The sequence below is a fragment of the Salinifilum aidingensis genome (genome assembly GCF_054782015.1).
This window is the reverse complement of sequence record NZ_BAAGTH010000001.1, coordinates 452,749-564,917: the sequence shown is the minus strand read 5'-3', so window position 1 is coordinate 564,917 and position 112,169 is coordinate 452,749. Positions and strand designations below refer to the sequence as shown.

101 protein-coding genes (2 of these 101 only partly in view) are annotated in these 112,169 nt (G+C 73.0%); 56 read left to right on the top strand and 45 right to left on the bottom strand.

Features of this window, described 5'->3' with window-relative positions:
- The 4 genes from ACYVJE_RS02635 to ACYVJE_RS02620 form a co-directional block, all read right to left on the bottom strand.
- Positions 1-695, bottom strand: the 5' portion of a protein-coding gene (locus ACYVJE_RS02635) for an o-succinylbenzoate synthase (protein WP_459158126.1). Its footprint begins 301 nt before the window's first position; only the first 695 of its 996 coding nucleotides appear in the window; its start codon is at positions 693-695; its stop codon lies off the left edge, out of view.
- A 94-nt stretch (positions 696-789) separates the two neighbouring features.
- Positions 790-1,071 carry a hypothetical protein gene (locus ACYVJE_RS02630; protein ID WP_459158127.1) on the bottom strand — a complete coding sequence of 94 codons (282 nt, stop codon included), beginning with the start codon at positions 1,069-1,071 and terminating at the stop codon, positions 790-792.
- A gap of 165 nt (positions 1,072-1,236) precedes the next feature.
- Positions 1,237-1,830: a suppressor of fused domain protein gene (locus ACYVJE_RS02625; RefSeq protein ID WP_459158128.1), complete on the bottom strand. Its 594-nt coding sequence runs from the start codon at positions 1,828-1,830 to the stop codon at positions 1,237-1,239.
- A gap of 116 nt (positions 1,831-1,946) precedes the next feature.
- A complete protein-coding gene (locus ACYVJE_RS02620) occupies positions 1,947-3,608 on the bottom strand; it encodes a DNA repair helicase XPB (protein ID WP_461143078.1) in 1,662 nt (553 codons plus the stop codon).
- A gap of 224 nt (positions 3,609-3,832) precedes the next feature.
- On the opposite strand from ACYVJE_RS02620, the gene ACYVJE_RS02615 reads away from it, so the two are divergent.
- Together ACYVJE_RS02615 and mdlC are read left to right on the top strand one after the other, a co-directional pair.
- Complete coding sequence (locus tag ACYVJE_RS02615; RefSeq protein WP_461143077.1) at positions 3,833-4,504, top strand: LppU/SCO3897 family protein; 672 nt, start codon at positions 3,833-3,835, stop codon at positions 4,502-4,504.
- A 159-nt stretch (positions 4,505-4,663) separates the two neighbouring features.
- On the top strand, positions 4,664-6,259 hold the full coding sequence (mdlC, locus tag ACYVJE_RS02610; protein WP_459158130.1) for a benzoylformate decarboxylase: 1,596 nt from the start codon (positions 4,664-4,666) through the stop codon (positions 6,257-6,259).
- Positions 6,260-6,589: 330 nt separating this feature from the next.
- Here mdlC and ACYVJE_RS02605 read toward each other — a convergent pair whose 3' ends face one another.
- The 4 genes from ACYVJE_RS02605 to ACYVJE_RS02590 all read right to left on the bottom strand — a co-directional run bounded on the left by ACYVJE_RS02605 (position 6,590) and on the right by ACYVJE_RS02590 (position 10,004).
- Positions 6,590-7,381: an ABC transporter ATP-binding protein gene (locus ACYVJE_RS02605; protein WP_459158131.1), complete on the bottom strand. Its 792-nt coding sequence runs from the start codon at positions 7,379-7,381 to the stop codon at positions 6,590-6,592.
- Positions 7,382-7,417: 36 nt separating this feature from the next.
- Positions 7,418-8,194, bottom strand: a complete 777-nt coding sequence (locus tag ACYVJE_RS02600) for an ABC transporter permease (protein WP_461143160.1) — start codon at positions 8,192-8,194, stop codon at positions 7,418-7,420.
- Between the two features lie 83 nt (positions 8,195-8,277).
- Positions 8,278-9,045, bottom strand: a complete 768-nt coding sequence (locus tag ACYVJE_RS02595) for an ABC transporter permease (RefSeq protein ID WP_459158132.1) — start codon at positions 9,043-9,045, stop codon at positions 8,278-8,280.
- 2 nt (positions 9,046-9,047) lie between these two features.
- The gene (locus ACYVJE_RS02590; protein ID WP_461143076.1) at positions 9,048-10,004 is read right to left on the bottom strand and encodes an ABC transporter substrate-binding protein; all 957 of its coding nucleotides are present in this window, start codon (positions 10,002-10,004) and stop codon (positions 9,048-9,050) included.
- Positions 10,005-10,749: 745 nt separating this feature from the next.
- Here ACYVJE_RS02590 and ACYVJE_RS02585 point away from each other — a divergent pair.
- The 5 genes from ACYVJE_RS02585 (at position 10,750) to ACYVJE_RS02565 (ending at position 16,479) form a co-directional block, all read left to right on the top strand.
- Positions 10,750-14,277 (top strand): sensor histidine kinase, encoded by a 3,528-nt coding sequence (locus ACYVJE_RS02585; RefSeq protein WP_461143075.1) that lies wholly within the window; start codon positions 10,750-10,752, stop codon positions 14,275-14,277.
- A gap of 20 nt (positions 14,278-14,297) precedes the next feature.
- Entirely contained in the window at positions 14,298-14,705 is a 408-nt protein-coding gene (locus ACYVJE_RS02580; RefSeq protein WP_459159892.1) for a roadblock/LC7 domain-containing protein, read from the top strand.
- A gap of 33 nt (positions 14,706-14,738) precedes the next feature.
- Positions 14,739-15,482: a DUF742 domain-containing protein gene (locus tag ACYVJE_RS02575; RefSeq protein WP_459158135.1), complete on the top strand. Its 744-nt coding sequence runs from the start codon at positions 14,739-14,741 to the stop codon at positions 15,480-15,482.
- The gene (locus ACYVJE_RS02570) at positions 15,463-16,092 is read left to right on the top strand and encodes a GTP-binding protein (protein WP_461143074.1); all 630 of its coding nucleotides are present in this window, start codon (positions 15,463-15,465) and stop codon (positions 16,090-16,092) included. The genes ACYVJE_RS02575 and ACYVJE_RS02570 overlap by 20 nt, the downstream gene beginning before the upstream one ends.
- Before the next feature lie 177 nt (positions 16,093-16,269).
- Positions 16,270-16,479 (top strand): dodecin, encoded by a 210-nt coding sequence (locus tag ACYVJE_RS02565; RefSeq protein WP_459158137.1) that lies wholly within the window; start codon positions 16,270-16,272, stop codon positions 16,477-16,479.
- A gap of 80 nt (positions 16,480-16,559) precedes the next feature.
- On the opposite strand, the gene ACYVJE_RS02560 is transcribed toward ACYVJE_RS02565, so the two are convergent.
- Positions 16,560-18,809 carry a helicase-associated domain-containing protein gene (locus ACYVJE_RS02560; RefSeq protein WP_461143073.1) on the bottom strand — a complete coding sequence of 750 codons (2,250 nt, stop codon included), beginning with the start codon at positions 18,807-18,809 and terminating at the stop codon, positions 16,560-16,562.
- 263 nt (positions 18,810-19,072) lie between these two features.
- On the opposite strand from ACYVJE_RS02560, the gene ACYVJE_RS02555 reads away from it, so the two are divergent.
- The 4 genes from ACYVJE_RS02555 (at position 19,073) to ACYVJE_RS02540 (ending at position 22,776) form a co-directional block, all read left to right on the top strand.
- Positions 19,073-19,249: a hypothetical protein gene (locus ACYVJE_RS02555; RefSeq protein WP_459158139.1), complete on the top strand. Its 177-nt coding sequence runs from the start codon at positions 19,073-19,075 to the stop codon at positions 19,247-19,249.
- Between the two features lie 174 nt (positions 19,250-19,423).
- On the top strand, positions 19,424-20,878 hold the full coding sequence (locus ACYVJE_RS02550; RefSeq protein ID WP_461143072.1) for a malic enzyme-like NAD(P)-binding protein: 1,455 nt from the start codon (positions 19,424-19,426) through the stop codon (positions 20,876-20,878).
- 236 nt (positions 20,879-21,114) lie between these two features.
- Positions 21,115-21,606, top strand: a complete 492-nt coding sequence (gene moaC / locus ACYVJE_RS02545) for a cyclic pyranopterin monophosphate synthase MoaC (protein WP_461143071.1) — start codon at positions 21,115-21,117, stop codon at positions 21,604-21,606.
- Positions 21,607-21,756: 150 nt separating this feature from the next.
- Positions 21,757-22,776, top strand: a complete 1,020-nt coding sequence (locus ACYVJE_RS02540; protein WP_461143070.1) for a molybdenum cofactor synthesis domain-containing protein — start codon at positions 21,757-21,759, stop codon at positions 22,774-22,776.
- 220 nt (positions 22,777-22,996) lie between these two features.
- Here ACYVJE_RS02540 and ACYVJE_RS02535 read toward each other — a convergent pair whose 3' ends face one another.
- The 3 genes from ACYVJE_RS02535 to moaA all read right to left on the bottom strand — a co-directional run bounded on the left by ACYVJE_RS02535 (position 22,997) and on the right by moaA (position 26,624).
- Positions 22,997-23,620: a transglycosylase family protein gene (locus tag ACYVJE_RS02535; RefSeq protein ID WP_461143069.1), complete on the bottom strand. Its 624-nt coding sequence runs from the start codon at positions 23,618-23,620 to the stop codon at positions 22,997-22,999.
- Positions 23,621-25,165: 1,545 nt separating this feature from the next.
- Positions 25,166-25,561 (bottom strand): MoaD/ThiS family protein, encoded by a 396-nt coding sequence (locus ACYVJE_RS02530; protein WP_461143068.1) that lies wholly within the window; start codon positions 25,559-25,561, stop codon positions 25,166-25,168.
- Between the two features lie 4 nt (positions 25,562-25,565).
- Positions 25,566-26,624: a GTP 3',8-cyclase MoaA gene (gene moaA / locus ACYVJE_RS02525; protein ID WP_461143067.1), complete on the bottom strand. Its 1,059-nt coding sequence runs from the start codon at positions 26,622-26,624 to the stop codon at positions 25,566-25,568.
- Positions 26,625-26,762: 138 nt separating this feature from the next.
- Here moaA and ACYVJE_RS02520 point away from each other — a divergent pair, with 138 nt between their 5' ends.
- From ACYVJE_RS02520 to ACYVJE_RS02490, 7 genes are all read left to right on the top strand, one after another.
- Positions 26,763-27,155 (top strand): TOBE domain-containing protein, encoded by a 393-nt coding sequence (locus tag ACYVJE_RS02520; RefSeq protein ID WP_459158146.1) that lies wholly within the window; start codon positions 26,763-26,765, stop codon positions 27,153-27,155.
- A complete protein-coding gene (gene modA / locus ACYVJE_RS02515) occupies positions 27,152-27,934 on the top strand; it encodes a molybdate ABC transporter substrate-binding protein (RefSeq protein WP_461143066.1) in 783 nt (260 codons plus the stop codon). Before ACYVJE_RS02520 ends, modA begins: the two co-directional genes overlap by 4 nt.
- A gap of 13 nt (positions 27,935-27,947) precedes the next feature.
- Positions 27,948-28,763: an ABC transporter permease gene (locus ACYVJE_RS02510; protein WP_461143159.1), complete on the top strand. Its 816-nt coding sequence runs from the start codon at positions 27,948-27,950 to the stop codon at positions 28,761-28,763.
- Positions 28,760-29,860, top strand: a complete 1,101-nt coding sequence (locus ACYVJE_RS02505) for a sulfate/molybdate ABC transporter ATP-binding protein (RefSeq protein ID WP_461143065.1) — start codon at positions 28,760-28,762, stop codon at positions 29,858-29,860. Before ACYVJE_RS02510 ends, ACYVJE_RS02505 begins: the two co-directional genes overlap by 4 nt.
- Before the next feature lie 22 nt (positions 29,861-29,882).
- The gene (locus ACYVJE_RS02500; RefSeq protein ID WP_461143158.1) at positions 29,883-30,647 is read left to right on the top strand and encodes an HAD-IIA family hydrolase; all 765 of its coding nucleotides are present in this window, start codon (positions 29,883-29,885) and stop codon (positions 30,645-30,647) included.
- A gap of 30 nt (positions 30,648-30,677) precedes the next feature.
- Complete coding sequence (locus ACYVJE_RS02495) at positions 30,678-31,070, top strand: YccF domain-containing protein (RefSeq protein WP_461143064.1); 393 nt, start codon at positions 30,678-30,680, stop codon at positions 31,068-31,070.
- A 185-nt stretch (positions 31,071-31,255) separates the two neighbouring features.
- Positions 31,256-32,905, top strand: coding sequence for an AMP-binding protein (locus ACYVJE_RS02490; RefSeq protein WP_461143063.1), 1,650 nt, complete (start codon positions 31,256-31,258; stop codon positions 32,903-32,905).
- A 141-nt stretch (positions 32,906-33,046) separates the two neighbouring features.
- On the opposite strand, the gene ACYVJE_RS02485 is transcribed toward ACYVJE_RS02490, so the two are convergent.
- Together ACYVJE_RS02485 and ACYVJE_RS02480 are read right to left on the bottom strand one after the other, a co-directional pair.
- A complete protein-coding gene (locus ACYVJE_RS02485) occupies positions 33,047-34,204 on the bottom strand; it encodes an IS30 family transposase (protein WP_461143157.1) in 1,158 nt (385 codons plus the stop codon).
- Between the two features lie 125 nt (positions 34,205-34,329).
- Positions 34,330-35,289 (bottom strand): R2-like ligand-binding oxidase, encoded by a 960-nt coding sequence (locus tag ACYVJE_RS02480; protein WP_461143062.1) that lies wholly within the window; start codon positions 35,287-35,289, stop codon positions 34,330-34,332.
- Between the two features lie 155 nt (positions 35,290-35,444).
- On the opposite strand from ACYVJE_RS02480, the gene ACYVJE_RS02475 reads away from it, so the two are divergent.
- Positions 35,445-36,116 (top strand): HAD family hydrolase, encoded by a 672-nt coding sequence (locus ACYVJE_RS02475; protein ID WP_461143061.1) that lies wholly within the window; start codon positions 35,445-35,447, stop codon positions 36,114-36,116.
- 257 nt (positions 36,117-36,373) lie between these two features.
- Positions 36,374-36,772: a cold-shock protein gene (locus ACYVJE_RS02470; RefSeq protein WP_459158153.1), complete on the top strand. Its 399-nt coding sequence runs from the start codon at positions 36,374-36,376 to the stop codon at positions 36,770-36,772.
- 191 nt (positions 36,773-36,963) lie between these two features.
- On the opposite strand, the gene ACYVJE_RS02465 is transcribed toward ACYVJE_RS02470, so the two are convergent.
- Positions 36,964-37,437, bottom strand: a complete 474-nt coding sequence (locus tag ACYVJE_RS02465; protein ID WP_461143060.1) for a DUF2771 family protein — start codon at positions 37,435-37,437, stop codon at positions 36,964-36,966.
- A 106-nt stretch (positions 37,438-37,543) separates the two neighbouring features.
- Positions 37,544-38,215 carry a glutaminyl-peptide cyclotransferase gene (locus tag ACYVJE_RS02460; protein WP_459158155.1) on the bottom strand — a complete coding sequence of 224 codons (672 nt, stop codon included), beginning with the start codon at positions 38,213-38,215 and terminating at the stop codon, positions 37,544-37,546.
- Between the two features lie 270 nt (positions 38,216-38,485).
- Here ACYVJE_RS02460 and ACYVJE_RS02455 point away from each other — a divergent pair, with 270 nt between their 5' ends.
- From ACYVJE_RS02455 to ACYVJE_RS02440, 4 genes are all read left to right on the top strand, one after another.
- Positions 38,486-39,325 (top strand): DUF3027 domain-containing protein, encoded by an 840-nt coding sequence (locus ACYVJE_RS02455; protein WP_461143059.1) that lies wholly within the window; start codon positions 38,486-38,488, stop codon positions 39,323-39,325.
- Complete coding sequence (locus ACYVJE_RS02450) at positions 39,322-42,321, top strand: sacsin N-terminal ATP-binding-like domain-containing protein (protein ID WP_461143058.1); 3,000 nt, start codon at positions 39,322-39,324, stop codon at positions 42,319-42,321. Before ACYVJE_RS02455 ends, ACYVJE_RS02450 begins: the two co-directional genes overlap by 4 nt.
- Positions 42,322-42,608: 287 nt before the next feature.
- Positions 42,609-42,920, top strand: coding sequence for a hypothetical protein (locus ACYVJE_RS02445; protein WP_461143057.1), 312 nt, complete (start codon positions 42,609-42,611; stop codon positions 42,918-42,920).
- Complete coding sequence (locus ACYVJE_RS02440; RefSeq protein WP_461143056.1) at positions 42,913-43,239, top strand: ribbon-helix-helix protein, CopG family; 327 nt, start codon at positions 42,913-42,915, stop codon at positions 43,237-43,239. The genes ACYVJE_RS02445 and ACYVJE_RS02440 overlap by 8 nt, the downstream gene beginning before the upstream one ends.
- 77 nt (positions 43,240-43,316) lie before the next feature.
- Here the strand turns inward: ACYVJE_RS02440 and ACYVJE_RS02435 are convergent, their stop codons facing one another.
- The 3 genes from ACYVJE_RS02435 to ACYVJE_RS02425 form a co-directional block, all read right to left on the bottom strand.
- Entirely contained in the window at positions 43,317-44,168 is an 852-nt protein-coding gene (locus ACYVJE_RS02435) for an aldo/keto reductase (RefSeq protein ID WP_461143156.1), read from the bottom strand.
- A 67-nt stretch (positions 44,169-44,235) separates the two neighbouring features.
- Positions 44,236-45,039, bottom strand: coding sequence for an ESX secretion-associated protein EspG (locus ACYVJE_RS02430; RefSeq protein WP_461143055.1), 804 nt, complete (start codon positions 45,037-45,039; stop codon positions 44,236-44,238).
- A 465-nt stretch (positions 45,040-45,504) separates the two neighbouring features.
- Positions 45,505-45,813, bottom strand: a complete 309-nt coding sequence (locus ACYVJE_RS02425) for a DUF2530 domain-containing protein (RefSeq protein ID WP_459158160.1) — start codon at positions 45,811-45,813, stop codon at positions 45,505-45,507.
- A 175-nt stretch (positions 45,814-45,988) separates the two neighbouring features.
- Between ACYVJE_RS02425 and ACYVJE_RS02420 the strand changes: the two genes are divergently transcribed.
- The 3 genes from ACYVJE_RS02420 (at position 45,989) to ACYVJE_RS02410 (ending at position 49,287) form a co-directional block, all read left to right on the top strand.
- The gene (locus ACYVJE_RS02420; protein WP_461143054.1) at positions 45,989-47,455 is read left to right on the top strand and encodes an NCS2 family permease; all 1,467 of its coding nucleotides are present in this window, start codon (positions 45,989-45,991) and stop codon (positions 47,453-47,455) included.
- A gap of 123 nt (positions 47,456-47,578) precedes the next feature.
- Positions 47,579-48,013, top strand: coding sequence for a MarR family winged helix-turn-helix transcriptional regulator (locus ACYVJE_RS02415; RefSeq protein WP_459158162.1), 435 nt, complete (start codon positions 47,579-47,581; stop codon positions 48,011-48,013).
- 56 nt (positions 48,014-48,069) lie between these two features.
- Positions 48,070-49,287: an MFS transporter gene (locus ACYVJE_RS02410; RefSeq protein ID WP_461143155.1), complete on the top strand. Its 1,218-nt coding sequence runs from the start codon at positions 48,070-48,072 to the stop codon at positions 49,285-49,287.
- Between the two features lie 466 nt (positions 49,288-49,753).
- On the opposite strand, the gene ACYVJE_RS02405 is transcribed toward ACYVJE_RS02410, so the two are convergent.
- Positions 49,754-50,380 (bottom strand): superoxide dismutase, encoded by a 627-nt coding sequence (locus ACYVJE_RS02405; RefSeq protein ID WP_461143053.1) that lies wholly within the window; start codon positions 50,378-50,380, stop codon positions 49,754-49,756.
- Between the two features lie 392 nt (positions 50,381-50,772).
- Between ACYVJE_RS02405 and ACYVJE_RS02400 the strand changes: the two genes are divergently transcribed.
- The 3 genes from ACYVJE_RS02400 to ACYVJE_RS02390 are packed head-to-tail and all read left to right on the top strand — an operon-like array spanning position 50,773 to position 53,629.
- Positions 50,773-51,720: an ABC transporter substrate-binding protein gene (locus ACYVJE_RS02400; RefSeq protein ID WP_461143052.1), complete on the top strand. Its 948-nt coding sequence runs from the start codon at positions 50,773-50,775 to the stop codon at positions 51,718-51,720.
- Positions 51,717-52,742 carry a FecCD family ABC transporter permease gene (locus ACYVJE_RS02395; protein WP_461143051.1) on the top strand — a complete coding sequence of 342 codons (1,026 nt, stop codon included), beginning with the start codon at positions 51,717-51,719 and terminating at the stop codon, positions 52,740-52,742. The genes ACYVJE_RS02400 and ACYVJE_RS02395 overlap by 4 nt, the downstream gene beginning before the upstream one ends.
- Positions 52,739-53,629, top strand: a complete 891-nt coding sequence (locus ACYVJE_RS02390) for an ABC transporter ATP-binding protein (protein ID WP_461143050.1) — start codon at positions 52,739-52,741, stop codon at positions 53,627-53,629. The genes ACYVJE_RS02395 and ACYVJE_RS02390 overlap by 4 nt, the downstream gene beginning before the upstream one ends.
- Here the strand turns inward: ACYVJE_RS02390 and ACYVJE_RS02385 are convergent.
- Positions 53,612-55,117 carry a glutamate-cysteine ligase family protein gene (locus ACYVJE_RS02385; protein ID WP_461143049.1) on the bottom strand — a complete coding sequence of 502 codons (1,506 nt, stop codon included), beginning with the start codon at positions 55,115-55,117 and terminating at the stop codon, positions 53,612-53,614. The genes ACYVJE_RS02390 and ACYVJE_RS02385 overlap by 18 nt on opposite strands.
- 392 nt (positions 55,118-55,509) lie before the next feature.
- A complete protein-coding gene (locus ACYVJE_RS02380) occupies positions 55,510-56,799 on the bottom strand; it encodes a multidrug effflux MFS transporter (protein ID WP_461143048.1) in 1,290 nt (429 codons plus the stop codon).
- 202 nt (positions 56,800-57,001) lie between these two features.
- Between ACYVJE_RS02380 and ACYVJE_RS02375 the strand changes: the two genes are divergently transcribed.
- Together ACYVJE_RS02375 and ACYVJE_RS02370 are read left to right on the top strand one after the other, a co-directional pair.
- Positions 57,002-57,811, top strand: coding sequence for a TrmH family RNA methyltransferase (locus ACYVJE_RS02375; RefSeq protein WP_461143047.1), 810 nt, complete (start codon positions 57,002-57,004; stop codon positions 57,809-57,811).
- A gap of 175 nt (positions 57,812-57,986) precedes the next feature.
- Positions 57,987-58,679 (top strand): DUF2537 domain-containing protein, encoded by a 693-nt coding sequence (locus ACYVJE_RS02370; protein ID WP_461143046.1) that lies wholly within the window; start codon positions 57,987-57,989, stop codon positions 58,677-58,679.
- 43 nt (positions 58,680-58,722) lie between these two features.
- Here the strand turns inward: ACYVJE_RS02370 and sepH are convergent, their stop codons facing one another.
- Both sepH and serC read right to left on the bottom strand, forming a co-directional pair.
- A complete protein-coding gene (gene sepH, locus ACYVJE_RS02365; protein WP_461143045.1) occupies positions 58,723-59,793 on the bottom strand; it encodes a septation protein SepH in 1,071 nt (356 codons plus the stop codon).
- 426 nt (positions 59,794-60,219) lie between these two features.
- A complete protein-coding gene (gene serC, locus ACYVJE_RS02360) occupies positions 60,220-61,359 on the bottom strand; it encodes a phosphoserine transaminase (protein WP_461143044.1) in 1,140 nt (379 codons plus the stop codon).
- A gap of 576 nt (positions 61,360-61,935) precedes the next feature.
- Between serC and pdxH the strand changes: the two genes are divergently transcribed.
- Both pdxH and ACYVJE_RS02350 read left to right on the top strand, forming a co-directional pair.
- Positions 61,936-62,589, top strand: coding sequence for a pyridoxamine 5'-phosphate oxidase (gene pdxH / locus ACYVJE_RS02355; RefSeq protein WP_461143043.1), 654 nt, complete (start codon positions 61,936-61,938; stop codon positions 62,587-62,589).
- A 72-nt stretch (positions 62,590-62,661) separates the two neighbouring features.
- Entirely contained in the window at positions 62,662-64,050 is a 1,389-nt protein-coding gene (locus ACYVJE_RS02350; RefSeq protein WP_461143042.1) for an APC family permease, read from the top strand.
- A 136-nt stretch (positions 64,051-64,186) separates the two neighbouring features.
- Here the strand turns inward: ACYVJE_RS02350 and ACYVJE_RS02345 are convergent, their stop codons facing one another.
- Positions 64,187-65,839 carry a BCCT family transporter gene (locus ACYVJE_RS02345; protein ID WP_461143041.1) on the bottom strand — a complete coding sequence of 551 codons (1,653 nt, stop codon included), beginning with the start codon at positions 65,837-65,839 and terminating at the stop codon, positions 64,187-64,189.
- Positions 65,840-66,426: 587 nt separating this feature from the next.
- Between ACYVJE_RS02345 and ACYVJE_RS02340 the strand changes: the two genes are divergently transcribed.
- The 4 genes from ACYVJE_RS02340 (at position 66,427) to ACYVJE_RS02325 (ending at position 71,486) form a co-directional block, all read left to right on the top strand.
- Entirely contained in the window at positions 66,427-67,461 is a 1,035-nt protein-coding gene (locus ACYVJE_RS02340; protein ID WP_461143040.1) for an aldose 1-epimerase family protein, read from the top strand.
- A 52-nt stretch (positions 67,462-67,513) separates the two neighbouring features.
- The gene (locus tag ACYVJE_RS02335) at positions 67,514-68,449 is read left to right on the top strand and encodes a carbohydrate kinase family protein (RefSeq protein WP_459158178.1); all 936 of its coding nucleotides are present in this window, start codon (positions 67,514-67,516) and stop codon (positions 68,447-68,449) included.
- 408 nt (positions 68,450-68,857) lie between these two features.
- The gene (locus tag ACYVJE_RS02330) at positions 68,858-70,162 is read left to right on the top strand and encodes a citrate synthase (RefSeq protein WP_459158179.1); all 1,305 of its coding nucleotides are present in this window, start codon (positions 68,858-68,860) and stop codon (positions 70,160-70,162) included.
- A gap of 427 nt (positions 70,163-70,589) precedes the next feature.
- Positions 70,590-71,486 (top strand): arylamine N-acetyltransferase family protein, encoded by an 897-nt coding sequence (locus ACYVJE_RS02325; RefSeq protein WP_459158180.1) that lies wholly within the window; start codon positions 70,590-70,592, stop codon positions 71,484-71,486.
- A gap of 1,227 nt (positions 71,487-72,713) precedes the next feature.
- Here the strand turns inward: ACYVJE_RS02325 and ACYVJE_RS02320 are convergent.
- Both ACYVJE_RS02320 and ACYVJE_RS02315 read right to left on the bottom strand, forming a co-directional pair.
- The gene (locus ACYVJE_RS02320; protein WP_461143039.1) at positions 72,714-73,229 is read right to left on the bottom strand and encodes a hypothetical protein; all 516 of its coding nucleotides are present in this window, start codon (positions 73,227-73,229) and stop codon (positions 72,714-72,716) included.
- Positions 73,226-73,675 (bottom strand): zinc finger protein, encoded by a 450-nt coding sequence (locus ACYVJE_RS02315; RefSeq protein WP_461143038.1) that lies wholly within the window; start codon positions 73,673-73,675, stop codon positions 73,226-73,228. Before ACYVJE_RS02315 ends, ACYVJE_RS02320 begins: the two co-directional genes overlap by 4 nt.
- 97 nt (positions 73,676-73,772) lie before the next feature.
- Between ACYVJE_RS02315 and ACYVJE_RS02310 the strand changes: the two genes are divergently transcribed.
- The 4 genes from ACYVJE_RS02310 to ACYVJE_RS02295 all read left to right on the top strand — a co-directional run bounded on the left by ACYVJE_RS02310 (position 73,773) and on the right by ACYVJE_RS02295 (position 76,080).
- Positions 73,773-74,618: a helix-turn-helix domain-containing protein gene (locus tag ACYVJE_RS02310; protein ID WP_461143037.1), complete on the top strand. Its 846-nt coding sequence runs from the start codon at positions 73,773-73,775 to the stop codon at positions 74,616-74,618.
- Entirely contained in the window at positions 74,615-74,806 is a 192-nt protein-coding gene (locus ACYVJE_RS02305) for a DUF397 domain-containing protein (RefSeq protein ID WP_461143036.1), read from the top strand. Before ACYVJE_RS02310 ends, ACYVJE_RS02305 begins: the two co-directional genes overlap by 4 nt.
- A gap of 222 nt (positions 74,807-75,028) precedes the next feature.
- Entirely contained in the window at positions 75,029-75,886 is an 858-nt protein-coding gene (locus ACYVJE_RS02300) for a helix-turn-helix domain-containing protein (protein ID WP_461143035.1), read from the top strand.
- Entirely contained in the window at positions 75,883-76,080 is a 198-nt protein-coding gene (locus ACYVJE_RS02295) for a DUF397 domain-containing protein (RefSeq protein WP_461143034.1), read from the top strand. The genes ACYVJE_RS02300 and ACYVJE_RS02295 overlap by 4 nt, the downstream gene beginning before the upstream one ends.
- Before the next feature lie 768 nt (positions 76,081-76,848).
- Here the strand turns inward: ACYVJE_RS02295 and ACYVJE_RS02290 are convergent.
- The 10 genes from ACYVJE_RS02290 to ACYVJE_RS02245 all read right to left on the bottom strand — a co-directional run bounded on the left by ACYVJE_RS02290 (position 76,849) and on the right by ACYVJE_RS02245 (position 86,828).
- Positions 76,849-78,324 carry a diguanylate cyclase domain-containing protein gene (locus tag ACYVJE_RS02290; RefSeq protein WP_461143033.1) on the bottom strand — a complete coding sequence of 492 codons (1,476 nt, stop codon included), beginning with the start codon at positions 78,322-78,324 and terminating at the stop codon, positions 76,849-76,851.
- Between the two features lie 41 nt (positions 78,325-78,365).
- The gene (locus ACYVJE_RS02285; RefSeq protein ID WP_461143154.1) at positions 78,366-79,937 is read right to left on the bottom strand and encodes an FAD-dependent oxidoreductase; all 1,572 of its coding nucleotides are present in this window, start codon (positions 79,935-79,937) and stop codon (positions 78,366-78,368) included.
- A 108-nt stretch (positions 79,938-80,045) separates the two neighbouring features.
- On the bottom strand, positions 80,046-80,816 hold the full coding sequence (locus tag ACYVJE_RS02280; RefSeq protein WP_461143032.1) for a GNAT family N-acetyltransferase: 771 nt from the start codon (positions 80,814-80,816) through the stop codon (positions 80,046-80,048).
- A gap of 45 nt (positions 80,817-80,861) precedes the next feature.
- On the bottom strand, positions 80,862-81,242 hold the full coding sequence (locus tag ACYVJE_RS02275) for a hypothetical protein (RefSeq protein WP_461143031.1): 381 nt from the start codon (positions 81,240-81,242) through the stop codon (positions 80,862-80,864).
- The gene (locus tag ACYVJE_RS02270) at positions 81,239-84,253 is read right to left on the bottom strand and encodes an FtsK/SpoIIIE domain-containing protein (RefSeq protein ID WP_461143030.1); all 3,015 of its coding nucleotides are present in this window, start codon (positions 84,251-84,253) and stop codon (positions 81,239-81,241) included. The genes ACYVJE_RS02275 and ACYVJE_RS02270 overlap by 4 nt, the downstream gene beginning before the upstream one ends.
- A 153-nt stretch (positions 84,254-84,406) precedes the next feature.
- Positions 84,407-84,658: a hypothetical protein gene (locus ACYVJE_RS02265; RefSeq protein WP_461143029.1), complete on the bottom strand. Its 252-nt coding sequence runs from the start codon at positions 84,656-84,658 to the stop codon at positions 84,407-84,409.
- Positions 84,655-84,915 carry a hypothetical protein gene (locus ACYVJE_RS02260; RefSeq protein WP_459158191.1) on the bottom strand — a complete coding sequence of 87 codons (261 nt, stop codon included), beginning with the start codon at positions 84,913-84,915 and terminating at the stop codon, positions 84,655-84,657. The genes ACYVJE_RS02265 and ACYVJE_RS02260 overlap by 4 nt, the downstream gene beginning before the upstream one ends.
- Before the next feature lie 262 nt (positions 84,916-85,177).
- Complete coding sequence (locus ACYVJE_RS02255) at positions 85,178-85,609, bottom strand: hypothetical protein (RefSeq protein WP_461143028.1); 432 nt, start codon at positions 85,607-85,609, stop codon at positions 85,178-85,180.
- Positions 85,610-85,656: 47 nt separating this feature from the next.
- Positions 85,657-85,992, bottom strand: a complete 336-nt coding sequence (locus ACYVJE_RS02250; RefSeq protein WP_461143027.1) for a PRC-barrel domain-containing protein — start codon at positions 85,990-85,992, stop codon at positions 85,657-85,659.
- 131 nt (positions 85,993-86,123) lie between these two features.
- Positions 86,124-86,828 (bottom strand): DUF4232 domain-containing protein, encoded by a 705-nt coding sequence (locus ACYVJE_RS02245; protein ID WP_461143026.1) that lies wholly within the window; start codon positions 86,826-86,828, stop codon positions 86,124-86,126.
- Positions 86,829-87,255: 427 nt separating this feature from the next.
- Here ACYVJE_RS02245 and ACYVJE_RS02240 point away from each other — a divergent pair, with 427 nt between their 5' ends.
- The 5 genes from ACYVJE_RS02240 to ACYVJE_RS02220 all read left to right on the top strand — a co-directional run bounded on the left by ACYVJE_RS02240 (position 87,256) and on the right by ACYVJE_RS02220 (position 92,841).
- Positions 87,256-88,044 (top strand): GH25 family lysozyme, encoded by a 789-nt coding sequence (locus tag ACYVJE_RS02240; RefSeq protein ID WP_461143025.1) that lies wholly within the window; start codon positions 87,256-87,258, stop codon positions 88,042-88,044.
- Positions 88,045-88,520: 476 nt separating this feature from the next.
- Positions 88,521-89,465, top strand: a complete 945-nt coding sequence (locus ACYVJE_RS02235) for a DMT family transporter (RefSeq protein ID WP_461143024.1) — start codon at positions 88,521-88,523, stop codon at positions 89,463-89,465.
- A complete protein-coding gene (locus ACYVJE_RS02230; protein ID WP_459158197.1) occupies positions 89,462-90,694 on the top strand; it encodes a glycosyltransferase in 1,233 nt (410 codons plus the stop codon). Before ACYVJE_RS02235 ends, ACYVJE_RS02230 begins: the two co-directional genes overlap by 4 nt.
- A gap of 3 nt (positions 90,695-90,697) precedes the next feature.
- Positions 90,698-91,591 carry an alpha/beta fold hydrolase gene (locus ACYVJE_RS02225; protein WP_461143023.1) on the top strand — a complete coding sequence of 298 codons (894 nt, stop codon included), beginning with the start codon at positions 90,698-90,700 and terminating at the stop codon, positions 91,589-91,591.
- 5 nt (positions 91,592-91,596) lie between these two features.
- Complete coding sequence (locus tag ACYVJE_RS02220; protein ID WP_461143153.1) at positions 91,597-92,841, top strand: glycosyltransferase family 4 protein; 1,245 nt, start codon at positions 91,597-91,599, stop codon at positions 92,839-92,841.
- 3 nt (positions 92,842-92,844) lie between these two features.
- On the opposite strand, the gene ACYVJE_RS02215 is transcribed toward ACYVJE_RS02220, so the two are convergent.
- Positions 92,845-93,294: a peptidase inhibitor family I36 protein gene (locus ACYVJE_RS02215; RefSeq protein WP_461143022.1), complete on the bottom strand. Its 450-nt coding sequence runs from the start codon at positions 93,292-93,294 to the stop codon at positions 92,845-92,847.
- Between the two features lie 360 nt (positions 93,295-93,654).
- Between ACYVJE_RS02215 and ACYVJE_RS02210 the strand changes: the two genes are divergently transcribed.
- Positions 93,655-95,310: an FAD-binding dehydrogenase gene (locus ACYVJE_RS02210; RefSeq protein ID WP_461143021.1), complete on the top strand. Its 1,656-nt coding sequence runs from the start codon at positions 93,655-93,657 to the stop codon at positions 95,308-95,310.
- A 61-nt stretch (positions 95,311-95,371) separates the two neighbouring features.
- Here the strand turns inward: ACYVJE_RS02210 and ACYVJE_RS02205 are convergent, their stop codons facing one another.
- Complete coding sequence (locus tag ACYVJE_RS02205; protein ID WP_461143020.1) at positions 95,372-96,961, bottom strand: solute symporter family protein; 1,590 nt, start codon at positions 96,959-96,961, stop codon at positions 95,372-95,374.
- Positions 96,962-96,966: 5 nt separating this feature from the next.
- Positions 96,967-97,374, bottom strand: coding sequence for a DUF485 domain-containing protein (locus ACYVJE_RS02200; protein WP_461143019.1), 408 nt, complete (start codon positions 97,372-97,374; stop codon positions 96,967-96,969).
- A gap of 868 nt (positions 97,375-98,242) precedes the next feature.
- Here ACYVJE_RS02200 and ACYVJE_RS02195 point away from each other — a divergent pair.
- Genes ACYVJE_RS02195 through ACYVJE_RS02180 form a run of 4 tightly spaced genes read left to right on the top strand, consistent with a single transcriptional unit; the run spans position 98,243 to position 102,949 of the window.
- Positions 98,243-101,329, top strand: coding sequence for a sensor histidine kinase (locus tag ACYVJE_RS02195; protein WP_461143018.1), 3,087 nt, complete (start codon positions 98,243-98,245; stop codon positions 101,327-101,329).
- Between the two features lie 36 nt (positions 101,330-101,365).
- On the top strand, positions 101,366-101,806 hold the full coding sequence (locus ACYVJE_RS02190) for a roadblock/LC7 domain-containing protein (protein ID WP_459158205.1): 441 nt from the start codon (positions 101,366-101,368) through the stop codon (positions 101,804-101,806).
- A gap of 8 nt (positions 101,807-101,814) precedes the next feature.
- Positions 101,815-102,348, top strand: a complete 534-nt coding sequence (locus tag ACYVJE_RS02185) for a DUF742 domain-containing protein (protein ID WP_461143017.1) — start codon at positions 101,815-101,817, stop codon at positions 102,346-102,348.
- Complete coding sequence (locus ACYVJE_RS02180; RefSeq protein ID WP_459158207.1) at positions 102,329-102,949, top strand: GTP-binding protein; 621 nt, start codon at positions 102,329-102,331, stop codon at positions 102,947-102,949. Before ACYVJE_RS02185 ends, ACYVJE_RS02180 begins: the two co-directional genes overlap by 20 nt.
- Before the next feature lie 96 nt (positions 102,950-103,045).
- Here the strand turns inward: ACYVJE_RS02180 and ACYVJE_RS02175 are convergent, their stop codons facing one another.
- From ACYVJE_RS02175 to ACYVJE_RS02160, 4 genes are all read right to left on the bottom strand, one after another.
- Positions 103,046-103,786, bottom strand: a complete 741-nt coding sequence (locus tag ACYVJE_RS02175) for a dienelactone hydrolase family protein (RefSeq protein WP_459158208.1) — start codon at positions 103,784-103,786, stop codon at positions 103,046-103,048.
- A gap of 229 nt (positions 103,787-104,015) precedes the next feature.
- Positions 104,016-105,248 (bottom strand): Na+/H+ antiporter NhaA, encoded by a 1,233-nt coding sequence (gene nhaA / locus ACYVJE_RS02170; protein ID WP_461143016.1) that lies wholly within the window; start codon positions 105,246-105,248, stop codon positions 104,016-104,018.
- A gap of 233 nt (positions 105,249-105,481) precedes the next feature.
- The gene (locus tag ACYVJE_RS02165) at positions 105,482-105,748 is read right to left on the bottom strand and encodes a hypothetical protein (protein ID WP_459158210.1); all 267 of its coding nucleotides are present in this window, start codon (positions 105,746-105,748) and stop codon (positions 105,482-105,484) included.
- A gap of 129 nt (positions 105,749-105,877) precedes the next feature.
- Positions 105,878-106,366, bottom strand: a complete 489-nt coding sequence (locus ACYVJE_RS02160) for a Pycsar system effector family protein (protein WP_461143015.1) — start codon at positions 106,364-106,366, stop codon at positions 105,878-105,880.
- A gap of 213 nt (positions 106,367-106,579) precedes the next feature.
- On the opposite strand from ACYVJE_RS02160, the gene ACYVJE_RS02155 reads away from it, so the two are divergent.
- From ACYVJE_RS02155 to ACYVJE_RS02140, 4 genes are all read left to right on the top strand, one after another.
- Positions 106,580-107,182: a Crp/Fnr family transcriptional regulator gene (locus tag ACYVJE_RS02155; RefSeq protein ID WP_461143014.1), complete on the top strand. Its 603-nt coding sequence runs from the start codon at positions 106,580-106,582 to the stop codon at positions 107,180-107,182.
- Between the two features lie 101 nt (positions 107,183-107,283).
- The gene (locus ACYVJE_RS02150; RefSeq protein ID WP_461143013.1) at positions 107,284-108,126 is read left to right on the top strand and encodes a hypothetical protein; all 843 of its coding nucleotides are present in this window, start codon (positions 107,284-107,286) and stop codon (positions 108,124-108,126) included.
- A 5-nt stretch (positions 108,127-108,131) separates the two neighbouring features.
- A complete protein-coding gene (locus ACYVJE_RS02145) occupies positions 108,132-110,297 on the top strand; it encodes a hypothetical protein (protein WP_461143012.1) in 2,166 nt (721 codons plus the stop codon).
- The gene (locus ACYVJE_RS02140) at positions 110,291-111,796 is read left to right on the top strand and encodes a hypothetical protein (protein ID WP_461143011.1); all 1,506 of its coding nucleotides are present in this window, start codon (positions 110,291-110,293) and stop codon (positions 111,794-111,796) included. The genes ACYVJE_RS02145 and ACYVJE_RS02140 overlap by 7 nt, the downstream gene beginning before the upstream one ends.
- Before the next feature lie 101 nt (positions 111,797-111,897).
- On the opposite strand, the gene ACYVJE_RS02135 is transcribed toward ACYVJE_RS02140, so the two are convergent.
- A protein-coding gene (locus ACYVJE_RS02135) for a macrolide family glycosyltransferase (RefSeq protein ID WP_461143010.1) crosses the window boundary here: on the bottom strand, positions 111,898-112,169 show its end. Its footprint extends 907 nt past the window's final position; the window shows 272 of its 1,179 coding nt (coding positions 908-1,179); its start codon lies off the right edge, out of view — the gene reads right to left on this strand; its stop codon occupies positions 111,898-111,900.

Genomic DNA, 112,169 nt, shown 5'->3' with positions numbered 1-112,169 from the left:
GCCTCGGCGACGCGCAGCGCGGTGCGCACCCCGCCGAGGGGAGCGGCTTTGATGACCGCGACGTCGGCGGCCTCGGCGACGGCCACGCGCAGCGGGTCCTCGGCGCGGCGGATCGATTCGTCCGCGGCGATGCGCACGTCCACCCGCCGGCGCACCGCGGCGAGTTCGTCGATGCCCCCGCAGGGCTGCTCGACGTACTCGAGCCCACCGGCGGCGCGGTCGAGCTCGGTGATGCGCCGCACCGCGGTGTCGGTGTCCCACGCGGCGTTGGCGTCCACGCGGATCGCTCCGGACGGGCCGAGCGCGCTGCGCACGGCTTCCACCCGCGCCAGGTCCTCGTGCGGCGCCGCGGAGGCGTCGGCGACCTTGACCTTCGCCGTGGTGCAGCCGGAAGCGGCGACGATGCGCGCGGCCGCGTCCGGGTCGACCACCGGCACGGTGCAGTTGACCGGGACGCGGTCGCGGACGGGGGCGGGCCAGTCGCCCGCGCAGGATTCGAGGGCGGTGCGCAACCAGGGCACCGACGGGGCGTCCGCGTAGTCCTCGAACGGGCAGAACTCCCCCCAGCCGTTCGGGCCGTGCAGCAGGACCCCGTAGCGGATCGTGACGCCCCGGAAGGGGTTGCGCATCGGCAGCCCGAACACCCGCACCGCGTCCAGTTCGGCCAAACCGGTCACGCCGTTCTGCGCCCTCATGCTCATCCCTTCGTCGGTGTGCTCCTCAGCAGCGGGGCCGCCTGCGCCCGCCCGTCGCCAGCGGGCCGCACACCGGTGCTCGCCCAGGAGCTGTTCAGCCGGGTTCACCCCGCAGCTTGCGGTAGGCGACCCAGGCGACGTTCGCCGCCGCGATCAGCGCGAACAGCACGAGAACCCAACCGAGCCAGGGCGCGTCGGGGACCAGCGTGAACGCCGCCACGGCGGCGGCGACCCACAGGACGAAGCCCAGCCCGGCCAGCCACAACCGCAGCGTCAGCGCGCTGCGTCCCGAGGGGGCTCCGGTGAGGCGGGCCAGCACGTCATGATAGCCGGGCAGACCTTCGGCGTACCGGTTCCGGCGTGACTTGCGTTCCATACCTCACGGTTACCCGTCCCGGGCCGATGGGCAACGCCGCAGCCGCACCGCGGCGCTGCGGCGCGGCCGCCGGTGCGCGCGGGGTCCGCGGTGGAACGCGGTTCGGTGGAGCACCGGAACGGCGGGGAGCCGGAGCAGCGGGAGAGCCGGAACGGGCGGTCCGGGTCAGGCGACGCTCGGACGCCCGAGGTCGAACACGTCGACCTCGAAGCGCGCCCACTCCTGCCGCAGCCGGGTCACCCCGTTGTCCAGGATGAAGTTCAGCTCGCCGAGGGTGACCGGCAGCAGCGTGAACACCTGCAGCTGCTCCGCGCCGTGCTCGTCGGTGAACCGCGTGAACTCCGGGGGGAACATGGGGTGGCCGCTGGCCAGCACGCCGTGGAACTCCGTGTTCGGCAGCAGCGGCTGCTCGTTCGGCACGATCTGGTCCGGCACCAGGTGGGTCCCGTTCTGCACCAGCAGCTCCGCGGTGATGTCGACCAGGTGCCGGGCGGCCTCGGCCTGCTCCTTGTACACGCTGCACGCGAGCTCCTGCGCGGGCTCGGCACCGATCGGCTGGAAGCGGAGCCCGCTGCTGATGACGGTGCTCAGGTGGTACCGGTCCAGGTGGAAGAACACGAGGCCGTACCCCCGGTCCCCGCCGTGGACGTTCGGTGGTTCAGCCCCGGTCGGCGTACCCGCGTGGTGCTCCAGGTTCTCCGCGAGCCCTTTGAACCGGTGCGCGCCGCCCAGCGCGGCGCGTTCCTGTTCCGTGGTCAATCCGATCTCCCGTTGGCGGACTCTTCGGCTCGCCGATCACCGTAGCCGCTCGCCCGGCCGCGTTGGACCGGTTCGGCGGCACCGGTGCTCCTCGTCGTGAAACATCTTCGCCGATGTCACGCGCGCGAATCCACGGAGGGGCCCTGCAGGTCGTCGGCGTCCATGATCCGGTAGGCGTAGCCCTGCTCGGCGAGGAACCGCTGCCGGTGCGCGGCGTAGTCGGTGTCCAGCGTGTCACGCGCGACCACGGAGTAGAAGTGCGCCTGCCGCTGCTCCGCCTTCGGGCGCATCAACCGCCCCAGCCGCTGCGCCTCCTCCTGGCGGGAGCCGAAAGTACCGGAGACCTGCACGGCCACGGAGGCCTCGGGGAGGTCGATGGAGAAGTTCGCGACCTTGGAGACCACGAGCCGGTTGACCTCGCCGCGGCGGAACGCGTCGAACAGCGCCTCGCGCTCCTTGTTCTTCGTGGAGCCCTCCACCACCGGCGCGTCCAGCGCCTTGCCGAGCTCGTGCAGCTGCTCCAGGTACGCCCCGATGATCAGCGTCGGCTCGTCGGGGTGCTGGTCCAAGATGGACTGCACGACGCCGGCCTTGGTGCGCGCGGTGGAGCACATGCGGTAGCGCTCGTCGGCATCGGCCGTGGCGTACTCGAGGCGCTCGTCGTCGGTCAGCGTCACCCGCACCTCGGTGCACTCGGCGGGGGCGATCCAGCCCTGCGCCTCGATCTCCTTCCACGGCGCGTCGAAGCGCTTCGGGCCGATCAGCGAGAACACGTCGCCCTCGCGGCCGTCCTCGCGGACGAGCGTGGCCGTCAGCCCGAGGCGCCGCCGCGACTGCAGGTCCGCGGTCATGCGGAACACCGGCGCGGGCAGCAGGTGCACCTCGTCGTAGATGACCAGCCCCCAGTCGCGGGTGTCGAACAGCTCCAGGTGCTTGTACTCGCCCTTGCTGCGGCGCGTGATCACCTGGTACGTGGCGATCGTGACGGGGCGGATCTCGCGCTTCTCCCCGGAGTACTCGCCGATCTCCTCCTCGGTCAGCGAGGTGCGCTCGACCAGCTCGCGCTTCCACTGGCGGCCGGCGACCGTGTTCGTCACGAGGATGAGCGTGGTGGCCCGCGCCCGCGCCATCGCCGCAGCGCCCACCAGCGTCTTGCCCGCGCCGCACGGCAGGACCACCACGCCGGAGCCGCCGGCCCAGAACGACTGCACCGCCTGCTGCTGGTAGTCGCGCAGCTGCCAACCGCTCTCGTGCAGGTCGATCGGGTGGTGCTCGCCGTCGACGTAGCCGGCCAGGTCCTCGGCCGGCCAGCCGGTCTTGAGCAGCGCCTGCTTGAGCCGGCCCCGCTCGCTCGGGTGCACGATCACCGTGTCCTGGTCGAGGCGCTGCCCCAACATCGGGGCGATCTTCTTGCTGCGCAGCACCTCCTCCAGCACCGCGCGGTCCAGGGCGGTGAGGATCAACCCGTGCACCGGGTCGTTGGACAGCTGCAGCCGCCCGTAGCGGCCCATCGTGTCGATGATGTCGACCAGCAGCGGCTGCGGGACCGGGTACCGCGAGTACGACACCAGCGCGTCCACGACCTGCTCCGAGTCGTGGCCGGCCGCCCGGGCGTTCCACAGGGCCAGCGGGGTGATCCGGTAGGTGTGCACGTGCTCCGGGGCGCGTTCCAGCTCGGCGAACGGCGCGATCGCGGTCCGCGCGTCGTCGGCCAGCTCGTGGCCGACCTCGAGCAGGACCGATTTGTCGGACTGGACGATCAGGGGTCCGTCGGTCAACGGTTCGCTCCAGACGTGATCAGCGAAAGCGGTTCGCGCCCCCGCGGCGCGCAGGTCCGGGGCCCAGTATTCCACCGCGCGCCACCCCGCGAGGGCGGGGAAGCGCCCGTCCCGGGGCCGCGGCGGAGCGCCGGCCCGACCAGCCCTCCGGTTCCGCCCGATCCACCTCCGCCCGCGCGGGAGGATGAGCTAGGTTTCGCACAGCGAGACGGAAGGAGGGGGCAGTGACCTATCCGCCGCACCCGGGGGCGCCGGGTTCCCCGCAGGGATGGAACCAACCCCCGGGATGGGGGCAGTACCCGCAGCCGGGGCAGGGGCCGCAGACGACCGGGCCGTACGGGGCGGGCGACGGGCAGGACTTCTGGCGCCAGGTCGCCGCGGGCGGTCCGCAGCGCAAACCGCCCCGCAAGCGGCGCCTCGGGTGGATCCTCGGCATCGCCGGCGGTGCCGCGGTCGTCGTGCTGGCAGCCGTGCTCGGCACGCTCTGGGCGCTGAGCTCGGGCGGCGTCGAGGCGGGGGACTGCGTCTCGCTGGAGGGCGAGTACGGAGGTGCGGTGAGCGAGGCCGACTGCGGCTCGCCCGAATCCGACTACGAGGTGCTCCGCGTGCTCGACGGGCGCGATCCGCGGGGCTGCTCGGGCAGCTTCTACAACGTCCACGAGGAGACCACCTACTGCATGTCCCTGGACGTCGTGGTGGGCGACTGCCTGAGCGCCTACCGCGAGGAGCAGGGCTTCCTGCCGGTCTCGCGGGAGTGCGGCGAGCCGGGCGCGCAGCAGGTCACCAAGGTCGCCAACCGGAGCGACGCGGACAACGTGTGCGGGGAGCAGGAGGGGCGGTACTGGTTCTCCAACCCGCCGCGGACCGTGTGCTTCGGCCCGGTGCAGGACCAGTGAGCCGCGGATCGGCCGGGTCGTGGCCGGGCCGGGAGGACCCCGGCCAGCGCCGCCGGGTGGCCGCGGGGCGTGACGAATGTGATCTGGCTGCGCCCCTCGGTAGTGTGGTGTTCTCACGAATGACCACGTGCGGTCGCGAACGAGGGAGGGGCGCAGTCGATGAGCGGTGAGCACCGCACCGTGCGCGACATCACCAGGGGGCTGATGCGGCAGCTCGGGCTGACGACGGTGTTCGGCAACCCGGGCACGACCGAGGTGCCGTTCCTGACGGAATGGCCCGACGACTTCCGCTACGTCCTCGGCCTGCAGGAATCCGCCGTCGTGGCCATGGCCGACGGCTACGCGCAGGCGCGGCGGGAGCCGGTGCTGGTGAACCTGCACTCGGCCGGTGGCGTCGGTCACTCCCTCGGCGCGGTGTTCACGGCCTCCTGCAACCGCACCCCGATGATCATCACGGCCGGGCAGCAGACGCGCACGCTCATGTTCGACGAGCCGTTCCTCGGCGCGCGCGACGCGGCCCAGTTCCCCAAGCCGTACGTCAAGTGGAGCTACGAGCCGGCGCGGGCGGCCGACGTCCCGGCGGCGCTGGTGCGCGCGCACCAGATGGCCACGACCCCGCCGTACGGCCCGGTGTTCCTGTCCGTCCCGGCCGACGACTGGGACGAACCCGGCGCGGAGGTCGAGGCGCGGCCGCGCACGCCCGGCTTCGCCCCCGACCCGGAGGTCGTGGCGGAGCTGGCCACGCGCCTGCGCGAGTGCAGCCGCCCCGCCTTCGTCGTCGGCCCCGAGGTGGACGCCGACGGCGTGGTGGACGACATGGTGCGGCTGGCGGAGAAGACGCGGGCAGCGGTGTGGGCCGCTCCGATGTCGCCGCGCTGCTCGTTCCCGGAGGACCACGACCTCTTCGCCGGGTTCCTGCAGCCCGAGCAGCGCCTGCTGACCGAGTCGCTGCGCGCGTACGACCTCGTCGTCGTGTGGGGCGCCCCCGCGTTCACCTTCCACGTCTACCGGGGCGAGGCGGAGCACGAGCTGCCCGAGACGTTCGTGGTGCACGACGATCCGGACGTCCTCGCCCGCGCCCGGCGGGGGCAGGGCGTGCTCGGTGCGATGCACCACGCGGTGCGGCAGGTGGAGCAGCGCGTGGAGCCGCTGAGCCGCGCGCAGCCGGACGGGTACGTGCGCCCGCGCCAGCCCGCCGCCACCTCCCCGCTGACCGCGGCCTACGTGTTCGACGCGATCCAGCGGAACCTGCCGGACGGCGCGGCGATCGTGGAGGAGACGCCGAGCCACCGCAACGACCTGCACGAGTACCTGCCGATCCGCTCCACCGACGGCGGTTTCTTCACCGGGTTCTCCGGGGCGCTGGGCTACGGCATCGGTGCCGCGGTGGGCGTCGGCATGGCCGATTCCCGGCGGCGCACCGTCGCGGTGCTCGGTGACGGGGCGACCATGTACGGCCTCCAGGCACTGTGGACGGCGGTGGCGGAGCAGGCCCCGGTGACGTTCGTGGTGCTGGACAACTCGCGCTACGCCGCGGTGGCTGTTCTCGGCGAGGCCGGTGGAGGGGAGAAGCTGCCGGGCGTGGACCTCGGCGGCATCGACTTCGGCGCGCTGGCGGGCAGCATGGGCTGCCCGTCGCGGGTGGTGCGCGAGCCGGAGGACCTGGACACCGCGCTGTCCGAGGAGATGAGCTCGCGGGTGGGGCCGTCGTTGCTGCACGTGCCCGTGGACCAGGGCCAGCGCCACCTCTACTGAGGGGGCTTGTCGGGAGCGTTCTGCGTAGCGGATCCCGTAGCGGAACCTCAGCGCTTCCCTGGACTGCGGGTGCCCCTCCTCATGTAGCCACCTACCCCCAGCTGCCCCCGACCGCCCTCCCAGCTGCCCCCGACCACCCGCCCCGAACAGCGGACGGGGGCAGCACCTTCAGGGACCGTCCTCGCATGAGCCGCACAGGAGAACCTGCGTCTGGGCCGGTTGCGCAGGGGGTGTTCGACGCTGCCGTTCCGAAGACGCGTGGGCGGAATGGCGTTCGTCCGGCACGCCGCTGCGGAACCCCTGCGCGAGAAGACCCCGGCGAACTCCTCCTCAGACGTGGGTGCTGAGGGCGTCCTTGGCTTGCAGCATCCGGGCGACCTCGCCGCGCAGGCGCACGAAGTCCGCGGACTCCCGGGTGGCGATCTGGTCGCGCTCGGCGCCGAGGTCCACCGGCAGGTCGGCCACGACGGTCGCCGGTGCCTGGGAGAGGACGAACACCCGGTCGGAGAGGTAGACGGCCTCGTCGATGTCGTGCGTCACGAGCAGCACGGTGCTGTCGAACTGCTTGCGCGTGCGCAGCAGCAGGTCCTCGAGCTCGAACCGCGTCTGCGCGTCGACCGAGGCGAAGGGCTCGTCCATGAGCAGCAGGGCGGGCCGGCAGGCCAGTGCCCGCGCGATGGACACGCGCTGCTGCATGCCGCCGGAGAGCTGCCACGGGTACTTCTTCCCGGAGCCGCCGAGCCCGACCCAGTCGAGCACCTCCCCGGCGCGCTCGCGGCGCTGCGCCTTGGACATGCCGCGCGCCCGCAGCGGGAATTCCACGTTGGACTGCACGGAGAGCCAGGGGAACAGCGACCGGCTGTAGTCCTGGAACACGACCGCCAGGTCGGTCGGCACGCCGTCGACGGCTTCGCCGCGCAGCCGCACGTCGCCGTGGCTGGGCCGCAGCAGTCCGGACACCGTGCGCAGCAGGGTCGATTTGCCGCAGCCGGACGGGCCGACGATGCAGGCGAGCTCCCCGGGATGCACGTCGAACGTGAGCTCGTCGATGGCCAGGTGCCCGTTCGCGCCGCCGTAGCGGTGGCCGAGCTGGGAGACCTCCAGCATGCGCTCGTCACTCATCGGCTCAAGCCAGCTTTCCTCGTCGGTGTCGGTCTACTACGCGGTTTTCCAGTTGAGGGCGCGCCGTTCCACGGCCAGCAGGGCGGTGTTGAGCACGTACCCGAGCACGCCGAGCAGGACGATGCCGGCCCACATGCCGGGGAAGTCGTAGGCCTGCTGGCGGAACATCAGCTGGTAGCCGATTCCGCTGGTGGATCCGACGAGTTCGGAGATCACCATGAGCACCAGGGCCAGCGACATGCTCACGCGCAGTCCGGCGAAGATCTTCGGCGCCGCCGCGGGCAGCACGATCCCGAAGATCCACTGCCCGCGCGGGATGCGGAACGACCGCGCCGTGTCCACCTTGGTCTGATCGATGGACTGCACGCCGTCGACAGTGTTGAGCAGGATCGGCCACACGATGCCGAAGACGATGACGGTGGTCTGCATCGTCACCCCGAGCCCGAGCAGCACGATGAACACGGGCACCAGCACCGGAGGCGGCACGGCCCGGATGAACGCCATCAGCGGTCCGGCGTAGTCCATGGCCGTGCGCGAGCGCCCGAGCAGCGTGCCCGCGCCGATGCCGATGACCGCGGCGCTGACCCAGCCGAGCGCGATCCGCCCGAGGCTGCCGAGGACGTCGCCGATCGCCGTGTCGGTGAGGAACAGCGCGGAGGCGGGACCGCTCAGCCACTGCTCGCGCGCGGCGGTGAGGATCGCCGTCGGCGGCGGGAAGAACGCGCTGCCGGCCAGCCGTGCGACCACTTCCCACACGACGACGAAGCCGAGGAAGACCAGCCAGCCGTGCAGGTAGCGGGAGGCGGTCGACATCTCCTCCGGCGAGGCGGGGGCGCGGCGGGGGCGGGCCGGTGCTGCGGAGCTCTCCCGCACGCCCGTGCTGGTGCGTTCGCTCATCAGGCACCCTCCGGTTCGGTCGTGCTCCACCGCAGTCCGCGTTTGTGCAGCTGTTCCAGCGCAGCGTTGCTGGCGAAGCCGATGAACCCGGCCACGAGCGTCCCGGCCAGGACGAGGTCCATCCGCCCGGCTCCGGTGCTGGCGTCGAGCACGAACGTGCCGAGCCCGCTGCTGCCGCCGGTGAGGAACTCGGTGCTGACCACGACGATCAGCGCCACGGCAGCGGAGGTGCGGATCCCGGTCAGCACGAACGGCGCCGCGTTCGGCAGGGCGACCCGGGTGAGGATCTGGCCGCGGTTGAGCCCGAAGGACCGCGCCGTGTCCAGGTAGAGCGGTTCGATCTCGGACAGCGCGTAGATCGTGTTGAACAGGATCGGCCAGATCGCCGCGTACACCGCCAGCGTGATCTTGGTCTCCGGTCCGGCCCCGATGAGCACCATGGCCAGCGGGATCAGCGCCACGGACGGGATCGGCCGGAGGAACTCGACGAGCGCGCGCGTCGCCATGCGCACCCGCGGCAGGCTGCCCAGCAGCAGGCCGAGGACGACGGCGAGGACGGCGGACAGGCCGAGCGCGATCAGCCAGTTGAGGATGGTCGCGATGACGTCCAGCAGGAACGACCGGTCGCCGAGCAGTGCGAACAGCTGGCTGAACACTGTGGACGGCGGTGGCAGGTACTCCCGGGGGAAGGAGCCGGACCGGCTGACGACCTCCCAGGCGATCAGGAAGACGAGCAGTCCGGCGCCCCCGCGCAGCGTTTTGCGCATTCTCAGTTCTTCGGCTGGTCGACGATCAGCTTGGACACGTCGAGGTCCTTGTTCAGGTACCCGAACTGGCGCATGAGGCGCGGCACGCGCGCGATGCGCCGCGCGTCGGCGCGCGACTCGTAGTCCAGCAGCTCGATGATCTTCGCGGTCTCCGGCTCGATCTTGGCGTACTTCGGCAGCAGCGGTTCGACGTTGGAGCGGTCCTGGGCCTCCATCGTGGACCGCAGCATCGCGCGCTGGAAGGCCTTCACCGTGCGCGGGTTCTCCTCGACGAACTGCGCGGTGGCCGCGTAGCAGCCCATCGGGAAGTTCTCCAGCGGGCCGGTGGCCACGTCGAGGACCTGCTGGGCGTTGGCGTCGCGCGCGGCGAGCGTGACGAACGGCTCGGTGAGGATGCCCGCGTCGATCTGGTTCTGCGCCAGTGCGCTGGGCATGTTGGCGAATCCGAGCGGCGCCCACTCCACGCCGGAGAAATCGACGTTGTGCGCCGCGAGCGCGGCCTTGGTGAGCAGTTCGGAAATCGTCCCCGGTCCGCTGATCGCGATGCGCGTTCCGGCCAGATCCTGCGGGGATTCGATTCCCGCATCGGGCGAGGCCATGATCTGAGTTGCTTGCGGGGACAACGAGGCGCAGTCGGAGACGATCCGCAGATCGGCCGCGCCTTGGGCCTGCGCCTTGAAAACCGGCATGTAGCTGGAGAACGAAATGTCGTAGTCCCCGCCGATCGTGCTGTTGAGCGCGGCCGAGCCGTCGGAGGCGTTGATGATCTCGACGTCGGTGAGGCCCTCGGCGTCGAAGTGGCCGCGTTCCTTGGCCAGGTGCAGCGGGGCGACTTCGGTGGTGGGCAGCGCACCGAGCTTGAGGTTCGCCTTCTCCACCTTCTCGTTGCTGGTGGAGGCACCTTCCGAGCCGCCGAGCAGGCCGCAGCCGGTGGTTCCCAGCAGTGCGGAGGCTGTCACCGCTGTCCCCGCGAGTCTGAACAGGTTGCGTCGCGGGATGGCGCTGCTCTGGCCGGAGCGCATGTGTGGTCCTCCTCGAGGGCAAGGTGTCCGTGGCTGCTTGCCGACTGCTGCCGTGCGTGCGCACGGCGTACGTGTCGTGACCGGTGCATCCGGAGGGGCGGCAGCGCGGCAACGCCCGTCCAGTATGCCCACTACGGACAGTCATGAGGACGAGGCGTCCTGCGGTTAACCCCGATTCACCTGCGGTTTCCTCGGGCGGCACGCGCGCGTGCGCCGCGCGGACAGAGGTGGCGGGATGCAGCGTTCCTACCCTAGGTGGTGCAATCTTCAACGACAAGGCGTGGCGAGGTCAGCGTCACATCACGAATGCGGAGCGAGATCAACGCGCCCGCCCGGGTGACAAAGTTCAAGCTAGGGCGCTGACTTGTGACTCCTAGTTAAGTATAGTCTCCTCCGTCGAGGTGATCCGCCTTGTTTTTCGGGGGAACCGCGAAGTGTGCGCGAGGAGCGTGATGGCACGCCTGGTGGGACGGGCAATCGGAACGCCCCGGCGTACTGGTAGGACTGACGGAGACGGTCCGACCGTCAGTGCTCCGGCCACTGCTGGCGGCGATGTGGCCGCCATGTCGGAAATGACCGACTGCTCCGTATGGATCGGGCGTTCGCGCACCCGCCGAGCCCGCGCCGTGCACGCGAACACCACCTCGGCACGGACAGGAACATGGCCGTGACGAGGCCGCACATGTCCGCCCCAGCGCAGGAAACAGGGATGCTCAACAACGACCCCGATGCCGCAGCTCGCCCGATGCCGGAGGCCTCGGGCATGGACGACCGCGGTGGCCGCTGGCGGCTCCGCAACTGGCGCCTGCGGTGGAAGATGGCGGCGGTGCTGCTCGTCCCCACGATCGCCGCCCTCGGGGTGGGCGGTGTGCGCGTCTACGACGGCATCGCGACGACGCAGCGCCTCAGCGCGCTCACCTCGGAGGTCGAGCTCGCGCAGCGCTCCGCCGACCTCGCGCACGAACTGCAGCGTGAGCGGGATCTCGCCGTGATCCGCACGACCTCCGACGCGCCCGCGGCCTCCCAGGACTACAACGCGCAGGCGCAGCGCGTCGATCAGGCCGCGCGGCAGCTCGAGGCCGTCGGAGGGTCCGCGGACGAGTTCTCCCCCGGGGTGCGCAACGCCTACGACAGCGCCTCCCACCGCGTCGACAGCCTCGGTGCGCTGCGCAGCACCGTCAACGGCGGCTTCACCACCCCGCAGACGGTCAACGCCTACAACTCGGTGCTCTCCAGCGTGCTCGGCGTCGGCAGCACGGTCGCCCGCACCGCCACCGACACCGAGGTCAACGACGTCGCGCGCGCCGCGGAGGCGCTCGGCCGCGCGAAGGAACAGCTCGGCCAGCAGCGGTCGATGCTGCTCGGCGCCAGCATGCGCGGTGTCTTCCGCGCGGGCGAGGCCGACTCCATCCGCCAGGCCAAGGCGCAGTACGAGGCGGCGCTGCGCGAGTTCACCGGCGCCGCCACGGCCCGTCAGCTCGGGCGCTACAACGCCACCGTCGCCGGTGAACCGGTGGACCGCAGCGAGCAGATGGAGCAGAACGCCCTCATCTCCGCCGCCCCGGGCGATGCGGTCACCATCGACGCGGGCGAGTGGTCCTCGCAGTCCAGCGCCCGCACCGACCTGGTGCGCCAGGTCGAGGAGCGGACGCTGACCCAGTTCCACGACCAGGCCCAGGAGCTGACCAGCTCGGTGCGCTGGGCGGCCATCCGCGACGCCGTCGCCGTGGTGCTGCTGCTCGCGGTCGCCTTCGGCGTGGCCGCCTACATCGCGCGGTCGATGCTGCAGCCGCTGCGCACCCTGCGCTACGGCGCGCTGGGGATCGCCCAGGAGCAGCTGCCGGAGGCGATCACCCGCGTCAACGAGAGCCCGGCCGGGTCCCAGAACGTGTCCGTGCCGCCGGTCCCGGTGCACTCGCACGAGGAGATCGGCCAGGTCGCCCGCGCGTTCGACGCGGTGCACCAGCAGGCGCTGCGGCTGGCCTCGGAGCAGGCGCTGCTGCGCGCCAACATCAACGACCTGTTCGTCAACCTCGCCCGGCGCAGCCAGACGCTGGTCCAGCGCCAGCTGTCCCTCATCGAGCAGTTGGAGCAGGACGAGCAGGACCCGGACCAGCTGGCCAGCCTGTTCGAGCTGGACCACCTGGCGACCCGGATGCGGCGGAACAACGAGAACCTGCTCATCCTCGGCGGCACCGACCTCACCCGCCGCATGGTCCGCCCGGTCCCGTTCAACGAGGTCCTCGGCGCTGGCGTCTCCGAGGTCGAGCAGTACGCCCGCATCGCCGTGGCCGACGCGCCCGACCTGGCGCTGCAGGGCCGCATGGTCAACGACTTCGTGCACCTGGCCGCCGAGCTGTTCGAGAACGCCACGGTGTACTCGAACCCGGACACCGAGGTGACGGTGCGCACCGCCTACCGGCGCCAGCAGCTGGTCGTGGAGATCCGCGACCGCGGTGTCGGCATCGACCCGGACGACCTGGAGGAGATCAACGAGCGGCTGCAGCGGCCGCCGGAGATCGACGTGGCGGCCTCCCGCCGGATGGGCCTGTACGTGGTCGGCCAGCTGGCGCAGCGCAACGACATCCGGGTGTTCCTGTCCAACAACGAGGACCTGGAGGGCGGCGCCACCGCCACCGTCCAGGTGCCGGGGGAGTACATCTACCAGCTCACCTCCGAGGGTCCGAAGCCGATGCCGGACATGCCGCGGCCGGACCAGCGCGACTCGGTCACCGAGACCGGGTCGCACCTGGGGCTGGCCGCCGCGTTCGCGCAGGGCGGTCCGGCGCAGAACAACGGCGCGGACCCGGACGGCACCGCGGCCGTCGAGGCGCGGGAGCTGCCGCCGCTGTCGCCCGCGCCGACGAAGGAGCAGTCCTCCGACGCCGAAGCGGCCGAGTTCGCGGAGGGGACCTCGGCGGCCGAGAGCCCGGAGCCGCCCACCGACTACTCGGTGCACTACACGGCGGACGCCCCGATCGGTGCCACCGACGTGCCCTCCTGGGAGGCCGACTGGCCCGCCGCCGAACCCGACGGGGCCGGCGGTGCGGCCGGGAGCGCGGGCACCCCGGCCGAAGCGCCGCTGTGGCCGAGCGAGGACCTGCCGGAGGGCATCGGCGGCACCTGCGGGGTGCCGGAGGACGCGTCCAACGAGCTGTTCAACAACCCGTTCGAGGCGGACAAGACCACGCTGATGGAGCGCGTCCCGGCCGAGGACGTCCCCGAACCGGACGGGGCGCCCGCGGACGGACCGCAGACCGCGGAGTCGGCGGCCGTCGAGGCCGAGCCCGCGGAGCCGGGCCCCGCCGAACCGGGGGCAGCGGCCGCGCCGGAACTCCCGCGGCGCGCGGGCCACCCGATGGCCGGCGGGACCACCGAGCGGACCGGTCCCGCTGCGGATCCCGACGCGCAGGGCGCGTCCTGGGACGACACGCCCACGCAGCGGCTTCCGATCTACGAGGCCGTGCTGTCCCAGTGGTTCCGGGAGTCCGATGTGGATGAGCCGATGCTGTCCGCCGCGCAGGGCGGAAGTCCCGACGGCGCGAGCGGGGACGCCTCGACCGCGAACGGCGCTTTCCCCGGCGGCGTGAACGGTGCTGCCGCACCGCAGGCCGGTGAGCAGCTCGGCGCCTACCCGAGCGCGCCCTCGCCGGGCGCCGTGCCGGAGACCTCCGCGCCGGCCCCGGAGCTCCCGGACAGGACCGCGTCGTCCCCGGAGACCTCCGCGCCGTTCCCGGACGGCGCCGGGCGGGCACCGGAGCCCCCGGAGGAGAACGCCCCGGCGTTCGAGGTCGCGGACCAGGGGCCGGCCGAACACCAGCCGGCGACCGAACACCAGCCGGCGACCGGGCACGAACCGGCGACCGGGCACGAACCGACGACCGACGCACCCGGCGACCGCGGTGACGACCCGGGTTGGGGTCATGCGGATGCCGGATGGAAGGCCGCCGAGGCGCTGCTGGAAAATCAGCAGCCGCAGCAAACCACCGCCGCGGGCCTGCCGAAGCGAGTGCCCAAGTCGAACCTCGTACCCGGTTCGGCCGAGTCTCGTTCGCAGTCCGGGGCGCGGCCCGCAGCATCGACGCCGCGCTCGGCCGATGCCGTACGCGGCCGGATGTCCAACTTCCAGCAGGGCATCCGGCGGGGTCGGCACGCGAGGCCCGAGTCGGCGTCGGACGAATCGCCTAGCCGTCACGAGGAGCAGGAGTGAACGGGTCCGTGCAGCAACCGATGAGCAGCAACAGCTTCAGTTGGCTGATCACCGACTTCGTGCGGCGTGTCCCCGGGGTCGCGCACTCGGTGGTGGTCTCCGCGGACGGCCTGCTACTCGCAGGCTCGCAGGGGCTGCCGCGGGACCGCGCGGAGCAGCTGTCCGCCGTGGCCTCCGGCCTGGTCAGCCTCACGCAGGGCGCCGCGCGCTGCTTCGAGGCCGGGGAGGTCACGCAGACCGTCGTGGAGATGGAGCAGGGCTACCTGTTCCTCATGTCCATCAGCGACGGCTCGTGCCTGGCCGTGCTGGCCGCGCCGAACGCGGACATCGGGCTGATCGCCTACGAGATGACACTGCTGGTGGAACGGGTCGGGCGGCAGCTGACGCCGGAACTGCGGGCGCAGCTGCAGGGCTCGGTGCGCCAGTGACGCCGGCCGGCGACGCGCGGAAGGGAGTTCGTCGTGAGCAGCGGTTCCGAACCCGGCTGGGATGGTGACCTGTTCCGCCTGTACCACAAGCGGCTCGGAGCGGACTCGTGGCAGGACGACTTCGCCGACGCGGCGGAAGCCGGTGGTTCAGAATCCGATGTGGACGCCTACGGCCGGGCGCTGTTCGGCGGCCCGGGCGCCGACCTGTTCGGCTCCGGCTCCGGCGCGGACGACGGCGCGACGGCCGCCCCCGGCCTGGACGAGGGCTTCGGGCAGGGCCCGCCGTCGGTGTCGATGCCCTCGGTGTCCCAGTCGATGATGCCGCTCGGGCAGTCGGGATCGGGCGGGCCGCCGGAGGTGTCCCAGCCCGGCACCGGTTCGGGATCGCTGCCCCCGGTCAACGAGTTCCAGCCCTCGCCGGACGAGCTGGAGGACGGTGGTGGTTCCCTCGTGCGCCCCTACGCGCGCACGCGGGGACGCACGCGCACCGAGTACGAGCTCGCGATCGAGACGCTGGTGACCACCAGTGAGAGCGGGCGTGCGCAGAACACGCCGGTCAAACCCGAGCATCGGACGATCTCCGAGCTGTGCGTGCAGGCCAGGTCCGTGGCCGAGGTCTCGGCGCACTTGCGGCTCCCGCTGGGCGTCGTGCGGGTGTTGATCGGCGACATGGCCGGTCTCGGCCTGGTCCTGATTCACGACGGTGGCATGGTCGTCGGCGATCGGCCGTCCCTGGATTTCTTGGAAAGGGTGCTCAGTGGGCTTCGCAGGCTCTGATCCCCGGTCGGCGCCGCAGCAGTCCGGCGCGGCGCAGACCGGATCGCCCGACACGCAGAAGACGTCCACGAAGATCGTGGTCGCCGGTGGGTTCGGGGTCGGGAAGACGACGTTCGTCGGCTCGGTCTCCGAGATCGTCCCGCTGACGACGGAGGCGGTCATGACCGAGGCCAGCCTCGGCGTCGACGACCTCACCGCCACACCGGGCAAGTCCACGACCACGGTGGCGATGGACTTCGGCCGCGTGTCCCTGGACGCCGACCTGATCCTCTACCTGTTCGGCACCCCCGGGCAGCACCGGTTCTGGTTCATGTGGGACGACCTGGTGCGCGGTGCGATCGGGGCGGTGGTGCTCGTGGACACGCGGCGGCTGGCCGACGCGTTCGCCTCGATCGACTTCTTCGAGGACCGCGGTCTGCCCTACGTCGTCGCGGTGAACACGTTCAACGGCGAGCTGCACCACAGCGTGGAGGACGTGCGCGAGGCGCTGACCATCAGCGCTGACGTGCCGATGGTCACCTGCGACGCCCGGCACCGGGAGTCGACCAAGCAGACGCTGATCACGCTGGTGCAGCACGCCATGCGGCGCCACATGGCCGCGGCGCAGTGAGGTGCTGATCGGTGGGTTGCGCTGCGTGCGGGGTCCCTCAGCAGCTGCGGGAACACCTGCGCGGCGGGGTGCGCGCTGGACGACCGGAGTCGAGCGCGGCCGCGCTCCGGGGGATTGCCGAGCTGGCGCGGCGGGTATCCCGGTTGACGAGCGAAGCCGAGCCGGGAGAGGGCAAGCATGAGTGACAACGTGTACCGCGTGACCGAAGTGGTCGGCACGTCGGCGGATAGCGTCGAGGACGCCGTCCGCAAGGGAGTGCGGCGCGCTTCGCAGACCCTGCGCAACGTCGACTGGTTCGAGGTGTCCTCCGTTCGCGGGCACGTCGAGAACGGCGAGGTGGCGCACTTCCAGGTCGGGCTCAAGATCGGCTTCCGGCTGGAGGAGTGAAGCGCTCCGGGCTCCTCGACGCCCAGCACGAGAACGCGCACCGCGCGGGAGAACGGGGCCCCGCCGCGGCCGCCACGGGCTCAATCCTCGACGAGGGCGACCGACGTGATCCGGTGCAGGGGGAACCTCCCCTCCTCCCGGCGGTCGGTGTCCACGCCTTCCAGCACGCCGCTGCCCACGCGCACCGGCAGCACGACGCGCTGGCTGCGCACGCCGTGCGTGTCCACGAAGCCGAGCCACACGCTGCGCCGCTGCTCGGCGGCGCTGCGCAGCAGCTGCAGCGTCGCCTCGGCGCTGGGGCGGCCCCGCTCCGGCACCACCGTGCTCCCGCGGCGCACGGTGCCCGCGTGGTCGCCGGAGCGCAGCTGGCCCACCACGTGCGCCAGCTGCTCCTCGCCGGGCGTGCTGCTGCTCGTCGGCTGCTCCCGCTTCGGTTGGGCGCGCACCCGGTCGCCGCGCTCGGCCAGGTCCAGCACGCCGCCGTCCGGTCCCTCGGCGACGGGGGCGAAACCGGCGGTGCGGAGTCCTTCGAGGACCTCGGTCAGCGGCAGCGGGCTGATGAGCACGGTCGGTGCGATCTGCCGCAGCTGCAGCTCCTGCACGTTCGGGTTCGCCAGCACCTGCGTGATCAGCACCGAGTCGTCGCAGCGCAGGAAGGCCGTCGCGGTGCCGGCGCGGAGTTTGCCGTGCCGCCGGGCGACGTCGTCGACGAGGTAGGTCAGCGTCTGCGGCACCGGGGTGCGGGAGCGGTCGCGGAACAGCGCGTGCAGCTCGTCGGCGGTGCGACCGGCGTCGAGCGCGCGGCGCACGCTGGACTCGCTGACCCGGTACATGGTCGCGCTGCCCGCCGACTCCACGTCGGCGACGAGCCGCATCTCCTGGGCCAGCTCCGGTTCCAGCGGTCCCGGTGCGAGCACGCTCAGGTCGGCCTGCACGAGCACGTGGTCGAGCGGCTCCGGCAGCGAACGCGCCAGCGCCCGCGCCGCCTCGTCGACGTCGCCCTCCAGCAGGGTCCGCCCGTGCGTGGTCAGCGCGCCGTGCGCCGCGATCCCCAGCGCGGTCGCCTCGCCCAGCGCCCAGTGCACCGCCTCGTCGCGCACCTTGCCGCCGCGCCGCGGCGCCCGCCAGGCCAGTACGGCGGCCGCGTCCGCAGCCCGCACGCCGTAGCCGCCGGGCAGCTCGTCCAGGTAGGCCAGGGTGCGGAGCCGTTCGCGGCGGGCCCCGGGGTGGCGCAGCCCTTCGGACAGCGGGCCGAGCGTGCGCTCCCGCTCGTCGCGGGTGCCGACGAGCCCGGGCAGCCGCGGCAGGTCCAGCCAGGCCTGCGCGAGCGCGCTCCAGCGCTGCTCCGGCGGCGCCATCGACCACGTGTCGAACTGGGTGGTGGGCACCCAGCGGGGCTCCTCGTCGTCGGTGGCGGCCAGCAGGTTGGCGGCCAGGACGAGCTCGAGCAGCAGCGCCACCCGGGACTCGTCGACGTCCAGGGACTTGGCGGTGCGCCGCGCGTCGCGCATGCCCAGCCCGCCGGAGCGCAGCACGTCCGGCGGGTCCTCGCCGAACCCGCGCAGCAGCGCCTCGGCGTGCCGGAGCAGCTCGAGCGCCTCGTTCGCGGCGGTGGTGTCGACCGAGGCGTTGCCCGGTTCGGTGAGCTCGGGAACGGGCTCCTCCGGCTGCACCTCGCCCATGGGGTGGTCCCCGCGGAGCGCGAGCCCCACCTGGCGGGGCAGCTCGACCGCGCTGCGGTCGGCGCGCAGCAGCAGGCCCTTGGCGCGCAGCCGCGGGACGGGCGAGGCCGCCCCGGTCGAGGGCTCCTCCTCGGCCTGCTGGGTGCTGCCCACCGGGGATCCGCGGGTGAGGGCTTCGACGAGGCGGCGCTCCTCATCGTCGAGCTCGGCCACTGCGGCCTCGGCGCCGTCGACGGTGAGCTCCTCGGCGGGACGTCCGAGTCCGCCCGGGTGGGCGGTGACGACCTCGCGCGCGGTGGGCACGACCGCCAGCTCCTCGTCCGGGCCCCAGGCGATCGCCAGGGCGCGCAGCTCGTCGACGCCGCGCCGCGCGCGCTGCGGGGTGACCTCGGCGCCGAGCCAGGCCGCCGGCACCTCCAGGTCCACCGGGTCGGTGTCGGCCTCGCTGAGCACGAGCGCTTCGAGCACCGCGAGCGCGAACGCGTCGAGGCCCTCGCACGCCCGCGCGACGGAGGAGCGCACGGCGGCGCGCGTGGCGAGCACCGAGCTGTCCGCCGGCGGCGGTGTGGCGAGGTCGGGGCGCGCGCGCAGCAGCGCGATCAGCTGTTCGTCGCTGCGTTCGCGCAGCCATTCCGCGAGCGAGGCCATCACGACCACGATACCCAGCGCGGCCGCCGCACCTGCGCGCGTTCGCCTCCGCTGGCCGGGTGGTCCGCGGCGGCCGACCGCGCTGCGCCGGCCTTCCGCCGCTGCCGCGGGGCCGCCGGCGGTGGTGAGTTCGCGCACGGCGCGTGGCGCGCGGCGGCCGCGACCTCCCCCGACCGCGTGTCGAGGCCGTCACCCTCGGCTGTGGGGGTGCGGTGCGTTCGGGCAAACTGGAACCGAGCAGCAACCGAGCCCCAGGAGGAACCGTGGCCAAGTCCAAGCCCGAGCGCATCGACCCGAGCTGGCCCGACGTCGGCGAGGACGAGCACGCGGTCAGCGAGTTCACGGCCGACAAGGCCGGCGCGCTGTCCCCGTTCGGTGACGTTTCGTTGCCGATGGAGGACATTCCGTATGTGCATCCCGTCACACGCATCAACAAATAACCCACACCGGGATGGAACGCGGCGGAGAAAGTTTTAGGCTTTTTCTCCTGGGTGAAGTTTTGACCGCTGAGCGAGCCGCAGGGGCTTGCGACCCGGATCGGCGGTCCGCGCCGGCGCCAGCCGGGAACGGCACCCGCCGAGTCCACAGCATTACTGCCTGACAGGGGTGTACCCATGCCGGTTCCAGGTCCGGGTTATTCCATCACCGTCCGGGTCGAGGCCCCGCCCTCGACCTCCGCGGCCGGCGATCTGACCAGCGCCGTCGGCCGCGCCGGTGGTGTGATCACCGCGTTCGACGTGGTGGAGTCCCACGCGGACCGCATCGTCGTCGACATCACGTGCAACGCGCTCTCCGCCGAGCACGCCAACGACCTCACCGAAGTCCTCAACGGACTGGACGGGGTCCGGGTGCGCAAGATCTCGGACCGGACGTTCCTCGTGCACCTCGGCGGCAAGATCGAGGTCTCGCCCCGGGTCGCGCTGGCCAACCGCGACGACCTCTCCCGCGCCTACACCCCCGGCGTTGCGCGGGTGTGCACCGCGATCGCGGAAACGCCGCAGGACGCGCGGCGGCTGACCGTCAAGCGCAACTCGGTGGCCGTGGTCACCGACGGCTCCGCCGTGCTGGGGCTGGGCAACATCGGCCCGGAGGCCGCGCTGCCCGTCATGGAGGGCAAGGCGGCGCTGTTCAAGAAGTTCTCCGGGGTGAACGCCTGGCCCGTGTGCCTGGACACGCAGGACACGGACGAGCTCGTGCGCGCCGTCGAGCTCATCGCCCCCGTCTACGGCGGCATCAACCTGGAGGACATCGCCGCGCCGCGCTGCTTCGAGATCGAGGAGCGGCTGCGCGAGAAGCTCGACATCCCGGTGTTCCACGACGACCAGCACGGCACCGCGATCGTCGTGCTCGGCGCGCTGCGCAACGCGCTGCGCGTGGTGGACAAGGACATCGCCGACTGCCGCGTCGTGGTCTGCGGCGTGGGCGCGGCCGGTTCGGCCATCATCCGCCTGCTGCAGCACAAGACCCCCGCCGACATCACCGCCGTGGACGTCGACGGGATCGTCCACACAGGACGCGGTGATCACGACCCGAACCTGCGGCGGATCGCCGAGACGACCAACCGCGACGGCCGCACCGGCGAGCTCTCCGACGCGGTCCGGGGGGCGGACGTGTTCATCGGCGTCTCCGCGCCGAACCTGCTCTCCGCCGCGGATCTGTCCACGATGAACAGCGACTCCGTGGTGTTCGCGCTGGCCAACCCCGACCCGGAGATCGACCCGCTGGAAGCGCAGAAGCACGCGCGGGTGGTGGCCACCGGGCGCAGCGACTACCCGAACCAGATCAACAACGTGCTCGCCTTCCCCGGCGTGTTCCGCGGCCTGCTCGACGCGCACGCGCACAAGATCACCGACGAGATGATGATCGCGGCCTCCAACGCGGTCGCCGACGTCGTCGACAGCGAGCGGGTCAACGCCTCGTTCATCGTGCCCAGCGTGTTCGACTCCACGGTGTCGCCGGCGGTGGCCGAGGCGGTCAAGCGCACCGCGATCGCCGAGAAGGCGGTGGACCCGGAACCGACCGGGGGGTCCTCGCTGCCCTGGTCCATGGCCGAGGACTTCGAGTACTAGGGAGCGGTGCGCGGGGCGGGAAGCCCGGGACCGTTGAGGGGCGTCCGCGGCGGGACCGGGTGCGACCCGGGGCGAGTGCTGCTCGGGGAGTCGGCAGCTGTTGCGGCGGCGTTGCCACCGGGCCCTGCCGCCTGGTCCGCCCGGCAGCGGGGCAGGCCAGGCCGGCAGCGCCGGGTCCGGCCGGGCTGGCCTGCCGCAGGTTCAGCGCGGGGCGGCGCCGCGGCTAGGCTTGCCGCATGGCGCAGCACACGCAGGACGACCTGACCCACCTCGACCGCACCGGCGCGGCCCGCATGGTCGACGTCTCCGCCAAGGACGCGAGCGCCCGCACCGCCGTGGCCACCGGAGTGGTCCGCACGACCGCGGAGGTCGTGGACCTGTTGCAGCGCGACGGGCTGCCCAAGGGCGATGCGCTCGCCACCGCCCGCATCGCCGGCATCATGGCCGCCAAGCGCACCCCGGATCTCGTGCCGCTGGCGCACCCCATCGCGCTGTCCGGGGTGCACGTGCTGCTCGCCCCCGGCGAGCAGCAGGTGTCCATCACCGCCACGGTGCGCACGACAGACCGCACCGGGGTGGAGATGGAAGCGCTCACCGCGGTGACGGGCGCGGGGCTGGCGCTGCACGACATGATCAAGGCCGTGGACCCCGCCGCCGTGCTCGACGCGGTCCGCGTGGAGCGCAAGGAGGGCGGCAAGACCGGCCTGTGGGAGCGCGCGGCCGAGTAAGGGCTCCGCTGGGGCTGCGCGCCCTCGGATCGGTCGTTGGGGCGGGTGGTCGGGAGGAACCTCCGGCGCCGCCCCGCTCCGGGCGACAATGCACACGCGCCGAGCCGCACCCATGACGCGTTGCGGCGACGAGGACGAGCTGGAGGTCGCATGACCAGGACCGCGCGGGTGATCGCCGCCTCGAACCGGGCGGCTGCCGGGACCTACGCCGACACCACGGGCCCGGTGATCGTGGAATGGCTGTCCGAGCGCGGGTTCGACGTGCCCGCGCCGTTCGTGGTGCCCGACGGCGAGCCGGTCGGGCAGGCCCTGCGCAGCGCGGTGGACGGCGGGGTCGATCTCGTCGTCACCACCGGCGGCACCGGGCTCAACCCGAACGACCGCACGCCCGAGGTGACCGCGCAGCTGCTCGACCGCGCGGTGCCCGGGCTGGCCGAGGCCCTCCGCACCGCGGGGCTGCCGCACGTGCCGACCGCTGTGCTCTCCCGCGGCCTGGCGGGTGTGAGCGGGCGGACGTTGATCGTGAACCTGCCCGGCTCGCGCGGCGGCGTGCGGGACGGGCTCGGGGTGCTCGACGGGGTGCTCGACCACGCGCTGGAGCAGATCGCCGGCGGCGATCACGCCCGCGAAGCCGGTGCCGGTGAGCAGGCCGGTTCCGGTGAGCGGGGTGGGGGCTCCGGCAGCGGTGCGCACGAGCGCGGCCGCACCGGGTGCGGGCAGGCATCCGAGGAGCGGGCGGCCGGGCCGGCGCAGGTGGTCCGCGCGGAGGTCACCGAGGAAGCGGTCGACGTGGCCGCGTTGGAGCGCGCGGTGGCAGGTGCCGCTTCCGGGGCCGTGGTCGCTTTTTCCGGGGTGGTGCGCGACCACGACGACGGCCGCGCGGTGCACGAGCTCGAGTACGTCGGCCATCCGACCGCTTCGACGGTGATCGGTGAGGTGGTCGCGGAGATGGCCGGGAGGTTCCCGGGCGTGCGGGCGCTGGCCGCGCAGCACCGGGTCGGTGTCCTCGGCATCGGCGATGTGGCGCTGGGCTGCGCCGTCGCGGGGGAGCACCGCGCCGAGGCGTTCGCGGCAGCGGCGGAGCTCGTCGACGAGGTCAAGCGCCGGCTGCCGATCTGGAAGCGGCAGGTTTTCGACGACGGAGCCGAGGAGTGGGTCAACTGCCCGTAGACGGCGGACCCCTCGTTCTGGCGTTCCCAGCTGCCCCGGCCTCCTGCCCCTGTCGAGGGGAGGGGGTCGGGGACAGCTGGGAGAGGGTCCCCGCCGCTGGGGGCGGGCGGCAGGGACCCGGTTCTTCGTGCGGGGAACGCGCCGTGTCGGGGGTGAACGGCGCGTTCCCCGCGCCGGCCGGCCGGCCGCATGTCGGGGGAGGTGCGGCCGACCGACCAGGTCAGTTGATGCTCAGCTGCTGTCCCGGGAAGATCAGGTTCGGGTCGTCGAGCACATCGCGGTTCTGCTCGAAGATCTCCCGGAAGTCCGTGCCGAACTTCGTGCCGATCTCGCCGAGCGTGTCGCCGTTCTGCACGGTGTACGTGCCCGAACCGGAGGCGGCCGCACCGGTGGATTCGGTGGTCTGCTCGGCCTGGTACTGGGTGGAGGACGCGGAGGACTCGGAGTCGGTGCTCGTCTCCGCCGAGTAGTCCGTGGTGCCGCTGGTCCAGGAGATCTTGGCGGTGCAACCGGGCCAGGCGTTCGCTCCCTGGGCCGAGAGGACCTTCTCCGCGATCTCGATCTGCTGCTCGCGGGTGGCCTGGTGGGCGTTGGCGGCGTACTCGCCGCCACCGTAGGCGGACCAGGTGGTCGGGTCGAACTGGAGTCCGCCGTAGTAGCCGTTGCCGGTGTTGGCGCTCCAATCACCGCTGCTCTCGCACTGCGCCAGAGCGTCCCAGTCGGCCGCGTTGGCCGGGGCGGCGATCGCCATCGGGGTCGCGACCACGGCGCCGGCGACCGCCACGCGGGCGACGGCGCGGTTGGAGTTGGACGGTTTTCGGTGCTTGCCTCGGTAGCGAGCCATGACCTCTCTCCTCGTGCGCCTGACGGGCACGTGCGAGTCCGACCGGGTGGGGACCCGGCGCGGAGGTTCGCCGTTCGGGGGTCCGTCGGGTTTCGGGGGCCCGGCGGGTCCCGTTCCCCGTCCGCAGTTCCGTGTTTCGGGGGTAGGAAGCCCGCCGGACAGGGTTCGGCGCTGCGGGCTTCCCGGATCTTGTGCTGATCGGTTCGGGGCCGACCGCGAGCGACACTACGTAACTGAAAACAAGATCGGAAACGATTGTTGATGTGATGCTGGTCACAGTAACAACGGATCATGCTTCTCCGATTGCCTAATTTCTGCAGTTCAGAGGGTTGTTACTCGTTCGTATCCGGACCGATATCGATCACCGTCAGTGAGGCGTGCATCACCGCGCTACCGGGCGTGTCGGTCATTCGTCCTCGGCTCGCACGCGCTCGTGCTCGCTCGGCGCGGCTCCGCCGCTGCCGCTCGGCGCGCTCGCCCGGGTTCGCCGTTCGACGCGATGCGTGATCACGCCTGGTGCGCAGCGTGTTCGGCGATGGTGTCGTTCGCGAGCCCGGACCAGCGGGGGTTTCGCGTGGAGCGGACACGTGCGCGTCCTGCGGGTCCGCGTTGCGCCGGTTCGCGCCGGAGAGGGGTGGAGGGGCGCCTGCTTCTGCGGGCGCGATGCGGAACTCCCCGACACGCCGAGGCGTGTCGCGCCGCTGGGGTGCCGTGTTGCCGCGGCCGCGCCGCCGGGATGCCGCGCCACTGGGGGAGACGCGGCCGACCGCGCTGCCGCGGCCGCGTCGCCTGGGGGCCACGGGACTGCGTCGCCGGAGAACGCACCGCCGGGGCTGCCGCGCTGCCGACCGCACCGCGCGCTCCCTCGGGCGACCGGAGCGACCACCGCGATACACCTCGCTTCGCGCTCGATCGCGTGGGGAGCACTTGTGCTGTAAACGGGTGGGGAAGGATTCCAATTTTCATGAAAATTGCGCTCTCTGGAACGAGTCCAGAGAGGAGTCGGGCGGGTGCGGGGTGCGGATGCCGCGTGTGCCCACCGTGGACGCGGGACGGCCCTGCGCATCCGCTCGCGCACGAGCGCGCACGCGCTGAGCACCACGTGCCCACGCACACGCGTCGGGCGCCTGGTGCCCCGGGACCTCCGCGCGTGCGCACCGCTCGCAGCACGCACGCGCTTCCGGCTGCGGCGAGGCCGATGCGCCCGCAGCGCTCTCGTGCTCGCACGAGCGCCTCCGACTGCGCCGAGGCCGATGCGCCGCGGCGCTCTACAGCCCACGCGCGCCCACGCGCGCGCACGCGCGCGCACGCGCGAGAGGCACACTGTGACCCGTGGGTGTGGACACCGCGGTGGCCGGCCGTGCTCCTGCGCATCGCGACCAGCCGTCATCGGCTCCGCCGAGCCCCCGTGGCCGCGAGCAGCGCTCGCGTCCAACCCGGACCGCTGCGGCCGCGATCAGCAACCGCGATCCGCAGCCGTGGTCGGCCACCGAACCACCGAGTCGCGACTGATCACCGGCAGCCACCGGAGCGCAGCAGCCGCGATCAGCCTCCGGCGAACGGCGGCAGCACGTCCAGCACGGACCCCTCCGGCACCGGTGCCGCGCGGTCGCGGGTGCTCACCTCGTCGAGCAGGAAGCTGCACGCCGCGAGGACGCGTTCCAGCTCGCTGCCGTGGCGCTCGGCGATCGCGGAGAGCACGTCGGCCACGCAGGCCCGCGCAGCGGGAATCGGGACGTCCTCCTCGGCCACGCCGCCCGCTGCCGCGCGCGCTCCGGCGAAGTACCGCACGCGCGCGGTGGTGGTCTCCGCCGCGGGCGGTGCCGACGACCGCAGGGCCCCGTCCTGGAGGGATCCCTCCGGCTGGGCCCCCTCCGGTCGGGGCCCAGCAGAACGCGCCCCCTCCGGTCGGGCTTCCTCCGGCTGCGCCGCGGTCGTCAACGCCTCATCCTCCGATCGAGCTCATCGGCCGGTCCGGCTGGGCGAAGCCCGGCTCGTCGACGCCGTGCCCGGCCTTCTTCGCCCACATCGTCCGCTGCCAGAGCCGGATGATCTCCTCGTCGTCCGCGCCGCCGCGCAGCGCGGCCCGCAGGTCCGTCTCCTCGGTGGAGAACAGGCACGAGCGCAGCTGCCCGTCGGCGGTCAGCCGCGTGCGGTCGCAGGTGGAGCAGAACGGGCGGGTCACCGAACCGATCACGCCGACCGTGCCGGGGCCGCCGTCGACGAGCCAGCGCTCCGCGGGGGCCGAGCCGCGTTCGGCGGAGTCGGGCGCGAGCGCGAATCGCTCGCCGAGGCGCTGCAGGATCTCGCCCGCGGTGACCATCGCGTCGCGGTCCCACTCGTGCTGGGCGTCCAGCGGCATCTGCTCGATGAAGCGCAGCTCGTAGCCGTGCTCGAGGCAGTACTCCAGCAGGTCGCAGGTCTCGTGCTCGTTGATGCCGCGCATGAGCACCGCGTTGACCTTCACCGGTTCGAGCCCCATGCGCTTGGCCGCGCGCAGACCGTCGAGCACGTCGTCGAAGCGGTCGCGGCGCGTGAGCCGTTTGAACACGTCGCGGTCGAGCGTGTCGAGGGAGACGTTGACCCGGTCGAGCCCGCCGCGCACGAGCGCTTCGGCGTGCGCGCCCAGGTTGATCCCGTTGGTCGTCAGGGCCGTCTTGGGATGCCCGGGCAGCGCCGAGGTGGCGGTGATGATGTCCACGAGGTCCTGGCGCAGCAGCGGTTCCCCGCCGGTGAAGCGGACGGTGTCGACGCCGAGCCGCTCCACGGCGATGCGGATGAGGCGCATCATCTCGTCGGTGTCGAGCATCTCCGAGCGCTTCATCCACGGCAGCCCCTCGGCGGGCATGCAGTAGGTGCACCGCAGGTTGCACTTGTCGATCAGCGACACCCGCAGGTCGGTGGCGACGCGGCCGAACCGGTCGACGAGGTAGGGGGTGTCCGGGCGCGCGGAGGTGTCGATCGCCTGGTTCACGGCCGGAATGCCCAAGTTCACGCTCACCATTCGAGCCTAACGCCGCTGGCAATGCCCGGATCAGCTCGTGCTCAGCGGACCGCACTCCCCGCGGCCGTTCGGAGCAATCCGCGGATGCGTGGAAAAACCCCTGTTCTTTCCGCGTATGCGGAAGTAGTCTCGGAGTTCATGCCGCAATTCCGGATCGCAGAGGCCGCCGAGCTGTTGGGGGTCAGCGATGACACGGTCCGCCGATGGGCCGAAGGCGGTCATCTGGCCGTCGAGCGCGATTCCGCCGGTCGGCTGATGGTCGACGGCGCGGAGCTCGCCGCGTTCGCGCGGGAGCAGGCCAGGAGCGCCCCCGACCCCTCGGCCGTGGGGCGTTCGGCGCGCAACCGGTGGGTCGGCCTCGTCACCGAGGTGCGGTCCGACGCGGTGATGTCCCAAGTCGAGATGCAGTGCGGACCGCACCGGGTGGTCTCCCTGATGAGCACCGAGGCCGTCGAGGAGCTCGGGCTGGTGCCCGGGGCGCGCGCGGTCGCGGTCGTCAAGTCCACGAACGTGGTGGTGGAAACGCCGTGAACCGATCGGAGGGGATCCGCCCGCCCGCGCGCACCGGTGCACTGGTCACCGCCCTGCTGGCCGTGCTGGGCCTGCTGGCCGGCGGATGCGCGGCGCACTCGGGCGAGCGCACGCTCACCGTGCTCGCCGCGGCCTCGTTGACCGACTCGTTCGACGAGCTCGGCGAGCGGTTCGAGCAGCAGCACCCGGGGGTGCGGGTGCGGTTCGATTACCAGGGTTCGTCCACGTTGGCCGAGCAGATCCGCCAGGGCAGGCAGGCCGACGTGTTCGCCTCCGCCGACCGCGGGAACATGGGCAAGGTCGCCAGGACCGGCTCGGTCGCGGGCGAGCCCGCGACCTTCGCGACGAACCGACTGGTCATCGCCGTGCCGAAGGACAACCCGGCGGGGATCACCTCGCTGGACGACCTCGCCCGCCCCGGCCCGGCGGTCGTCACCTGCGCCCCCGAAGTGCCGTGCGGTGCGGCGACGCAGCGCGCCGCCGAGATCGCCGGCACCCGGCTGCAGCCGGACAGCGAGGAGAACGACGTCAAGTCGGTGCTGCGCAAGGTGCAGAGCGGAGCGGCCGACGCCGGGCTGGTCTACGTCACCGACGCGCGCAGCGCCGGCGAGGACGTGCGGGCGATCGACTTCCCCGCGGCCCGGGGAGCGCTCAACGAGTACCCGATCGCCGCGCTGGAGGGCGCCGCGCAGCCGCAGCTGGCCTCCGCGTTCCTCGACTTCGTGCGCGGCCGCGGCGGCCGGGAGGTGCTCACCGAGCACGGGTTCGGCGCGCCGTGAGGGGGTGGTGGTGATCGCGGCCGCAGGTCGGCGCACGCCCCGCGGCGGCCCCGCGTCCGTCCCCGGCGTGCTGTGGCCGCCCGCCGCGTTGGCGCTGGCGCTGATCGCGCTGCCCGTGGCCGGGCTGCTCACCCGCGTGTCCCCGGCCGAGCTGCCGGAGCTGCTGCTGTCCGCGTCGGCCGTGGACGCGCTGCGGCTGTCGCTGCTCACGGCCGCCGCGTCCACCGCGCTGTCGGTGGTGCTCGGCGTGCCGCTGGCCGTGGTGCTCGCGCGCTCGCGCCTGCGCGGGATGCGGGTGCTGCGCGCGGTGGTGCTGCTGCCGCTGGTGCTGCCGCCGGTGGTCGGCGGGCTCGCGCTGCTGTACCTGCTGGGGCGCACCGGACCGCTCGGCGGGCTGCTCGACGCGGCGGGCGTGCAGCTGCCGTACAGCACGGCGGCCGTGGTGCTGGCGCAGACGTTCGTGGCGATGCCGTTCCTCGTGGTGGGGCTGGAAGGGGCCCTGCGCACCGCGGGTGGGCGGTACGAGCGGGTCGCGGCCACGCTCGGCGCGGGACCGTGGCCGGCGTTCCACCGGGTGACGCTGCCGCTGCTGCTGCCCGCCCTCGGGTCGAGCCTGGTGCTCACGTTCGCCCGCGCGCTGGGCGAGTTCGGCGCGACGATCACGTTCGCCGGCAGCCTGCAGGGCAGCACCCGCACCCTGCCGCTGGCGATCTACACCGAGGCGCAGACGGACGTGGACGCGGCCGTGGCGATGTCGTTGCTGCTGGTGGTGGTGGCTCTGGTGGTGATCGTGGTGGCACGTCCCCGGTCGGTCGCGGGGCGGTCATGAGCGGGCGGGACGGCCTGTCCGCGGACGTCCGGGTCAGCCGGGAGGCCTTCGAGCTGCGCACCCGGTTGCGGGTGCCCGCGGACGAGGTGCTCGGCGTGCTCGGGCCGAACGGCGCGGGGAAGTCGACGCTGCTGTCGGTGCTCGCCGGCCTGCTGGCGCCCGACGAGGGTTCGGTGCTCGTGGACGGGCGGACCTGGGTGGACACCGGAGGCGGCCGGAACCTGCCCACGCACCGGCGCGGCGTGGGGCTGCTGGCGCAGGAACCGCTGCTGTTCCCCCACCTCACCGCCGAGGACAACGTGGCGTTCGGCCCCCGCGTCCGCGGTGCGCGCCGGGCGCGGGCGCGCCACCGGGCCCGCGCGTGGCTGTCCGAGGTGGACGCGGGCGATCTCGCGCGGCACCGGCCGGCCGCGCTGTCCGGCGGGCAGGCGCAGCGGGTGGCCCTGGCCCGCGCGCTGGCGGCCGAACCGGGCCTGCTGCTGCTGGACGAGCCGCTGGCCGCGCTGGACGTGGACGCCGCTCCCGCGATGCGCTCCCTGCTGCACCGGGTGCTGCGGCAGCGCGCGCAGCCGAGCGTGCTCGTCACGCACGACGTGCTGGACGCGGTGGTGCTCGCCGATCGGATCGCCGTGCTCGTCGACGGCCGCGTCGTCGAGCAGGGCCCCACGCGGCAGGTGCTGGCGCGGCCCACCGACGAGTTCACCGCGCGGCTGGCCGGGGTGAACCTCGTGCCCGGTCCGGTGCGCCACGCGGGCGTGCAGTTCGGACCGACCTCGCTGCGCGGCCAGCTCGGCGAACCGCTCGGTGCCGCCGAGCAGGCGGTGGCCGTGTTCGCGCCCAGCGCGGTGGCGGTGCACCGCCACCGGCCGGAGGGCAGCCCGCGCAACGCCGTCCAGGTGCGGGTGGCGGCGCTGGAGCCGCGCGGCGACGTGGTGCGGGTGCGGGCGCGCGCCGAGGGGCGCGCCCTGGCCGCGGACGTCACGCCGGCGGCGGTGGCCGAGCTGGGGCTGGTGCCGGAGGAGCGGGTGTGGTTCGCGATCAAGGCGACCGAAGTGGCCATCCACCCCGTGTCCGGTGGATCATGCGGGCGTGACTGATACACCGCGATGGACCTACCTGATGGACATGGACGGCGTGCTCGTCCACGAGCAGAACCCGGTGCCCGGGGCGGAGCGCTTCCTCACCGCGCTGCGCGAGCGCGGCATCCCGTTCATGGTGTTCACGAACAACTCGATCTACACCCCGCGCGACCTGCGGGCGCGCCTGCTCGGCGGCGGTCTGGACATCCCCGAGGAGGCGATCTGGACCTCGGCGCTGGCCACGGCGCAGTTCCTCGACAAGCAGCGCCCCGGCGGTTCGGCCTACGTCGTCGGCGAGTCCGGGCTGACCACCGCGCTGCACGACATCGGCTACATCCTCACCGACCGGGATCCGGACTACGTCGTCATCGGCGAGACCCGCACCTACAGCTTCGAGGCGATCACCCGCGCGATCCGCCAGGTCGAGGGGGGTGCCCGGTTCATCGCCACGAACCCGGACGAGAAGGGGCCCAGCCCGGAGGGCACGCTGCCCGCGACCGGTGCGGTGGCCGCGCTCATCGAGCGGGTGACCGGCCGCAGCCCGTACTACATCGGCAAGCCCAACCCGCTGATGATGCGCTCGGCGCTGCGGGCGCTGGGGGCGCACTCGGAGCACACGCTCATGATCGGCGACCGGATGGACACCGACGTGCGCTCCGGGTTGGAATCGGGGTTGCAGACGATCCTCGTGCTGTCCGGGCTCTCCCACGAGAGCACCGCCGAGAAGTTCCCGTACCGGCCGACGAAGGTGCTCGGCTCGGTGGCCGACCTCGTCGACCACGTCGACGACCCGTTCGCCGCGTGACCCGTTCGCCGTGTGAGAGGAGGCGCTGGGATGCGTCTGCTGCTGAACCTGATCTGGCTGGTGTTCGGCGGGCTGTGGCTCGCCCTCGGGTACGGCCTGGCCGGGATCCTGCTGTGCGTGACGATCATCGGGATCCCGCTGGGGATCGCGGCGTTCCGGATGACCGCGTTCGCCCTGTGGCCCTTCGGCAAGCGCCTGGTCGACGACCCGGACGCGGGGGCCATGTCGGCCGTGGGCAACGTCGTCTGGTTCGTCCTCGCCGGGTGGTGGTTGGCGCTCGGGCACATCGCCACCGGTGTCCTCATGTGCGTGACGATCATCGGGATCCCGCTGGGGATCGCGAACTTCAAGCTCGTCCCGGTGTCGCTGCTGCCGCTGGGCAAGCGGATCGTCGACAGCGACTCGCCCTACTCGTTCCGGTGAGCTCCGCCGACCGGCGGCCGCGGTCCTCCCGCGCCGCGCCGCGCGCACCTCTTTCGCCCGCCCCGGCCAGCGTGCAGGATGTCCGCATCGGTCCCGGAGCGGGTCGGCGAGGTGCGGTGGTGCCGCGCCGGGCCGCCGGGGCCGCGGCACACGCCCGGTTCACGTCTTGTCGGGAGGGCGTCGGGATGGAGAGCACGCGAACGGGAGCGGCGCCGGCCGAGCAGGGCCCGCCCAGCTACGCGTCCGGCACGTCGGACACGCCGCTGCTCGGGGACACGATCGGCGCCGACCTGGACCGGACGGTGGCGTCGTTCCCGGAGCGGGACGCGCTGGTCGAGCGCTCGACCGGGCGGCGCTGGACGTACCGGGAGTTCCTCGCGGACGTGGAGGCGCTCGCGGCGGGGCTGCTCGACGCGGGCATCGAGGTCGGCGACCGCGTCGGCATCTGGGCGCCGAACCGCGCCGAGTGGACGCTCGTGCAGTACGCGACCGCGAAGATCGGCGCGATCCTGGTCAACATCAACCCCGCCTACCGCACGCACGAGCTGGAGTACGTGCTCGGGCAGGCGGGCATCCGCGTGGTGGTCTCCGCGCGGAGCTTCAAGAGCTCCGACTACGCGGCCATGCTCGGCGAGGTGCGCGACCGCTGCGCGGAGCTGGAGCGGGTGGTGTTCCTCGACACCGAGGAGTGGGGACGCCTGGCGGCGGGTACCGACGTGCACGCGGTGCGTCGGCGGCAGGCGCAGCTGTCGGCCGACGACCCGATCAACATCCAGTACACGTCCGGCACGACGGGCTTCCCGAAGGGCGCGACGCTGTCGCACCACAACATCCTCAACAACGGCTTCTTCGTCGGCGAGCTGTGCCGCTACACCGAGCAGGACCGGGTGTGCATCCCGGTGCCCTTCTACCACTGCTTCGGCATGGTGATGGGCAACCTGGCGTGCACGAGCCACGGCGCGGCGATGGTGATCCCGGGCGAGGCGTTCGAACCGGCCGCGGCCCTGTCCGCGGTGCAGGCGGAGCGCTGCACGTCGCTGTACGGGGTGCCGACGATGTTCATCGCCGAGCTGGACCTGCCGGACTTCGACTCGTACGACCTGAGCTCGCTGCGCACCGGCATCATGGCGGGTTCGCCGTGCCCGGTGGAGGTGATGAAGCAGGTCATCGACCGGATGGGCATGTCCGAGGTGTCGATCTGCTACGGCATGACCGAGACCTCGCCGGTGTCCACGCAGACCCGCCCCGACGACTCGGTCGACCGGCGCGTGTCCACCGTGGGCAGGGTCGGCCCGCACCTGGAGGTCAAGGTCGTCGACCCGGAGACGGGTCGCACGCTGCCGCGCGGTTCGGCGGGCGAGCTGTGCACGCGCGGGTACTCGGTGATGCTGGGCTACTGGCGGCAACCGGAGCGCACCGCCGAGGTGATCGACTCGGCGCGTTGGATGCACACCGGCGATCTGGCGGTGATGGACGAGCACGGCTACGTCGGCATCACCGGCCGGATCAAGGACATGGTCATCCGCGGCGGGGAGAACATCTACCCCCGCGAGATCGAGGAGTTCCTCCACACGCACCCGGACGTCGTGGACGCGCAGGTCGTCGGCGTGCCGGACGAGCGCTACGGCGAGGAGCTCATGGCCTGGCTGCGGCTGCGCGAGGGCGCGGAGGAGCTCACGGCGCAGGGCCTGCGCGAGTTCTGCAGCGGCCACCTGGCGCACTACAAGATCCCGAAGTACGTGCACGTGGTCGACGAGTTCCCGATGACCGTCACGGGCAAGATCCGCAAGGTGGAGATGCGCGAGGAGGCCAAGAAGCTGCTCGGCCTGGATTGACTCGACCTGGAGGCTCCCGGCCCCCGCGGCGCTCGGGGGCGACCCCGGCCTCCCGGAAAACGTGCCGAGAAGGCACCTCCGCGTGAACCGCGCCCTGGAAGGGCACGGCTGACCTGGGGTTTGGACATTTCCCGGGCGGGTTCATGGGGTGGGTGCAACGAGGGTGGGGTGCAGGGTTTCGGCGGGGGTGGCCCAGTTGAGGGTCCAGCGGGGGCGGGTGTTGAGTGTGGTGGCGATGGTGTCGAGGTCGGCCTGGCTGTGGGTGGACAGGTCGGTGCCTTTGGGTAGGAAGTCCCGCAGCAGGCGGTTGGTGTTTTCGTTGCTGCCGCGCAGCCATGGGGTTCCCGGTGGGCAGAAGTAGACGGGCAGTCCGGTGGCCACGGAAAACCACGCGTGTTGGGCCATTTCCTTGCCTTGGTCCCAGGTGAGGCTGCGGCGCAGCTGGCTGGGCAGGCGGGTGATGGTGCTGGCCAGCTGCTCGGCGACGGCCTCGGCGGTTTTGCCCTGCGGTAGGGCGGTGAGCAGGACGAAGCGGGAGTGCCGCTCGACCAGGGTGGCAATCGCCGAACCCCCGCGGCCGAGGATCAGATCGCCTTCCCAGTGGCCGGGTACGGCGCGGTCGTCGGCCTCGGCCGGCCGGGCCGACAGCGGTACCGCATCGGGCAGTCGGCCCCGCGTCTCGCCGGGCTGGCCCTGCGGCCGGCGGCGGGAGTGGCGCTGCCGCAGATACCGGGTCAGCTCGTGGCGGAACTCGCCGCGGGACTGCACATACAGGCTGCGATAGATCGTTTCGTGCGAGAGGCGCATGCCCGCATCATGGGGAAACTCCTGCGGCAGCCGGGCCGCGATCTGCCGCGGTGACCACCGGTCGAGCAGCCGGTCGGTGATCCAGGCGGCCAACTGCGGCTGGTCGGCCAGTTTCGAGGCCTTCGGGCGTCGTGCCCGTGCGGCGGCGGCCTGTTCGGCCTGGGCCGGCCGGTAGTGCTCGCGGCCGCCGTTGCGGGCCACCTCCCGCGAGACCGTCGAGACCCACCGGCCCAGCCCGGCCGCGATCGCGGTATACGTCCACCCCGCGGCCAGCCCGGCGAAAATGTCTTCCCGCTCGGAAGGAGTCAACGCCTGCGGATGCCGCCGCCGCGGGTGTGGAGCGATCCCACCATGCTCGTTGAGGAACCGTTCCACCACCGCACGGGAGACCGCCACCAGCCGGGCCACCGCCGACACGGTGGCCCCACGACGGTGCCACCACCACACCAGCTGCTGCTGCATCGACGACAAACTCGTAGCCATCCCAGCAATGTTGCACCCACCCTTTGAATCCCCACGCGAAAAGTTCACCAGGCGGTGCTTGGCGGCGTGCCGCGAGGCGGAGCTCGGCCGGCCCCGCGTCGCCGGAGCGCTCATCGGCTGGTCCAGCTTGGCGGCTAGTCCAGCTTGGCGAGTTCGGCGGCGTCCTCCGCGCCGAACTGCTCCTCCAACCGCTCCGGCGCGGCGTCCACGTCGATGCGTGCCAGCGGCATGCCGCGCGCGCTGGAGATCGCGCCGAGGCGGCGCCCGGCGCGGTCGGAGGCGTAGTTGACGAGCTCGTCGTTGTCCAGGGCGAACGGAGGTTCGGCGGGGGCGTCGTCGGGCCGCCACTGGATCTGGGTGACGGCGTGCTGCAGCAGCCGGTCCATCTCCTCCTGGATGTGGTCCCACATCGCGTCGTCGGCGGCCACGTGCCGGCGGCAGGTGAACGTCCCCCAGGCCATGTGGCGGCGCTCGTCATCCCCGATGCGGCGGATGACCTCCTGCATCCCGGGCAGGATGCCGCGACTGCGGCAGATCTTGTTCCACGAGTAGTACCCGGTCAGCGCCAGCGTCCCCTCGACCACGTGGTTGTAGGTCACCGAGGCGCGGACCTGGTTGCGCGGGCTCGGGTCGTGGTGCAGGGCGTGCAGCGCCTTCGGCAGCTCCTCGTAGAAGATCGCGCGGTACCCGGGGTTCTCCGCGACGAGCGGGTGCAGGTCCTCGGTCAGCCCGACCGCGTCCATCCACAGCCGGAAGACCTGCGTGTGCTTGGCCTCCTCGAAGCAGAACTGGCTCAGGTACATCTCGTCGCCGAAGCGGCCCTCGGCGGCCATCGCGGCCATGAACGGCTGCAGGTCCTGGGTGACGGCCTCCTCGCCGGCGATGAACTGCGCGCACAGCCCGGCCACGCTCTGCCGCTCCTCCTCGGTGAGCGCGGCCAGGTCCTCGGCGTCCTGGCTGAAGTCGATGTCGGCCGGGTTCCAGAACTTCGCGTTGCCCTTGCCGAACAGGCGCAGCGGCAGCGAGTCCCAGTTGAGCCCGCCGGCGGCCAGGGAGTGGAAACCTTCGCGGTGCGCGGGGTGCGTGGCGCTCATGGCGGACTCCAACCCGGTGCGTGGGTGACGTGTGCAACGATTTTCGGCACGGATCAGTTTCGCGTCAACATCGGTGCCCCCGTCGTGGTCGCGGTGCGCCGGTGCTGCCGGATCCACTGCGCCGGCCGATCCGCGGACTCACTAGGCTCGGTCGGGTGCGCGCCGCCCCGATACCCGCCCGCCCGACCGTCGGCTTCGACCTCGACATGACGCTCATCGACCCGCGCCGCGGCATCCGCCGCGCCTACGACCGGGTGGGCGAGGAGCGCGGCGTCCCCCTCGACGGGCGCTACTTCGCCGACAACCTCGGCCCGCCCAGCGAACGGATGCTGCGCGACCACGGCGTCGACGAGGCGCTCGTCGACGACCTGGCCCGGCACTACCGCGAGATCTACCCGGAGACCGTCGTCGCCGTGACCGACCCGATGCCCGGCGCCGCCGCGGCCGTGGCGCAGGTGCGCGCGCTCGGCGGCCGCGTGCTCGTGGTCACCGGCAAGTGGACGTCGAACGCGCAGCGGCACCTGGACCACCTGGGGTGGGAGGTCGACCGGCTCGCCGGGGACGTCTTCGCCGCGGCCAAGGGCGAGGTCCTGCGCGCGGAGGGCGCCGCCGTCTACGTGGGTGATCACCCGGGTGACGTCGAGGGCGCCCGGGCCGCCGGTGCGCTGGCCGTCGCCGTGGCCACCGGGCCGCACTCCGCCGCGGAGCTCGCCGAGCGCGGCGCCGACGTGGTCTTCGACGACCTCGCCGCCTTCGCGCCGTGGCTGGCCTCGGTGGCCGGCCAGGCCGGCGGCGTTGCCGCGGGTGAGGAGGTGCGCGGCGGGTAGCCGCCGGCGCCGCTGCGGCCCGCCGCGTTCCGGGCGGGACAATCGGCCGGTCGGTGAGGCTGGGGAGGTGCCTCGGTCGCGGGGTAGGCTTGGAGTGACGCGTCCCGGCGCGCCCGTATCGAGCGGCGTCACGGGGCGCTTTCGTTCGTGCCGGGCGGGTCGCCGCGGCGGTGGCCGGCACGGCGCGCAGACCAGGAAGACGACACTCGAGCGCCCGGGCCGTGGCCGGGGGCAGGCGACAGGGAACGGTGAGGACAGTGCCGACCGGCAGGGTCAAGTGGTTCGACGCGGACAAGGGCTTCGGCTTCCTGACCCAGGACGGCGGGGAGGACGTGTACGTGCGTACCTCGGCGCTGCCGTCCGGAGTGGACACGCTCAAAACCGGGCAGCGCGTCAGCTTCGACATGGCCCAGGGGCGCCGCGGCCCGCAGGCGCTGCGGGTGGAGCTGCAGGACCCGCCGCCGTCGGTGGTGGAGGCGCGCCGTCGTCCCGCCGATGAGCTGCACGGCATGGTCGAGGACATGATCAAGCTGCTCGAGGCCCGCGTGCTGCCCGACCTGCAGCGCGGCAAGTACCCGGACAAGAAGTCGGCCAAGCGCGTCGGCGAGGTCGTCCGCGCCGTGGCGCGGGAGCTCGACCCGGGCGGCACCGACTGACCCCGGTGCGGGCCTCCCGCCCGTTGGGGCTGCCGGGCTCGCTGGAGTTCCCGGCCCGCTGGACTGCTGCTGGCCCGCTGGGCTGCCGGACTCGCGGGGCTGCCGGGCGGTCCCCCCGCCGGCGGCCGGGAAGCCTCGCGGGCGCCGGCGAGCACTGCCCGGCCGGGCAGCGGCCGGTGCTGCCGGAGCGCTCACCGGGTGGCGTCGACCACCCAGGCCCCGCCGATGACGAAGTTCACGCCGCCCTCGGCTCCCGGGGCGAGGACGGCGGAGTAGCGCTGCACCTCCACGTGCTCCAGCTGCGCCGCGCCGGGAGGGAGGCGCAGGGTGTAGGCGTGCCGCTCACCGGGGGCGAACACCGGGGAGCGCTGGTCCACCTCCGCGCCGTCGGTGCCGCGGTAGACGAACGCGACCTGCCACGGCGCCTCCGCCACCTCCTGGGGCACGGAGATCTGCACCGGTTCGCCCGGTGGGACGCGCAGCTGCTCGGCCGCCTCCGGGTCGGAGGAGCAGTCCCCGCCCCGCGGCTCGCAGTGCTGCGTCGGCGCCGCAGGGACCGACTCGCCGTGCGAGTAGAAGGTGACCTCGGGCTTCCCGGGTGCTCCGCACCCGGCGGCCAGGACGACGACGGCGGTCGCCAGCAGTGGTTTCCATCCGCGATGCACGGTCGTCGAGCCTAAGCTATGCGGCGCGGGCCGTCCGGATCAGGGACGGCGCGGCGCGTCCGCCGGGCCGTCCGCGGGAGGTTCCGGGGGCCGGCCGCCGCGCGGACTACTCGGGCACGAACCGGACCCGGAACAGGTGCGGCCAGTTCTTGCCGGTGAGCAGGTACTCGTCGGTGCCGGGGACCTTCGCGATCCCGTTGAGCACGTCGGCCCGGGCGCGTTCGGCCCGCGTGAGCAGGCCGGTGGCGTCGACGACGGCCGTGACGGCGCCGGTGCCCGGGTCGATGCGCACGAGGTGGTCGCTGTGCCAGAGGTTGGCCCACACCTGGTCGCCCACGCACTCCAGCTCGTTGATCTGCGTGACCGCGCGCCCGTCCAGGTGCACGCGCACGCTCCCGCGCGGCTCGTACGTCGCTGGATCGTGAAAGTCCAGCTGCGCGCTGCCGTCGCTGGAGATGAGCCTGCGGCCGTCGGAGCACAGCCCCCAGCCCTCGCCGTCGTAAGGGACCCGTCGCAGCTCATCCAGGGTGTCGGCCGAGCGCACGAGGGCGACCTCTTCCTGCCAGGTCAGCTGCCAGATACGGTCGTCGACGACGGTCATCCCCTCGCCGAACAGGTCCGCGGGCAACCGCCTCTCGGAGCGCACGCGCCCGGTCGCCGGGTCGAGCGCCCGCAGCGCGGAGCCGCCGTAGGTACCGGTGCTCTCGTAGAGGGTCCCGTCGTGGAGTTCCAGACCTTGGGTGAACGAGGAGCGGTCGTGCGGGAGCGTGGCGGTCACTTCCGCTCGGAGGCGTGGGACGCTTTGCGTGTGCCGCACGCCCTGATCGGTTTGCTCGTCCTCACGGTGGCTGTCGTCCTGCGGTGGTACGTGCGTCGTGCACGCCGCGGGCAGCAGGCAGCACGCCAGCAACATGGTTCGCACGAGCGCCGACCGCATGGCAGCAGCCTGGCACAGGAGCCCGCCGCGTCACACGGGACGGTGGGGACGCACGCGGTGGAACGCTGCCGATGGGGCACAATCGGTGCCGTGACCCCTATGCCTGCTCCGATGACCAGTCCAGATGCGGTGACCCCGAACGCGGACGGCGGGCAGCCGGAGTCGAGCGCGGAGCTCACCGCCGCGGTCGAGGTTGCCCGGGCGGCGGCCGTCGACGAGGCCCGCCCGGCGGACGGCGCGATCCGGTCCCCCGTGCTGACCCAGGCCGCGGACGGGACGAACCCGGTGGGCGAGCACGTCGGAGCGCGCACCGAGGACGCCCACTCCGCCACGCACTACTTCGAGGCGCACTACCCGGGTTACGTGGGCTGGCGTTGGGCCGTGACCGTGGCGAGCGCCGGACCCGGCGAACCCGTCACCGTCAGCGAGGTCGTCCTGCTGCCCGGCCCGGACGCCCTGATCGCGCCGGACTGGGTGCCGTGGAGCGAGCGGGTGCGGCCGGAGGACTTCGGCGCGGGCGACCTGCTGCCGACCCCGGACGACGACCCGCGGTTGTCCCCGGGCTACCTGGCCGGCGAGGACCCGGAGGAGCAGGCCCTCATCGACGAGGTCGGCCTCGGCCGCAGCCGGGTGCTCAGCCCCGAGGGCCGCACCTTCGCCGCCGAGCGGTGGCGGGGCGAGCGCGGCCCGGAGGCGGAGATGGCCCGCTTGGCGCCGGGGACCTGCGCCACCTGCGGGTTCTTCGTCAAGCTCGCCGGCTCGATGGGCGCGGCCTTCGGCGTCTGCGCCAACGGGTCGGCACCGGCCGACGGGCAAGTGGTGCACGTGGAGTACGGCTGCGGGGCGCACTCCGAGGCGGAGGTGGACACCTCCTCCTCGGTGCCGGTGGCCGAGGTCGTCTACGACGACACCACGTTGGACTTCGAATCGCGGGACCCGGAGGACGGGTGAGCTCCGGCGGGTCCGCCGACGGGACCGACCCGTTCGACACGGCCGGTCTGCGGCGGGCCGTGCTGGAGGCCTGGGAGTCCTCCCCGACGCGCTTCCGCGAGGACGCCAACGCCGAGGAGGACCTGCGCCTCGGCGGGTACCGGGAGCGGTTGTTCGTCGAGCTCGCGCAGAACGCCGCCGACGCGGCCGCCGCCGCGGAGCGCCCGGGTGCGCTGCGCGTCGAGTTCGAGCAGGGCCTGCTGCGGGTGGCCAACACCGGCGTCCCGCTGACGGCCGACGGCGTGGCAGCGCTCGCTTCGCTGCGCGCCTCGGCCAAGCGCACCGGCACCGAGATCGGCCGGTTCGGCGTGGGTTTCGCCGCGGTGCTGTCGGTCTCCGACGAGCCCGCCGTGGTCTCCACCACGGGCGGTGTCGCGTTCTCCGCCGAGCGCACGCGGGCCGAGGCCGCGCGGCTGCCCGGCCCGGACGAGGAGCTGCAGCGCAGGCAGGGCGCCGTTCCGGTGCTGCGGCTGGCCTGGCCCGCTGACGAGCGCCCGCCCGAGGGGTTCGCCACCGAGGTGCGCCTGCCCCTGCGGTCCGATGTGGACGTCGAGGAGCTGCGGGCGGCCCTGGTCGAGCAGGTCGCCGACCTGCTGCTGGCGCTGCCCGCCCTGCGGGAGGTCCGCTGCGGCGAGCGGGTGTGGCACCGCGAGGACGTCGGTGCCGACGGCGTCGTGGTGCACGGGCCGGAGGGCGCCGACCGCTGGTTGGTGCACCGCGAGTCCGGTGCGCACTCCGAGTCCGCCGTGTCCGAGCTCGGTGCGGAGGCGCGGCACTCCGCGCGGTGGCGCGTGTGCTGGGCCGTTCCCGTAGACGACGGCGGCGCGGTGCTGCCGCTGTCCACCGACGTGCTGCACGCGCCCACTCCGACCGAGGAGCGCCTGTCGCTGCCCGCGCGGCTGCTGGCCTCCGTGCCGCTGGAGGCGGACCGGCGCCGCGTGGTCAGCTCCACCGCGGCGAACGCGGTGCTCGCGCACGCCGCCGAGTGCTACCCGGAGCTGCTGCGGAAGCTCGCCCCGGAGCAGCGCCCCGCGCTCGTCCCGCTGCCCGACTTCCCGCTGTCCGATGTGGATGACCGGCTGCGGCAGGCGGTGTGGGACCGGTTGCGGGTGACCGACTGGCTCGTCACCGCCGGCGGCGCCGCCGTCGCGCCTTGCCGGGCGAAGGTGCTGGACACGCCCTCCGAGGAGCTGGTGGAGGCGCTGCGCGGCGTGCTCGACGGCCTGCTGCGCGCCGACTTCTCCGAGGCGCGGCACCGCCGCGCCCTGCACGCCGTCGAAGTGCCGCGCCTGACCGCGGGCGACGTCGTCGCCGCCGTGTCCGACCTGCAGCGCGAGCCCACCTGGTGGTACGGCCTCTACGCCGCGCTCGAACCGGTGGAGCGCACCGATCCGCACGCGCGGGAGGACCTCGCCTCGCTGCCGGTGCCGCTCATCGACGGGCGCACCGTGCGCGGCGTGCGGGACGTGCTGCTGGCCGACCACGACGATCCGGAGATCGCCCGACTGCTGTCCGAATTGGACATCTCCGGGCTGCGGATCGCCCACGTCGACGCGGTGCACCCGCTGCTGACGCGCCTCGGCGCGAGTTCCGTGGACTCGGCGGAACTGCTCGACGCGCCCGCGCTCGTGGACGCGGTGGAGAGCAGCGTCGCCGACGCCCGCTCCGGTGTGGACACCGCACCGCTGGCCCAGGCCGTGCTGCGGCTGGCCTCGCTGGCGCGGGAGCGCCCGTGGATGGGGGCGCTGGCCCTGCCCGACCGGGACGGCGAGTTCCGCCGCGCGGACGAGCTGCTGCTGCCGGACGCGGAGCTGCTGCCGGTGCTCGACGCGGACGTGGTCGGGCCGGAGGCGGCGCTGGGCGTGCTCGACGCGGACGTCGCCGCCGAGTGGCCGCGGGAGCTGCTGCGCTCGATCGGTGTGCTGGACACGTTCTCGGTGCACGTCGAGGAGGAGCCGACCGAACCGGACGAGGACTTCCCCGACAGCGGCGAGTGGTGGCGGCAGTGCTCGGCCAGCGCGGAGACGTGGCCGCCGGCGCGGTTCGTCGGCATCCGCGACCTGGACCTGGTCGCCGCGAACGCCTGGCCGCGTGCGTTGCGCCTGCTCACCTCCTCCCCGGAGACCGCGCACGCGCTGCGCGAGCCGAACAACCACGCGGCCTGGTGGATCGCGCGCTACGCGGTGCTCGGCGGGCGCGCGCCGCGCTTCTGGCGGCTGCCGGAGGCCACCGAGCTGACCGGGCTGTACGACCCGGTCCCGGACGTGGGGCTGAGCGCGGAGCAGCTGCGCCTGGCCGGGGTGCGCACCCGGCTGCGGGTGGTCGACACCGCCGATGCGGCGGACCTGCTGCAGCGCCTCGGCGACCCCGAGCGCACCGTGCGCGCGGGCACGGGCCTGCGCGCGCACCAGGCGCTGGCGGACGCGGTCGCGCGCGGTGCGGTCGAGCCGGAGGAGCTCACCCCGCCGGAGGCGGTGCGCTCGGTGTCCGGGGCGACGGCGCCGGCGCAGCGGGCGGTGGTGCTCGACGAGCCGTGGATGACGGGCGTGCTGGAGCCCCCGCTGGTGGTGGCCGGCGGCAGCCCGGACCGCTTCGACGCGGACGCGCTGGCGGAGCTGCTCGACCTGCCGCTGGCCTCGGAGGAGGACGGGCACGCCGTCGTCGGCGAGGGCTCCCCGCAGGTGTGGCGCGAGGTGGCGCGGGTCGAGGCGGCTTGCGAGCTGCTCGGGCTGGCCGTGCCGGAGGGGGAGGTGCTGCTGCACGACAAGTTGACCGTGCGCGGCTCCGAGCGGGACTGGCGCGTGCACTGGTGGGTGGACGACCGCGACCGGGTGCACGCGGAGCGGACGGCCGACGGGCTGGCCCGCGCGTTGAGCTGGGTCGCCGGGTGCTGGCACGAGCGCTTCGCCCTCGCCGCCCTGCTCGCCGATCCGGAAGCCCCCACCCTGCTGCGGTGAGCCCGGCGGGGTGTTGCCGTGCGCCGCGGGGCGGATCACCGCGCACGTGCTCCCCGGGTGGACGGGCCGAGCGCCCGCGGCGCTCGCGGGGCCGGACCGGCGGTGGTGCGCCCGTCAGCGCCGAGGACGTCGAAGCCATCGCACGCCGCGTCGTGCACGAGGAGCTCGACGGCAGCACGTGAACCTCGACCGCCCGGCGGCCGAAGCGGCCGAGCGCTGGGAGCAGCAGCCCGGCGCCGAGACATTCGCGCGCAGCACGATGTCACATGTTGTGCCACACTGAGGCTGTGGGCGACGTGCTGTGGTGGGACGAGGAGGATGCTGCGCACATTCGGCACCGGTCGCTTCGTTATCCCGGGGCGCTGGATCTCGAACCTGAGTGGACGCAGGAAGCTGCGGCTGATCCCGACCGATTGGTGTTCGCGCCGGATCCGCGCAGTCGTGTTGGGTACACACGCGTGGTCGGTTTCTCGCCCGGGGCTGACTGCGTGCTCACGATCATCGTCGATCCGGAGGACGACTCGGGGGTGACTGCGTGGAAGACACGCGGGCGAGAGCTGCGAGAGTACACGGGCAACTTGGGGAGGGGCGATGACTGAGACGGAGGAGACGCGGCGTCGCCGCGAACGCCACCGAGCGATCCGTGCCGCCGTTGCCGAGGAGGAAGCCGAGGCTGCGGCCGCCGAAGCGGCCGAGGCGGCTGATCAGCCGCTCGACGTTCCGCTGCACGTGCGCATTTCACGTGAGTTGGACGAGGCGCTGCGGGCACGTGCCCGTGCTGAACACGTTTCCCCTTCCGCCCTGGTGCGGCGGTTGCTGGCTCAGCAGGTGCACGGCGGTGGTGCGCCCGTCAGCGCCGAGGACGTCGAAGCCATCGCACGCCGCGTCGTGCACGAGGAGCTCGACGGCAGCACGTGAACCCCGACCGCCCGGCGGCCGAGTTCGTCCGCGGCAGCTGCGGCCGGGCGCCGGGAGCAGCAGCCCGGTGCCGCGGTTCACTCCTCGTCGATGCGCTCCTTCGGGAACGCGAAGGTGTGCGGATCGGGACCGACGCGACCGTCCGGCCGGTCGAGCTGCTCGATCGCCCGCATCTCGTCCTCGCCGAGCCGGAAGTCGAACACGTCGAAGTTCTCCCGGATGCGGCTCGGCGTGACCGACTTGGGGATGACGACGACGCCCAGCTGCAGGTGCCAGCGCAGCACCACCTGGCTCACCGTCTTGCCGTGGGCCTCGGCGATCTCGCCCAGCACCGGGTCGTCCAGCACCGCGCCCTGGCCGAGCGGCCCCCACGCCTGCGTGGCGATGCCGCGCGCGACGTGCTCCCGGCGCAGCTCGGCCTGCTGGAAGTACGGGTGCAGTTCGACCTGGTTGATCGCGGGCGTCACCCCGGTCTCGTCGACGACCCGGCCGAGCTGCTCGGGGGTGAAGTTGGAGACGCCGATCGACCGCAGCCGCCCGTCGCCGCGCAGTTCGGACAGCGCGCGCCACGAGGCGGTGTAGCCGCCGCCGGCCTCGACGGGGAAGTGGATGAGGTACAGGTCGACGCGGTCGAGCCCGAGCCGCTCGAAGCTGCGCGCGAAGGCCTCCGCCGCGTCCCGGGCGCCGTGGTCCTCGGTGGGGTTGAGGTACTTGGTCGTGACGTGGACGGATCCGCCCGCCGCGCGGACGGCCTCGCCGACCTGCCGCTCGTTGCGGTAGGCCGCCGCCGTGTCCACGTGCCGGTACCCGGCCTGCAGGGCGGTGGTCACCGCCTGAGCGGTCTCGGCCGGGTCGATCTGGTACACCCCGAACCCCAGCTGCGGGATCAGCGCGCCGTCGTTGAGCTCGATGTCGGGAACCGGGTCGATCACCTCGGTGCGCTCCTCGTCTGCGCGTCGGTTCGTCCGGCTCGGCGCGCCGCTCGGCACGAGCCGGTCACCAGGCGTTCTCCTCGCGGGCCTCGGCGACGATCTCGCCGAGCACCCGCTTGACCGTGCCCGCGTCGCAGCCCGCGACGAGCCGTTGGCCGCTGCCGTTGTACACGGCGACGCGGCCCTGTTCCAGGTCGAGGATGCGCAGTGTCTGGTCGCCGCGCACCTCGCGCCGTTCCCAGCCGAACACGGTCGCGCCGAGTTCGCCCGCTCCGAGCTTCGGGGTGTCCAGCAGGCGCACGGCCTTGCGGTAGTCGACGAGGTTGACGCCGTGGCGGCGCAGCCCGTGCTCCACGGCCCGCGGGTCCTCCGCGGCCCACTGCCGGGTGACCTCCTCGTGCGCGGAGCGCACCTTCTGCAGGTTCAGCTGGATCGGGCGGATGCGCATCGCCGGGTGCTGCGGCAGCAGCGAGATGAGGGCCGGGACGGCATCGCCGGGGCGGACGGGGTGGACGGTGACGCGTCCGCGCCGGACGACGGTGCGGGTGCCGCCGGTGCTGGTCTCCGAGACGCAGGCGCGCAGCTCGTCGCCCTGCTGGGCGGTGAACCGCAGGTCGTACTCGACACCGCACTCGCGGTAGGAGCGCAGCAGTTCGAACGCGCCGTCCTCGACGCGGCCGCCCGGCCGGAGCAGGCCCCGTTCGCGGCAGCGCTGCTCGGCGGCGCGGAGCTCGGCGGTGATGTCGCCGGTGTCGACGTTCGGCGGGTCCTGCCGGTTGTAGGCGGCGACGGTGGGGATCCGCGTGCTCCCCGCCCTGCCGGTGAGCACGGCGAATTCCAGGAGGTCGAGGTCGAGTTGCGCTGCCACCGCTGCTCCGCGTGTCTCGGGTGCCGGGCGTGTCCCGGGTCGTGGGCCGCCCCAGGTTAGCGCGCCCGGTCCGGGTGCGGCGCGGGTTCCGCCCGGCCGGCGGGCACCTCCTGCACGGCTCTCGCTCCGGGTGCTCGACCTCGAGTAGCGACCTACACCACGTCTCGCCTTCCTCGCGAGAGCCACGCAGGAGAACCCGCCGATGGTCCGGCTGCTCAGGTGGCGCTTCGACACTGCCGCGTCGAAAGGAAGGCAATCGCGACTACCCCGCAACGGCAGGCGTCAGTGACATAACAAACTACTACTGGGGGCCGCGCGGATTGGCGGCCACGTGCTCGACCGCACCGGCCCGTCAGGCGGGCGGCGCAGCCGCTCCATCGCCACGTGCGCGGAGCGCCCCGCCGCGGGAGGTTCCTCCCGGCTACCCCCGTCCACCCGCCCTCAACAGCCGATCCGCGGACTTCCCTAGTCGTCGAGACCGGTGAGCCCCTGCCACGCGCCGCGGACCCCGCGGTTCGCCGCGGAGCGCTGCCAGCGGAAGATGGTGTAGCCGACACCGCCGAGCGCGGTCCCGACGAGGCAGGTCCAGAACGGCACGCCGAGGCTCCCCTCGGACCAGCCGAGCAGCGCGAAGTAGACCACCCCGGCCAGCCACACGACCGTCCCGATCAGCACGATCGGCCGCGGGTCGACGAGCCGCTGCGGCAGCCGGGGGGCCTTCCGGTGGTCCTGCCCCGTCGCCGCCGGGGTGGGTGCTGCGCGCTGTTCCGCCACACCCGCAGGTTACTCCGGGTGGGGCGGTACCTCCGCGGACGTCCGGGGTGTGGCGCGTGTCGCGATCAGCCGTTTGCGATGCTTACCGCCCGGTTCCGCTGGCCGCTCCTCGGCGCGCCGCCGGCTCGTGCGCTGCGCGGGGCCGCCGAACGCACACCGATGGGAAAGGTGACCGTTGAGTACGACTGGAACGTCCGGCACGTCGCGTCTGGACCGCTACTTCCGGGTCTCCGAACGCGGTTCCAGCATCGCGCGGGAGATGCGCGGCGGGCTCGTCACGTTCGTCGCCGTCGCCTACATCATCGTGCTCAACCCGCTCATCCTCGGCAGCCGCTCGGCGGAGGACCCGGGCGCGAACACCGACGTGCTCGGCAACATCCTGCCGGTGCCGCAGGTCGCGGCGGTCACGGCGCTGGTGGCGGGGGTGATGACCCTGCTGTTCGGGGTGATCGCGAACTACCCGTTCGCCTTCGCCGCGGGGCTGGGGATCAACACGCTGCTGGCCACGAGCATCGCCAGCCAGGTGACCTGGCCGGAGGCGATGGGCCTGGTCGTGGTCGACGGGATCGTCATCCTCCTGCTGGTGGCCACGGGGTTCCGCACCGCCGTGTTCAACGCGATCCCGACCGAGCTGAAGACGGCGATCGCGGTCGGCATCGGCTTCTTCATCACCTTCGTCGGCCTGGTGGACGCGGGCTTCGTCCGCCGCATCCCGGACGCGGCGGGCACGGACGTGCCGGTGCAGCTGGGCATCGGCGGGTCGATCGCGTCCTGGCCGACGGCGCTGTTCGTCTTCGGTCTGGTGCTCACCGGCGTGCTCGTGGCGCGCAAGGTGCGCGGCGGGATCCTCATCGGCGTGCTGGTCACCACCGCGCTGTCCATCGGGGTGGAGGCGATCGCGCACGCGGGGGCGGCCAGCGGCGCCAACCCGTACGGGTGGAGCCTCGGTGCCCCGGAGCTGCCGGAGCAGGTCATCGGCATGCCGGACCTGTCGCTGCTGGGCGACATCTCGTTCGGCGCGTGGACCCGGCTGCCCGCGCTGGCCGCGGCGATGCTCGTGTTCACCCTGGTGTGCGCGAACTTCTTCGACGCGATGGGCACCATGACCGGCCTCGGGAAGGAGGCCGGGCTGGCCGATGGGAGCGGCAAGCTGCCCGGCATCGGCAAGGCCCTGGCCGTCGAGGGCGTCGGCGCGGTCGCGGGCGGCGCCGGTTCGGCGAGCTCGAACTCGGTCTTCGTCGAATCCGCCTCGGGCATCGCCGACGGGGCCCGCACCGGGTTGGCGAACGTGGTCACCGGCCTGCTGTTCCTTGTCGCCATGTTCTTCACGCCGCTGTACGAGGTGATCCCGGTGGAGGCGGCTGCCCCGGCGCTGGTCGTGGTGGGTGCGATGATGATCGCGCAGATCCGCCAGATCGACCTGGGCGACTTCACCATCGCGCTGCCGGCGTTCCTGACGATCGCGGTCATGCCGTTCACCTACTCGATCGCCAACGGCATCGGAGCCGGGTTCGTCAGCTACGTGCTGCTGCGCGTCGCCGCGGGCCGGCCGCGCGAGGTGCACCCGCTGATGTGGGTGGTCTCGGCGGCGTTCGTGCTGTACTTCGTGGCCGAACCGGTCAGCAGCGCGTTGGGCGCGTGAGCGGGGCGGCGCGCCGCCGGGTGTGGCGCGTGGCACGCTCCTCCGGAGGCGGGATCCGCTGTGGTGCGACAATCCTGCGATCAAAACGCCCGTTTCCGACATATGGTTTGGTAGACTAACGACGTGTCCGAGACCGCCCAGCGCGAGCAGACCCTCGCGAGTCGCCTCCGCCTGTCCACGGTCCGCCTGAACAGGCGGCTGCGTGCGCAGAGCGCCGACTCCACCATCACCCTCTCCCAGTTGTCGGCCCTGTTCGCCCTCGTCAAGGGCGGGGCCATGACGCCCGGGGAGCTGGCCGCCAAAGAAGGCGTGCAACCGCCGTCCATGACCCGCGTCATCGCCGCGCTCGAGGACCTGGGGCTCGTCATGCGCCGCGCCCACCCCAGCGACGGCCGCCAGGCCATCGTCGAGGTCACCGAGGCCGGGCACGCCCGCGCCGACGAGGAGGTCACCGTGCGCGAGCGCTGGCTGGACTCGCGGCTCGCCGAGCTCACCGACGAGGAGCGGGAGGTCCTGATGCAGGCGACCGGGATCATCAACCGCATCGCCGGGAGTTGAGCGCCTGCTCCTCGACCCCGCGCGAGGGGGAGGACGCGCCCGCTTCCCGCGGCGGCATGTTCCGCTCGCTGCGGGAGCGCAACTACCGCTACTACGCCGCGGGCCAGGTCGTCTCGCTGACCGGCACGTGGATGCAGCGGGCCGCGCAGGACTGGCTCGTGCTGGAGCTCTCCGGCGGCAGCCCGGCCGCGCTCGGCGTGGCCGTGGCGCTGCAGTTCCTGCCCACCCTGGTGCTGACGCTGTGGGCCGGGGGCATCGCCGACCGCTTCGACAAGCGCCGCCTGCTCGTGGCCACGCAGAGCGCCATGGGGCTGTGCGGGGTGCTGCTCGGCCTGCTCGACCTCGGCGGCGCGGCCGAGCTGTGGCACGTCTACGCGCTGGCGGGGCTGCTCGGGTGCTTCGCCGCGGTGGACACGCCGGTGCGGCAGTCCTTCGTCGTGGAGATGGTGGGGCGGGAGCAGCTCGCCAACGCGGTCGCGCTGAACTCGATGACGTTCAACCTCGCGCGCGTGGTCGGTCCGGCCCTGGCGGGCGTGCTCATCACCGTCGTCGGCACCGGCTGGGTGTTCCTCGCGAACGGGGTCAGCTCGGCCGCGGTCGTCGGCGGACTGCTGCTGATGACCCCCGCCGAGCTGCGCCGGACACCGCCGGCCCCGGCCGAGCGGGGTCGCGTGCGGGCCGGGTTGCGCTACGTGCGGCGCCGGCCCGACCTCCTCGTCGTGCTGGCGCTGGTGTTCTGCGTCGGCACGTTCGGGATGAACTTCGAGAACTCCTTCGCCGTCATCGCGCGGAACCTGTTCGACCGCGACGCCGACTCCTACGGGTTGCTGGTCACGATGCTCGCCGTCGGCACCCTGGCCGGCGCGACCGCGGCCGCGCGGCGCGGCGAGGGGCCGCGGCTGCGCACGCTGGTCGTCGCGGCGGTGGCCTTCGGCGCGCTGGAGACCACAGCCGCGCTGATGCCGACCTACGCGACGTTCGCGGCCGCGCTGGTGCCGTTGGGCGTGGCGCTGCTGCTGTTCACCACGAGCGCGAACGCCACCGTGCAGCTGGGGGTGGAGCCGGAGGTGCGCGGCCGGGTGATGGGCCTGTACATGCTGCTGTTCCTCGGTGGCAAGCCGCTCGGCGGGCTGACCTCGGGGTGGTTGCAGGAGGTGCTCGGTGCGCGCTCGCCGATCCTGCTGGGCGGGCTGGTCACGCTGGTCTGCGCGCTCCTCGGCTGGATCGCGCTGATGCGGATCGCGCGAACCCCATTGCCAAAGTCGGCAGGTTAGGCTAACCTAATACATGTCCGCTTCGTGGTGGGAGCGGCAGTCAGTTCGGGAACTGGTCGATCCCCGGTCCCGGTGTTCGCGCCGGGGCCGGGGATCGGTCGCGTTCGGGGGCGTTGCGCAGGCTTCCGCGGGTTGCTCCGCGTGCGAGGACCCGCTGCTGCGGCGGACGTTCTGACGTGACGAAGCACTGCCGGGCGGCCGTCGCGCTCGGGCGGGGGCCGCAGCGGAACCGGGGCCGGCTCCTGGGGAGGAACCGGCCCCGGTCACGGCGGTGGGCTTGTCGGAGCACTCACCGCCGGGCTCGTGCGCTCGGTGATCGCGCGTGGCTGCCCGGTGTCGGGGATCCCGGAGCGAGGTCTCGCCGGAGGTTCCGCTGCCGGATCCGCCGCGCCAGCCGATCCGCGGGATCCCGTTCTGCTGCCCCTCCGCCGTGCGCGGGGTCCAGCGGCTCCGCGATCACCAGCGATCACTCGGGCAGCCGCAGGCCGTTGTGGCCGGCGCGCGCGTCGGCGAAGCGGCGGGCGACCTCCTCCCAGTTGACGACGTTCCACAGGTGCTTGATGTAGTCCGCCTTCACGTTGCGGTACTGCAGGTAGTAGGCGTGCTCCCACACGTCGAACACGAGCAGCGGCGTCGTCGTGATCACCAGGTTCGAGTGGTGGTCCTTCAGCTGCTGGGTGATGAGCCGCTGGCCGACCGGGTCCCAGGCGAGCATGCCCCAGCCGTTGCCCTGGATGGTCGTGGAGACGGCCTCCATCTGGGCGCGGAACTGGTCGAAGGAGCCGAAGTGCTCGTCGATGGCGTCGGCGAGATCGCCGGTGGGCTTGTCCCCGCCGTCCGGGCTGAGGATCTTCCACCAGATCTTGTGCAGGGAGTGGCCCCCGAGGTTGAACGCCAGCGTCGTCTCCAGGCCGACGATGGAGGAGTAGTCCCCCTGCTCACGCGCTTCCTGGATGCGCTCGATCGTGTCGTTGGCGCCCTTGACGTAGGTCGCGTGGTGCTTGCTGTGGTGCAGTTCGTTGATCTCGCCCGAGATCGCCGGCTCCAGCGCGGCGTAGTCGTAGTCCAGATCCGGCAGGACGTACTGCGGCATGGAGTCCTCCAATCGACTGTCGCCATCATGGCGCTGTTGCAAAAAGATGGCAACTACATCGTGCCAAACGAGGTGTTGCTCTCACCCGGCGATCTCGGAACTGCCGGTTGTTGCCGCTCTGCGCTGGGAGGACCGTGATTCGCGGGGGATTCGGGCCCGTTGACCGGCGCATCCCTCTTCGGCAGGATCGGCGTGGTCCGCTCGGCGGGGGAAGTCCGGTGCGAACCCGGCGCTGACCCGCAACGGTGTGCCGCGCGCGGCGCGGCGAGCCCGAATGCCCGCCGGGGCGGACGGCTCCCACGACCGTCGCGGTCCGCGGTCGGAGCCCGGGCGCGGCGCACTCCGCCGCAGGCCGGGTTCGCCCGGGCCGCACCGCCGCCCCGGAAGGTACGATGCGCGCCCTGCTCGCCCTGCTGACCGTCGGACTGCTGGCCACCGCCTGCGGCGCGCCCGCCGAGGAGGCCGCCTCCCGCGGCGGCGAGCGGGTCGACAACTGCGGCCGCGCGGAGGTCTTCGACGAACCCCCGCAGCGCGTGCTCAGCCTCAACCAGCACGCCACGGAGATCCTCCTCGCCCTCGGGCTCGGCGACCGCATCGTGGGCACGGCCTTCCCGGACGACCGCGCGCCGCCCCCGGAGATCGCCGCGGAGTACGCGCAGGTCCCCGTGGTCGCCCCGAAGTACCCCTCCGCGGAGCGGATCCTGCAGATCGAGCCGGACCTGGTGGTCGGCGGCTACGCCAGCGCCTTCGACGAGACCGAGGGGCGCGGCCGCGACGCGCTGGAGGAGCTCGGCATCCCCGCCCTGCTGCTCAGCGAGTCCTGCATGCAGCGCCCGGCCGGGATGGACGCGCTGCTCGACGACATCCGCATGTTCGGCCGGGTGCTCGACCTGGAGGACGGCGCCGCGCGCCTCGCCGCGGACATCCGCGGGCGGGTGCAGGCGGTGCAGCGCCGCGTCGCCGACGAGGAGCCGGTCGACGTGTTCGTCTACGACTCGGGCGAGCAGGCGCCCATGACGCTGGGCGGGCGGGGCGTCGGCAACGACGCGGTGCGCCGGGCCGGCGGGCGCAACGTCTTCGCCGACGTCCCGCAGGCCTTCGCCGACGTCAGCTGGGAGCAGGTGGCCGCGCGGAAGCCGGACGCGATCGTGCTGGTCGACTACCTCGCCGAGCCCGTCGAGGGCAAGCGCGCCTACCTGTCCGGGCATCCGCTGGTCGGGCGCACCCCGGCCGCGCGCGCAGGCCGGTTCAGCACCATCCCGCTGGTGGAGCTGACCGAGGGCATCCGCTTCCCGGGCGCGGTGGAGCGGCTCGCCGCCGACCTGCACGGGGCGCCGTGATCCGCCGCCGCGCCTTGTTCGTCCACACCGGACTCGTGTTCGCGCTGTTCGCCGGCGCGGCACTGGCGGTCTCGCTCGGCTCGGTGCACCTGCCCCTGGCGCAGGTGTGGCACGTCCTCGCCGACCGGCTCGTGCCCGGAGTCGACTCGGACGCCTCGGTGGTGCGCGAGGCGATCGTGTGGAACTCCCGCCTGCCCCGGGTGGTCACCGGCGCCGTCGTCGGCGCCTCCCTCGCCCTCGCCGGCGGCATCGCGCAACTGGTCACCGCCAACCCGATGGCCGATCCGTACCTGCTGGGCATCTCCCAGGGCGGCGGGTTCGGCATCGCCCTGGTGACCGTGCTCGGGATCGGCTCGGGAGCGCTGGGCGCGGCCACCCAGCCGGTGGCCGCGTTCCTCGGCGGGCTGGCCGCGCTGAGCGCGGTGCTCGTGGTGGCGGGCCGCTCCGGGTCGGTGACCGCTCTCGTGCTCGGCGGGCTGGCCGCGGGCCAGGTGGCGGGAGCGCTGACCTCGCTGGTGCTGTACCTGGCGGCCACGGGGGAGGAGGCCAAGCAGGTCATGTTCTGGTCCGCCGGCGGGCTCGGCGCGGCCCGGTGGGAACTGCTCGGCGCCCCGGCCGCCGTGCTCGGGGTGGCGCTGTGCGCGGCGCTGCTGTCCGGGCGGTGGATGAACCTGCTGCACGCCGGTGACGACGGGGCCGCGGCGCTGGGGCTGAACGCGCGGCGGTTCCGGGTGCTGGCGCTGATCGGGATCTCCCTGCTCGGCGGGGCCTCGGTCGCCGTGGCCGGCGGGATCGCGTTCGTCGGCCTGCTCGTGCCGCACGCGGCGACGTTCCTGGTCGGTTCGGAAGCCCGTGCCATGCTGGGGGTTTCGGCGCTGCTGGGGGCGGTGTTCCTGGTGCTGGCCGATCTCGCCGCCCGGGTGCTGTTCGCGCCGGCGGAACTGCCCGTGGGTGTGCTGACCGCCCTGGTCGGCGGTCCGCTGTTCCTGCTGATGCTGCGGAGCCACCGGAGGAGCGGATGAGCGTGCGCGTGCGCGGTGCCCGGGTGGACCTCGGCGGCCGCAGCGTCGTGTCCGATGTGGACCTCGATGTCGCTGCCGGGGAGGTGCTCGGGCTCGTCGGGCCGAACGGCAGCGGCAAGACGAGCCTGCTGCGGACCCTGTACCGGGCGGTGGAACCCGCGGCGGGGGTGGTCGAGGTCGCGGGCCGGGACGTGACCTCGGTGCCGCGGCGGGAGCACGCGCGCACCCTCGCCGCCACCACGCAGGAACCGCAGGACCGGGCGGCGTTCTCGGTGCGCGAGGTGGTCGCGCAGGGCAGGGTCGCGCACCTCGGGCTGCTGGAGCGGATGGGCGGGGGCGACCGCGGCGTCGTCGAGCAGGCCCTGCGCACGACCGAGCTGGACGAGCAGGCGGACCGGGACGTGCGCACCCTCTCCGGCGGTGAGCGGCAACGGGTGGCGATCGCGCGCGCCCTGGCCCAGCGCCCCCGCGTGCTCGTGCTGGACGAGCCGACCAACCACCTCGACCTGCGGCACCAGTACGCGGTGCTCGAACTGCTGCGGCGGCTGGCCGCGGAGGGCATGGCGGTGCTGCTGACGCTGCACGACCTGCGGCAGGCGGTGGAGTTCTGCGACCGGCTCGTGGTGCTGTCCGAGGGGCGCGTCGCGGCCACCGGGCAGCCGGGGGAGGTGCTGGGCGAGACGCTGCTGGCCGAGGTGTTCGGCGTGCGGGGCGCGTGGAGCGCTCCGGCGGCACCCCGAGCCTGCGCGTCGACGGCGCGCTGCCCCGCCCCTGACTCCCCGTTCGCCCCCGTCCCGCCCGTCCTCTCCCCGGCACGCCCGCGGCGACCCGCTCCTTCCGGTGGGGTGCGTGCATTTCGCGGGAAGTGTTCACCGGGGAGCCGGTAGTGGCCAGGTGTGCACCGGTTCGCCGCCCTCGGCACACTCCACGTAGCGGTGCAGCATGTCCGCCAGGGCCTGGTGCCGGCCGCGACCGCGGGACTCCAGCGCGGCCACCGTGTCGCGCTGCCAGGAGGCCCCGTTCTGCCGCTGCACGCAGCGCTGCTCGATCACGTCCAGGTACCGCTGCCGGCACTCGTCCGACACGCCGCAGTCGCGCAGGCCCTCGTGCGCCAGCGGCAGCAGCACCCGCAGCGCGAGCTCGTCGGGCGAGACCCAGCCGACCCGCGGCCAGTACAGCGAGGCGTCCATCCCGTGCCGCGCGCCGCCGTAGAAGTTCTCCGCGGCCGCGGCGAAGGACATCTCGGTCCACAATGGCCGGTCTTGTTCGGTGAGCGCGCGCTGCACCCCGTAGAAGAACGCCGCGTTCGCGACGATGTCGATGATGGACGGACCGGCGGGCAGCACGCGGTTCTCCACGCGCAGGTGCGGAACCCCGTCCACCAGGTCGTACACCGGCCGGTTCCACCGCCACACCGTCCCGTTGTGCAGCCGCAGCTCGGCCAGCGCCGGCGCGCGCCCCGCGTCGAGCGCGGCCAGCGGGTCCTCGTGCTCGGGCTCCGGCACGAGCGCCGGGAAGTAGCGCACGTTCTCCTCGAACAGGTCGAAGATCGACGTGATCCAGCGCTCGCCGAACCACACCCGCGGGCGCACCCCCTGGTTCTTCAGCTCCTCGGGGCGGGTGTCGGTGGCCTGCTGGAACAGCGGCACCCGCGTCTCCTGCCACAGCGCCTTGCCGAGCAGGAAGGGGGAGTTCGCGCCGATCGCGACCTGCACCCCGGCCAGGCACTGCGCCGCGTTCCAGTGCGCGGCGAAGTCCTCCGGCGCGACCTGCAGGTGCAGCTGCACCGAGGTGCACGCCGACTCCGGCAGGATCGAACTGGAGTAGGAGCGCAACCGCTCGCCGCCCTGCTCGCCGAGCGGGGTGCCCTCCACGTCCAGCAGCATCTCCTCGCCCCTGGCCTGCAGGATCTGCTGGTTGAGCAGCGAGTACCGGGAGCCGCGCGACAACCAGTGCGGGTCGAAGTGCGACCGCGCCAACGTCGGCAGCGTGCCGATCATGACGATCGTGGCGCCCGCGTCCCGCGCCCCGCTGCCGGCCTCGGACAGCGACGCCCGCAGCGTGCGCTCCAGCTCGTGCGCGCTGTCCCCCGCCAGCACCTGGGGAGGAACGTTGAACTCCATGGTCTGCTGGCCGAGTTCCGTGGTGAACGACGGGTCCGCGATCTTCTCCAGCACGGTGTCGTTCGTCATCGAGGGGGCCATCTCGTCGTCGACGAGGCTCAACTCCACCTCGACGCCCATCTGCTGGTGCGGGAAGGAGAAGGTGCCGTCGGCGAGCATCCGCGCCAGCGCGTCGAGCCCCCGGTGCATCTTGTCCCGGTAGCGTTGCCGATCGATGGAGGTGAACGTCTGCTGCCGCACGTCGCGTCCCATGCCGTCTCCCCGTGGGTCGTGTTGGCGGGCAGCGCGCAGCGCTGGAAGTTCACGGTGGCATACGCGTACCCGGGCTGACAGCGGCCAAAACGGTGGTGTGCCGGGAATCCGGACGGCGCAGCGCTGACTCCGCTGCGCGCGCACGGTCAGCGCGCAGCAGGACTTCGCCGGGGTGTTCTGCGCGCGGTTCCCCGCGCCCCGCGGCGAAGCGCCGGGCGTTCGCCGCCCCGCTCGTCGAGCGGGCGGAGGCGACGCGCCGGGGCCGAAGGCCGCGCGGGCGAGCTCGGGTGACCCGCCCGGCGGGCGGGGACGCGCTCAACCGGGGCCTGCCCGCCGCGGCGTGCTCGGAGGTGCCGCCGCGGAGGCGGCCCGCCCGGCGAGCGGGGGCGCGGTCAGCTCCCGCTGGAGACCTGCTCCTGCTCCTGCTCGGCGGGCTCGCGCGAGCGGCGGGTCACCGGCGTCTGCGACTGGGCGGCGCGGCCGAACACCAGGAACATCACCGTCGCCGCCAGCACCACGGCGAACATCACCGTCACCATCGGCACCGCGGTGTCCGTCCCGCCCAGGCCGACCAGCGGGGCCGCCAGCGCGCCCACCAGGAACTGGCACACGCCCAGCAGCGCCGAGGCCGTGCCCGACACCTCGCGGTGCTCGCCCAGCGCCAGCATCGTCGTGTTCGGCATGACGAAGCCCAGGCTGGCGATCATCACGAACAGGGCCGGCAGCAGCACGCTCAGCGGCGCGCCCAGCAGCGCGGCGCCCACCAGCGCCGCCCCGGCGACCGAGGCGGCCACCAGCGCGGCCAGCAGCAGCTGCTTCTCGTTGGCTATCCGCCCGACCAGGCGCGCGTTGACCTGCCCGGCCAGCACGAGCCCGATCGCGTTCATCCCGAACACGAGGCTGTAGGTCTGCGGCGACATGCCGTAGATGTCCTGCAGCACGTACGACGAGCCGGAGACGTAGGCGAACATCGCGGCCATGCCCAACCCGCCGGTCAGCGCGTTGCCGAAGAAGGAACCGCGGCGCAGCAGCGAACCGATCGTGCGGAAGGTGGCGCCGAAGTGGGCGGGCTGGCGCCATTCCGGCGGTTTCGTCTCCGGCAGCAGGGTTCCCGCGATCACGAACAGCAGCGTGCCCAGCGCGGTGAGCACGACGAACACCCCGCGCCAGGTGGTGTGCGCCAGCACCTGGCCGCCGATGACCGGCGCGAGGATCGGGGCGAGTCCGGTGACCAGCATCAGCGAGGAGAAGAAGCGGGCGGCCTCCACGCCGCCGTAGAGGTCGCGCACGGCCGCGCGGGCGATCACCATGCCCGCAGCGGCACCCAGGCCCTGCAGGAACCGCAGGAGGGCCAGCGCGTACACCGAGCCGGACAGCGCGCACAGCACGGACGCGGCGATGTAGACGGCCAGGCCGATCAGCAGCGGTTTGCGCCGCCCCACGGCATCGCTGATCGACCCGGCGAGCAGCTGCCCGAGCGCGAGTCCGATCAGCACCGTCGTCAGGGTCAGCTGGCCCTGCGCGTCGGTCGCTTGCAGCTCCGTGGTGAGGCTCGGCAGGGCCGGCAGGTACATGTCGATCGACAACGGGCCGAAAGCCGTTAACCCGCCCAGGATCAGCGCGAACCGCACCTTGCGGGACAGCCGCGAGTTGTCGACCGCTTCCCGCTCGCTCGTCACCATGTCGCTCCTCGCCGGATCGGTTGCTTGGCGAAACCAATGGCCGCAACCACCCACAACACCACGGGTGCCGTTGTTATGCCAGGTATTTCCGCGGCGCCGTGTGAGCTACCTCATCGCTGCTCCGCACGGCGGTGCGCGCGGGGCCGTTCGGCCGTGCACGACTGGTGCGCGAGGTCCGCGCGCGGTGCGGGAAAATGGCCGCGTGGCGCACAGTGTCGAGATCACCGACCCCGCGGACTCCCGCGTGGACGACTTCCGCGACCTCTCCCGCGCGGACCGCAGGCCGGACCGGCCCGGCGGGCGCGGGCTCGTCATCGCCGAGGGGGTCGTGGTGGTGCAACGCCTGGTCGACTCGCCCTACCCGGTGCGGGCCGTGTTCGGCGTGCAGCGGCGCATCGACGAACTGTCCACAGTGCTCGACGAGGTGGACGCCCCGGTCTACGCCGCCACCGCCGACGTCATGGCGCAGGTCGTCGGCTTCCACCTCAACCGCGGCGTGCTCGCCGTCGCCGACCGCGCACCCGCCCCGGAGCCGCGCGAGCTCGTCTCCGCGGCGCGCCGCCTGGCCGTGTTCGAAGGCGTCGGCGACCACGAGAACCTCGGCGTGCTGTTCCGCAACGCCGCCGCCCTCGGCCTCGACGGGGTGCTGCTCGGCGCGGGCTGCCCCGACCCGCTCTACCGGCGCGGCGTGCGCGTGTCCATGGGCCACGTGCTGCGCGTGCCCTTCGCCCGGCTGGAGAGCTGGCCGGACGACCTCGCCCTGCTCCGCGGAGCCGGGTTCCGCCTCGCCGCCCTCACCCCGGCTGCGGACGCGGTGCCGCTCGCGCAGGCCGGGCTCGACGCCGGACCGGCCGCCGTGCTGCTCGGCTCGGAAGGACCCGGGTTGACGGAGGGGGCGATGGCGGCCGCGGACGTGCGCGTGCGCATCCCCATCTCCAGCGCGGTGGACTCGCTCAACGTCGCCACCGCGGGCGCCATCGCGTTCCACGCGATGAACCCGGACCCGGCATGACGGCGGCCACCCGGTCTCCGCCGTCCGTCTCGGGAGGTCGGGGGCTGCTGGGAGCAGGTGGTCACCCGATGTCGGGGATCCCGCAGCGAGGCCTCGCCGGAACCCGCTACACCGGCCGATCCGCGAACTCCCTAAGGTTGGCGGCAGGACGCAGCGTTCAGGAGCGTGCACCGGGATGAGCAGCCGAACAGCGGGCTGGGAACTGGCCGCGGACGAGCGGGGCGCTGTGCTGCGCCGCGCCGGGCGCGAGTACGACCCGTCCGCGCTGCCGCTGTCCGGGTCCGTGGTCCGCGCGCTCCGCGAGTGGGCGGAGGTGGTCGCCGACCTCGGCGGGACCGCCGCGGGCCCCGGTGGGCCCGGCCGTCAGGACGCGTCCGCCACCGGCGCGGCGGCGGAGCGCGAGATGACCACCGGCGTGGCGACCGGTGAGGCGGCCGGTGAGCCCGCCACCGACGAGGCCGCTGCCGCCGTGCTCACCGACCGCTCCCGCGCGCTCGCCGCGCGCGTGGCCGCCGAACTCGGCGCCGAGGTGGACTGCGCCGACCCGCTGTCCGGCCGGGTGCTGCGCGCCGGTCCGGAGACGTCCGCGCAGCAGCCCGCGGGGGAGCCCGTGCCGTGGGGGCCGGGGCTGTTCGTCAGCCTCGTGCTCGGCGCGATCGTCACCGTCGTCCTCGTCGTCGTCTCCCGCGGGCTGGCCGACGTGAGCGCGGTGCTCGCCGTCATCGTCAACCTCGCCGTCGCCGCCGGCTTCGCGCCGTCGGTGTGGGTCGGCAGCGGAGTCCCCACCTGGCGGTGGGTCGCCTGGGGCACGGGCGGCGGTGTGCTCGCCGCGTGGGCGGCCCTGCTGCTGAGCCTGCTGGGCGGGTGACCGGCACCGTCCACCCGCCCCGCTGCGCCGGTCGACCCGCGCCTCAGCGGTGCGAGCGGACGCCGAGGAGCACGTCCTCCCAGGAGGGCACCATCGGGTGGCTCTTGCGGCCCGGCGCGTCGGAGGATTCGGCCTCGGCCTCGGCCTGCTCCGCCGGGGCCTCCTCGGGCTCGTCCGGCTCGGCGGGCTCGTCCTCCCCCGGCACCGCAGCCGCGGTCTCCGCCGGTGCGCTGCGCTCCCCGGGTCGGTCCCACGCCATGGGCGCGGCGCGCCGGTAGGCCTCGGCCCCGCCCGACTCGCTCGTCGGCTCGGCCGCGGCCGCGGACGCACCGGCGGCCCGCGCGGTGCCCAGCCCGGGCACCGGCGGCACGGCGGGCGTGGTGACGCCGGGGGCCTCGGCGGGCTCCGCGTCCTCGGCCGCGACCTCCTCGCTCCCGGCCTCCTCGGTGACCAGCTGCGTGGACTCCTGCGGATCGAGTTCGAGCGCTTCGCGGGCCAGCTCCGTCACCGGCCGCACGGTGCGCAGCGGGCGGTTGGGGGAGGGGTCGAGCAGGTCGGCCGCGTGGTCGTCCAACGCCGCCACGGTGCCGCCCTGCGCCCCGGGGTGGAACACCCAATGCGCGGCGTTCTCGGACTTGCCGGCAGACCACTCGAGGCGGACGACCCACTTGTTGTCCTCGCCGCGCCAGGCGTCCCAGGTCGCGTCGTTGTAGTCGTGCCCGCGCATGCCGAAGGTGTGCGCGACGACCTCGCCGAGCGTCTGCACGTCGGGACCGTCCTCGCGCACCGGGTGGCCCCGCTGGGCGAGCTCGGCGATCTGCGCGCGCTCCAGCAGCACCGGGTGGGCGTAGCGCTCGACCCGCGCCTCCGAGATGCCCGCGTCCTCGGCGACCTGCCGCGTCGTCGCGCCGGAGCGGATGCGCGCCTGGATCTCCCGCGGGCGGATCTGCGCCTCCAGCTCGATCTGCACCTGGCCGAGTCGCGTCAGATCGCCCCGGGCCGCGGCCCGCAGGCGTTCGTCGGCGGGCACGGTGAACCGCTCGCCGTTGTCCGGGTCCTCGCAGATGACGGATTCGCCGTCTTCGTCGAGCCCGACCACTCGCAGCGCCCGCATATGCCAGCCTCCTGTGTCGTGCGGGACACCCCGCCCCGGGTTCACGCGGGACGACGCACCGCGGTGTCACGACGGAGCCGTCACCCCGGGCGCCCCCGGCGCCGGTGTGCGGCGACGGCGTCGCGGACGTTCCGCCCGCCGCGGCCGCTGAGCGCGCTGCCTGCCGGCTCAGCGGTCACGGGCGTGACGGTCCGCCCGTTCCCGGACGTGCATATCGGCTCCCGTCGCCTACCTGTCACCAGTCTGTGACCCTACCCCGGCGCGCCGTCTTGACGGGGCGGCGCGCCGGGCGTGGCGCCACGATCTGACACGTCCGATCTTGCCCCAACCAGGCCGGGTTGGCGAACGCGCAGAACTACTCAGTTCCTCCCGGCGGGCGTGCCCAGCACACCGGGAGGAACTGTGGCGTCCCGCTGACCAGGAGGTTCAGCTGAGCTGCTCGACGATCCAGTCGATGCTGCGGGTAAGGGCGGTCACATCGTCCGGCTCGATCGCCGGGAACGTGCCGATGCGCAGCTGGTTGCGTCCCAGCTTGCGGTACGGCTCGGTGTCCACGATGCCGTTGGCGCGCAGCGCCTTGGCCACCGCCGCCGCGTCCACCGACTCGTCGAAGTCGACGGTGCAGACGACCTGCGAGCGCTTGGTCGGGTCGCTGACGAACGGCGTGGTCCAGGAGGTGGACTCGGCCCAGGAGTACAGCCGCTGCGAGGACTCGGCGGTGCGCTTGGTGCACCAGTCCAGCCCGCCCTGGGCGTTCATCCACTCGATCTGCTCGGCGAGCAGGAACAGCGTGGCCACGGCGGGGGTGTTGTAGGTCTGCTCCTTGCGGGAGTTGTCCAGCGCCGTGGTCAGCGACAGGAACTCGGGGATCCACCGGTCGGACTCGCCGATCTCGGTGATCCGCTCCTGCGCGGCCGGGCTCACCGCGGCCAGCCACAGGCCGCCGTCGGAGGCGAAGCACTTCTGCGGCGCGAAGTAGTACACGTCCACGTCGCGCGGGTCGAACGCCAGACCGCCGGCGCCGGAGGTGGCGTCCACGGCGATGAGGGCGTGCTCCGAGCCCGCCGGGCGGCTCGGGGGCAGCATCACACCGGTGGAGGTCTCGTTGTGCGCCCAGGCGATGAGGTCGGCATCGGGGTCGGCGACCGGGGTCGGGGCGTCACCGGGCTCGGCGGAGACGACCTTCGGCTCGGCCAGGAACGGGGTCCTGGCCGCCTTGGCGAACTTCGAGGTGAACTCGCCGTACTCGAGGTGCAGGGAGCGTTCGCGGATGAGGCCGAGCGTCGCGGCGTCCCAGAACGCGGTGGTGCCGCCGACGCCGGTCAGCACCTCGTAGCCCTCGGGCAGCGAGAACAGCTCGCGGAGCCCCTGCCGGACGCGTGCGACCAGGTCCTTGACCGGTTTCTGCCGGTGGGAGGTCCCCATCACCGAGGCGCCGGCGTCGGCGAGTCGGGTGAGCTGCTCCTCGCGCACCTTGGACGGGCCGCAGCCGAAGCGGCCGTCGCGGGGCTTGAGCTCCTCGGGCAGTCGCAGCGTCGTCGGGTCCGCGGTTTCGGCCTGGGTCATGCCGGCGCCTCCGATTCGTCGGTTCGCGCGGTGGTGTCCGCGCGGTGGTCATGTCACCGGCGCCGTTGCCGGGTTCGCGGCTCTACCGCAGCGCGTCCCGGGCGTCAGCCCGTCGTGGATGTCGCGGCGCGCCGGTGCTCAGTTGGACGCAGCGGGCGCCGCGCTGCCGCGGCCAGCCGTGCGGCAACTTACTGCGTTACGTCCCGTTCACCAAACACTGCCCGTCGCACTTTCAGCGTATCCCCAGTGCAGCGGCGATGTGATGAGGATCCCGGCCGCTCGCCGCGGCCGGCGGGACTCGCCGGGAATGTCCACCCGGACGTGTGTGGGAAGGGTCACTGCATCGTTTGCGGAATCGATGTGGGGACCGCCGCCGATTCGGCCGCGCCGCGCGCGGCGTCTACGGTCGAGCGGGTGGCCGGCGCGACTTCGGTTCGCGCCGGCCACGAGTGACTCGTACCGTGCGCTGCACGCGGCCGCCCCGGGCCCGGGCGGCGGGCCGCTGCGGCGTCGCGGGCGGTCCACGGCGCAGTGCGGGCACGCCGAGGGCGTGCGGTCCAGCAGGAGGAGGGGAGAATGTCGGAGGCCAACGTCGCGTTGCCGTCGATGCGGGTGTTCTACGACTCCGCCGAGTTCGACGAGTCCGCGCTCGCCGACACGTGGCACGAGCAGCTGCAGCGCTGGTTCGACGAGGCGACCGCCGCCGACGTGGTCGAGCCCAACGCGATGGTGCTGGCCACCGCGACACCGGACGGGGTGCCGTCCTCCCGCACCGTGCTGTGCAAGGGCATCGACGAGCGCGGCATCTCGTTCTTCACCAACTACACCTCGGCCAAGAGCCACGACCTCAGCGCCACCCGCGCGGCGGCGGTGACGTTCCCGTGGCTGTCGATGCAGCGGCAGGTCAACGTGCGCGGCGGTGTGGAGAAGCTCTCCTCCGAGGAGGTCGCCCGGTACTGGTCGGAGCGCCCGCGCGGTTCCCAGCTCGGCGCCTGGGCCTCGCCGCAGTCGCGCGTGGTCGGCGGTCGGGAGGCGCTGGAGTCCTCGCTGAGCCAGACCGAGCGGCGCTTCTCCGATGCCGAGCGGGTTCCCGTGCCGCCGCACTGGGGCGGGTGGATCCTCCGCCCGCAGGTCGTCGAGTTCTGGCAGGGCCGGCCGAACCGGATGCACGACCGGCTGTGCTTCCGCCGCGACGACGAGCGGTGGGTCGTCGAGCGCCTCGCCCCGTGACGCGCAGCGGTTCGCGATCACCCGCTTGTCCGAGGCGACAGCACCGGGTGCGAGGGCGCACACTCCCCGGTCATGGCGGATGAGACGACGGTGCGGGAGGGGCCCGGCGACGGGCCGGGGCTGAAGAAGGTCATCGGGACGCGGCTGCTGCTGTTCTTCGTGGTCGGCGACATCATCGGGACCACGATCTACGCGCTCACCGGCAAGATCGCGGGCAAGGTGGGCGGTGCCCTGTGGATCCCGTTCCTGGTGGCCTTCGTCGTGGCGTTCCTGACGGCGTTCAGCTACCTCGAGCTCATCGGCAAGTACCCGAAGGCCGGCGGTGCCCCGCTCTACGTCCACCGGGCGTTCGGCGTGCACTTCGTGACGTTCCTCGTCGCGTTCGCGGTGATGAGCTCGGGCATCACCTCGGCCTCCTCGGCGGCGCAGGCGTTCGGCGGCGACTACCTGGAGGAGATCGCGGGCGGGGCGCCGACGACGGTGGTGGCGATCGCGTTCCTCGTCGTCCTCGGGCTGATCAACTTCCGCGGCGTGGCGGAGTCGACGAAGCTGAACGTCGTGCTCACGTCCGTGGTCCTGCTCGGGCTGGCGGTGGTGATCGTCACCGGTGCGATCGCGATCTTCGGCGGCAGCACCAACCCCGAGCTCACCGCGGACCCCGGCCGCCTGGTCGAGTTCAAGTCCGGCACCGCGCCGCTGCTGGCGGTCACCTCGGCGACGGCCCTGGCGTTCTTCGCCATGATCGGCTTCGAGGACACCGCCAACATGGCCGAGGAGACGCGGAACCCGCAGCGGACGTACCCCCGCGCGGTGCTGTGGGGCATGGGCCTCGTCGCCGTGATCTACACGCTCATCGCGCTGATCACGTCGACGCTCGTGCCGACCGGTGAGCTCGCGGCCTCCGACGGGCCGCTGCTGCTGGTGGTGCAGGCCGCGGCGCCGTGGTTCCCGCCGGTGCTGTTCTCCGTCATCGCCCTGTTCGCGCTGAGCAACAGCGCGCTGATCAACATGATGATGGCCAGCCGCCTCGTCTACGGCATGGCCGAGGAGCGGGTCGTCCCGCGGTTCTTCGGCCGGGTGCACGCCGGGCGGCGCACCCCGTGGGTGGCGATCGTGTTCACCAGCGCGCTGGGCGTGCTGCTGGTCAGCGGTCTGGACATCGAGGCCCTCGGCAGCACCACCTCGCTGCTGCTGCTCGTCGTCTTCGCCGTCGTCAACGTCGCGGTGCTCGTGCTGCGGCGCGATCCGGTGCGGCACGAGCACTTCCGCGCGCCCACGTGGGTTCCGGTGCTCGGCGCGATCACCTGCGCGTTCTTCGCCAGCCCGCTGTCCGGCAGGCCGGCCGAGGAGTACGTGGTCGTGCTGGCCCTGCTGGCGGTCGGGGTGGTGTTCTGGCTGGTCAACCACCTCACCGGCGGTGGCGGGCACGAGGACGCCGAGACGGCGGGGCCCGGGGCGTAGGGCCCTCTCCCAGCGGCCCGCCGCCGCGGACGGCGGGGCCAGCCGGGACCTGCTGCGCCGGCGCGCGGTGGCCGGTATCGAACCGGTCCGCCGGCTTCCCCGGCCCGACCGCCCCGCGTTCCGGGCGTCCCGCGGGTCACCCCCGGGGCGACTCGGCGTGCTGGGCGGCGCTCGTGCCGTGCTGCTGGCGTTCCGCGGCTTCACCCTCGGCGGCGTGCGCTGCACCGGGCCGCTCCGCGCCCGGTGGGTTCCGGGTGCGCGAGGGGAGGATTCCCTGCTCGATCGCCATGCGCCTGGCCGCGCGCGGGGCCGTCCAGAGGGTGGGCAGCATGATGAATCCGACCGGTACCGCCGTGACGACGATGAACTGCTGCAGCGCGGTGATCCCGCCCTCGCCGACGAGGAGCAGGACGGCCGCTGCTGACCCCATCATCGCGGCCCAGAACGCGCGGACCGCGGTGGTGGGTTCGCCGTCGTTCGTGCTCGCGGAAGCGATGCTGTAGGACATCGAATCGGTCGTGGTCGCCACGAACGTGATCGTCAGCAGCAGCACGCCGACCGCCAGCAGGCGACCGAGCGGGAGCTGCTCGGCGATCGAGATGACCGCTGCGGGAACGCCGGAGGAGTTGAGCGGTCCCGAGAGCACGCCGGGGGTGCGTTGCTCGAAGAAGATGCCCGTGCCGCCGAAGACGGTGAACCACAGCGTGGTCGCGACCGGGGGCACGATCGAGGTGCTGATCACGAGGTCGCGCAAGGTGCGGCCGCGGGAGATCCGCGCCACGAAGATCGCCATGAGCGGTCCGTAGCCGAGGAACCACCCGAAGAAGAACACCGTCCACGATCCCAGCCACTGCTGATCGCCCCGGTGCAGCGCCAGCGGCACGAAGTCCCGCACGTACTGGGCGAACCCGCCGAGGAAGGCCTCCGCCAGGAAGCCCGCGGACCCGAGCGCGACGAAGGCGGCCATCAACGCGGCGGCCAGCCAGATGTTGACGCGGCTGAGGAACTGGATCCCGCGGTTGATGCCGCTGATCACCGACAGCACTGCGATCGCGGTGAGCGCGATGATGACGCCCAGCTGGACCGGGTAGCTGTCGGGGGTTCCGAACACCCGCGACATGCCGTAGGAGACCTGGAGCCCGAGGAAACCGATCGGTCCCACCGTTCCGGCCACCACGGCGAGGATGCACGTGATGTCGACCGCCTTCCCGAGCCGGGAGTGGCAGACGCGCTCGCCGAGCAGCGGGTGGAGCAGGGTTCGCGGGCGAAGCGGCATGCCGCGTTCCGCGCCCCGCAGCATCACGATCGAGCCGAGCGACCCGAGGATCGCCCAGGCCAGGAACCCCCAGTGCGTGAAGCTCTGCGCCAGCGCGGCGCTGACGGCGTCCTGCGAGCCGGGCCGGACCCCGCCGTAGTGCGGCGGTGGTGAGACGAAGTGCTGCAGCGGCTCACCCGCGGCGAAGAAGACCCCGCCGCCCGCGAGCAGGGTGCACATGATCATCGATATCCACTGGAGCCGGCCGTGCTCCGGGCGCTCTCCGGCGCCCAGGCGCACCCGCCCGAGCCGCGAGCACGCCAGCACGACGGCGAGGACGAACGTGGCCAGCAGCAGCACTTGCCACAGCGCACCGAACCAGCGCGCCGCGAACTCGAACGCGGCGGTCACCGCGCGGCCGGTGGCGGCGGGCGCGGCCAGCGCCACGACCACGAACGCGACGAGCGCGCCGCCGCTGATCGCCAACACCGGGGCGTCGGTGCGTCTCCGGGCGTGATCCGGTGGATCGGTCATGGGGGTTCTCCTTCGCCGCCCGGCTCGCCACCGCTGCGAACGGTGTCGGTGTCGATGCGCTCTCCCGGAACGCGGAGGTCTGCTCCGCAGTGCTGCGAAGGGTGGTGGGAGGACGGTTCTCCGCGAGCCGTTCGGGATGCGCGTCGTTGTCGATGTCGGCCAGGTCGGCTGCGTGGACGGTCAGTTCGAGCAGGTGGTGCAGCACGTCGCTCGTCGTGGTGCGCACCACTTCGAGGCGGTCGGGGTCGAGCACGACCTGCGGGGCCACGTCGTCGGTGACGGTCCCGCCCTGAGCGCGGGAAAGGTGCCCGTTGCGCAGGACCGTATCCCGGTCCTGCGCACCAGCTGCACGGGGCCGGTTCGGCACCGGACGCGGATCCGGCTGGTGCCGTTGCCGTTCCTGCGGCGGTGTTTCGGGACGAGGAGGCGCCGGAACCCCCGGTGCGCGGCTTCCCGGTGGCTCGTCCGGACGCGGGTTCCGTGACCGATCGCATCGGTGTGCGCGTGCTCTCACCGGTCGCGGGCGCCGCGGCACGTCGGGCGGCGAGGAGGCCGGCCGGAGCGGCGCCGCCTCGTAGGGTGTCCGCGTGGAGCGACGAGAGGACCAGCAGCCCGCGGGTGCGCACCTGCCCGCGGGCGCGGAACCGCCCGGAATGCATCCGCCCGGCACGCACCCGCCCACCGGCGCGGAACCGCCGCCCGCGGGTGGCTACCTGCCCGCCACCGGCCCGCAGTACGAGATCACCCGCGGTCCGGCGCGCGCCGTGGTTACCGGCCTCGGTGCGGGGCTGCGCGCCTTCGAGGTCGACGGCGCGTCCTACGTGGAGAGCCACGGCGCGGACGAGCCGCCGCCGAGCTGCTCCGGCGCGGTGCTCCTGCCGTGGCCGAACCGCGTCGCGGACGGGCGCTGGAGCCGCGCCGGGAGCTCGCAGCAGCTCGCGCTGACCGAACCGGCGCGGCGCAACGCGATCCACGGCCTCGTCCGGCACGTGCTGTGGACGCCGGTGCTGCACGAGGAGTCCACTGTGGTGCTGCGGACCGCGGTGCCGGTGCAGCCGGGGTGGCCGGTGCCGCTGATCACCTGGGTGCGCTACGCGCTGGAAGAGTCCGGTCTGGTGGTGACGCACACCGTGGACAACGCGGGCCGCGGCGGCGTCCCGCTCGGCCTCGGCGTCCACCCGTTCCTGCGCGCGGGCGCAGCGGACGCGGACGAGTGCACGCTGCGCCTGTCCGCGCGGACGCGCCTGCCCGTCGACGCGGAGCGGCTGCTGCCCGCGGGGGATCCGCGCCCGCTGGACGAGCAGGAGCGCGAGCTGGTGCGGGGGCGCCGCCTGGAGGGGGTCGAGCTGGACACCGCGTTCGGCGGTGCGCGCCCCGACCCGGCGACGGGTCTCGTTGAGCACACTCTGACTGACCCGAACGGGTGTGGCGTGCGACTGTGGGCCGATCCCGCGTTCGGCTGGGTCCAGGTCTACACCGCCCCGGACTACCCGGGCCGGGGGCGTGCGGTGGCGGTGGAGCCGATGACCTGCCCGCCGGACGCGCTGAACTCGGGCACCGACCTCGTCGAGCTGGACGCGGGTGCGCGCTGGACCGGCCGGTGGGGCCTGCGCCCGTGCTGAGCGTCCGCGGAGCGCCGGGCGGACCGCTCGGTGAGAGGAGAACGGAGGAAACGTGATCGTTATCGGGGGCGAGGCACTGGTCGACCTGGTGCCCGACGCGTCCACGACGGAGGGCGAGCTCGGACCGCTGCACCCGCGTCTCGGCGGCGGCCCGTACAACGTCGCCGTGGCACTCGGCCGGCTCGGTGTGCCGACGGCGTTCTACTCGCGCCTGTCCACCGACCTGTTCGGCGACAAGCTCCTCGAGCGGCTCCGCGACGCCGGGGTGCGCGACGAGCTGGTGCAGCGCGGCGTGGAGCCGACGACGCTGGCCGTGGTGGGGCTGGGCGAGGACGGGTCCGCGCGCTACAGCTTCCACACCGACGGCACGGCGACCCGGTTCGTCGAGTCCCGCGACCTGCCGGAGGAGACCACCGCGGTGTGCTTCGGCACGCTCGGCATGGTGCTGGAACCGGGCGCCACGGTCTACGAGTCGGTGCTGTTCTCCGAGGCCGAGCGCGGCCGGTTCATCGCGCTGGACCCGAACGTCCGGGCGAGCCTCATCGCCGATCCGGAGGCCTACCGGGCCCGGTTCGAGTCGTGGCTGGAGGTGACGCACCTGGTGAAGCTCTCGGTGGAGGACGCCGAGTGGCTCGCCGGCGACCGCGACCTGGAGACCGCGCTGGCCGAGTGGCGGCGGGCGGGCCCGGCGGCGATCGTGCTCACCGGGGGCGGGGACGGGCTGTCCGCGCACACCGAGGACGGGGAGCTCGCCCGCGTTCCGAGCGAGGAGGTCGAGGTGGTCGACACGATCGGCGCGGGGGACACGGTCCAGGCGGCGCTGCTGGGGTGGCTGCACCGCAACGCGGCCCTGGAGAGGCGTTCCGTGCGGGAGATGACGCCGGAGGCGTGGCGCCGGGCGCTGGCCTTCGCGGCGCGCGCGGCGGCGGTGACGATTTCCCGGCCGGGGGCCGAACCGCCCTGGGCGGGCGAGGTCGCCGCCGGGTGAGCGGACCGGTGGTCACGCGGGCGCGCCGGGTGCGCGGCGGCTCCCCGACCCACCGGTGCGCCGGTGGCCGCTCCGAGCGGCGGGACCGCTCCGCGCGCCGCCGCCGGGTGGTCAGGACGGGCGCGACGGGCGGTTCCGGACGGCGCGGCCCGCTGCGCCACGGGTCCGCGAAGGGCCCGCGAAGCGGTGTGATCGTGGTCCCACCTGCCGCGAAGGCGAAACGTGGTAGCTGCGCGAGGGGCCTCGCGGGGTCTAGCGTGACACCTGACAGGACCCCAACGGGGTGGTGCTGCCCGGGTCGGGCACCCCCGACCGGCACGAACGGCGGAGTGGCCTCATCGCCGGCCGTCGCCGGCGCCAGTGCTGCCCCTCGAGCGGGCTACCCCGACGAGCGCGAGAGGTTCCCGAATGCCCGACGACGTGACCGCCAAACGTACCGTCGCGCTGAACTACGGTGGCGGCGAGCACGAGATGCAGGTGAAGCAGGCGACCGAGGGGGCGCCTGGCGTCGATGTCGGCCAGTTGTTGTCCCAGACCGGCTTGGTGACGCTGGATCCGGGCTTCGGCAACACGGCCGCTTGCACTTCGGACATCACCTATATCGACGGTGCTGCCGGGGTGCTTCGCTATCGCGGGTATCCGATCGAGGAACTCGCCGGAAAGTCGAACTTCATCGAGGTCAGCTACCTGCTGATCTACGGTGAGCTGCCGAGCAAGCAGGAGTACGAGCGGTTCGCCGAGCGGATCAACCGGCACACCCTGCTGCACGAGGACCTCAAGCAGTTCTTCGACGGGTTCCCGCGCGACGCGCACCCGATGCCGGTGCTGTCCTCGGCGGTGTCGGCGCTGTCCACCTTCTACCAGGACAGCCTCAACCCGTTCGACAACGAGCAGGTGGAGCTGTCCACCGTCCGGCTGCTCGCGAAGCTGCCGACGATCGCCGCGTACGCGTACAAGAAGTCCGTGGGCCAGCCGTTCCTGTACCCGGACAACTCGTTGGGGCTGGTCCAGAACTTCCTGCGGATGACGTTCGGGCTGCCCGCGGAGGAGTACCAGGTGGACCCCGCGCTGGCCCGGGCGCTGGATCTGCTGTTCATCCTGCACGCCGACCACGAGCAGAACTGCTCCACGTCGACCGTGCGGATGGTGGGGTCGTCCGAGGCGAACCTGTTCGCGAGCATCTCCGCCGGCATCAACGCCCTGTTCGGTCCGCTGCACGGCGGGGCGAACAGCGCGGTGCTGGAGATGCTGGAGAACATCCACGCGGACGGCGGCGACGTGGACTCCTTCGTCAACCGGGTGAAGAACAAGGAGCCCGGTGTGAAGCTGATGGGCTTCGGCCACCGCGTGTACAAGAACTACGACCCGCGCGCGGCGATCATCAAGAAGACCGCCGACGAGGTGCTGGGCAAGATCAACGCCAACGACCCGCTGCTGGACATCGCCCTGCGGCTGGAGGAGCGCGCGCTGTCCGACCAGTACTTCATCGAGCGGAACCTCTACCCGAACGTGGACTTCTACACCGGCTTGATCTACAAGGCGATGGGCTTCCCGACGAAGTTCTTCACGGTGCTGTTCGCGCTCGGCCGCCTTCCGGGCTGGATCGCCCACTGGCGGGAGATGCTGGACGACCCGGCGCGCAAGATCAGCCGTCCGCGCCAGGTGTACACCGGCACCCCCCAGCGCTCCTACGTGCCGATCGACCAGCGCTGAGCCGCTTCGGGCGCGGTGGTGGTGCTCCTGCGGGCACCACCCGGCGCCCGCGGCCGCCGCTCCCGTGTCCGTGCCGGAACGTCCGCGTTCCGACACGGACACACGTGTGCGGGCGGGCGGTCCGGCCGGGCCGCGCCGGGGCTCCGCAGCGGTTCGCCACGTGCCCGCGCGGTCGGCCCCGCACGCGCCCGCGCGGTGCGGTCGGCGGGACCGTTGGGCCCACTGCGCCCAGCGGCGGGTCGCGGGGTCCCACCGGTGCGTCCCGTCGCCCCGCAGCAGCGGGGTGAGGAACTCGTCCGCGAGCGCGGTGGCCGCTTCGAAGGTGCCGAGCTGGTGGCGCGCACCGGCCGGGGCCGCGCCGGCGTGCCCCGCCGGCCGGTTCCGCATCGTTGACTTCGAGCGCGCTCGAAGTGCCACGCTCCGCGCCATGACTGCGATGGCACAGCACCGGGACGCCTCCGACGGCCGGAAATCCTCCGATGGCCGGGACCCCGCGGAGGGCGGGGAGTCCGCCGAGGAACGGGGCAGCGCTGACGAGTGGGGCAGCGCGTCGGTCGACGTGGACGCCTACCTCGACCGCATCGGGCACCCGCTGGTGGCTCCCTCGGTCGAGGCGCTGGGGAGCCTGCACGAGGCGCACGTCCGCACGATCCCGTTCGAGAACATCGACGTGGTGCTCGAACGGCACCCGGGCATCGGCCTGCCGGCGGTCGCCGCCAAGCTCGTCGGGCGCGCCCGGGGCGGCTACTGCTACGAGCACGCCTCGCTCTTCGCGGCCGTGCTGGAGCGGCTGGGTTTCGGGGTGCGGCGCTGCATGGCGCGGGTGCAGCCGCACAAGTCGGGGCCGCTCACGCACATGCTGCTGGTCGTGACGGTCGAGGGGCGGGAGCACCTGGCGGACGTGGGCTTCGGCGCAGGACTGCTGCACCCGATGCCGCTGCGCGACGGCGCCGTCGTCGACCAGGCGGGCTGGCCGCACCGGCTGGTCGAGGACGGCGGGGTGTGGACGCTGCAGAAGTGGCAGGAGCGGGGCTGGGAACCGCTGCACGCCTCCGACGTGCGGCCGAGCCGTCCCGTCGACTACGAGGTGGCCCACCACTACACCGCGACGCACCCGAATTCGCCGTTCACCGGCAAGCCGGTCGTCATGCGGCTGGAGGAGGGCGAGCTCCGGCGCCTGGTCGGTGACGAGCTCATCGTCGAGCGGGCCGGTGGTGGCACCGACCGCGAGACCGTCCCGCCGGAGCGGATCGGGGCCGTGCTGCGGGATCTGGACGTGGAGCTCACCGCGGAGGAGCTGGACTCGCTGCGCGCGAAGCTCTGAGTCGGGGAGCGCGCGGGGTGGCTGGCGTCGCGGGTCGGGCGGGGGCGACTCCGCGGGGCCACGCGAGCAGCTCCGATCCGCGCGCTCACTGAGCGGTTCGGCCCGGTCGTGCGGGGAGCTCCGCGCGGGGCTGAGCGCTCCCGGTGACCACTGCGCCTCCAGGTGCCGCCGGGAGTGCAGTGGTCGCCGGTGGTTGCGCGGGTCACAGGCGGTGCAGGCCGGCGAGGACGCGTTCCAGCAGCGCGCGGTCGAGCGGCATCGCCGGGTGCGCCCCTGCAGCTGCGCGTTCCGCGGGCGGGGCGCCCCGCCCCGGCTCGGGCGGGTGCGCGCGGGCGGACGCGCCCGCGCGCGGGGCCGCGGTCAGGCCCGCGGCTGCTGCCGCTGGGAGCGGTGCCGGGGAAGCCGGAGCCGTGCGGGCGGGGTCCGGCGAGCCGGGGGAGTGCCGGGATTCCGGAGGCGCCCAAGCTCCCGGGGTCGAGCAGGATCCCGGAGGTGCGCTGGTTCCCGGACGTGCCCGGGATCCCGGGGGTGCGCTGGCTCCCGGGGGTGCGCAGCTGTCGTGCCCCGCGGCGCGTCCGGCCGGAACGGGCAGTTGCGGCCAGGACCCGGTGGCGTTGCCGGGGTGCCTGCCCGGACGGCCTGGCGGGTGCGCGGTTCCGCGGCGTGGCGCCGGCCCCGCCGCTGCCGGCCACCGGTGGGGTGCGCGTGCGGCGGCCGTGGACGGCTCCGGTGCCGGCGCGCCCGTCCTGCGCCGATCGGCTCCGCTGCCTCCGTTGGCCGGGGCGGTTGCGCTGCCTCCGGCCGGGGCGGGGCTGGTGCCGGTGGGCGTGGTGGTGGCCGCGGTCGGGCGGTGCTCGCCGCGGCCAGCGCGTTCGTGCCCAGCGCGTTCGTGCCCGGTGCGGTCGTTCTCAGCGCGGCCGGTGCCGGTGGCCCCCGGTGCTGCGGGGCGCTCGCCCGGGGGCCGCTGCGGTGAGCCGCGCGCCGCGCGGGGCGGTCCGGTGGTCCTGCCCGGGTTCGCAGGGGTGCCGGCGTCAGCAGGTGCCCCGGCGTGCGCGTGCGCGCTGGTGCGCTGGTGCCGGCGCGCGGTGCGCAGCGCGTGGCGGGCGCGGGGGCTGTGCCCGCGGAGGCGGTGGACGGGGGTCAGTCGCAGCAGCGTGGACAGGCCCGCTCCGAGCACGACTCCGAGGTGCAGCGCCGGTTCCAGCAGCGGGGTCAGCAGGGACGTCGTCAGCACGCGGCACCTCCCCGGTCCTGCTGGGTGCGCGGCGACTCGGGGAGCGCGTGAGCGCCCACCTGGGAACCTGCCGACCGGGGGCCTGCCGATTGGGGCTGCGCGGACGGGTTTGTCTGGGGTCCTGTCGAGCGGTGCTGCCCGGGCGGGCTCGCCTGGGGACCTGTCGACCGGGGCGCTGCGAGCTGGGGATCTGCGAACCAGCGGTCTGTGCACGGGAGGTCTGCGAGCCGGGATTCTGCCCGGTCATCCGGGGTGGTGCCCGTGCCGAGCCGGGCCGCGTCCGCCTCGACGGGGGCCGCGTCCCCGTCGAGCGGAGCGGCAGCCGCCTCGTCGGGGGTGGTGTTCTCGCGGGAGTACTCCTCCAGCGCTGCGGCGAGCTCGGCCAGCGCGCGGGCGGTCTCCCGGCACTCGGCGGGCGTGCAGCGTCCACCGCCGAGCTCGAAGGCCGTCTCGTCCAGCAGCCACTGCCCGCGGCGCAGCAGCACCGCCATCGCCGTGCGGCGGCTCATGCGCCACCTCCCGTCCCGCGGCCGGACCGCGCGCCGTGACCCGACTGCGTGTCCTGCCCGGGCTGCGCGCCGTGCTGCCCAGCACCGTTCCGCTGGGCGCTGCTGTCGTGGGAACTGCGGGGCTGGGCACTGCTGTAGTGGGCGCTGCTGTGCTGGGCACTGCTGTGCCGGGGCCGGCGCTCCTCGCGTGCGGCCACCCCGACGAGCGCGCGGGCGCGCTCGTCGCAGTCGAAGCAGGTCGGCCAGAACCAGGCCACCTCGCCCGTGGCGGTGGTCACCTGCCGACCGCACAGGGTCGTCACCGACATGTCCGGCGGGAACTCCCGCCCCGGCGGCGGCACGTCGTCACGGCTGGCGTGCCGGTGCCCCTCAGCAGGCACCCAGGTGAACGGGAGCGGCCACATCAGCACATCACCTCTTCCTCGTTGGGAGCGCGTGATGATCATGATATGAGTGAACAGAAGCTATGTTCATGAACATAGTCATTATTCATGAAGAAGTGTGACACTTAAGCACACTTTCGGGGATCGGTACGATCTCCGTATGGTCAGCACCGCGAACACGCCGCGCGCTCGACAGCTCGGTGCTGAACTGCGGCGGCTCCGCAAAGAGGCGGGGCTGACGATCAACTATCTGGCGCAGCAGATCGGGCGCGGGCATGCGCACGTCTCTCGCTGGGAGAACGGCAAACTCACGCCGAGCGAGGACGATGTCGCGGCACTGCTGAACGTTCTCGGCGCCGATGAGTCGATACGCGCCTCGCTGCTCGAGCTCGCTCGAGAAGTCAGCGATCCCCATTGGCTGTCCCCTGGCGTCGAGCGCCAGCGCGCCGTGCTGACCGAGTACGAGCGCTCGTCCACGCGAATCATCGATGTGGAGCCGCTGCTGATCCCAGGCCTGCTGCAGACGGCCGACTACGCGCGCTCGATCATGAGCGGTGCTGGTGCCTCGCGCGGGGAAGCGGAGGAGCGCGTGATGTTCCGGCTCGGACGGCGCGAGGTCCTGACGCGGCGCAACCGCCCGGCGCAGCTGCACGCGTTCATCGGTGAGGCCGCGCTGCGCAACCCGCCGTGCGCGGCGGATGTCATGGACGAGCAGTTGCGGGAACTGCTCGCGTGGAACGAGCAGGAGAACGTCGTGGTGCAGGTGGTCCCGTTCGGCACGGGCTACACCGCGGCGACGGAAGGCCTGTTCGTGCTGTTGGAGTCGGACGCGGCGCAACCCGTGGTGCACCTGGAGCACTACCGGGCCAGCGCGACGGTCACGGATTCCTCCGATGTGCGGGCGTATCAGGACGGCGTGGACCGACTGCGCGCCGTCTCCTTGTCCGAGGTGGAGTCCGCGGAGTTCATCGCCGGTATGACAACGGAGAAGGAGGGCGTGTCGTGACGACTCCCGGGAACTGGCGCAAGTCCAGTTACAGCGGGTACCAGACGAACTGCGTCGAGGTCGGCCGTGTCGCAGGCGGCTCTGCGGTGCGGGACACGAAGAACCGCGGTGCTGGACACATCGCGGTGGCGTCGGCGCAGTGGGCAAACTTCTTACGTTCGCTCAAGTCCGGCGCGTTCGACCGCTGAACCTCGTGGGTGCGTGTGGTGCCCGTGCGTTCGCCTCCGAGCGGTTCGCGGCGGTGAGTCGGAACGACCCCGTGAACACATCACCTTGCCTCTCCGGCGTCCGCTGCCTGTCGCGTTGATCATGCCTGTTCCGCACAGAGTATTTGTCGTGCACGACATGGGCAATCACACCGGCAGGTGATCTTGGGGCGCGACAATTGCTCGTGTCCCTAGACTTGGCGCATGGCCCGCAGCAGGAAGGTATCCCCGCGCATTCGAGCCCTCGGAGCGGAGCTCCGCGAGCACCGGGAGAACGCGGGGCTCACCGTGCGCGAGGTCGCTGAACGACTCGGTGGTCACCACTCCAAGTACGCGCGGTACGAGACCGGCGACCAGACCCCGGCTCCGGAAACGATCACCGCCCTGCTCACCGCGTACGGCCTGCCGGAGGAGGAGCGCGAACGGTTGGCCACATCGGCGCGGGAAGCCACGGAGACGGCGAACTCGGTGAAACCGCGTCGCAGCAACGTCGACGCGGACCTGAAGACGTTGCTCGAACTGGAGCGCACCGCGACGAACATCGTCGACGTGGCGCCGATGCTGGTCCCCGGGCCGATGCAGACCGCGGACTACGCCCGCGCGGCCATGTCGGGCTGGGTGGCCGCTGACGACGTGGAAGCGCACGTCGCCATGCGCATCGGTCGACGGGAGGTGCTGACCCGCCGGGACGCACCCCACGTGACCGCGATCATCGGCGAGTGGGCGCTCCGCGAACCCATCGGCCCTCCCGGCGTCATGGCCGATCAGCTGCGACAACTCGTCGACATCGCTGAGCGGCCGAACGTCGACGTGCACGTCCTGCTCAGTGCGCGTGGTGCGTGGACACCGGCGCACGTCGGGCAGTTCCTGCTGTTCGAGTTCGACAAGGCGGACCCGGTCGTGCACGTCGAGACGCTCAGCTCCGACGCGTTCCTCAGCAGTCCCGGAGACGTGCACGTTCACCGCGAAGCAGCGCGGTGGCTGCGGGAAACGGCGCTGCCCACCGATGAATCCGCGGAACTGCTGGACAAGCTGGCAACCGAGATGGAGGAGAGCTCGTGAACCACGCACAGCCACGCGACTGGCGCAAGTCCCGGTACTCCTCGCAACAAACCGCCTGCGTCGAGGTCGGTCGTGTCCCCGGTGGCGCTGCGGTGCGGGACACGAAGAACCGGGAGGCCGGCCACATCGCGGTGGGCTCCGCGCAGTGGGTGAGTTTCTTGGGTTCGCTCAAGTCCGGTGCCCTGGACCGCTGAGTTGCCTCGGTGCCTCGCAATTCCGGTCATCGGGAGGGCCCAGCAAGGGTGGTGCTGGCGGCTACTCGGAGAAAGTCCCGGCCTTCCCGCCGGATGCGAACGGCGGCAACGAACTCGTCGGGCAGTCCCTCGATCTGGCATCGTTCTCGGGAAGTACCTGGGAAGGGGAGAACCCGCCGAGTTGACAGCAGTGCGAATCAGTAGCTTCTGAATCCCACTCGGCCATCGTGCTCCGAAGCGGAACCGCCGCCGTACTCGCCGGATCCGGCCTGTGCGACCTTGGACACCGGCACCACCACGCGGCCCGGTCGCCCGGCGGTGCACGCGGTACACCGGGCGCGCTCGCCGAGTTCGCCGTGCTCGACGCGGAGGTTCCCGGGTACGCTGCGGTACCCGGCGCGGCCGTCGAAGACCCCGTGGCGGCCGTGCCGGGCCCAGCCCTCGCACCCGGAGCGCTGCCGGGCGGGACGGCCGCACCGGTGGTGTGGTTCTGCGCCGCCGGCGGCGGGCTCAGCGGATCGGCCGGCTCGGGCGGCTCCTGGACGGAGTTCCGCGTCTGCTCCGCGGTGATCCCGGCTTGCTGCATCTCAGGGCCGCAGAACAGCGCACAGCCGAGGGACTGCACCAGACCGGGGACACCACCTGCCGCACCCGGGCGCTGCCCATCGGGTGGCGAGCCGACTTCTGCCCGCAACGCAGCACGCGGGATGCCGACGTGGACCGCCGGAGAACCGGCAGGGGCGAGCACCAGGGCCGGGCGCTGCGGCGTCAGGGGCGCTGCTGCTCGATGCTGATGCCGCTCTCGCTGTGCTTCGCCCGGTACATGGCCGCGTCCGCCCGGGTGAGCGCCTGGTCCGGCGTGTCCTCGGCGTTCAGCAGCACGTACCCGAGGCTGACGCCGATCGCCCGCGAGGAGTCGTCGACGACGTCGCCGGACTCGTGGAAGACGTCCCGGATGCGCCGGGCGAAGTCCTGCGGGTTCGCGGGCGCCGGGTTGAGGAGGACGACGAACTCGTCACCGCCGATGCGCGCGAGCGTGTCCGTGCTCCGGACGCAGGTGGTGAGCCGCTCCGCGACCGTGCGCAGCACGGCGTCCCCGGCCCCGTGCCCCAGGGTGTCGTTGATCTCCTTGAAGTGGTCGAGGTCGACGTAGAGCAGCGCGAGGTCGTGCGACCGCGGCTGCTCCTGCGGCAGTTCCCTGTTCAGCTGGGACAGCAGGAGGGCCCGGTTGGAGACGCCGGTGAGCGGGTCGTGCGTGGCCTGGTAGGCCAGCTGCTGCTGGGCGATGTACAGCTGGCGCAGGCTCACGAGCTCCCGTAACACGACCAGCGCCACGATGCCGACGAGGAAGTACACCGCGCTGGCCGGCGGATCCCCCGTCGAGACGGTGTTGAACAGCGTGAACGCGCACACCGCGGCCAGCGGGACGTACGGCAGCAGCAGCAGCGGTACGCGCGGGGTCCGCCGCAGGGACCGGCGGTCGGGGACGAGCGCGGCCACCAGGAACAGCACCGGCCCGCTCGCGTACCCCACGTCGGCCAGCGGCGGGGCCAGCATCGCGCTGCTGATCGCGTAGAGGTAGAACACGTGGGAGAACCCGATGGCGAGCAGGCCCGCCACCAGCCACGCCAACGGGGGACGCAGCACGCTGTGCAAGGTCATCGCGAACAGGATCGCCACGGCGATCAGCACCAGGTCCGCCGCGGTGTACGAAGCCACCACGAGCAGCCTGTCCACGCGGACGTTGCCGGGGTTGCTGATGGCCTCGAGCGCGATCCCCCAGCTCAGGGTCAGCAGGCTGCCCACGATGATGAGCCCGTCGAGCACGCCGACCGCGCGCGACGGCACCAACCCGTGCTCCCGGGCCGCAGCGCGGTCCCCCTTCACCATGCGGAGCAGGGCGAAGAAGGCGAAGAGGGGCATCCCGAAGTAGAGCGCGTTCGCGGCGTTCGGAAACAGGTTCGGGTCCACGCTGCGGTACCACGTCCACGAGGCGTGGGCCGGGAGCCACAGGAAGAGCGCCAGGGCCATCAGCCACCGCCACCGCCGCTCCTCGCCCGCTGCGCGCCACCCGGTCCAGGCGAAAGCGGCGACGGCGGCAGCGGCCCCCACCAGGCTGGTCGCATCGGCCACGAGGTGGCGGACCGCGCTGTCCACCGGAGCCGCCACCACCAGGAGGACGACGGCGAAGTCCGCGAGGACCACACCGGCCACCGCGCGGGACCATCGCTGCTTCGCGGTCATATCTGCAACCTCGTTGCCGGGGCGCTGCACGTGCACAACTACTACCCGTCGACGCCCTCGCGCGCGCGCCGCACCAGGTCCTCGACCGCCGGGTGCGCGCGCTCGCGCTGGTCGGGCCCCAGCCCGGACCCCGCCCTGCGGCGCAGCACGTCGTCGCTGCGCAGTGCGCCCTCGTGCCGCACGGCCCACACGACCTCGGCGGCCGTCACCGGCACTCCCGGCGCGACGGGATCGGCCAGGTCCGGGTCGAGCTCCGCCAGCGCGGCCAGCCGCGCCGCCTCGGCCCCGTACTTGGCGAGCAGGCGCGGCGAAGCGCCCGACTCGGCGAGGTACGCCGGCGGGGCCGAACCCACTAGCGGCACGGCGGCGGTCCGCGACGGACCCGCGTGCAGCTCGCCGTGCCGCACCGCCAGGTCGATCGCCGCCGAGGCGCGCTCCCGCACCGGTGCCGCACCGCCGGGCGCCGCGATCACCCCGGACTCGGCGCACCACGCCCCGCTCTCCGCGCGCCCGGCCGGAGACCCGGCGACCGGGGCGGTGGCCGCGCCGAGCACCGCGCCCCGCCCCGGCGGGTGCGCCAGCACCCCAGCCAGGGCCGCCACCGCCGCGTCGATCGTCCCCGGCAGCGCCGGCTCCTCCGCGAGCGGGAAATCGCACGGTTCCAGCCACGCGCCGCCGTCCGCCGACGGCACCGCGGAGACGAACCTGCCGTCGTCGGAAACCGGTGCGAGCAGCCCCGTTTCGGCGATGCCGAGCGCTTCCGCGTCGACGAGCAGGCCGTGCCGCCGGAACAGCGGAACCGCCGCAGTGGAGTCCACTTCGGACATCCAGCCGCCGGAAGCGTTGACCACGGCGCGGGCCCGCAGCTGCAGCGCCCCACCCGCGGAGACGTCCACCGCCGCGGCGCCACCGGGGTGCACCCGCTCGGCGCGCACCCGGGTGAGCACGCGCGCGCCGAAACCCGCGGCGGTGCGGGCCAGCGCCACCACCAGGCGGGTCTCGTCGACCGGGCGGGCGGCGAACCACAGCAGCCCCCCGCGCGCGTCCGCGCGCAGCCCCGGCACGAGCGCGAGCGCGCCCGCCCGCGACAGCCGCCGCGACCGGGGCAGCGCCGCACGCCCGGTGCCGCGCAGCACCGCGTCGCGGGCGTGCAACTGCGCCGCCCACGACGCCTCGCGGTGCCGCGGGACCTCCCCGGTCAGCGGCAGCACGCGCCCCACCGCGCGCAGCGGGTGCGCGAGCGGATCGCGCAGCGGGTGCACCGCGGAGCGGCGCGCGGCCGCCCGCACCGCCGCGGCCGCCGGCAGCCGCCACGGGTGCGGCTCGCCGATCGGCGCCCACCCCCGTCCGGGCTCGGCCGAGAGCACCTCGGACGGGTCGGCGGTGTCGCCGAGCAGCCCCGAGGCCCCGGACGCCAGATCGCCCTGCTCCACCAGGGTGACGCGCAGGCCGCGCGCGGCCGCGTCCAACGCGCACGCGGCCCCGGTCGTGCCGCCGCCGACGACGAGCACGTCGGCCGTGCCCTCGGCCGCCTCGGCGACCTCCCGGCGCCGGCGCGCCGCGTTCAACGACGTGGCGCGCAGCGAACCGGCGGGCAGCGGGGTGGCGGGCATCACGCCAGCACGGTGTTCACTCGGGCCGCGCGACGCAACCCGAACCGCCGCCCGCACCGCGGGGCGGCCGCACGGGAAACCACCCCACCGTGGCTCACACCTCCGAGCTCACCCGACCTCTTGGGGGTGCCGCGACCGCACCGGCGCGGCCAGCGCCGTCACGGCGCGGTAGTCGAAGCCGAGCCGCCGGTAGACCTTCAGCGCCGCCGGGTTGTCCGCGTCCACCATCAGCGCCACCCGCCCCTCGCGGGCGAGCTCCCGCGTGAGGAACGCGCACAGCGCGGTGGACAGGCCGCGGCCGCGCCGCTCCGGATGCGTCGCCACACCGGAGAGGAAGCGGACGTCCGGGGCGGGCCACGAGTCCGCGCCCGCGGCGACCAGCACGCCGTCCTCGTCGCGGATCCCGGCCCACCGGCGCGCGCCCGGATCGCCCGGGAACAGGTACGAACGGGGGTTCGCGGTCTGCAGCAGGGCGGTGACCTCGTCCTCCTCGTCCGCGGTCAACCACCGCGCCGCGCCTGCGTCCTGCGCCGGCGCGTCGGCGACCAGGTCCATCCAGCCGAACGTCGCGCGCACCTCGAGCTCCAGCCGGGTGGCGACCTGGTGCGCCAGGGGAGTGGCCGCGAGCGGCCGCAGCCGCTCGCCCGGCAGGTCGGGCACGACCGACGACAGCAGCTCCGCCACGTCGTCGGGCGGCCCGGTGCAGGCCAACCGGTCGTTGCGGCTGAGGTCCGGGGCGTGCACGGCGACCGCGCCGCCGTGCTGCCACGCGGACCCCGCCGCGTGCGGGTAGTCCGGGGTCAGCGCCTGGGCGGCCCACCGCAGCAGGGGCTCGTCGGTGGCCGCGCGCACCGCCTCGAAGCTGGACAACTGGTGCATGCTCCGATCATGCACCGAGCGGGCCCGGCAACGGTGTAGCGCGGCTCACGTCCTGCCGCGTTTCCACCGCCGCTTCTGCTTCGCCGTCGCCTCGTGCAGCTCCAGCAGCGCCTCCTGCACCGCCCGCCGCGACTCCTCGGCGGACTGCGGCGGGGCCTGCGGATCCGGCTCGGGCATCCCGCCGTCCACCTGGAACCAGCGTTCGTGCCACAGCGCCTCCAGGGCGGCGTTCCAGCGCTTGCGCGCGTCCGCGCGCACCTGCTCCAGCTGCGCATCGGCCTCGTCGATGCGGCGGGACGCGTCGGCCGCGGCCTCCTCCAGCTCCGCGGCGCGGGCGTTCTCGTGCCGCCGCAGCTGCTCCGCCGCCGTCGCGGCCAGCGCGGTCAGCTCCTTGTACCGGATCGCGGCGGGGACCTCGCCGTTCATCGCGCACCTCCTGCGAGCCCGTCGGCATCCGCGCCGCGGTCCGCCAGCACAGCACCCGCGTCGTCCGGTCCGGCCGCGCCGGCCCCCGGCGAGGCGCCGTCCGCCTCCGGGGAGCCGGCTGCACCTGCGGGGTCGTCCGCCTCCGGGGATCCGGACCCCTCCGCGCTGCCGGACGCGCCGCCCGGTTCTGCCGCCTCCTCGAGCAGGTCGTCCAGCTCGAACGGCAGCACCACCTCCGGCCGGGCGTGCGCCGAGCGGTCGAAGAACAAACCGCGCCGCGCCCGCGGCGCCCAGTTGACCACCTGCCCCGCGGCGAACTGGGTCAGCTCCTGCCCGTGGGCGTCGAACGCCACCCACGCGCCCAGGTCATCCGCCGATCCGGTCATGCCCAGGGTGTGCTTGACGCGCTGGGCGCTGCGCCACCAGCCGAGCACGTGCACCCGGGCCTCCGGGCCGTGCCGCAGGAGAGCGCGCAGCCGGTCCATCCCGCTGGTCATCGTCTGGTCCTTGCGCTCCAGCGCGGTGTGCGCCGCGTCCACCCCGAACAGCACCACGTAGTGGGCGTCGGCGCTGCGGGCGTCGGCGGGGTGGGTGTCGGCGCTGCTCCGCTGGGTGCTGGGCTGCTGGGTGCTGCTGGTCTGCTCGTCCAGCTGCTGCGCCAGCTCGGTGACCGTCGACGCGGCCTCGTCGAGGTGCGCGGTGCGCACCTCGTGGCCCGCCGCGGCCGCGGCCGCCGCCAGCGCGCGCACCCGCGGGGCGGCGTCGTCGAGGAAGCACCCGAAGGTGAACCGCGCCCGCCCCGGCCGGTGCGCACGCACCAGCGACAGGACCGCGGTGCCCAGCGCGTTCACCGCGTCCACCCGGGCGGAGCCGATCACGGCGACGTGCCGGCCCGGCGAGCGGTCCAGCGGGACCGACACGGGCGTGCCCGCGACGTCGATGACCTGCCCCAGCAGCGCCCGCGGCGCGCCCTCTGCGCCCGCCTGGGCGGGAGCTTGCGGCAGCGCGTCGGACAGGCGCGGCAGCACGGACCCGTCGAACAGCCGCGGCGGTGTGCTGCCCGGAGCCCGCTGCTCCCACAGCTCGCGCTGCAGCCGGTCGAACGTGCCCCGGGCCGTGGCGTCCGGGACGCGGGCGGGCTCGTCGCCGTAGCGCACGCCCGACTCGTGGTTGACCACCGCGTGCCAGCGGGGCAGCTCCATCGCCGCGTTGTTCTGCTCGGCCAGCACCCGCCGGGCCTTCGGCAGCGCCACCCGCAGGATGAACTGCTCGAAGATCGCCGGCTTGCCCCAGAACGCCTCGATGCCGGAGACGTCCTGGCTGGCCAGCACCAGGTGGATGCCCTGCGAGCGGCCGCGCCGCGCCACGTCCTCCAGCAGGCTCGTGGCCTGCGCCGAGACGTGGTCGCGCCCGGCGAAGAGGTACTGGAACTCGTCGATGACCGCGACGATGCGCGGCCACCGGCCCTGCGGATCGGCCGCGCGCAGCTCCTCCAGCTTGGTGACCTCGTGCTCCTTGGCCGCGTCCGCGCGGCGGCGCATCTCGTCGGCGAGGAACCGCAGCAGCGCCAGGCCGAACTCGCGGTCGGTGTTGACGTTCACCCCGACCAGGCGGGCGTGCGGAAGCCAGCTGGGCTCGCGCCGCCCGGGCGTGCACTGGGCGAACGACACGCCCTCCTTGAAGTCCAGCAGGTACAGCTCCAGCTCGTCGGGCGAGTAGCGGGCGGCGAGGCTGCCGAGCATGCCGAACAGGAAGTTCGTCTTGCCCGAACCGCTCGGCCCGCCCACGAGCATGTGCGGGCTGGCGTCGCCGAGGGTGATGCGCACCGGCTCGCCCGCGTCGAAACCCACGGGTGCGGACAGGCCCGCCGTCGAGTCCTGCGCCCACGTCCGCTCCGGTGCCAGGTCGGCGAACGTGCGCACCCGGGCGCGCCGGGCCAGGTGCGCCTCGGCGATCGCGTCGCAGGCGCGCAGCACCTCCGCGTGCGGCGGGGACTCGTCCGGGCGCACCACGGCTTCCGAACCGGTCGTGCTGCTGCGCGCCCGGTCCGACTCCAGCAGGGTGACCGACTCCAGCGGGCTGTGCACCGTCAGCGGCAGGTCCACGGTGATCAGCTGGATGCCGCAGGCCAGGCCGTTGCGGGCGATGCGCTGCAGCTGCCGCTGCTGCTCCTCCTGCAGCGGCTCGCCGGTGCCGAACAGCACCGCGATCCGCCACGGCTCCTGCCGGTGACCCGTCTCGGCGGCCAGCGAGCGCAGCGAGGTGTGCCCGCCGAGCAGGGCGGAGGTGTGGATGCGGCGGATCTGGTCGGACAGCACCTGGAGCATCTCGTCCAGCCGCGTCGGGTCGTGCGCGGTGAGCAGCTCGGCCCGCGTCAGCGGGTACAGGCCGGGCAGGGTGCCGGTGAACTGGCCGATGTCCCAGACGTGCACGCGCACCAGCCCCGGTTGGAAGTGGCCGACCACGCGCAGCAGGAGGTTCTGCACCAGCGCTTCCGCGGTCTCCCGCGTCTGCGCGGTGCTCGTGACGCGCAGGTGCGACTCGTCCAGCAGCGGCACCGCGGCCGGGAACGGCTCCGGCGCGGGCGAGTCCGGCACCGAGGCGGTGCCGATGCGCCACAGCTCGGGTGGTTCGGTGGCCCCCGCCGTGCCGGGCGTGCCCAGCCAGTCCGACCACGGCGCACCGGCCGCGCCCGGGGCGGCGGAGGCCACCAGCTCGGACAGCTGCTGCGGCGCGGCCTGCCAGTCGCGGTAGATCTCGGCGCGCTCCTCCAGCGCGGCCCGCAGCGCCGCGTCGAAGGCCGGTCCGCGCCCGGTGCTGGCGGCACCCGGGTCGCGGTAGGCGGCGGCCACGCCGTGCTGGGCGATGCGCAGGGCCGACTCCTCGCGGGCCACGTCCTGCCTGCGGCGCGCGTGCTCCTGCTCGGCGGCGCCCAGCGCGGTGGCCACGCTCGCGCGCAGCCGCGCGAAGGCCTGCTCGATGCGGCGGCGCCGCTCGTCGCGTTTGCGCACGGAGCACCTCGACACTGGGTTACGGGCAGTGATCAAATTACCACGATCGTGGAACGTGCCTTCTCGCGCGACCGGCACGTTCCCGCAGCGCCCGCCCCCTGCGGCGGACGCCCCGCAGGGGCGCGCGGGGGTTCCGCGCTGCGGAGTTCCGCACTACAACGAGGAGCGGAAGGCGGCGATCGTTTCGCGGACCCGCTCGACCGCCTGGCTGGTGCGTTCGATCTGGTCGTCCGCGCGGTGCAGTCCCGGTGGCACCGCGGTCTCCGGGTGGTCCGGGTCGATGCGCGCCAGGGCGGCGACGGCCTCGCCGAGCGCGGTGCGCCCCCTGCCCAGCTCGGCCCCGACCCGGGCCAGTTGCTCCTCCACCGAGATGAGCGCGCGGACGAGCTCGCCGACGCCGTTCACAGCCGTCCCGCGTAGCTCTCCGCGGTGGTGATGCCGGCGTTGATCGTGCCGGTGGCACCGGTGAGGTTCTGCTGCGCCTCGGCGAGCATGCCGTAGGCGTGCTGGACGTCCTCCTGCGCGGTGCCCTGGGTGGCCACGGCGAGGGCTTGCTGCGCCTCTTCCAGGGTCTGCGAGGCCTGCTGCACGGCCGCGACCGCTTCCGCGGCCTTCTGGTTGGCCAGGGCGATGCCCGCGCGAACCTCTTCCACGCCTGCCATGTGCTCTTCGGCCCTCCCGGGACGCGCGAAAACGCGAAATTCTTCGGATTCGCGACCGCAGCGACCGCGCCGCGCGTGCACCGGCGGCGGGGTGCGATCAACTTCGTGATCGCACCCTAGCGTCTCGGCGCCCCGGCGGTCTCAGCAGCCCGGGAATCTCGGCGGTGCGGCACGGCGCTCGGCCTCCCCGCCGGTGGCGGCAGCCTCCGCTGCGGCGCGGAAGGCCGCCGTGGTGGCGGTTCTCGCGCCGGCGCCGGCCCGTCTACAGTGGATCCGAATGGGCTTCGAGCAGGAGGCGCTCACCGCCCGGGACGAGCTCGGCGAGCAGCTCCGGGTGCTCCAGCACGGCCCAGGCCGTCGGCGGGGCGCAGTGCACCTGCCCGCGCGCGAGGGGCGCGCCGAGCGCGCGCAGCATGCGCCGCACCGCGCCGGAGAGCGTGACCTCCGCCGGCTGCGCACCGGACGACGCGGCGCCCGCGCGGCGGATCGTCACCGCCCAGCAGCCCGGCTCCTCCGCGGAGCAGTCCACCGCCCCGGCGACCTCGCCGGAGAGCAGCTCCGCCAGCGCGGAGCAGGCGTCCACCGCCGCCGACGCGCTCTCCGCGCCGACGACGGCCGTGATCTCGCAGTGCGGCCCGGAGCCGGGCGATTCGGCCCCGGACGCTCCGGAGCCGGGAACTCCCGCATCAACCATGGTGCGTGCATTCTCGCACCCGCGCACCGCGTGACCGGCCGGGCTCGTCAGGCCTCCTCGGCCGACTCCGGCAGCAGCCCGTAGTGCGCGAACAGGTCGCGGCCGTCGGCATCGGACAGGTGGCCGCTCGCGGCGGTCACGCGCGGCGCGTTGCGCACGTCCCCGCGCGTGAACGGCACGTCGAGGCGGTCCTCCGCGGTGGTGGCGCCGTCGAGCGGCACGAACGTCTCGCGCAGGCCGAGCACGCCGCTGCGCACGGTGATCCACTCGGGCCGGAGCGTCTCGTCGTCGACGTAGACGTTGACGACCCGGCCGAGGCGGTTGCCCGCGTGGTCGAAGACGGCCACGCCGATCAGGTCCTGGGCGCGCTGGACGTCCTTCATCGGCAGTCCCTCCTGGTGGCTGGGACTTCACGCTCACCGGGAGAGCGCAAGACCGCAACCGCGCAAGGGACACGCCTCACCCCATCGGGTAAGCCGCTCCGCGGCTCGTCCGCCAGCAGGAACTCCTCCGCTCAGCGGTAGGCACCCGCGTCGATCTCCCCGTGGCCGCAGACGGGCCCGGCCGGCCACGACACCACCAGCGAGTCCGTCTCGTCCGGCGGGATCACGTTCGCGTGCGTCGGGTCCGGGGCGCACGGGCCGTGCACCGGCTCGTCCCCGGTCGGCACGACGGTCCAGTGCAGCGTGGAACTCGCCGATTCGTCCGGGGCCAGCGTGATCAGCCGCGGCTCCGGGTCGCCCGTGCGCTCCACCCGGGTGGGCAGCGCCTGCCCGTGCTCGCCGACGAGCTCGAGCCCGCCGTAGCCGTACAGGTTGCAGGTCTCCCCGCTGGTGTTGGTCAGCGTCAGCTCCGCGTAGCGCTGGCCCGCGCCGGCCCCGCTCGGCCGCAGCTCTCCCGACAGCATCGAGGTGTGGCAGCGCCCGACCCCCTGCTCGTCGCTGCTCGTCGGGCCGGAGGTCGTCGTTCCGGGCGAGGAGGGCGTTGCTGTGCCGGTTCCCGCCCCGGGGCCCTCGGTCGTCGAGGAGCCGTCCGCGCCGCCGTCCCCGGGTGCTGCGTCGTCGGGTGCCGTGTTGCCGGGTGCTCCCTCGGCGCCGTCGGTGACGGGCGCGCCCTCGGGCGCCGGTGCGGGGGCCGCCGCGCCGTCCGAATCCGCGGCCGTGCCGCAGCCGCTCAGCGCCAGCGCGAGGACCGCACCCGTGGCGGGCAGCAGGCGCACGCTCGCTTTCCTGAGTCGCGGTTTCACCGGAACCACCTCTCAAACTCCCCCATGTGGCGGGGTGCGCATCCGTTCTCTCACCGGGGGACGTGCGACTCGCGTCCGGGTTGCCGAGCGCAGCGAGAAAATCGCGCCCCTCACCCGGTTGGACCACATTTGTCCGCCGTGATCCGAAGGTCCGCGTTGTCCGCGGAGGGCCTCCCACCGCGATCGGATCGGTGGGGGAGCCACTGTGCCCCCTGCTGCGGAGCGGCGCGAGCGCGCCGACACATCTGTGCGCGGATGGGGTGGGAGTGCCCGGTGGGGCGCGACGCGCGGAGATCATCCCGTCGGGGCCGACTTGTGCCTCGGATGGTCGACGTGCCGGGGCGGGGAGCACCGGTAGGTTCGGTGATCACGGCACGTCACATCTGAGGGGGTACGAGCGATGGCCGAGCGCATTCCGGGGATCGACGTCGCGCGGTACCAGGGCGAACCGGACTGGAACGCGGTCCGCGGCGCCGGGTACGCGTTCACCTACATCAAGGCCACCGAAGGGGTCGGCTACGTGAGCCCGACCCTCGACACGCAACTGGCCGGTGCGCGGCGCGCGGGGATGGTCACCGGGCTGTACCACTTCGCCCGGCCGGACACGAACGGCCCGGACGCCGACGCGGCGACCTTCGCCGAACAACTGGGGCGGCTGGACTCGGCGGGGCAGGGCAACCTCCCCCCGTGCCTGGACGTGGAAACCGAGGGCGGGGACCTCGCGGCCTGGATCAAGGGCTTCATCGACTCCTTGCGCTCCCGCGTCGGGCGGCACGAAATCACCGTCTACGCCTCCTCGTCCTGGTTCAGCGACAAGCTCGGCCCCGACGCGTGGGTCGACGGCGGGGTGTTCCTGTGGGTGGCGCACTACGGGCGCACCCCGGGCGAACCGGCGTACAACACCGACCGGGTGGTGCTGCACCAGCACTCCTCCGAGGGGCAGGTTCCCGGCATCGGGGGCAACACGGACCTGAACGTGAGCATGGTCGACCTGGCCTCGCTGACCGGCGCCGCTCCGCCGCCCCCGCCGCCGGAACCGCCCCAGCACCGCACGTACGTGGTGCAGCCGGGTGACACGTTGTCCGGGATCGGGGAGCAGTTCGGCGTGGACTGGCGGGAGATCGCCCAGCTCAACGGGATCTCCGACCCGAACTTGATCTACGTGGGGCAGACGCTGCGCATCCCGTGACGGGGCCGTGCGCGGCGGTCCCGGCGACGTCGTGAGCGGCCCGGGGTCGGGGATCCCCGCGCCCCCGGCCTCCCGCCCCGTCGCGCGGGGACGGCGCCGAAAGTGCGCACGAGGGCGCGCGCACGTGCGCGCCGGGCCCGGCCGCCGCGCGGGTGACTCGTTCCACTGGCCTTGCCGGGGCGCCGCTGCGCTGGGTATATGAGCGCGTTCGGGTGAACATCGGCGCTGCGTGAGCCCGCACTCGTCGTGCGGGCCGCCGGCGGGAAGGTCGACTCCTCTACAGTCGAGCACGTGCACGCGCCCGCGCATCCCCGTCCGCCGCACCGGCGGCCCCGGCCCGTTCCGGACCGCTGCGCAGAGCGCACATCCGATCGCGGTGCGCAACCTCGGGGAGGAGGCGTCCCCGCCTCCCGCGGGCGCCGGCCCCGCCCGGCGAGGGCGGGCCTGCCGCGGTGCCCGAGGGGACGTGATCGCCGATGACGGCGGTGGCGGTCCTGCTCGGCGCGCTCGGCGCCTGCGGCTACGCCCTCGGCGCGCGCATGCAGCACCGCGCCGTGCACGCGATGACCGGCGGGGCCCGGTTCTCGCTGCGCGACCAGGCGCGCCTGTTCGGCGAACCGCGCTGGCTGGGGGGCCTGCTCGTGCTCGGGCTCGGCGCCGGGCTGCACGTGACCGCGCTCGGGTTCGCCCCGCTCAGCGTCGTGCAGCCGCTGGGGGTGATCGCGCTGCCGATCACCGTGCTGCTCACCCTGCGGGAGCAGGGGACCCGCACGCGCGAGCTCAACCTGAGCGTGCTGCTCTCCGTGGCCGCCGCGATGGTGGGTGTGGGGCTGTTCGTCGTCCTCGCCGCGCGCACCGCGGCGCCCACCCCGGTGGCCCCGCACCACCAGCTGGCCGCCACCCAGATCGCCGCGGTCACCATCCTCGCGTTGGCCATGGCGGCCGTGCTGAGCCGCTCGCGGACGCGGTGCGTGCTGTTCGCCGCAGCCGGCGCCGCGGCCTACGGCTACGTCTCGCTGCTCATGCGCGGCATCACCCAGCAGCTCGGTGCGCTCGACCCGGCGAACATCCCCGTCGTCCCGCTGTTCGGCGTCGCCGCTGCCATGCTCGTGGGGGGATGGCTGGTCCAGCACGGGTACGCCAGCGGGTCGCCGGACCTCGTCGTGGCCTGCCTGACCGTGATCGACCCGATCGTCGCGGTCGGCATGGGCCTCGGCCTGCTCGGCGAGGCCGACCGGATCGCGTTCCCCACCACGGTCGGGCAGGTGGCCTGCGCGGCCGTGGCCTGCGTCGGGGTCTTCGCGCTCGCCCGGTACCACCCCGACAACCAGCGCCGCGCGCCCGCTCGGGAAGCGGTGGCGGCCGCCGGCGCCGCGGTACCACCCGGATCGGCAGACCGTTCTCGGAGGAATATCCCTTGACTGCGCAAACGACCGACGGCCCCCTGCGGATCGTGGTGGGTGCGGTGATGTACCCGCCCGACGTCAGCGGCGCCGCCAACTTCGGCTACCGCCTCGCGCGGGGCCTCCTCGCCCGGGGTCACGAGGTGCACGTGATCTGCCACTCGGGCGACCGGCAGGCGCACACGCGCGTCGAGGACGGCGTGACCGTGCACCGGGTGCCCTCGTACGGCTCGCCGTTCCACCCCACCGTGCGGTTCTGCCTGCCCTGGCGGGCCACCCGGCACGCGGCGCGGCTGCTGGAGGAGATCCGGCCGGACGTCGTCCACGTGCAGTCGCACTTCTTCATCGGCCGCGGCCTGATCAACGCGGCCCGCCGCGCGGGGATCGGCCTGGTCGCGACGAACCACTTCATGCCGGAGAACATCTTCGGCTACCTGCGCATGCCGCGGGTGCTGCACGGCGTGGCCGGGCGGCTGCTGTGGCGGCAGCTCGTCAAGCACTACAGCAAGACGCAGCTGGTCACCGCACCGACGCCGCGGGCCGTGCAGCTGCTGCACGACAACGGCTACGAGTCCGAGAGCATGCCGCTGTCCTGCGGCATCGATGTCCAGCGCTACAGCTCGCGGGCCGTGGAGCACCGGCACCGCGAGCCCGACCCGGACCCGCGCACCGTGCTGTTCGTCGGCCGCATCGACGACGAGAAGCACATCGACGAGCTGCTGCGCGCCATGTCCGTGCTGCGCCTGTCGCACCGCACCCGCCTGGAGATCATCGGGGACGGGGCGCACCGGCCCGTGCTCGAACGCCTGGCCGCCGAGCTCGGCATCGCCGACCGGGTGCGCTTCGCCGGCTACGTCGACGACGAGGAACTGCTCGACGCCTACGCGCGGGCCGACCTGTTCTGCATGCCGAGCATCGCCGAGCTGCAGAGCCTGGCCACGATGGAGGCCATGTCCGCGCGCACACCCGTGGTGCTGGCCAACGCGATGGCGCTGCCGCACCTGGTCGACCCCGGGGTGAACGGGTGGTTGTACCCGCCGCGGGACGTGCACGCGCTCGCCCGCGCCATCGAGTCGGTGCTCGGCGACCGCGCGACCATCGACCGGATGGGCGAGGCCAGCGAGCGGATCGTGAGCCAGCACGACATCAACACCGTGCTCGGCCGGTTCGAGTCGATCTACCGGTGGGCCGCGCACCCCGCCGGCAGTTCGGAGACGGGTGAAGCACGCAGCGAATTGGCGAGTTGATCGATGGGAGCACCGCAACGGCACGGGGTGACCCTCGCCGGCTCGCGGGTGCACTACTTCAGCTACGGAGCGACGCACCGGCCCGACGCGGAGACCGTGGTGATGGTGCACGGGCTGCGCGGCACCCACGAGGGGCTCGAACTGCTCGCCGCGGAACTGCTCGCCGCCGACGACCGGCCGCGCCGCGTGGTCATCCCGGACTTACCCGGTTACGGCGAATCCACGCCGTTCCCGCAGTCGCGGCACGACGTTCCCGGCTACGCCGAGATGGTGCGCGCGCTGATCGACCACCTCGGCGGCCGTTCCGCGGTGCTGGTCGGGCACTCATTCGGCTCGGTCGTCGCCGCGTGCGTGGCCGGCCGGCACCCCGAACGGGTGCACCGCCTCGTGCTCGTCAACGCGATCACCTCGCCGCCGCTGCGCGGACCGCGGGGCGTGCTGTCGGCGCTGACCTCCGGCTACTACGCGCTGGGGCGCGTGCTGCCCGCGCGGCTGGGCAAGGCGTGGCTGGGCAACCGCTACGCCGTGCTCGTCGCCAGCCGCGCGATGACGCGGAGCAAGGACCCCGAGCTGCGGCGGTTCATCGACGACAACCACCTGCGGTACTTCAGCCGGTTCCACAGCCCGACGGTGCTCGGTGAGACCTACCAGGCCTCGATCAGCAGCACCGTCCTCGACCACACCGGGGCGCTGCGGGTGCCCGTGCTGCTCGTGGCCGGGGAGGACGACGACATCGCTCCGCTCGACGGGCAGCGCGACGCGGCGGCGCGCATCGAGGACGCGCGGCTGGTGGTGCTCAGCAACGTCGGCCACCTCGTGCACTACGAGGCACCCGACCGCGCGGCCCGGGCCACGGCGCGGTTCCTCGCGACCGAACGTCCCCGCGAGGCGTCGTGAGCGGGATGCGCATCGTCGTCGACGCCCGGTGGACCCGGACCGACACGCCCGACGGGATCAGCCGCTACGGCGCCAACCTCATCGCCGCGCTGCACCGGCTGCACCCTGTGACCATGCTCGTCTGCGACGAGCGCCAGCTGCGGCTGCTGCCGCAGCACGTTCCCCACGTGCGGGTGCACAGCCCGCTGTCGCCGCGGGAGCTGTGGCTGTCCCGCACGCTGCACCGGCTCGGCGCCGACGTCGTGTTCAGCCCGATGCAGGTGATCGGCGGGTTCCGGCGGAGGTACCGGTTGGTCCTCACCCTGCACGACCTCATCTACTACCGGCATCCGAGCCCTCCCAGCTTCCTCCCGCTGCCCGTGCGCGCGGTGTGGCGGCTGTTCCACCTCGCCTACTGGCCGCAGCGCGTGCTGCTCGACCGCGCCGACATGGTGGTCACCGTCAGCGACACGACGCGGCGGCTGATCGAGCAGCACCGCCTGACGCGGCGCCCCGTGCGCGTCGTCCACAACGCACCCAGTTCCGAGCTGGCCGCGGAAGCGGGCGGGGATCCCCCCGCGGCTCCCGAGGGCGGCGAGCCCGCAGGCTGCGCGAAGTCCGGCGGTCCTGCGGAGGCCGGCGAGGACGACGAACCCGCGGAACCCGTTGAGTCCGCAGAGGACGGAACGGAGCGGGGCGAGGACGGCGCAGGCAGCACCGGGGCCGGCGCTGCCGCCCCGCGCGAGCTCGTGTACATGGGCTCGTTCATGCCGTACAAGAACGTGGAGACGCTCCTCGCCGGCATGGCGCACCTGCCCGGGCACCGGCTGCACCTCCTCGGTCGCCTCCCGCCGCGGCGGGAGGCGCAGCTGCGGCGGGTCCTCCCGCCCGGCGCGGACGTCGTCTTCCGGGGCGGCATCGGCGACGCCGATTACCGCCGCCTGCTGCTGCGCGCCGCAGCACTGGTCACCGCCTCGAAGGACGAGGGCTTCGGGCTGCCGCTCATCGAGGCCATGCAACTGGGAACCCCCGTGGTGTGCAGCGATCTCGCGATCTTCGGCGAAGTCACCGGCGGGAACGCGGTGTTCTTCGACCCCGCGGACCCGGCCGACTTCGCCCGGGCGGTGCGCGCCGCCGCCGAAGAACCCCTGCGCTCGGCCCTGCGCGCCGGCGGGCGCGCGCAGGCCGACCGGTTCACCTGGGAGGAAGCCGCACGCCGGCTGCTGGACGGGATGCGGGAGCTGCACGGGGCGCCGCAGCGCACCTCCTGACGATCAGTACCGCCACACCTGGATCGCCCGCGCGGGGTACTCCGCCTCCGGAACCTGGGAGCCCTGCGGGAACGTCGAGAAGTTGAGCTCGCTGCCGCAGTGCTCGTCGGCGTACACGGTGACCGGCCGGTCGGTGCTGTTGGCGAACGACCGCGCCGTCTCCGGCAGCGTGATGCACTCCTCCAACGGGTGCTCGTCCAGGTCCACGTGCTGGGCTCCGCCGCTGAACGCGCCCTCCGTCCACGTGCAGAACGTCCCGGTAGGACACTCCGCCGCAGCGCTGCCCGCGGTTGCCGGGGCCGTCGCGGCGCCCGGTGCGGCAGCGGGCTCGGCCGCGGCGGTGCGGTCCGTGCTCGCCGACATCGGCAGCAGGAACAGCACCGCCAGGCTCGCGGCGAACAGCACCCTGGTCGGCGCGGACGGGCGCGCGGTGCGGTGCGGCGTGGCGAGCATGGGCATTCTCCTCAACTCCTCGGATCTCGGTGGAAACCGCTGACGCACCCAAGAATCCGGACGAGAAGCAGGATTTCCAGCACTTCGCCCAGATACACCACGACCGTGTGGATCTGTTCCTCCCCGCCGCTGCAGCGGCCGTTCAGCAGCGAACGCCCCGCAGCACTCCGGGGCCGTCCCGGCCCCCGACACACCGGGCGGCTTCCGTCGAACCCTGTCCGCGCACCTCCGAATGCGATATACAGGCCCCGGCCCGGGGAGACCCGACCGGGTGCAGACCTGCGCTGAGGGAGACCGGCGCCGAGGGAGACCGGCCCGGGGGCGGCCCCGCGCCCCGCCCGCGACGCGAAGGAGCAGTGGATGCGACCCGACACGGACGTCCTCGTGGTGGGAGCCGGGCTCGCCGGCCTCGTCGCCGCCGCGGAACTCGTCGACGCGGGCCGGCACGTGACCGTCGTCGACCAGGAACCCGAGGCCTCGCTCGGCGGGCAGGCCCACTGGTCGTTCGGCGGCCTGTTCCTCGTCGACTCGCCCGAGCAGCGGCGCCTCGGCGTGCGCGACTCGCGCGCCCTCGCGCTGTCCGACTGGCTCGGAACGGCCGGGTTCGACCGGGAGGAGGACCACTGGCCGCGCAAGTGGGCCCACGCCTACGTCGACTTCGCCGCGGAGGAGAAGCGCTCCTGGCTGCGCTCGCTCGGCATCCGCTGGTTCCCGCTGGTGCAGTGGGCCGAGCGCGGCGGGGGCCTGGCCTCGGGCCACGGCAACTCCGTGCCGCGCTTCCACATCACCTGGGGCACCGGTCCGGGGGTGCTGGAGCCGTTCCTGCGCCGCGTGCGGCAGGCGGAGGAGCGGGGCCGGCTGCGGCTGCTGTTCCGGCACCGCGTGCAGGAGCTGCTCACCGAGCAGGGCGCCGTCGCCGGTGCGCGCGGCGACGTGCTCGAACCCAGCTCGGCCGCCCGCGGCGAACCCAGCTCCCGCACCGCCGTCGACGCGTTCGAGCTGCGCGCCCAGGCGGTGCTGGTCACCTCCGGCGGCATCGGCGCCAACCACGAGCTCGTGCGGCGCAACTGGCCCGCCGACCTCGGCGCTCCGCCGTCCCGGATGCTCTCCGGAGTGCCCGACTCCACCGACGGCAGCATGCTGCCTCTCGTCGAGCGCGCCGGTGCGCAGCTGATCAACCAGGACCGGATGTGGCACTACACCGAGGGCGTCCGCAACCACAGCCCGGTCTGGTCCGAGCACGGCATCCGCATCCTGCCCGGCCCGTCCCCGCTGTGGCTCGACGCGCGCGGCCACCGGCTGCCCTCGCCGAACCTGCCGGGGTTCGACACCCGGGCGACCCTGCAGCACATCGGCCGGACCGGGTACGAGCACACCTGGTTCGTGCTCAACCGGCGGATCATCGGCCGCGAGTTCGCGCTCTCCGGCTCGGAGCAGAACCCCGACCTCACCGGGCGCAGCATCGCCGGCCTGCTGCGCCGCGGCGGTGGTTCGACCCCCGGGCCCGTGGCCGAGTTCGCGCGCCGCGGCGCGGATTTCGTCGCGCGCCGCGACCTGCGCTCGCTCGTGCAGGGGATGAACGAGCTCACCGGTGCGGAGCTGATCGACCCGCGCACCGTCGAGGGCGAAGTCACCGCGCGGGACCGGCAGATCGGCACCGGCCTCGGCAAGGACCACCAGGTCGAGGCCATCCGGCACGCGCGGCAGTACCGCGTCGACCGGCTCGTGCGCGTGGCCGAACCGCACCGCCTCCTCGACCCGGCGGCCGGGCCGCTCATCGCCGTGCGCCTCTCGGTCCTCACCCGCAAGACCCTCGGCGGCATCACCACCGACCTGACCGGACGCGCGCTCACCGCCGAGGGCACACCGGTTCCCGGCCTCTACGCGGCCGGTGAGGCCGCCGGGTTCGGCGGCGGCGGCATGCACGGCTACCGCGCCCTGGAGGGCACCTTCCTCGGCGGGTGCCTGTTCTCCGGGCGCGAGGCGGGCCGGGCCCTGGCGAACCTCGTGCGCTGAGGCCGCTCCTCGGCTCCCCGCCCGGGATCGGACGGGGAGCCGGGGAGCAGCAGCGGCGCGCTCACCGGATGCCGGTGAGCGACCGGACCTCCATGCGCGCCTGGCGCCGGGCGCTGCCCGAGCCACCGAAGAACGTGCCGACGGCACCGCAGAGGAACGACACCGGGATCGACACGATGCCCGGGTTCTTCAGCGGGAACAGGGCGAAGTCGATGTTCGGCAGGATCGCGTCCGGTGCACCGGACACGACCGGGGAGAACAGCACGAGCAGCAGGCACGAGCCCAGCCCGCCGTACATGCCCCACAGCGTGCCCGCGGTGTTGAACCGCGGCCAGAACAGCGTGTACAGCAGCGTGGACAGGTTCGCCGAGGCCGCGAAGGCGAAGGCCAGGCTCACCAGGAACGCGACGTTCTGCTCGCGGAAGAGGATCCCGCCGAGGATCGACACGCCGCCGATGACGAGCGCGGCGATGCGTGCGATCCGCACCGTGTCCTGCGTCTCGTCCTCCTCCTCGCGCAGCACGTTGGCGTAGAAGTCGTGCGCGAACGAGGCCGAGGCGGTCAGCGTCAGACCGGCGACGACCGCCAGGATCGTCGCGAAGGCGACGGCCGAGACGATGCCGAGCAGGACGGTGCCGCCGATCTGGTAGGCCAGCAGCGGCGCGGCCGCGTTCTCACCGCTCGGCGCGGCCAGGATCGTCTCGGTGCCGACCAGGGCGGCGGCGCCGAACCCGATGATCAACGTGCACACGTAGAAGCCGGACATGGACCACGTGGCCCAGATGACCGAGCGGCGCGCCTCGCGGGCGTCCGGCACCGTGTAGAAGCGCATGAGCACGTGCGGCAGGCCGGCGACGCCGAGCACCAGTGCCAGCGCCAGCGAGACGAAGTCCAGCTTCGTCAGCGCGCTCTCGCCGTACTGCACGCCCGGGGCGAATATCTCGCGGCCGTTCGGGTTGTTGGCCGCGGCCTGCGTCATCAGGTCGTTGATGTTGTAGCCGAACTTGCCGAGCAGGAACACGGTGATCACCGCGACGGCGAGCAGCAGCAGGACGGCCTTGATGATCTGCACCCAGGTGGTGCCCTTCATGCCGCCGATGAGCACGTACAGCAGCATGACCACGCCGACGACGGCGATGACGAGGGCCTGCCCGCCGCTGCTGTGCACGTCCAGCAGCAGCGCGACGAGACCGCCGGCGCCGGCCATCTGCGCGATCATGTAGACGCAGGTGATCGTGATCGTCGAGATCGAGGCCGCCGCGCGGACGGGGCGCTGCCGCATCCGGTAGCTGAGCACGTCGCCCATCGTGAATCGGCCCGTGTTGCGCAGCCTCTCGGCGACGAGCAGCAGGTTCATCAGCCAGGCGACGAGGAACCCGATGGAGTACAGGAACCCGTCGTAGCCGTGCACCGCGATGGCGCCGGCGATGCCGAGGAACGATGCGGCCGAGAGGAAGTCGCCGGACAGCGCGATCCCGTTCTGCGCACCGGTGAACGACCCCCCTGCGGCGAAGTACTCGCTGGAGGTGCGGGTGCTGCTGACCCGGTAGACGATGAACAGCGTGATCGCGACGAACACGGTGAAGATGCCGATGTTGATGAAGCCGTGGTCCGTGGGGATGCCGCTGCCCGCGGCTGACACGTGGTTCATCGCGGTCACTCACCCCTGGTTTCGCGTCGGAGTTCGTCCACCCGGGGGTCGATCCGCTTCCGGGCGAACCGCGCGTACAGCATGGTGATGCCCACGGTGGTCGCGAACTGGGCCAGCCCGAGCAGCAGGCCCACGTTGACCTCGCCGAGAACGGGCTGCGCCATGAAGTCGTGGAAGTAGGCCGCGAGGACGACGAAACCGATGTACCAGACGAGGAAAAACGCGGTCATCGGAAACACGAACCAATTCAAGCGGCGGCGCAGCTCCCGGAATTCCGGGCTGGCTTGGATGGTCTGGGAATCGGGTTTCTCACGGCTGGGGCGAACCGCGCTCTTGTCGATTCCGCCGAAGGTCGTGCCGGGGGTGGCGGTCCGAGAGCGGGCCCGCAGCGCGGACTCCGTCGCGTTGCTCATGGTCCTTCCTCGTCGACGTGCGCTTGGGCGGCATCAGCGGAGCCTACGCGGCGCGCGGAGCGCGGCGGCAGGGGTGGGGGGCTCGATGTGTAGATCGATTCGGATTCGTCCGCGCAACCCCGCGCGGGTTACGATCGCGCTACGGGTCGATCTTGGTTACTCAGCGGTATCACCAGGTCAGCCCGGGTGGAGCGGACATTCGCGACGCGGCCGGGCGCTCGCGCGCCGAATGCGCTGGTCGCGCAGTGTTGTCTGATCAACGATCAGGTGAAGAATTCCCGTGCGCCGGGGCGGGGTGCGAATACGTAGCGTGATGCGTTTCGCTGTGCCGTGTGGAAAGGGGAAATCACCCCCTCACAATGCGAGCGGCGGCGGTTATAGTGCTTCCGCCCGGCCCTCGCGCCAGGGGGCGACAACCTTCCGCTGAGCGGGCGAGCCCGGTGCGCGGAGGGGGCGGGAGCGCGCGAAGCACGAGAGGTCGACGCACGCGCTGCGGGAACGCCGCGGGTGAGCGGGCACCGACGCCTGCACGTCCCGCCGGACCGCGATGGCGTACGCTGATCAACCCGTGGCGGGCGCGCCCCGTGGCCGGCCGGTTCGCCGCGGTGAGCCCCACAACCGAACACCCGGTACACGCAGGCGGTTTTCCAACGCAACGCCCCGAGTCCGAAGAGGACGCGGTGCGGCCGGAGCGGTCGGGAAGCCCCCGGCCGGCCGACCCAGGCAGACCGACACCCCGAGACGACGATTGCGGGATCGCACGCATGCGCCGTTCACCCATGTTATGCGCCGCAGCAGCCCCGACCTGCTGCGGACGTCCCCGAGCGACCGCGCGCGCGTCGGCACCCGTCCCCGCGGGAGGAGTGCGGTGAACACCGACAGCGAGACGCGACGCCAAAGACTGCTCCGGTGGCAGGACTGGCCGCTCGCCGCGAAGCTCGGCGCGGTCATGCTCATCCCCGTGATCTTCGCCGTCGCCCTCGGCGTCAACCAGATCCGGAGCCAGGTCGAGAGCGCCGACGAGTACGCGCGCGTCGAACGCGCCCTCGACGCGCAGGACCGGGTCGAACCGCTGCTCAACCGGTTGCAGGACGAGCGCACCAGCACCGTGCAGCACCTCACCGGTGATGCGGGGCAGCAGCAGGTCCGCGCCGACGCCCGCGCCGCGGACGAGGCGCTCGGCCGGCTGCGCGCGTTCTTCGACTCACCCGGCGAGTTCGGCGCCATCGTCTCCGCCCGCTACTCCGACATGGACAAGGCGCTCGGGCAGCTGCAGGGGTTGCGCGAACGGGTGCGCAGCGGGGCGATCAGCCCCGACCAGGCCATCGACGGCTACAGCGCGGTCGTCACCTCGGTGCTGTCCATGGACCGGGCACTGGCCAGCACCGTCGCCGACGAGCGCCTGTCCAGCCACGCCTCAGCGCTGCAGGACCTGCTGGTCATGATGGAGGAGGTCCGGCTGCAGCAGGTGTGGGCGCTGACCGGGCTCGGCGAGGGCCAGCTCAGCCAGCGCGCGCTGCAGGAGCTGCAGGGCTCGCGCGCCCGCCTGCTCAACAAGATCGAGGAAGCCGGCGCCACCGTCGCCCCGCACTGGCAGAGCCGGTTGCAGACCACGGTGAACGCGCCGGAGATCAGCCAGCGCAACCAGATGCTGATGATGATCGTCGCCGAGAGCGTCGACGACGAGTACACCGGCTCCTACTCGGTCGACACCGGGCAGTGGAACCAGCGCTCCGACGACTCGATCCGGCTCATCGCCGACGGTCACAACGAACTGGCCGGCAGCGTCCGCTCCACCGCTGAGCAGCTGCAGGGCCAGGCCAGCGACCGCGCCGGCTGGATCTCCGTGGGGCTGCTGACCGCGCTGATCGTGGCCTCCTGGCTGATCACCGTGATCACGCGCCAGCTGCTGCGGTCGCTGCGCCGGCTCCGCCGCGGCGCGCTCGACGCCGCGGAGGAGGAGCTGCCGGACGCGGTGCGCAGCATCCGCGAGGGCGACCGCAGGGCCGTCCAGCTCGAACCGCTGCCGGTGAGCACCTCCGACGAGGTCGGCCAGGTCGCGCGCGCCTTCGACGAGGTGAACCAGCAGGCGCTGCGCCTGGCCATCGAGCAGGCCACGTTGCGGCGCGGGTTCAACGAGGCGTTCGTCAGCGTCTCCCGCCGGAGCCAGTCGCTGCTGGAGCGGCAGCTGCGCCTGTTCGAGGAGCTCGAGCAGGACGAGGAGGACCCGGACCAGCTGGCCCGCCTGTTCCAGCTGGACCACCTGGCGACCCGGATGCGCCGGAACAACGAGAACCTCATGGTGCTGTCCGGCAGCGACCTGGTGCGCCGGTTCACCCAGCCCACCGACATCACGCAGGTCCTGCGGGCGGCCACCTCGGAGATCGAGCAGTACCCGCGCGTGGTGCTGCAGCCGGCGCCGTCGGTGGAACTGCGCGGCCACGTCGCCAGTGACCTGGTGCGGCTGTTCGCCGAGCTGCTGGACAACGCGACCGGCTTCTCCGCCCCGGACACGACGGTCAGCGTCGCCGGCTACCAGACCGGGGAGGGCGCGGTCGTCGTCGACGTCCTCGACGCGGGCGTCGGGATGAGCGACGAGGAGATCGCCCGGGCGAACGAGCGCCTCGCGCAGGTCGACGAGGGCGATCTGGCCAGCTCCCGGCGCATGGGGCTGTTCGTCGCGGGCCGGCTCGCCGCGCGGCACGGCATCACCGTGCAGCTGCACGGCGGCGACGGGGTGGAGGGCCTGCGCGCGATGGTCACCGTGCCGGCCGAGAACGTGGTCACCGGTGATTCCGCGAGCGCCTGGACACCGCCCGCCCCGGCCACGCCCCCGGGGCAGCGCAACGGGCACACGCCGACCCTGTCGAGCTCGGGACTGCCCGGCACGCCGCTGGACGCGGGACCCTCCGCGGAGGCACCGGCGGGCGGTCCGAACAACGGCAGCGCGTTCCCCCCGCCCCCCGAGGCGCCGGCGGAGCAGAGCCCCGGGCTGCCGCCCGTGGGGCCGGGGCCGGCCGGTGACGCTCCGGCCGCACCCCCGCAGCTGCCGCAGCGCACGCCGGCGGGGCCGACGGGAGCGCCGGAGTCCGGGACGGCGGGGCAGCCCCCCGAATCGTCCACAACGGACACCTCGTTCGAGAGTGCGGAGCAGACGCCCGAGGAGACGACGGGCCGGCTGTTCGATGCGCCGCTGGACTCCTCCCAGAACGCGGGCGCGGTAGGCTCGGCTGCGACGAGCACCTGGTCGGACGGGCCGGAGTTGCCGCAGCGCACGCCTCGGTCGGCCCGTTCGCGGAACGCGGCCGCACAGGGGGAGGGCGGAGCAATTCCTGAGGTATCGACCGAATGGTTCCAACCGGCGAGCGAGAACCCGTACTTCCAGAACCGGCGGGAGCAGGCGGAGCAGGAACCCGCGGGTGAGGAGTTCGCCTGGCCCGACGAGAGCGACTGGCCCGCAGCTCCGGACGACGCGCCCGCGGACGCGTCGTGGCAGGACGCGCCCGGCGACGAGGCCGCGCGCAGTGCCGGTGAGGTGAGCCGGCAGATCGCCGACCTGCACAACGGCGTCAAGTTCGGGCGCGCGCGGACCGGACGGGACAACGGCAACGGCGGGCAGCCCGCCAGCTCCGGTCGCGCCGGGACGGCGGACGACGCCGCGGACGCGGCGGCGAACGATGCCGAATGGGGCCTGTCCTCGCTGGACGAGGCGCAACGTGCCGCGGAGGCGGCCGTTAACCCGGAGCCCTCGTCGTACACCCAGGCTGGATTGCCGCGGCGGACGCCCAAGGCGCACCTCGTCCCCGGCAGTGCGCAGGACGGCAACCAGCAGCAGGCGTCCGATGAGCAGGAGTCCGCGCCGCAGCAGCGCGACGCGGAACAGCTCCGAAGCCGGCTGTCGAGCTTCCAGAGCGGGGTGCGCAGCGGCCGGCACCGGGCAGGCGGCGAGAGCTGAATCGGGCGGTACCGGCAGCAACGACAGGAGGGTTTCATGACGGCCCAGGAGACGATTTCGCGCAGGTTCGGCTGGCTGATCACCGATTTCACCGAGCGCGTGGCCGGCGTGGCGCACGCGATCGTCGTGTCGGCGGACGGGTTGTTGCTGACGTCCTCGGCGACCCTGCCGCGCGATCGCGCCGACCAGCTCGCCGCTGTCGCTTCGGGGTTGTTGAGCCTGACGCAGGGCTCGGCCAAGTGCTTCGAAGCCGGCCAGGTCGTGCAGACGGTCGTCGAGATGGACCAGGGGACGTTGCTGCAGATGGGCATCAGCGACGGCTCGTGCCTGACGGTGCTGGCCTCGCCCAACTGCGACATGGGCCTGGTGGCCTACGAGATGACCATGCTCGTCGAACGGGTCGGGCAGTTGCTCACTCCGGAAATCCGGTCGCACCTGCAGAACTCCGCGAACAGATTCTCCGGCCAACTGGTGTGAGGTTCCGAATGCGCAGAGGCAACAGCGCCGACGACTCGGATCGGTCCGACTCCGACGACGGCTTCGCCCGCGTCATGGACAGCATGACTCTCGACAACCAGCGCCGGGGGCGGCGGCGCCGGCGGGACTCGACCGACGAGGTGGAGCAGCAGAGCCCGGGGGGTGTGCAGCAGGAGGAGCAGGAACCGTCGGAGGAGGAGGCACCGGCGGCCTCCAGCGTGCGCTCCTACACCTGGACCGGCGGCCGCACGAGGACGAACGTGCAGCTGGAGCTGGAAACCCTGGTGTCCACGAGCGACGCCTACCGGCCTTCGGCCGAGGTGCGCGTCGAGCACCAGTCGATCGCGGAGCTGTGCCGGCATCCCCGTTCGGTGGCCGAAGTCGGAGCGCTGCTGTCCGTTCCGATCGGGGTGGCGCGCGTGCTCCTGGCCGACATGGCCGAACTGGGGTTGGTCACGGTGCACCACACGGTGAGCGACAGCGGCAGTGCACCACACATGATGTTGATGGAAAGGGTTTTGAGTGGACTCCGTCGGCTCTAAAACGCCCCAGGCAGCCAATGTTGCCCCGCAGCAGGCGAGCCAGGGTGCCACCACGTCCGCGAAGATCGTCGTCGCCGGTGGCTTCGGCGTGGGCAAGACGACGTTCGTCGGATCCGTCTCCGAGATCGTCCCGCTGACGACCGAAGCGGTCATGACCGAAGCCAGCCAGGGCGTCGACGACTTGGCGGCCACGCCGCTGAAGGGCACGACCACGGTGGCGATGGACTTCGGTCGGATCTCGCTGGACCGCGACCTCATCCTGTACCTGTTCGGCACGCCCGGCCAGCAGCGGTTCTGGTTCATGTGGGACGACCTCGTCCGCGGTGCGATCGGCGCCGTGGTGCTGGTCGACACGCGCCGGCTGGCCGACTCCTTCTCGGCGGTGGACTTCTTCGAGGACCGCGGGCTGCCCTACCTGGTCGGGGTGAACTGCTTCGACGGTCAGCTGCTGCACTCCATCGAGCAGGTCCGCGAGGCGATGGCCATCGGCCCGGACGTGCCGATCGGCCCGTGCGACGCGCGCGACCGGGAATCGACGAAGCAGTCGCTGATCACGCTCGTGCAGCACGCCATGCGCAAGTGGACCGCGAAGATGCAGTGACCGCCTCCTCGTGCGCGCGGGAAACCGCGTCCGCGCGCAGCCGCCGCGGCACGTCCGCAGCGGCTGCCGGGTTCCCCGCGCGCACGAGAACGCCGGTCACACCGGTGGCCGGCGGCGCGGTGCCGGCGGTTTGAAGTGCCCGCCGGACGTCCCCGCGGGGTTGGGTGCGCCCGCGCCCAGGTGGTCGCGGAACCACCCGGAGGCGAGCTCGCCCACCTGCTCCAGCGCGCCCTCCTCCTCGAACAGGTGTCCGGCGCCGGGGACGACGCTCAGCTGCACGTCGGTGAGGCGGCGGGAGCGCAGCCACTCGGCGGCCTGCCGGTTGAGGTTGAGCACCTCCCTGTCGAGGCTGCCGACGACGAGCAGGCAGGGGGAGTGAACGTCCTGGATGGCCTCACCGGCCAGGTCGGGGCGCCCGCCGCGGGAGACGACCGCCTTGACCCGGTCGGGTCGGAGGGCGGCGGCTTTGAGCGCGGCCGCGGCGCCGGTGCTCGCGCCGAACAGCCCCACCGGCATGCCCGCGGTGGAGCTCCAGTCGCGCATCACGTCGATCGCCTGGACGAGGCGGTCGGCGAGCAGCTCGGTGTCGAAGCGCAGTTGCTGGGTTCGTTGGTCTTCGCGGGCCTCCTCCGCGTCGAGCAGGTCGAGCAGCATGGTGCCGAATCCGGAGTGCTGGAGGTGCTCGGCCACGGCCCGGTTGCGCGGGCTGCGGCGGGAACTGCCCGAACCGTGGGCGAAGAGCACGACCGAGCGAGCGGTCGACGGGACGGCGAGATCGCCGTCCAGGGTCGTGGTGTGGAGATTGACGGTCACCGGTTCCGTCGTGAGTTGAGCCATGTGGTCCTCCCTTCCCGCCACGCCGCGAGTACCCGGGTCGGTGCGATCGACACACCTCCGCATCGCGGTGCGCTGCGGCTGCGCCGTGCGGCCTGCCGCGAGCGGGCTCCGGTGGCCGTGGGACTGGAGGTGGCACCTGCGGGTGCGCCCGGGCTCGGCGGCGGGCGGGTGGGCCCCGCCGGGAAGGCCCCGGCGGGGCGGGGAGCGGTCGGCTCGGCGACCGCGCGGTTCAGGCGGTCTGCTTGGCCTTCTTGTGCACGTGGCTGCGGATGGTCAGCACGATCGAGGCGAGCACCGCGGCGGTGACCGAGGCGACGAGCACGGAGATCGTCACGTAGTCGCCGCGCGGGTCACCGGCGCTGAAGGCGAGCTCGCCGATGAGCAGCGAGACGGTGAAGCCGATGCCGGCGAGCAGGGACACGCCGAACACGTCCGGCCACGACAGGTTCGGGTCGAGCTTGGCGTTGGTGAACGTGTGCAGCACGAAGCTCGAGCCCGCGATGCCGATGACCTTGCCGAGGACCAGACCGGTGGCGATGCCGATGCCGACCGGCTCGGACAGGGCCGCGCTCAGGCCGCCGCCCGCCAGCGACACGCCGGCCGCGAACAGGGCGAACAGCGGCACCGCGATGCCCGAGGAGATCGGCCGCCAGGTGTGCTCGAAGCGTTCGGCCAGGTCGTGCTCCTCGTCGCCGCGGGTCAGCGCGGGCACGGTGAACCCGAGCAGCACGCCGGCGATGGTCGCGTGCACCCCGGACTCGTGCATGAGCACCCAGGCGATGACGGCCAGCGGGATCAGCGCCCACCACCAGGTCTTGCGCAGCTGCGCCAGCAGGCAGAACAGGGCGATCGGCGCCAGCGAGGCGAGCAGCAGCAGCGGGCTGAAGTCCTCGGTGTAGAACAGCGCGATGACCGTGATCGCCAGCAGGTCGTCCACCACCGCCAGGGTCAGCAGGAACGTGCGCAGCGCGCCCGGCAGGTGCGAGCCGACGATGGCCAGCACGCCCACCGCGAACGCGATGTCGGTGGCGGTGGGGATCGCCCAGCCGCGCGTTGCCGCGGGGTCACCGGTGGCGGTGATGGTGAAGTAGATCAGCGCGGGGACGACCATGCCGAACACGGCTGCGACGATCGGCAGCGCGGCCCGCCGCGGGTTGCGCAGCTCGCCGGAGACGAACTCGCGTTTGAGCTCGAGCCCCACGACGAAGAAGAAGATCGCCAGCAGGCCGTCGGCCGTCCAGTGCGCGATGTCCAGGTCCAGGCCGATGACTTCGGCCTGCGGGAGCGGCACGAAGGACTTGACGGCCTCGTAGGTCTCCCCCCACGGCGTGTTGACCCAGACCATCGCGACGACGGCGGCCAGCAGCAGCAACGCACCGCCGACGGGTTCCGAGCGGAGCACGCTGGTGAGTGACGCGCCGCCGCCGGGCGTGCTGTTCTGCTCGGTGCCGGTTCCGCTCATTCGGTGCCTCCGGGGGCTCGGGTCCTGTCCTCGCCGACCAGTCTTCCCGGCACACCTCGCGCTACGGTACATACCGCTCCGGGGTGGGCCGAGTGCCTTATGACGTGGATCATCCGCCCTTCACGCTGCGCGCGCAGCGAGGTGCGCGGGCGTCATCGGAGCCCGCCGGGGTCGGCCGCGCGGCCCCCGCCCGGGGAGCGCAGCGGGCGGTCAGGGGTGCGCGGGTGTTCCGGTCATGCGGACCGGGCGGTGCTGCGCGGCTCGTAGAACTCCTCCCACGGCTTCGGGCCGAGGTAGCGGTGGCACGGGCACGGCACGTCGACCCGTCCGCGGTCGTGGCTCCCGTGGCACAGGCCGCGGTCGAGGTCGTGCAGGGCCAGGGAGTGCCCGCAGCCGCACACCGGGCCGGAGGCGGACGTCGTGCGCGGGTTCCGCCGGGCGGCCAGCCCCGCGAGGTAGCCGAGCACGAGCCCGCCCGCTGCAGCGACGATCGGACGCATCCGCCCTCCTCAACACGCGGCCGAAGATTCGGACATTTCGTCGAACTCTAGCAACGCGGTGCGCCGCGCCCGCACGCAGCACCTGCGCCGTCCCCGCGGGCGAGCGGTGCGGCGGGGCCGCGGGCCCTCTCAACCGGGAAGTGCGCCGGAGGCCAGACCGATCAGCACGGCGCCGCCGAACAACCAGATCGCGAAGCTGACGGTTCGGAATTTACGACGCGCGATGTGGCTGTTGACCCACAGCTGCTCAGCCAGCGCTTCGCGCAGGTCGTCGTCCCGTTGGAACAGCCTTTCGTGCGCGGTGGTGAAGCCGGTCGCGCGGGGGTACCGGTCGGCGATCGTGCCGAAGTAGAGCAGTGAGTGCTGCTGCCGGCGGCGCAGACGCGGTGCGAGCGCGCACAGCGTCAACAGGGTGCTGCAGACGACGAATCCCAGGCTCGCGCAGCGCAAGGCGATCTGCGCTGAATCCGCCGCGCCGGTGAGGTCGGGGATGCCGTGCAGCAGGATCCCGCCAAGGGTTCCGCTGGCGGCGAGCAGAACTGCCGCTTTCGTGTCCGCGAACCGGATGAGTTCGTAGGTGTGCAGAAGCGCTTTCCAGGAATCCTCGTGCTGCGTCATGTTCTCCGAGTTTCGACACGATGATCAGACGTGCCAACGGCATTCGAGTGAGAGTCTGCTGACGCACGTTCGCTCTGCTCTTTTCGAGGGAGATGATCATCGAACGGGCTCGCGGGGTGTCCGGAGAGGTGTAGTGAGGGATGAGTGTTGCGGCGACCCAGTACTGTGCAGCGAGGCTTCCGCCTTCTCGCCGGACAGCGGCGGTGGGCGGACTTGACCGAACGGGGAGTCGGGCGCGAGCACCGCGCCGGCACCTTCCTGCTGCGGCAGGGTGACCACGGTGGTTTCGTGCTCGCGCTGCTCAGCGGACGCGTCGGTGTGTTCGCCGGTGCGGCCGACGGCTCCGAAGTGCTCCTCTCCCTGCGCGCGGCGGGCGATCTCGTGGGGGAGATGGCCCTGAAAGCCGGTTCGCACCGCACGGCCACGGTGTGCGCGCTGGACCGGTGCCGGGTGCGCGTCATCGGAGAAGCGGAGTTCAACGATTTCCTGTCCTCGTGGGCGGCCCACGAGGAGCTGAACGACTACCTCGTCGCGAAGCTCTCCGAAACCGTGCCCTACCAGGTGCAGCAGGCGCACTTCACCGCGGAGCAGCGGGTGTGCCGCCTGCTGTGGGAGGTCGCCGCGCTGGCCGAGCCCGGCCGCACCCGGATCCCGTTCTCGCAGGAATCGCTGGCGCGGGCGCTGGGGTTGGCGCGCAGCACCGTGGCCGAGCAGATCCGCGTGCTGCGGGCTGAGGGCGTGCTCGGGCCCGGCCCCCGCCTGGGCATCACCGACGAGCGCGCCCTCGCCGGGCGCGCCGGGGTCGCCGTGCGCTAGTGCCGTGGATCACGTGCGCACTGTCCGGTACCGGACAGTGCGCGCACAGCTGTTCCGACAACCTCGAGCACGTCCTTGTTCTCATTGCGAAAGGAAATGTCATGAACTCGCATCGCTCCAAAGTCACCCACCTGCCGCCGTACCGGGCGGTGCTCGTCGTCGACGTCAAGAGCTTCAGCGGGCAACGGGGGCGCGACCACGGCGCCATCACCGACCAGATCCCGGTGGTGCTGCGCAGCGCGCTGCAGCGGTGCGGCTGGGAGGAGCTGTGGGAGCGGCTGAGCTTTCACGGGTCGACGGGGGACGGTTATTTCCTCGGCATGGACCCGGTCTACCTGCCCGTGCTGCTGAACCCGTTCCTGTCGGCCCTGCAGGACGAGCTCGAGATGAACAACCGGGCTCCGGCGGCGCCGCTGCGGATGCGGGTGAGCGTCACCGTGGGGCCGATGGCCGATTCGGGCAACAACGACATCGCCGACGGGAGCGGGGAACGCCGGATCGAAGCCCACCGCATGCTCGATTCCGAGCCGGTGCGCGACCTGCTCGAGCGTTCCAGCGGAACCACGTGCGTCGCGGCGATCGTGTCGCAGCGCGTCTACGAGGACGCCGTGCTGGAAGGCTATTCGGCCGAAGACCCCGAACTCTACGTCCCGGTGGACGTCACGGTGAAGACCTACCAGGGCACCGCGTACCTGCGCGTGCCGAAACCGTCCGGGAGTCTGCTGACCGAGGGGATCTTCGCATCGCCGCAACCTGAATCGGGAGGGCAGCCCGCCGCGAGTAGTCCCGGCCCGCGGCACGCGACCGACGGAGGAACGGATGCGGTGGACTCCGCCGGGAGCTCCGGTAGGAACGACAACCGCTTTCGTTTCAACAATGTTGGGAGCATCGATGGTGCGGCCTTCGGCGACAACTCCACCGTCAACAACTCCGACCAACGGTGAATAGTATGTCCACTGAGGACTTAAATGATCGTGGTGCGCTGCACGACGATGTATCGGAGGGCCCGTCGGAGGGTGTAGGGCCACGTCTGGACTTCTGGTTCGACAGGATCGGAAAGATCGGCTGGTCCGCGTTCGGGGACGGCGGCGCGGTGCACAACGACTTCTCGACCACGAACCACTACTGGCAGACCGATCAGCGTCCCGGCGAGCCCGGTGGGGGATTCAAGTCTGTTGCCGAGGCGCTGGCAGAGCAGCTGCGCGAGGTGTTCGTCGAACCCCCGGAGTTCTCCCGAGCACGTCACGTGCTGCGGAGGCGCAACATGGTCCTGCTCACCGGACCGGAGGGCGGTGGCCGGCGCGCCGCGGCGGTGCGGCTGCTGGACGAGGTCGATGACACGAACGCACCGATCGTCGAGAACGACTCCGGTGGGGAGGAGAACGAGAGCGACTCCCGAGGCGACAGGAGCGGTTCCGCGGCCGGGAGAGCCCTGGTCCCGGGTGAGGAGGAGGTCGTCGACGGGGCGCGCATCCTGATCAACCTGAGCGCCGTGGAGTCCGCTGCCTCCCTCGGGGTCGTGCACTCGGATCTCGACGGGCTGCACCGGAAGGCGCGCGAACGGGGAGCGTTCCTGGCGGTCGTCCTGCCCGAGAGGCACGGGGAGTTCGACCGGGACTTCAACCAGTTGCTGGTCGAGCTGCGAGCCCCCTCGCCGGAGAGCGTTCTCCAGCGGCACCTCGAGTTTCAGCAGGTGCGCACTCCCCCTAGCGGGGCGGGATCCGTGCCGTTCGGCGAGGTGCAGCTGCGGGAGCATCTCGCCACGTGGTCGATGGACCGCGTTGCCCTGTTCGCGCGGTTTGTCCGCAGAGCGCGCGACGCTGATCCCCAGTTGTCCCTGCAGGAGTGGTGCCGCCGGGGGTACCAGGCCCTCACGCGGCACGCGGTGGAGGTCCAGAAGCAGGTCGGTGACAGCCGGCCCTGGCAGCGGGCACTCCTGTTCAGCGCGGCGATGCTGGTGGAGGCGAACGTCGACTCCGTCTACCTGGCCGCCGTGCGCCTGCAACAACAACTGCACGTCGATTCCGACGCCCTCGACCCGCTCTGGCACCAGGGGGTGGTAACCGATCTCGGCGAGATCGGCGTGACTGTGGCCGCCGGTAGGCGGGTGCGGTTCTCACTGCTCGACTACGACACCGCTGTGCGGACCTACTTCTGGTCGAACTATCCGGGTGGGGTGCGGGACTCGCTGCGAGACTGGGTGCGGGACTGCGTCGCCGACAGGGGATTCGAGGACGAGGACCGCGCACGGCTGGTGGCCGGGTTCGTCGAACAGGCCGTGTGGGTGGGCCGTGCGCGGGACGTGTGCGAGGTGGCCCAGTACTGGTGCGCTTGCGCGCGAAACCGCCCGGAGCTGGCGCAGTCGGCGTGGTCGGCCCTCGCCAACGGGGTGCGCCAGCCGGACGCGCCGGAGGCCGCGGGGGAGATCCTGCGCCAGCTGTACCGCTGGGCGGGCGATTCCACGCTGTCCCGAGAACTGGGGCGGGTGCTGGTGGACGTGTGCGCCCGGGTGATCGTGGGCGACAGGCCCACCGCGGCGATCACTCGACTGCGGTTGCTCGCGGGGCAGTCGGACTCCGACGTGGCCGAATCGGCGTGCCTGTCGATGGTGGAGCTGGCCGGGGACCGCCGCTTGTGCCGCCGTTTCCTCGCCCGCACGCGGATCTGGCTCGATCCGCGGAAGACGCGGTGGCGGGGCTCGGACGCGCGGCTGTTCCTCCGTGTCGTGGACGAGGCGGTGCTGCCGGAGCTCGGTCGTTCGACGCGCGCGCTGCAGCACGACGAGCACATGCGCACGTGCCTGGTCGAGGGGATGCGGGTCGCGTGGCGGCACGACCGCGCACTCGCGAGCGGACATCTGCGGAACTGGTTCGAGACGGCGGCCACGGTGGCGGGCGAATCGCGTGATTCCCGAGCGGCGGGCCGGCTGATCGAAGTGCTCGTGGACGCCCTCGCGGGCGCCGAGCGGACTGGACTGGCGCAGCTCTACGTGCGTGCCCGGGACTGGGCTGCGTTGCAGGAAACGGAGAATCGCCGCGCCGTCTACGGCATCGTCGCCGATCGGGTGGACCGCGCAGCGGGGATTCAGTGGGACAGCGAGGAGAACCGATGGTGAGTGACCAGCACAAGGCGATGATCCGCGCGGTGTCGGTGATCGCGGCCGCGGTGTGGGTCGTGCTCGGGTTGTTCGGCGGGTGGTCGTACTGGCTGTGGGGGCTGTTGGCTCTGCTCAGCCTCGTCGGCCCGTCGGTGGTGGTGCACGGGGTGCACGAGTGGAAGTTGTGTCGCCCGGTTAGTCGGCCGCCGCAGCAGCCGCAGCCGGTATCGCCGCAACCGGTCGAAGTGGAGCAGCAGGCACCGCCTCCGCCGCCGCAACCGCCTGCGTTCCAGGAGTACCGGGTGGACGGGGTGCCTTTCGGCAGTGCGGAGAGCGACTACCGGCTCCACCTCTCGTGCGTCGTGCGCTGGCGACCCGTGCAGGAGGGGGTGGTGCTGGAGCACCAGCAGCCCGGGGCGTGGGCGGCGGAATGCCTCCTCCTCGAAGCGGGGCCGGTGCTCGAACTGACCCTCCCGGAGGACTGCACACGGGCCAAGCATCGGCTGGCGAGCCTGCTCGGAGCCCGGCGCACCGATCAGACGGGTCGGATGGAGTTCCACGCGGACCGCATCTCGGTCGGATTGTCCGATGGGGACCGCTCGCGGATCGACGAGCGCAAGCAGGTCCGCAAGGACGCGCAACTGTGGTCCGAGAAGAGCGATTTCGAGCGCACGGTGCGTTCATACCTCGAGCAGGAGGTGCTGGACTCTCCCGGCAGTGCTCTTGTGTGGTGGTTGGCGAGTCCCCGTACGGAGGAGAAGGAACGCGTGGACGATGCGGTGGACAAGCTCCCGAACTTGCGGTACCTCGCCGGTGCTGCGGCCGTGCGCGAACTTCCCGAACCGGCGGTGTTCCGCAGCGAGAAGGAGCAGGACTCCCGTGCGGTCGCCGGTGACGGATGGTCCGTGTCCGAGCCGCAGATGTTCGACCTCGTCCACCAGCCGGTCGGCAACGGGGCTGCCGGTTTCGTGCTGCCGGAGCAGTGGACGCCGCCGGAGGTCTCGGAGGAGGACTCGGCTCTCGGTCCTCGGGAGCACACCCTCGGGTTGCTCGATGCGCAGGAGAAAGGCCCCGAACGCGACTTGTTCGCCTCCCGCCTGGCCAAGGCGCTGGAGGAGTACGGCGAGGAGGGGCTGGCGGCCGAGGTCCGCGAGCGCTTCGATCGCCCGCATCCCTCCGGTCCTGCGGCGGAAGCGGACGCTCCGCAGGAGCGCGGTGACGAAGAGCAGGCGCACGAAGCCGGGGAGGCGATGGTAGCGGCGGGCGCGGATGAATCCGCAGGCGCCGAGTCCGGTTCCGCGGAAGAGCCGAGGGGGCCGGAGGATTCCGCCGGAGCCGTGGAATCGACGGGCGAACCAGGTCGCAACGGCGTTGCCTCCCCTTCGGAGGCCGCCGCGGACGGGCCTGCTGCGATGAACGGCGGCGAGTCGGAGGCGGACGAGGAGCGCGTGGAGCGCTCGGCCGAACAGCCGGGTGGAACCCCGCAGTGGAGGTACAACGGGCACCCAGAGCACTAGCCCACAACGGACGGCGCGGCTGGCCCCGCCGCGCCGCCCGTCCTCGCCCTTCCGCCCGTTCGCGCCGCGCCACCTGCCCGCGGTGCCGCCAGGGGCGGGGTTCAGGCCGCGCCGCGCACGGCGGCCAGATGGCCCTCCAGCGCATCGGCGGCCTCGACCGCACCGCCGCACCCGCGCAGGAGTTCGCCCATGCGCGCGATGTTCGCCCGCACAGCGGTGTCGGCGTGCACCTCGTCGACGGACCGGCGCAGGCTCTCGGCGGTGAACTCCGCGAGGTGGCGCCCCAGCCCGAGCGCGTCGACCTGCCGCGCGTTCGCCTCCTGCTCGGGCATCTGCGGCGCGGCCACGAGGGGAACGCCGAAGTGGATCGCCT

What these genes read in the sequence shown, in the direction of transcription:
- mdlC (WP_459158130.1), top strand. Translation starts at nt 4,664, where the DNA reads ATGAGCGGTGAGCACCGCACCGTGCGCGACATCACCAGGGGGCTGATG.
- ACYVJE_RS02325 (WP_459158180.1), top strand. Translation starts at nt 70,590, where the DNA reads ATGACTGCGATGGCACAGCACCGGGACGCCTCCGACGGCCGGAAATCC.
- ACYVJE_RS02385 (WP_461143049.1), bottom strand. Translation starts at nt 55,117, where the DNA reads ATGGGACGCGACGTGCGGCAGCAGACGTTCACCTCCATCGATCGGCAA.
- ACYVJE_RS02330 (WP_459158179.1), top strand. Translation starts at nt 68,858, where the DNA reads ATGCCCGACGACGTGACCGCCAAACGTACCGTCGCGCTGAACTACGGT.
- ACYVJE_RS02145 (WP_461143012.1), top strand. Translation starts at nt 108,132, where the DNA reads ATGTCCACTGAGGACTTAAATGATCGTGGTGCGCTGCACGACGATGTA.
- ACYVJE_RS02200 (WP_461143019.1), bottom strand. Translation starts at nt 97,374, where the DNA reads ATGAGCAACGCGACGGAGTCCGCGCTGCGGGCCCGCTCTCGGACCGCC.
- ACYVJE_RS02345 (WP_461143041.1), bottom strand. Translation starts at nt 65,839, where the DNA reads ATGACCGATCCACCGGATCACGCCCGGAGACGCACCGACGCCCCGGTG.
- ACYVJE_RS02630 (WP_459158127.1), bottom strand. Translation starts at nt 1,071, where the DNA reads ATGGAACGCAAGTCACGCCGGAACCGGTACGCCGAAGGTCTGCCCGGC.
- ACYVJE_RS02185 (WP_461143017.1), top strand. Translation starts at nt 101,815, where the DNA reads ATGCGCAGAGGCAACAGCGCCGACGACTCGGATCGGTCCGACTCCGAC.
- ACYVJE_RS02505 (WP_461143065.1), top strand. Translation starts at nt 28,760, where the DNA reads ATGAGCGGGCGGGACGGCCTGTCCGCGGACGTCCGGGTCAGCCGGGAG.
- ACYVJE_RS02215 (WP_461143022.1), bottom strand. Translation starts at nt 93,294, where the DNA reads ATGCTCGCCACGCCGCACCGCACCGCGCGCCCGTCCGCGCCGACCAGG.
- ACYVJE_RS02560 (WP_461143073.1), bottom strand. Translation starts at nt 18,809, where the DNA reads ATGGCCTCGCTCGCGGAATGGCTGCGCGAACGCAGCGACGAACAGCTG.
- ACYVJE_RS02165 (WP_459158210.1), bottom strand. Translation starts at nt 105,748, where the DNA reads ATGCGTCCGATCGTCGCTGCAGCGGGCGGGCTCGTGCTCGGCTACCTC.
- ACYVJE_RS02160 (WP_461143015.1), bottom strand. Translation starts at nt 106,366, where the DNA reads ATGACGCAGCACGAGGATTCCTGGAAAGCGCTTCTGCACACCTACGAA.
- ACYVJE_RS02235 (WP_461143024.1), top strand. Translation starts at nt 88,521, where the DNA reads ATGACGGCGGTGGCGGTCCTGCTCGGCGCGCTCGGCGCCTGCGGCTAC.
- ACYVJE_RS02580 (WP_459159892.1), top strand. Translation starts at nt 14,298, where the DNA reads ATGAGCAGCAACAGCTTCAGTTGGCTGATCACCGACTTCGTGCGGCGT.
- ACYVJE_RS02410 (WP_461143155.1), top strand. Translation starts at nt 48,070, where the DNA reads ATGTTCCGCTCGCTGCGGGAGCGCAACTACCGCTACTACGCCGCGGGC.
- ACYVJE_RS02300 (WP_461143035.1), top strand. Translation starts at nt 75,029, where the DNA reads ATGGCCCGCAGCAGGAAGGTATCCCCGCGCATTCGAGCCCTCGGAGCG.
- ACYVJE_RS02480 (WP_461143062.1), bottom strand. Translation starts at nt 35,289, where the DNA reads ATGAGCGCCACGCACCCCGCGCACCGCGAAGGTTTCCACTCCCTGGCC.
- ACYVJE_RS02260 (WP_459158191.1), bottom strand. Translation starts at nt 84,915, where the DNA reads ATGGCAGGCGTGGAAGAGGTTCGCGCGGGCATCGCCCTGGCCAACCAG.
- ACYVJE_RS02535 (WP_461143069.1), bottom strand. Translation starts at nt 23,620, where the DNA reads ATGGCTCGCTACCGAGGCAAGCACCGAAAACCGTCCAACTCCAACCGC.
- ACYVJE_RS02595 (WP_459158132.1), bottom strand. Translation starts at nt 9,045, where the DNA reads ATGCGCAAAACGCTGCGCGGGGGCGCCGGACTGCTCGTCTTCCTGATC.
- ACYVJE_RS02600 (WP_461143160.1), bottom strand. Translation starts at nt 8,194, where the DNA reads ATGTCGACCGCCTCCCGCTACCTGCACGGCTGGCTGGTCTTCCTCGGC.
- serC (WP_461143044.1), bottom strand. Translation starts at nt 61,359, where the DNA reads ATGACCCAGGCCGAAACCGCGGACCCGACGACGCTGCGACTGCCCGAG.
- moaA (WP_461143067.1), bottom strand. Translation starts at nt 26,624, where the DNA reads ATGGTGAGCGTGAACTTGGGCATTCCGGCCGTGAACCAGGCGATCGAC.
- ACYVJE_RS02320 (WP_461143039.1), bottom strand. Translation starts at nt 73,229, where the DNA reads ATGAGCCGCCGCACGGCGATGGCGGTGCTGCTGCGCCGCGGGCAGTGG.
- ACYVJE_RS02495 (WP_461143064.1), top strand. Translation starts at nt 30,678, where the DNA reads ATGCGTCTGCTGCTGAACCTGATCTGGCTGGTGTTCGGCGGGCTGTGG.
- ACYVJE_RS02585 (WP_461143075.1), top strand. Translation starts at nt 10,750, where the DNA reads ATGTCCGCCCCAGCGCAGGAAACAGGGATGCTCAACAACGACCCCGAT.
- ACYVJE_RS02280 (WP_461143032.1), bottom strand. Translation starts at nt 80,816, where the DNA reads ATGCACCAGTTGTCCAGCTTCGAGGCGGTGCGCGCGGCCACCGACGAG.
- ACYVJE_RS02175 (WP_459158208.1), bottom strand. Translation starts at nt 103,786, where the DNA reads ATGGCTCAACTCACGACGGAACCGGTGACCGTCAATCTCCACACCACG.
- ACYVJE_RS02520 (WP_459158146.1), top strand. Translation starts at nt 26,763, where the DNA reads ATGCCGCAATTCCGGATCGCAGAGGCCGCCGAGCTGTTGGGGGTCAGC.
- moaC (WP_461143071.1), top strand. Translation starts at nt 21,115, where the DNA reads ATGGCGCAGCACACGCAGGACGACCTGACCCACCTCGACCGCACCGGC.
- ACYVJE_RS02500 (WP_461143158.1), top strand. Translation starts at nt 29,883, where the DNA reads ATGGACATGGACGGCGTGCTCGTCCACGAGCAGAACCCGGTGCCCGGG.
- ACYVJE_RS02540 (WP_461143070.1), top strand. Translation starts at nt 21,757, where the DNA reads ATGACCAGGACCGCGCGGGTGATCGCCGCCTCGAACCGGGCGGCTGCC.
- ACYVJE_RS02400 (WP_461143052.1), top strand. Translation starts at nt 50,773, where the DNA reads ATGCGCGCCCTGCTCGCCCTGCTGACCGTCGGACTGCTGGCCACCGCC.
- ACYVJE_RS02220 (WP_461143153.1), top strand. Translation starts at nt 91,597, where the DNA reads ATGCGCATCGTCGTCGACGCCCGGTGGACCCGGACCGACACGCCCGAC.
- ACYVJE_RS02315 (WP_461143038.1), bottom strand. Translation starts at nt 73,675, where the DNA reads ATGATCATCACGCGCTCCCAACGAGGAAGAGGTGATGTGCTGATGTGG.
- ACYVJE_RS02390 (WP_461143050.1), top strand. Translation starts at nt 52,739, where the DNA reads ATGAGCGTGCGCGTGCGCGGTGCCCGGGTGGACCTCGGCGGCCGCAGC.
- ACYVJE_RS02285 (WP_461143154.1), bottom strand. Translation starts at nt 79,937, where the DNA reads ATGCCCGCCACCCCGCTGCCCGCCGGTTCGCTGCGCGCCACGTCGTTG.
- pdxH (WP_461143043.1), top strand. Translation starts at nt 61,936, where the DNA reads ATGTCGGAGGCCAACGTCGCGTTGCCGTCGATGCGGGTGTTCTACGAC.
- ACYVJE_RS02605 (WP_459158131.1), bottom strand. Translation starts at nt 7,381, where the DNA reads ATGAGTGACGAGCGCATGCTGGAGGTCTCCCAGCTCGGCCACCGCTAC.
- ACYVJE_RS02490 (WP_461143063.1), top strand. Translation starts at nt 31,256, where the DNA reads ATGGAGAGCACGCGAACGGGAGCGGCGCCGGCCGAGCAGGGCCCGCCC.
- nhaA (WP_461143016.1), bottom strand. Translation starts at nt 105,248, where the DNA reads ATGAGCGGAACCGGCACCGAGCAGAACAGCACGCCCGGCGGCGGCGCG.
- ACYVJE_RS02290 (WP_461143033.1), bottom strand. Translation starts at nt 78,324, where the DNA reads ATGACCGCGAAGCAGCGATGGTCCCGCGCGGTGGCCGGTGTGGTCCTC.
- ACYVJE_RS02275 (WP_461143031.1), bottom strand. Translation starts at nt 81,242, where the DNA reads ATGAACGGCGAGGTCCCCGCCGCGATCCGGTACAAGGAGCTGACCGCG.
- ACYVJE_RS02150 (WP_461143013.1), top strand. Translation starts at nt 107,284, where the DNA reads ATGAACTCGCATCGCTCCAAAGTCACCCACCTGCCGCCGTACCGGGCG.
- ACYVJE_RS02240 (WP_461143025.1), top strand. Translation starts at nt 87,256, where the DNA reads ATGGCCGAGCGCATTCCGGGGATCGACGTCGCGCGGTACCAGGGCGAA.
- ACYVJE_RS02190 (WP_459158205.1), top strand. Translation starts at nt 101,366, where the DNA reads ATGACGGCCCAGGAGACGATTTCGCGCAGGTTCGGCTGGCTGATCACC.
- ACYVJE_RS02255 (WP_461143028.1), bottom strand. Translation starts at nt 85,609, where the DNA reads ATGGTTGATGCGGGAGTTCCCGGCTCCGGAGCGTCCGGGGCCGAATCG.
- sepH (WP_461143045.1), bottom strand. Translation starts at nt 59,793, where the DNA reads ATGCGGGCGCTGCGAGTGGTCGGGCTCGACGAAGACGGCGAATCCGTC.
- ACYVJE_RS02380 (WP_461143048.1), bottom strand. Translation starts at nt 56,799, where the DNA reads ATGGTGACGAGCGAGCGGGAAGCGGTCGACAACTCGCGGCTGTCCCGC.
- ACYVJE_RS02405 (WP_461143053.1), bottom strand. Translation starts at nt 50,380, where the DNA reads ATGCCGCAGTACGTCCTGCCGGATCTGGACTACGACTACGCCGCGCTG.
- ACYVJE_RS02310 (WP_461143037.1), top strand. Translation starts at nt 73,773, where the DNA reads ATGGTCAGCACCGCGAACACGCCGCGCGCTCGACAGCTCGGTGCTGAA.
- ACYVJE_RS02440 (WP_461143056.1), top strand. Translation starts at nt 42,913, where the DNA reads ATGACTGAGACGGAGGAGACGCGGCGTCGCCGCGAACGCCACCGAGCG.
- ACYVJE_RS02210 (WP_461143021.1), top strand. Translation starts at nt 93,655, where the DNA reads ATGCGACCCGACACGGACGTCCTCGTGGTGGGAGCCGGGCTCGCCGGC.
- ACYVJE_RS02250 (WP_461143027.1), bottom strand. Translation starts at nt 85,992, where the DNA reads ATGAAGGACGTCCAGCGCGCCCAGGACCTGATCGGCGTGGCCGTCTTC.
- ACYVJE_RS02205 (WP_461143020.1), bottom strand. Translation starts at nt 96,961, where the DNA reads ATGAACCACGTGTCAGCCGCGGGCAGCGGCATCCCCACGGACCACGGC.
- ACYVJE_RS02350 (WP_461143042.1), top strand. Translation starts at nt 62,662, where the DNA reads ATGGCGGATGAGACGACGGTGCGGGAGGGGCCCGGCGACGGGCCGGGG.
- ACYVJE_RS02455 (WP_461143059.1), top strand. Translation starts at nt 38,486, where the DNA reads ATGACCAGTCCAGATGCGGTGACCCCGAACGCGGACGGCGGGCAGCCG.
- ACYVJE_RS02370 (WP_461143046.1), top strand. Translation starts at nt 57,987, where the DNA reads ATGAGCAGCCGAACAGCGGGCTGGGAACTGGCCGCGGACGAGCGGGGC.
- ACYVJE_RS02550 (WP_461143072.1), top strand. Translation starts at nt 19,424, where the DNA reads ATGCCGGTTCCAGGTCCGGGTTATTCCATCACCGTCCGGGTCGAGGCC.
- ACYVJE_RS02565 (WP_459158137.1), top strand. Translation starts at nt 16,270, where the DNA reads ATGAGTGACAACGTGTACCGCGTGACCGAAGTGGTCGGCACGTCGGCG.
- ACYVJE_RS02140 (WP_461143011.1), top strand. Translation starts at nt 110,291, where the DNA reads ATGGTGAGTGACCAGCACAAGGCGATGATCCGCGCGGTGTCGGTGATC.
- ACYVJE_RS02225 (WP_461143023.1), top strand. Translation starts at nt 90,698, where the DNA reads ATGGGAGCACCGCAACGGCACGGGGTGACCCTCGCCGGCTCGCGGGTG.